Raw genomic sequence first — 110,885 nt, 5'->3', positions numbered from 1 at the left:
CCAGATACACCCGCCGTTCGCCTGCGCCGAAGCCGTACCAGCGCACTTCGGCCGGCGCCGCGCGGACGTGGCTCGGCGGAAGCTGCGCGCTCCAGTCCAGCCCTTGCGCTTGCGCCGGCATGACAATGTCGACGTGTATTCCGTTGGAGCGGAGATAAACCGTGGTACCCTCCGCCGGCTCGTCCCATCCACGGTTGAGCGGCAGCAAGCTCCCGGCCAGCGCCGCCAGCAGAAAGGCAATCGGAATGGCCGCCAATGCGAGCAGCAGACGCCTGCCCCACACGCCCCTGCGCCGCCGTTTTCCGACCCTTCGCATCACCGCCGCCAAACCCTGCCTTGCCTAATCGGTCCTCGCCAACTATCTGCGCCGCACGTCGTTTGGCTAGCTCCAAGCGGCACCGGTCGGGGCGTAGCGCAGCCTGGTAGCGCATCACACTGGGGGTGTGGGGGTCGCAGGTTCGAATCCTGTCGCCCCGACCATTTACTTTCCTTGAAGCTGGAAAAGAGCCGCGACGCCGATGCCCGAGATGAGCCTGACCCTCGCAGCCGCTGCACCCGCAGCGCCCGGCGGAGTTGCCGCGTTCTTTCTTCAGATCTTCCCTTTCCTGCTGATCTTCGTGATCTTCTATTTCCTGATGATCCGCCCGCAGCAGAAAAAGGTTCGTGATCATCAGGCGATGATCTCCGCGGTCAAGAAGGGTGACGAAGTGATCACCGCCGGCGGTATCCGCGGCCGCGTCACCCGTGTCATCGACGAGCGCGAAGCCGAGGTCGAGATCGCGCAGGGGGTCAAGGTTCGCGTGGTCAAGTCGACCCTCAGCCAAGTGCTGAACGCTGCACCCAAGGGCGCGAACGACTGATGTTCGATCCGCCGAAGTGGAAAATCTGGGGCATCTTCTTGGCGATCGCGCTTGGTATCGCCTTCGCCATCCCGAGCTTTTTCCCCAAGAGTGAGGTCGCGACCTGGCCGAGCCTCGCGCCGCGTACCCAGATCGCACTCGGCCTCGACCTCAACGGCGGCAGCCAGCTCCTCCTCGAAGCCGATCTCGCCGATGCGCAGAAGCAGCGGCTTGCGGCGATGGAAGACAGCGTGTCGCAGGAACTGCGGCGCGATCCGCGCATCCAGGCCGGCGACATCTCGACCGCGGACGGGCGGATCAGCTTCATGCTGCGTGACCCGACACAGCTCGATGCGGCCGTCGAGCGGCTCCGTACGCTCACCGCAGGTGTCGGCCTGACCGGCACTCGCACCTGGAACGTCAGCACCGTCGACGGCAACCGGGTCATCATGACCCCGACGCCCGAAGGCGCGCAGCAGGCGGTCAAGGATGCGATGACGGTGGCGCGCGACGTGGTGCGCCGCCGCATCGATCCGTCGGGTACGCGCGAAGTCACGGTGATCAACCAGGGTGGCAACCGCATCCTGGTGCAGGTGCCGGGTGTCGACGATCCCGAGGCTCTGAAGCGCCTGATCGGTCAGACCGCCCGCCTCGAATTCAAGCTGGTCGACCAGCGCGCCGACCCGAACCAGGTCGCGCAAGGCCGTGCTCCGGCGGGCAGCCAGGTGCTGCAGATGGCCGATGGCTCGGGGCCGATTGCAGTGCAGCGCCGCGTGATGGTCGAGGGCGAGCAGGTCAGCCGCGCGCAGCAGACCTTTGATCAGACCACCGGCGCACCGAACATCACGCTCGGCTTCGATTCCGCCGGCGCGCGCCGCTTTGCCCGCGCTACGACCGAGAATGTCGGCAAGCCGTTCGCCATCATCCTCGACAACAAGGTGCTGTCCGCGCCCAACATCAACGAGCCGATCATCGGCGGCACCGCGACCATCTCCGGCAACTTCACGGTGGAAACCGCAAACGAACTTGCCGTCGCGCTGTCGTCGGGCAAGCTGCCGGTCAAGCTCGACGTCATCGAGGAGCGCACCGTTTCGGCCGAACTCGGCCGCGATTCGATCAGCAAGGGGCTGGTAGCTTCCGCCGTGGCCGTGCTGGCGGTGATGTTGTTCATGATCATCACCTATGGCCGCTTTGGCGTCTACGCGAACATCGCGCTTGTGGTGAACGCCTTCATGATCCTGGCCATCATGGGTATCTTCGGATCGGCATTGACGCTGCCCGGCATCGCCGGCTTCGTGCTGACGATCGGCGCGGCGGTCGACGCCAACGTGCTGATCAACGAGCGCATCCGCGAAGAGCAGCGGCGCGGCCGCAAGCTGCTGGACGCTATCGACACGGGCTACAAGGAAGCATCCACCGCCATCTTCGATGCCAACATCACCAACACCATTGCCGCGGCCGTGATGTGGTACTTTGGCTCTGGCCCGGTGCGCGGCTTCGCCATCGTGCTGCTGATCGGCATCATCACCTCGGTCTTCACCGCGGTGAACTTCACCCGCCTGCTGGTGGCCCTGTGGGTCAAGCGTAAGCGCCCCCGCGAACTGCATATCTGAGGCCGCTGGTCATGAAGCTCCTGAAGCTCGTCCCCGACAACACCAACATCGACTTCATGAAGGTGCGCAACATTGCCCTTCTGCTGTCGATCCTGATCACCGCCGCAAGCCTGGCGCTGGTCGCGGTGAAGGGTCTCAATCTCGGCGTTGATTTCATCGGCGGCCAGGTCGTTCGCACCACCTTCGCCCAGCCGGTCGGGATCGAAGACCTGCGCAGCCGGGTCGAAGCGCTCGATGTCGGCGAAGCCAGCATCCAGGAATTCGGCGACGGCAAGACCTACCAGATCCGCCTGCCGCGGCCGGAAGGGCCCGAATCACAGGCTGCCGCGATCACCGACAAGGTCCGCGGCATGCTCCAGGCGCAATATCCGGGCGTCACCGTCGGCGCGGCCGAAGCGGTGTCTGGCAAGGTGTCCGACGAGCTTGCCAAAGACGGTCTGCTGGCGATCACCCTCGCCATGCTGGGCGTCGCGATCTACATCTGGTTTCGGTTCGAATGGCAGTTCGGCGTTGGCGCGCTGGTGACGCTTGGGCACGACGTCGCGCTGATCCTCGGTTTCTTTGCACTGACGCAGCTTCAGGTCGACCTCAACATCGTCGCGGCCTTCCTCGCGGTGGTCGGCTATTCGCTGAACGACACGGTCGTCATCTACGACCGCATTCGCGAGAATATGCGCAAGTTCCGCAAGATGCAGACGGTGCAGCTTCTCAACCTGTCGCTGAACGAGACCCTGTCGCGCACCATCGTGACCTCCGGCTCGATCATGCTCGCCCTTGCGGTCCTGCTGCTCCTCGGTCCGGACGTCATCTTCGGCCTCACGGCCGCGATCCTGCTCGGCACCTTCATCGGCACCTATTCGTCCATCTACATCTCGGCGCCGATCCTGGTCTGGCTGGGGGTCAAGTCCGACAGTTTCCTCAAGGTCGAGGACAAGGCGGCCAAGGTCACCAGCAGTGACGGCGCGGTGGTGTAAGCACCGGTTCAGCCGGACCCGCTCACTAGCGCTTGGCCTGCCCCTCCGACTGCCCTAGAAAGGCATCCATGCTGAAGCCCAACCGTTTGTTTCTCCTCGCACTGAGCGTTGCGGTGGTGCTGCCCGCCGCCGGGTGCGCCCGCAACCGGACCAAGGCCGACACGGCCTATGTCGCGCGCGACGTGAATACGCTTTACGCGCTGGCCAAAAGCCGGCTCGACCGGGGCGATTATGCGCAAGCGGCCAAGATCTTCGACGAAGTCGAGCGTCAGCATCCTTATTCGGTGTGGGCTCGCCGCGCGCAGCTGATGAGCGCGTTCAGCTATTACATGGCCAAGACCTATCCGGACGCGATCAGCTCGGCCCAGCGCTTCCTGACCATCCATCCGGGTAACAAGGACGCGCCCTACGCCAACTATCTGATCGCGATGAGCTATTACAATCAGATCGGGGACGTTACCCGCGACCAGAAGATCACGGTCCAGTCGAGCGACGCGTTCAATGAGCTCATCCGCCGCTACCCCGAAAGCCGCTATGCGGCCGATGCGCGTTTGAAGCTCGACCTCATCAACGATCAGCTTGCCGGCAAGGAAATGGAAGTCGGCCGCTATTACCAGCGCGCGGGCAACTGGCTGGCCAGCGTCAATCGCTTCCGTGAGGTGGTGGACAAGTATCAGACCACCACTCACACGCCGGAAGCGCTGATGCGCCTGACCGAGAGCTATCTTGCGCTTGGCACTCCGGACGAAGCGTTGAAGTCGGCGGCCGTGCTCGGCCGCAACTACCCCGGCACCGTCTGGTACCAGCGCGCCTATGCGTTGGTACAGCGGCACGCGCCGAACGCCGCTCGCCAGGCGGCTTGAGGAACAGCGCCGGGCCGGCATGCTAAGGCGGCTCGTCATCCGTGACGTGGTGCTGATCGACCGGCTCACCCTCGATTTCGGCGACGGACTTGGCGTGCTCACCGGTGAGACCGGCGCGGGCAAATCCATCCTTCTCGATTCGCTTGGGCTTGCGCTGGGCATGCGGGCCGACAGCGGGCTCGTGCGTTCCGGGCAGGACGCGGCTTCGGTGACGGCCGAGTTCGACCTTGCCGCCGGGCACCAAGCTCTCGCATTGCTGGACGAAGCAGGAGTCGAGCAGGAAGCCGGCGAGCCGCTCATCTTTCGCCGCACGCTCAAGGCCGATGGCGGCAGCCGCGCTTTTCTCGGCGGAGGCCCAGTACCTGCCGCGACCTTGCGTGAGGCCGGCAGCACCCTGGTCGAGATCCACGGCCAACATGACGACCGCGGGCTGCTCAATCCCAAAGGCCACCGCGCCTTGCTCGACAACTTCGGCCGGGTCGATCTCGGTCCCGTGACCCGTACCTGGCGCCGACTGTCGGAGCTTCGCGCCGAGCTCGAGCAGCTGCGGGGCCAGGCCGCCGACGCCGACCGAGACCGCGAGTTCCTCGATCACAGCATCGCCGAGCTCGAAAAACTGCAGCCCGAACCGGGCGAAGAGCAGGCTCTCGCCGACAAGCGGGCGGCCATGAAGGGGTTCGCGCGGATCCAGGCGGATCTGGATGGCCTTGCCGGGCTGTTCACCGGTGCCGAAGGTGGGCTGTCACAGCTCAGGCAGGCGGCGCGGCGGCTGGAGCGGATCGCCGAAGCGCACCCGCTGCTCGCTGAAGCCCTGACCGCGCTTGACCGCGCCCTTATCGAAGGCGGCGAGGCGGAGGAGAAGGTCATTGCCGCGCAGCGCGATCTCGCTTTCTCGCCCGAGGAACTGGACGAAGCGGAAGCCCGGTTGTTCGAGCTTCGCGGCCTTGCCCGCAAACACCGGGTCGAACCCGACCAGCTTGCCGAATTGCTCGACCGCATGCGCGAGCAGCGGCAGGCGATCGACGCGGGCGAGAGCCGAATCGCCGAGCTGGAAAGCGCGCTTGCGGCGGCCGACAAGGAGTATGCCTCGGCCGCGGCCGCGTTGAGCGAGGCTCGCAAGGTAGCGGGAAGCCGGCTCGACCAGGCGGTCGAAGGCGAGTTGGCGCCGCTCAAGCTGGAGGCCGCCCGCTTCCGCACGGTGGTCGCCGGTGGCGAGCCTGGCCCTTCCGGCACGGACCGGGTCGAGTTCGAAGTATCGACCAATCCCGGCGCCCCGTTCGGCGCCCTGACCAAGATTGCATCGGGCGGCGAACTGTCGCGTTTCATCCTCGCGCTCAAGGTCGCGCTGGCGGAAGAAGGCGGCGCGTCGACCATGATCTTTGACGAGATCGATCGCGGGGTCGGCGGCGCGGTGGCGAGCGCGATTGGCGAGCGACTGGCCCGCCTCGCGGCGAAGAGCCAGCTGCTGGTGGTCACGCACAGCCCGCAGGTCGCGGCGCGGGCCAGCCGCCATTATCGCATCGAAAAGAGCCACGGCGGCGAGGGTACCCGCACCACCGTGCGCCTCCTCAATGCCGACGAACGCCGCGAGGAGATTGCACGCATGCTGTCGGGTGCGGCGGTCACCGAAGAAGCACGAGCCCAGGCCGCGCGCCTCCTCGAGACCGCCTGAGGCCCGTCAATCAGCGGCGGTCAGTTGCCGCTGCCCACCGGCCTTGTAGACCTGACCCCACTTCATCACGAACCCAACGTTCTCGAGCAGCCGGATGTTGGCGAGCGGATCGCCCTCGACCGCGACGATGTCCGCGTCCTTGCCAGCTTCGATGGTGCCCGCGACAGCCGACACCCCGAGCAGGTCGGCGGCGCTGACGGTAGCGGCCTTGATCGCGTCGGCGGGGGCCATGCCGTTCTTCACCATCAGCGCGAACTCCTCGGCATTCTTGCCGTGCGGGCTGACCGCGCTGTCGGTGCCAAACGCGATCTTCACGCCTTCCCGCACCGCGCGGGCGAAGCTCTTTTCGGCGTTGCCGCGGGCGGCGCGAGCCTTCTCGAATTGCGCCGGGGTCAGCGCACCGCGCTCGCCATCGCGATAGGCGGCGGCTGGGGCGAGCAGGGTCGGCACGTAATAAGCGCCGGTCTGCTTGTAGAGGCGGAAGGTCTCGTCGTTGGTGAAGGTGCCGTGCTCGATCGAGTTGACCCCAGCGCGGAGCGCGGCGTTGATCCCATTGGCGCCGTGAGCATGGGCCGCGACCTTGCGATCGAACGAGCGGGCGGTCTCGACGATCGCCTTCATCTCGTCGTCGGCCATTTGCTGGTTGAGCCCGCCCGCGACATTGCTGAGGACGCCGCCGGTGGCCGCGATCTTCACCACGTCGGCCCCGTCGCGAATCTGCTCGCGCGTGGCGCGGCGGCAGTCGTCGGGGCCGTTGCAGACATTGGTCTGATGGTTGTGGCCGATCTCGGCAAGGTCGCGGTTGACTCCGTTGACCGGGTCGCCGTGGCCGCCGGATACCGACACCATGCGCGCCGCCATGATGATGCTCGGGCCGACAAAGGCACCGCTGTTGATCGCGTTCTTGAGCGCACGAATGCCGGGTGGGTCGCCGCCAAGATCGCGCACGGTGGTAAAGCCGGCCGCGAGCGTCTTCTTGGCGTTGGTCAGCGCCGTATAGGCCTCGTCCTCCGTGTTGCGGACGGATTCCTGCAGCCGTGACTGAAGCCGGTCGTCGAGCCCGCCGAGATGGACGTGAGCGTCGATCAGCCCCGGCATCACGGTGCTGGTGCGCAGGTCGATGACCCGTGCGCCAGGCACATCGGCAAAGCCAGTGCGGATCTCGATGATCTTGCGACCCTGGATCAGGATCGACGCATTGCGCTTGGGCGCGCGGCCGGGAACGTCGATCAGGGTGCCGGCGTGTATCACGGTAACGGGCTGAGCGGCGGGCGCTGCCTGCACGATGGCAGCAGCGGCGATGAGCGTGAGCATGATGGTCCCCCTGAAGTATCTGTCCGCAGCTTAGCCCGGTGCTCGCTCCTGCCAATAGCGGAATGCCTCCCGCTGAAGCCGCTCGATCAGGCGGCGCGCTTCGGGTCCGGTCCACTCGCCGGTGAAGCGGTGCTTTTCCCAACTGCCAGTCCACCATCCTTGACCCGGCAATCCGTCGGATTCCCGCACCACGAGAACCGCAAGCTCGGGCTCGCCGTCGGTCTCAGCCGCTTCGTCGATAGCGGACAAGGTCTTGCACAAAGCGCGCATCTTGGGCCGAGTAAAGGCGTGCCCCAGCCGCTCGAGCAGCTCCGAATAAGTGAGCGGATGGCCGGCGGTCGCGGCGATCAGCAGATGCTCGCGGACGGCGGCCGGGTCGGCAATGCTCACGCCGCCGGCTGCACCGCCACGGGGGTCAATTCATAAACCTCGAGCCGGGCGCCGGAGCGCGGAAACGGCAGGGCGAGCCGCCAGCGCATCGGACCGACCCGCTCGACCACACCTGCCATGTCGCGGCTGGCATCCTCGCCATAGGGCTTGTTGCGCTCCTTCTCGCCGAGCGCGATGCTGCCGAGGAAGATCAGGCGGGTCGCGTCATCGTCTTCCCACAGGCGGCCGGCCGGGCGCTCGGTGCCGGTCTGCTTGACGATGGTGAGGAGGTCATTCTCGACCTCGACGTAGCAGAAGAAGGGCTTGAACTTGACCAGCGCCGGCGCGCGGCGGTCGGTCTTGCCAAGGCGGATGAGGCGGCAATTGTAGCTGCCAGGCGTCGGCGCGGGGCGGGCGAGGCCGGCACCGGCTTCCAGCAGACTGCCTTCCTCGCGCAGCGCGGTGGTGGAGCGGGCGGCGCGCACCTCCGCCAGCGCTTCGCTCCACGCCATCGGCAGGCGGCGCAGGCGCTCGGCATCTTCGGTGGTGGCGACGGCGCGCCAGCGATCGGCCTTGGTCTGCGGCGGCGCTACCAAGGGTGCTGGCCCCGCTGCCTGAGGGCGCTCGGCAACGGTGCAGGCCGACAAGGCCAGCAGGGTCGCGATGATCAGTCCGGAGCGAGCGCGTTTCATCCTGTCCTCTAGCTAGCACAGCCCCCCTGCCGGTCCACATGGACAAAGGGGCCAATTGGTTAACAAAGTCTTGCGGCAAGGCCATGTCGGCTCCAAGGCGCGGCGAATGAATGCCCCGCTGCCTCCTCGCGCCCCTGCCCTGTCCCGAACTGGCCTCGGGCTCGGCATCGGCGCCTATACGGCCTGGGGGCTCATGCCGCTCTATTTCAAGCTGCTGCTGGGCGTCCCAGCACTGGCGATCGTGGCGCACCGGATCGTCTGGTCGTTTCTGCTTCTGGGCGGCCTTATCACCCTGACCCGCGCCTGGCCGGCAATCCGGACGGCGCTAGCCGAGCCGCGGACCGTCCGCTTGCTGCTCGCCACCTCGGCACTGATCGGGGTCAACTGGCTCCTCTACGTTTATGCGGTGAACAGCGGGCACATATTGGCGGCGAGCCTTGGCTATTACCTCAATCCGCTCGCCAACATCCTGCTCGGCCGATTCGTGCTCGGCGAGCCGCTGAGCCGGCCGCAGTGGCTGGCAGTCGCCCTTGCCGCCGTCGGAGTGGCGATCCTGGCGGTAGGCGCGCTTTCCCACCTGTGGATCAGCCTGGCGCTGTGCGTCAGCTTTGCGCTCTACGGCCTGCTCCGGAAGGTAGCGACGGTGGAGGCGACAGCCGGGCTGGGAATAGAAACGGCCTTGCTGCTGCCGGTTGCCATCGGGTGGCTCGCCTGGGCAAGCCTCACCACCAGCCAGCCGGTGTGGGGCGAAAATGGCACCGACACCTTCCTGCTCGTGCTGGCCGGCGCAGTGTCCACCGTGCCCCTGCTCCTGTTCACCGCCGCGGCGCGGTTGTTGCCGTATTCGACGCTCGGCATCCTCCAGTTCATCGCTCCGACCCTGCAGTTCCTGGTGGCCGTGTTCCTGTTCGGTGAGCCGTTCACCACGGCCCATGCCGCCGCCTTCGCCTGCATCTGGACGGCGGCGCTGATCTATCTCATGTCGGCGGTGCAGGGCAGCCGCCGGACGAGGGCCGAGCCGCTGCCAGAATAGGAGGCCCGATGAGCAGGGACGCCAAGGTCGACGCCTATCTGGACAAGGTCGCGCCCTTCGCGCGGCCGGTACTGGAGCATGTCCGGGCGCGGGTTCATGCGGTGATGCCGGAGGTGGAGGAAGCCACCAAGTGGGGAGCGCCGGCCTTCCTGCTCGACGGCAAGATCCTGCTGATCATGGCCGCCTTCAAACAGCACCTGGCGCTCAATTTCTGGCGCGGACAGGAGCTTCGGGGCGAGGCGGCGAGCGACGAGGCGATGGGTCAGTTCGGGCGGATCACCTCGCTTGCAGACCTGCCCGCTGATTCCGAACTCGACCGGCTGATTGCGCAGGCGGCCGAGCTGTCGCGCTCCGCCCCGGCGGCGCGGAAGCCCAAGGCAGCGCCCAAGCCCGCGGCCGAACTCCACCCCGAGTTCGTCGCCGCGCTCGACGGCGACCCAGCGGCGAAAGCGCAGTTCGAGGCGTTTCCGCCGGGGTGCCGCCGCGAATATGGCGACTGGATCGCCGAGGCGAAGCGGGACGACACGCGGGCCAAGCGGATCGCGACGACGATGGGCAATCTGCGCGAAGGCAAGAAGCTGCACTGGAAATACGAGGGCTGCTGACCGAAATAAGGGTCATGTTGAACCTCATCTCGCTGCTGATCGGCCTCGTTGCCCTGGTCAGTGCCGCCGTCGCCTTCATTCCGCTGCTCGGCTGAGCCAACTGGTTCATCCTGCCGCTGGCCGTGATCGGCGCAGGGATCGGCGCGATCAGTCCCGGGTCCAAGGCCGGGCGCAACCTTTGCATCTTCGTGATCGTGGTCGGCGCGCTGCGGCTGATGCTTGGCGGCGGGATCCTCTAGCGGGTCTTCACGTAGCGGCCGGGGGCGTCCTCGATCGCTTTGCGCTTGCCCTTGCCGGGCACCCGCGCGCCCTTGGCGTCTACCTTTGTCGGTGCACGCTCGGTCAGCCAGGCGAGCCAATCCGGCCACCAGCTGCCCTTGTGCTCCGTCGCGCCCTCGACGAACTCGTCAAGGTTCTTCGGCTCGCCCTCGTTCAGCCAATACTGATATTTGCCCGCGCTCGGCGGGTTAACCACCCCCGCGATGTGGCCCGAGCCCGCCAGCACGAAGCGCTTCGGTCCCGGCACATGATCCATGATCTTCCACACGCTTTGCGGCGGAGCGATATGATCCTCGCGCCCAGCCTGGATGTAGAGCGGGGTGTGGATCTGGGACAAGTCGATCGGCGTGCCGTCGACAGAAATGCCGCCTTCTTCGACCAGCTTGTTCCCCTTGTAGAGCGTCTCGAGATAATTGCGGTGCCAGCCGGCCGGCAGGTTGGTGACGTCGCCATTCCAGTGGAGGAGGTCGAACGGCGGCGGTTCTTTCCCCAGCAGGTAATTGTTGACGACGTAATTCCAGATGAGGTCGCGGCCGCGCAGCAGGTTGAAGGTCGAGGCCATCACCCGTCCGTCGACGATCCCCGTGTCGGCGGATAGCTGCCCAAGCAGTCCCATCGTCTCGTCGCCGAGGAACAGGCGGAGGTCGCCGGCTTCGGAGAAGTCGACCTGCGCGGTGAAGAAGGTGGCCGAGGCGACCTTGTCCGCTTCGCCCCGTGCCGCCAGCAGGGCCAGCGTCGCGGCGAGGGTGGTGCCGGCGACGCAATAGCCGATGGTGTGGACCGAGGGCACGCCGAGCAAATCGCGCACGGTGTCGATCGCGTCGACCTGCCCACGCAGGACATAGTCGTCGAGCGTCACGTCCTTGATGCTCTCGTCGGCCGACTTCCAGCTGACCATGAACAGCGAAATGCCCTGTTCGACGCACCAGCGGACGAAGCTTTTCTCCGGCGTCAGGTCGAGGATGTAGAAGCGGTTGATCCACGGTGGAAAGATGATCAGCGGGGTTTCGAGCACCTTGTCCGTCGTGGGCGTGTACTGGATCAGCTGGTAGAGCGGCGTTTCGTGGATGACCTTGCCCGGTGTGGTGGCAAGGTTGCGGCCGACCTCGTAAGCGCCCTTCGGAACGTGGCTGAGCTGCCCGCCCTTCATGTCGTCGAGCATGTGGCGAAGGCCGGTGAGCAGGTTCTCGCCCCGGCTCTCCATCGTCGCCTTCAGCACCTGCGGATTGGTCAGCGCGAAGTTGGACGGACTCATCGCGTCGACGAAGCTGCCGGTCAGGAACTTGAGGCGTTTGTGCGCTTCGGCGTCGAGACCTTCGGCCTCGTCGACCGACTTCATCAGCTGATCGGAGATGGCGAGATAAGATTGGCGAATGGTATCGAACACGGGATTGTCGCGCCATTCGGGCGCGGCGAAGCGCTTGTCCTTCTTGTCCGCCGCCGCGCTCATGCCGCCAAGCATCTGGCCCCAGGCCTCAAGCCCCTTGCCCCAGGCCTCGGCGCCCGCCGTCAGCATCGCCATCGGATCGGGTGCGGGCGGCAGCTTCAGGCCGGGCGCGGGCTCACCGGCTTTCCAGCTGTCGGCCCAGCTTTCGAGCAGCATCTGCTGCGCCCGGCCCATGACCAGCGTCCAATGCTGCCAGTCTTCAAGGGTCGGGAAGCCGGAAGCGGCAGTGTCCGATTCGGCAGTCATTGAGCGCTCTCCCCGGTCCGAAGTTCTCGAAGTTCACATAGGAAGCGGGTTGTGGGGCGGCTAAGTTCCCGAAGTTCACATAGGGCGGCAGGTTCGCTGCCGATCCATGTCGGACCCAAGCCGAAGCCGCTGACGGTGCGAGAGATCGTCATGACCTCAGCATGGCATAGCAAGGCCATGTAGGACAGGGACAAGTCCCTCGACTTCGTTCGGGACCAGCGGGCATAGCGGCGAACACCATGACGCCCGATCTTCCCCTTCCCGTCCTGCCGCTGGCGATCCAGGCGATCGACCTGTTCGGGATCGCGGTGTTCGCCGTCTCGGGCGCGCTGCTGGCGGCGGAGCGCAAGCAGACGTTTGTCACCTTTCTGTTCTTTGCCGTGGTGACCGGGGTCGGCGGGGGTACGCTGCGCGACCTGCTGATCGGCGCGCCGGTGTTCTGGGTGCAGGGCAATGGGGTGCTGCTGATCTGCTTTGCGGCGGCGACCCTGGTGTGGCTGGCAAGCCGGCGCTGGTTCGCGGGGTCGGCGCTGTTGTGGTTCGATGCCGCGGGCCTTGGCGCTTATGCGACCTATGGCGCGGCGAAGGCGCTGGTGTTCGGGATCGCGCCGGTGCCGGCCTTCGCAATGGGCGTGCTGACCGCGTGCGCGGGCGGGATCATCCGCGACGTGCTGGCGGGCGAGCCGTCGATCCTGATGCGGCCCGAGCTCTATGTCACCGCCGCGGCGCTATCGTCAGGCCTGCTGGTCGGGATGGCGCTGCTCGGGCTGACCGGCTGGGCAGCGGCGGTGCTGGCCGCGCTGGCAGGGTTCGCCCTTCGCGGCCTGGCCATCGCGCGCGGGTGGAGCCTGCCGGCTTACCAGCGGTGAAATCCTCGCCAGGCCAACGGGATAAGCGGGCTGCAACTCGCCGCCGCCTCCGCTAGGGAGAGGCGAATGGGCATGGCCTTTCCCTCTCCGGCGATCGAGACCGACCTGCCGGTGCGCGCCCGGCGCGGGCTGAAGACGCGGCGGCAGCGGATCGGCGGGCTCCTCGCAGCGCTGGCGCTGGAAGCTTTGGTGGTGCTGGCGCTGCTGACGCTTGGCAGCGAGCGGTTCGCCGAGATGGCCAAGGAAGGCCAGCCGCTCAAGACCTTCGACCTTGCCGCGCCGAGCCCCGAGCCGCTGGTGGAAGCGGTGAAGACGCCCGAGACGAAGAAGGTGGAAACCAAGGCCGAGCCGCAGCCGCGGACGCAGGTTGCGCCGGCCGAGCCAGCACCCGCTGCGCCCTCGCCGCAGCCGCCGACGCCCGCCCCCGCCCAGCGCTCACCGCTGGTGGAATTGTCGCGCGACGAGCTGGCGTCGGCCGACCTCCGCTCGCTGCCCTCCGCGTCCAAGCCTGCGAAGACCTATGGCCCCGCGGCGCCGAGCAGCGCTGCGGATACGCCGCTGGTCGATGGAAGCGGGCCCAATGGCGAGAAGCTGTATGCCGCCGCCTGGCAGCGTGAGCCGACCGACGCGGAGCTGCGCGGTTACCTTTCCACCGCGCAGCCCGGCTGGGGCATGATCGCCTGCCGCACGGTGGCGGGTTTCAAGGTCGACAATTGCGTGGCGGTGAGCGAATCGCCCGGCTCCCAACTGACCCGCGCCATGCTGGCGGCCGCCTGGCAGTTCCGCGTGCGTCCCCCGCGGGTCGGCGGCCGCCTGCAGGTCGGGGAATGGGTGCGCATCCGCTTCGATTATGGCCAGCGGCAGCGGGCAGCCTGGGAGAAGAGTCGGGACTGATCTTGTGTCCGCTCTCGACCCATTGCGGACATTAGCTGCTGGAGCAGTTTTCGGATCGGTTAAACCTGACCCGTAGACGATTAGGTCGCGGCTCCAGTGATTCCCAATCATCAGGATTTGAAAGATGATCAAAGCGGCCGCAGGGCAATCCCACAAGGAGCGTCCTGTTATTCAACCAGCGAAGCGCCGGAACGAAATCGCTGTCGCGTGTCTCGTAAACAAGCCATTGGCGCTGACTTGGCGGTCCTACAAAGACGCGCGTCGTCCAGACCGTTGCACCCCTTCTGACCATTACTTCAGCGACCGCTGACCGATCCGGGGAAACGGCGCGGCGAACTACCTCAGTGACAAATGAGTCGCCGAGGACGCGGACCAGCGGGCCACCCGCAAGCCAGACAAAGCCAATGATGGCTAAGATTGCAACGGCTAGCTTCCAAAGCACCGCCAATGGTCGGGCATAAAAGCGTCTCACAGTCTCACTCATGCCAGCAGCCCGTAGTGCGTTATAGCACCGAGGTAATGAGCAAATCGTGAGCTAACGATGAGGCATGGCGAATGTCCGCTTTCCACCCATAGCAGACACTCGGCCCCGCCACGTTCGCAGGTTGATGCTGCGGGTGCGAACGGGCACAACATCGCCCATGCACACCGACTTCTACCGCATCGAGCGGCTGCCGCCATACGTCTTCGCCGAGGTCAACGGTATGCGTGCGGCGATGCGGGCGGAAGGGCGCGATGTCATCGACCTCGGCATGGGCAATCCCGACAGCCCGCCGCCGCCGCACGTGGTGGCCAAGCTGGCGGAAGTGGCGGCCAAGCCCGATGCGCACGGCTATTCGGCGTCCAAGGGGATCCCGGGCCTCAGGAAAGCGCAAGCGGCATATTATCAGCGGCGGTTCGGGGTGGAGGTCGATCCCGAGAGCGAGGTGATCGTGACCTTGGGCTCCAAGGAGGGGCTCGCCAACCTCGCGCAGGCGATCACTGCGCCGGGCGACGTGATCCTCGCGCCCAACCCTTCCTATCCGATCCACAGCTTCGGCTTCATCATCGCGGGCGCCGCGATCCGCTCGATCCCCGCCGCGCCGGGCGAGGAATTCTTCGAGCGGCTGCGGATGGCGATGCGCTACACAGTACCGCGCCCCAAGGTGCTGGTGATCGGCTATCCGTCGAACCCGACCGCTTATGTCGCCGATGTCGCTTTTTACGAGAAGCTGGTCGCCTTTGCCCGCGAGCATGGGATCTGGATCATCTCGGACCTTGCTTATGCCGAAATCTACTTCGGCGACACGCCGACGCCGTCTATCCTGACAGTCGAGGGCGCCAAGGAGGTGGCGATCGAGTTCACGTCGATGAGCAAGACCTATTCGATGGCCGGGTGGCGGATCGGTTTCGCGGTCGGCAACCGCGACCTGATCGCCGCGCTGACGCGGGTGAAGTCGTATCTCGATTACGGGGCGTTCACGCCGGTTCAGGCGGCGGCGGTGGCGGCGCTGAACGGGCCGCAGGATTGCATCGTGGAGACCCGCGCCCTCTACAAACGGCGGCGCGACGTGCTGGTGGAAAGCTTCGGGCGCGCCGGGTGGGACATTCCGGTGCCGCAGGCGAGCATGTTCGCCTGGGCGCCGATCCCCGAGCAGTTCAGGCACCTCGGCAGCATGGAATTCTCCAAGCGTTTGCTGGCCGAAGCGGGCGTCGCGGTGGCGCCCGGTGTCGGCTTCGGCGAGGAGGGCGAAGGCTTTGTCCGCATCGCACTGGTCGAGAATGAGCAGCGCTTGCGGCAGGCGGCGCGCAGCGTGAAGAAGCTGCTCAAAACCGCTTGAGCGAGCCTTTCGGCCGCTGGGGCGTTGAGGCCTCATGAAGAACAGCATCATCATGCTCGGCAGCGCCGCGCTGCTTGCCGGCTGCGCCACGGGCGGAAGCCGCGGCGGGCCGGCCGTCGATCCCCTGCTGGCACGAGGCGACACGCCTGCCTGGCAATTGACCGCCACCCCGGCGCGGATCGTCTTCGCAGTCGGCGGCGGCGCGCCGCTGGTGGACGAACCCAATCTCACCGGCACCGTGCCCAAGAACGGCCGTTTGCAGGGGCAGCGCATAGTGGTCGAGAGCCGGCTGCAGCCGTGTGTGCTCGCCTCGGGCACCACCACCCAGACGGTGCGGGTGACGGTCGGCGACCGCACGTATGAAGGGTGCGGCGGCGATCAGTCGAAGGGGCTCAGCCTTGGCGCAGGAAGCTGGACCGTGCTGTCGGTCAACGGCCGCCCGACCCCGCTCGACCGGCCGTTCTCCGCCACGTTCGAGCGCGGGCGGCTGAGCATGGTGCTCGGCTGCAACCGGCTGAACGCGCCTTATGCGCTGGCCGGCCGGGTGATGAGCGTCGGCGCAGTCGCCAAGACCCGCATGGCCTGTGCCGACGCGAGCTTCGAGGAAGCGGCCGAGAAAGCGCTCGCCCTGCCCTTCGACGTCGAGACCATCGGCAACGAGCAGTTGGTGTTGCGCAATGCGGTCGGCACGCTGAACCTGGCGCGGCCGCGAAGCTGAGCGGGTTTGACTGGGCACCCGGCTCGCTTCAGGAAGAAGCGATGCCGAAGATGCGCAAGAAGGCGGACTTGCCGACCAAGACCTGCGCCGCATGCGGGCTGCCGTTTGCGTGGCGCAAGAAGTGGGAACGCGATTGGGACCAGGTGAAGTTCTGCTCTGACAGATGCCGCTCGACCGGGGTGTCCAAGGCATGACCTTGCCGATCACTCCTGACAGCGCATCTGCCGTTGCCCACATCATCGGACAGGCGGTGGCGCCGGTGTTCCTGCTGGCGGGCATCGGGGCGTTTCTCAACACGCTGACCGGGCGATTGGCACGGATCGTCGACCGCGGCCGGGCGATCGAGCCGCGCCTCCTGGAAAGCATCGGCGCCGAACATGACCGACTGGTGCGCGAGATCAACACGGTGGACCGGCGGATGCGGCTGATGAGCAGCGCCATCACCTCCACCGTCGCCAGCGCTGTGCTGGTCTGCACGGTGGTCGTGCTGCTGTTCGCCGCCGCGCTGGTCGACCTTCACGCGGGCCAGGCGATCGCCTTGCTGTTCATCGGCGCGATGGTGACGCTCGCGGCCGGCTTTTTCATCTTTCTGATCGAAACCCGCATTGCGGCGCGCGCGATCCGGGTGCGCAAGGCGCTTCTGACCCATGAAGTGGACGAAGCGGCCGGCGACGAATGAACTAGACCGGACGCGGCACGTCGGCGCCGGCGGTCTGCCATTCTTCCAGCCGCCCGCCCCGGGTCAGCCCGGCGTGAAAGGCATGACCTTCGGGATCCAGCACCAGCCAGGCGTCGGGCGCCTTCGCCACCAGCAGATGGCCTTGCCGGGTGAGCGGGCCGGCCGCCATCATCGCGTCGCGGTAAGCCTTGGCCGAGGGGCCGAGCCGGGCGTTCAGGTCGACGCTGATCGGGCTGTCCTCGATGAGGCCGCTTTCGGACGGACGGCGGCCGATCATCCCGTCGAGCGCACTCCAATCGCCCGGCGCTTCCGCCATCTGATTGAGCGCGGGGGTAACGGCATTGTCCGCCAATTTGTCGTTGCTTGAACAGGCGGCGAGGGCAAAGGCGGCGGCGAGCAGGGGTGCGGCGAAGCGGATCATGGCAGGACAACGCGCAGGCGGCACGAAAAGGTCGCCCCGCCCTTTGTTGCCGGACCTCGCTGCCACCGGTAGGGACGGTGCCAAGTGTGAACAGGAGGACTTTCTACCCGTGATCCAGGCATCCAATATTCTCGACCGCGTGCTGGTCCTCGAGATGGTGCGCGTCACCGAAGCCGCCGCCATTGCCGCCTCCAGCCTGATCGGCCGCGGCGATGAAAAGGCGGCGGATGCCGCGGCGGTGGAAGCCATGCGCGCGGCGCTGAACGAGCTGCCGATGGACGGCACCGTCGTCATCGGCGAAGGCGAGCGCGACGAAGCGCCGATGCTGTATATCGGCGAAAAGGTCGGGTCGGAGCAGGGCTCAGGCCCCAAGATCGACATCGCGCTCGATCCCCTGGAAGGCACCACCATCACCGCCAAGGCTGGTCCGAACGCGCTGGCCGTGCTGGCGATCGCGGAAGCTGGGTGCCTGCTGAATGCGCCCGACGTTTATATGGAGAAGCTGGCGATCGGGCCAGGCTATGCGCCGGGCACCGTCAGCCTGGAGCGCTCGGCGACTGAGAACGTGCAGTCGCTCGCCAAGGCCAAGGGCGTCCAGCCGAACGAGATCATCGCCTGCGTGCTCGACCGGCCGCGCCACGCCGCGGTCATCGCCGAGCTGCGCTCGATCGGTTGCGGCATCATGCTGATCCCGGACGGCGACGTGGCGGGTGTGATCGCGACCACCAATCCCGACACCACCGTCGACATCTACATGGGCTCGGGCGGGGCGCCGGAAGGCGTGCTTGCGGCCGCGGCGCTGCGCTGCGTCGGAGGACAGATCGAAGGCAAGCTCCTGTTCCGCAACGACGACGAACGCGGCCGTGCGCGGCGCTGGGGGATCGAGGATCTCGACCGCATCTACCGGCTCGAGGACATGGCCAAGGGCGACTGCATCTTCGCCGCGACCGGGGTCACCGACGGTTCGCTGCTGAAGGGCGTCAAGCGGCGCCGGCAGTGCATCACCACCGAAAGCATCGTCATGCGTGCGTCGAGCGGCACGGTGCGGCGGATCGCCGGCGAACATCGCAAGGCGGGTGCTTGAAGCCGCGCTGACCTGCTGTATCATGCGGGTATGACAGTGGGCGTGATCGAGAGCGGGAACGAGGCGATAGCGGTGGAAACGTCGCCTCCTCCTAGCGAGCTTGCCGCCGTCCAGCGGGTCGAGCGCTCCTACATGCAGGTGATCCGCGTCCGCACGCTGCTTGCCTGGTTGCCGCTCGTGATCGGTGCGGTGGTGCTGGACCGGCTGGTGCTGGCGAAGACTCCCGTCGGCGGGCTGCTGATGGTGCTGGTCCCGCTAGTGGCCATTCTGGCGACCGCGATGGCGCCGCCGCGCATCTGGGCGCGGCTCGGCTATGCCCTCGAGCCGGCGATGCTGCGGGTCGTGCGCGGGTGGATGTTCCATACCGATACCTTGGTGCCGCTGGTACGGGTCCAGCATCTCGACGTCGCGCGCGGACCGCTCGACAAGATGTTCGGCACCGCCACGCTGGCGATCCATACGGCGGGCACGCACAACAGCATCGTCCGCCTGCCCGGCCTGTCGGCGGACCGCGCGGCCGAGCTGGCGGCGGTGATCCGCACCCACATCAGGGCGGACCTCGACTGAGGTGATCGGGCAGGCGCTGACCGCTGATGAGGCACCGGCTGAACGGCTGCACCCCCTTGCCCTGCTGAGCGGGATCGGCCGGGCCATCCGTAACGTGGTCGGCGGGATCGCGGCCGGCGGGTTCCTCGCCGCGCAGGGCCGCCTCGGCATTGCGCTGATGATCTTTGCCGTCATCGCGGTGGTGACGCTTGGCGGGCTGTTCCTCACCTGGCGGCGCTTCTCGTTTCGTGTCGGCAGCGACGCCATCCGCATCGACAGCGGCATCCTCCACCGCAATCAGCGCACTATTCCCTTCGACCGGGTCGCCGACGTGTCGATCGAGCAGGGTCCGGTCCAGCGGGTGTTCGGCATCGCGCGGGTGACGCTGGAAACCGGCGGCTCGGGCGCGGGTAGCGAAGAAGGCGTGCTCGACGGCATTGCCCTCGACCGTGCCGAAGCGCTGCGCGAACATGTCCGAACCATGCGGCTCGGCGTGCACGCGGCCGAGGCACCGGTCGCCGCCGAAGTTACGGCCGAAGCCAAGTCGCCGCCCCTGTTCGCGATGGATCTGCGCCGGGTCCTGACGCTCGGCTTGTTCAACTTCAGCCTGGCGCTGTTCGCGGGCCTGTTCGGTATCAGCCAGACGGTCGGTGATGCGCTCGGCATTGATCCGTTCAAGCGCAAGTTCTGGACCCCGATCTTGGAGGAAAGCGGACTTGGCGACTGGCTGCTGGCCCACCGCATCGGCCTTGCGATCAGCGGGCTTGCGGTGCTGGTGCTGGCGGGCATCGCGACCGGCCTCGTCCGCACCACCTTGCGCGAATTCGGTTTCCGGCTCGACCGCACCGGCAATGGCTTCCGCCGCCGCCGCGGTCTCCTCACCAAGACCGACGTATCCTTGCCGAAGCGGCGGATCCAGGCCGGAATGATTGTCACCGGGCCGATCCGCGACCGGTTCGGCTGGCGCGCCTTCAAGGTGCTGAGCCTGGCCGGCGAAGCCGGCGGCGGCGGCGAGGGTGGCGAAAAGCGCCGCGACGATCACGTGCTCGCCCCGCTGGCAACCGACGCGGAGATCGCGCCCATTGCCTCGACGATCGGACTGGCCATGCCGGACGAGGCCACGCGGTGGCAGCCGGTGTCGCGCGCCTACATTACCAGCTTCCTCGCCGCGCTGGGGCCGATCCTCCTGCTTGCCGCGGTGGTCGGCGCCGCGGTTCCCGCACTCACCAGCGCGGAGCGCGAAGCGATGCTGATCGCGCCGATCCTGACCTCGGTCGGCTTTGTCCTCCTCGGCGCCCTGCGCTGGTTCGAGTGGCGGCACACGGCCTATGCGTTGGAAGCCGGCCGCCTCCTGATCCGCACCGGCTGGTGGAGCCGCCGCACGCTGCTGCTCCCCTTGCGCAACGTGCAAAGCGTGACGCTGAACGAAAGCAGCCTGTCGCGGCGGTTCGGCATCGCCAGCCTTACGGTGGATGTTGCTGGGGGCACATCGGGCGGGCAAATTGTGCCAGCATTACCGCGAGATCGGGCGAGTCTTCTGCGTCTGGAGCTGCTATCAGCGCAGCCATGAACGCGGCGCTTGGGGTCACGCGGTCGCTGTCGGGCCAGGCATGGCGTTGGCGGCGGCCGCAAGGGGAAGAGAAATTGGGCACCGCCCTGCTGGACGAGCTGCTGCTCGGCCGCGGGGTCAGCGCGCACGAGCTCGATCGTTATCGCAATCCGACGCTGCGCGACCTGCTGCCCGATCCAAGCCTGTTCCGCGACATGGACGCAGCGGCCGAGCGGGTCGCCGCGGCCGTGGTGGCGCAGGAGACCATCGCCATCTTCGGCGATTACGACGTCGACGGGGCGACCAGCAGTGCGCTTCTCGTGCTTCTGCTGCGCCAACTGGGCGCCGACGCGCTGGTCCATATTCCCGACCGTCAGGCCGAGGGCTACGGCCCCAACCTCCCCGCGCTGCTGGCCCTGCAAGCGCGCGGCGCAAGCCTGATCGTCACGGTGGATTGCGGCGCGCAGGCGTTCGAGCCGCTTGCAGGGGCGCGCGAAGCGGGCCTCGACGTGGTGGTGGTCGACCATCACCAATGCGCCGCCGCGCTTCCGCTGTGTCATGCGCTGGTCAATCCCAATCGCCTGGACGAGGGCGAGACGGGGATGAGCCATGGTCATGTGGCGGCCGTCGGAATGGCGTTCCTGCTCGGCGTCGCGCTGGTGCGCACGTTGCGCGGCCGCGGCTTTTTTGCGAGCCGGCCCGAGCCGCGGGTGATCGAGCTGCTCGACCTCGTCGCGCTCGGCACCGTCGCCGATGTGGCCAAGCTCCACGGCCTCAATCGCGCCTTCGTGACGCAGGGGCTGAAGGTGATGGCGGCCGGGCGCAACCTCGGGCTTGCCGCACTGGTCGAGGCGGCCCGGCTCAAGGGAGCGCCGAGCTGCCGCGATCTCGGCTTCGCGCTGGGACCGCGGATCAACGCCGGCGGCCGGGTCGGCCGCGCGGACCTTGGCGTGCGGCTGCTCACCAGCACCGATCCCGAGGAAGCGCGAACCATCGCGCAGGAACTGGACCGACTCAACGAAGAGCGACGCGGGATCGAGCAGGGCGTGCTCGACGAAGCCATGATGCAGGCCGCTCAGCGTGAGGGTGATCCGGTTATCACAGTCGCCGCCGACGGCTGGCACCCAGGTGTGATCGGGATCGTTGCCGGGCGCCTCAAGGAACGCTTCGGCAAGCCGAGCTTCGTCATCGCGGTCGGCGAGGATGGCATCGGCAAAGGCTCCGGCCGTTCGATCAGCGGCGTCGATCTTGGCGCAGCCGTGCTGGCGGCGCGCGACGAAGGCCATGCGGTTGGCGGCGGCGGCCATGCGATGGCGGCAGGCGTAACCTTGGCCCCAGGCGGGGTGCCTGCCTTTCGGGATTACCTCAGCGCCCGGCTGGCGAACGATGTCGCCAAGGCCACTGCCAATCGCGCGATGGTGCTCGACACCATGTGCGCGCCGCGCGGGATCGGCGCTGGTTTATGCGATTCGCTCGATCAGGCCGGGCCTTATGGCGTCGGCTGGCCGCAGCCGCGCGTGGCGGCGGGCGAAGCGCGGCTGATGCGGGTCGGGGTGGTCGGCAACGGCCATGTCCGCGGGATCGCCTGCGGGTCGGATGGCGCGAGCTTCAAGTGGATCGCTTTTCGCGCCGCCGAGACCGAGCTCGGCCAGGCCTTGCTGTCGATGCCGGGCGAGCGGAAGCTGTGGCTGGCCGGAACGGTGCATCGCGACAGCTGGAATGGCGGCGATGCGGCCGAACTGCACCTTGAAGACGCCGCACTCGCTTGACCCCTCGGCCGCCTTCACCTAGGGACCGCCTCGCCTCACCGATGGCCCCTTCGTCTAGTGGTTAGGACGCGGCCCTTTCACGGCTGAAACACGGGTTCGAGTCCCGTAGGGGTCACCAGAACCGCCAAAAACGGCGGAGTCGCTCAAAAACTGCCGCTCTCACGTTCGCTTTACCCGTCCTTGAGTACAAAGGATGCGTACAAAGTCAGCAGACGCGTACCTCACATTTATCCCGACAAGCGTACCGGCATCCTGCAGTTCAGGAGGCCATTTCCTCAAGCGCTCAGACCTCTCTGTTGGATCGGTGAGGTCAAGGTCAGCCTTGGCACCCGGGATCCAGCGATCGCTAAGGCTCGATCCGTTGAGCCTGCTGCCGAGTACGAGCGGTGGGCCTTTGAGCACGGATGGTCTGGGGTAGGTCGGTCAATAGTAGGTATTTGGCTTTCCCGCACGGAGCGGGACGAGAGATGGCTAGCGATGGCGGTCGTGCGGCTGACCGCCCTCTTTGCATGCAGCCGCACCAATGACGTCAGTGATGTTTCCGGGCTTTGCAATTGAGCATACACCACTTTGACCGGGTGAAGACGAGCTTGCCCGCACTCGTCTAACGCACCAGCGAGAGCGCCTTTTGTGGCCGCAACGCATCGGTCTTTTGCCCTGGGTGCCCTCAAGTCAGCTGACTTGGATCGTTGATCAGGTGGTTGCCCACAACTCCAGCATCCCACCGACGGGCGTGGGTGCTGTCCGTGTCGGCATTGAAGCTGAAGTCCGTAGGCGCCTAACGCTTATGGTTTTAAAGCGGAATAAGCTTCTATCCTCCTCTACCGAAGTCGAGGTCGCTGAAGCAACTTCCGTCGTGGTGATTAACAACACTGGCAGCACCTCACCGCTACCGACCCCCGTCGCGATAGCCATGAAGCGGTTGCGGTTGGCCAAGGAGGATCTGGCCGCGGTGCTAGACGACCTTCCGCTTCAGAACTCGCTCGCCGAGATCTGCCGCACTCGCCTTCTTCAGGTAGAACGGGGCGGTGGGTAGCTTGCTAGAGCAGTGAAGGGGCCGCAGCCTGCCCGGTTAATCATTGTCGGCTTGCGAAATACGGTTTCTGAAAGCCGACAGGCTGCTTCCCACCAACAATGCACGGGAGCGGTAGGGGGGCGTGGACCGGCTCACCGCTCCGTTCACTAGTGGCGCCTCACTCAGAAGGCGCGACACGAGCCCAGAGGTCGTTTGAAGGCGATGGCGTCGAAGAACGCCGAGGCTTGCACTACCGACCGCGCTTCATCCGGAAGAACCAGGCATAGGTGTTGACGTAAGGTTTGCCGTCCTTCGCCATCCCTCTCGCGTCGAAGTGAATCACCACGCGATCGCCCTCGGGAGTGATGCTCTTCACAGACGCTCTGATGCCGAGGCTGAGCCGTGTGTTAAACGGACGAATGACGTCGCGGAGAAAGTCCTCCTTGGTCGCGTAGGTCTTTGACGCGACCGAATTGCCCTCGATCGTCCAGCTGGCTTCGTCGGTCAGCAGTTCGAACGGATTGCCGGCACCGGCACTCCAGGCATCGAACTTGGCTGCCACAGCTGCCTTGTTCCGACTGGCGGTCCGGGCCTCTGGCGGCGAGGTGATTGCAAGGAAGGCCAAGCCTGCTCCGGCGATGCCAGAAGCGGCACGGGCAAGTGACAACGACGCAAGACAGGTGCGATTGTTCATGGAACTCTCTCCAGCGATTATGTGGACGGCGGCTTGAGCTCTGCCGCCCGATGGGGAGGGGGTGGGGTCAGATCTCGGCTTGCCAAGTGGGTCCGTGACGAGAAGCCCGGCAGGAAGATTGTTTTCACCTCATCGATGGGCGGGCTGCGCCATGTCGTACGGGTCTGTGAGGTCGAGCTTCTCGGCGCGGAGGGCGTTCATCCAGACGCTGGATGCCGACATCCTCTGGAACAATGCCGGCTATGGCGAGAGCGGGCCTGTCAGCGAGATCGCAACCGAGATCGTGGAACGAGAGCTGCCCGATCCGCCATATCGCCGAGTGATGCTGAAGGACTTCGACGCCTTACCGGCATCTGTCCGCCATCTGCACAAACCACTTCGCGACGCTGCTGCCAACGGTGGGGCCGTGGTGACCGGCGCTTCGTCGTTTGCTGGACGCCTAATTGCGGCTGATGCGCTTTCCGCCGCCGGGACAGCACCCTCTTCACGTAAGCTTTTGCGAGCGCGAGGGCGTTGAGCGCTGGTCTCGGGACTTCGGCGGTTACCGCTTCAGCAGCGAACTTCGCGAGCGGAGCGGAATGCTCGAAGAGCGGTTTGGGCCCTTGCGCTTCCACTTCGACCTTCCGCTGGAAGCGAACGGCCTGCGGATGAGCATGCAAGGCTGGTCGGCCTTCGGCATCCCTCTACCGCTCCGTCTCGCTCCCCGCTCGGAGGCAAGGGTGTGGGACAAGGACGGCGTCTTCCACTTTGACGTGCCGATCGCCCTGCCCCTTGTTGGCACTATCGTTCACTACCGTGGCTGGCTCAAAGGCTCCTGATCTTCATGGATGGCAAGGGTGAGTGAAGCCGTCCCGGCTAGACTACGTCTGCTATTCACCTGCCGCGCCAAGGCAGCCCTGATCTACAAGCAAGCAGGCAATTTGCGCACAGCGCAGATCCTGCTTGGCCATACCAAGATCGAGACCACGGTCCGATACCTTGGCGTCGAAGTAGAAGATACTCTCGCACTGGCCGAAGCCACTGAGATTTGAACAGGTTGGTGGGCTGATTCGCCAACCCACCATCACCTCGCTCCAGACGCCTGCCTTTTGTCGATCAACGACGGTCCACTTCTGGCGACTAGAGAATTGTTCCGGACATCGGAACCGGTCCGCCTAATGACACCCCTGTCGATGGGGGCGCACTTACTCTCGAGAAGGCATTGGCTCGCGGCGAGCTATGTCGAAGCGGTCGCCTTCAGCGAGGACGTGGACGGTCATGTTGTGCATGGAGAGGGTGACGTCCGACCTTGCTTCGGTGAGGTTGGAGTAGGTCACCCGCGAGCCATCGACGATATAGACGGCCCCGGATCCCAGCACCGCCAACGAGCCGTCTTCGACGATTGCTGCCGTGTTCTCGTCCACACCGATGCCGAGCACGCGAGGGTTGTGAGCCACGGCCCCGATCAGCCGTCCGAACCGTCCCCGCTCCGCGAAATGCTGGTCGATGATCACGTCCCGGATGAGGCCAAGGCCGGGGGCCATGTGAAGGTCGCCGATGCGATGCGATTCCTGGCTGGTGCCCTTGACCAGCATCGTCTCGCTCATGACCGACGCACCGGCCGACGTTCCGGCGATCACCCCGCCTCGTTCGTAGAGGCGGCGGACCTTGTCCTCGATTGCGCTGTCGCCGATCTGGCTCGTGATGCGCAGCTGGTCGCCGCCGGAAAAGAAGACACCTGCGGCATCGTCGAGGACCCGGAGCTTGTCATGGTCGCCCGCCTCTCCGCGATCCTCTACATAGAGTTCCACAAGTTCGCCGACGTCGAGGTCGCGGAACGCCTTCTGATATTCCTCGAAATAGCCTTCGGGGTGGTGGCTTGCCACCGTAGCGAGCACCAGCTTTCCGCCGCCAACCCGGGACGCCACCTCTTTCAGAATGGCCCGCTCGGACGAGGGCTCGCGCTCTTCATGCCCGCCGATGATGATCAGCGTTCCGTTGCGGTTATCGCTCATGGGGCGGTCGAATCCTCTGACTTGGCAAGCCACACGCCGGGCTCGTTCATGCGTTCGTGGACGTAGGCGACGGCGAAGTGCTGGCTGTTGTGCGACCAGCCGACACGGCCGTCGCGTGTAATCGCGATCGCTCCGCCATCGGCGTCGTCGCCTCCCACTTCCGGCAACTCGGACAGCGCGCTCGTGATGGCCTCTTGCGGCTTTTCGCCCACCTCCAAGCGGTTCATGATCTTGGACGCAAGAACAACGCGAGCGATGGTCTCTCCATCGCCGGAAAGTGCAACGCCTCCGATCCGATCGTCAGCATAAAGGCCGCAGCCAGGCTGCGGGCTATCACCGATCCGGCCGACGCGGCTGCCGGTCAACCCGCCCGTCGACGTGCCGGCGGCGACATGTCCTGCGCGATCGAGCGCCACTGCCCCGACGGTGTCATGCTCCTGCTGCGCGGGTGCGGCGTCCGACCTCAGCTCGCCTTCGTCGATAAGCTCCAACTGCTGCTCGCGCGCGAAGATAAAGGCACCCTCGCCGGCCAGCAGTATCTCTTTCTCCGGCAGCAAGCGCCGCGCGACGCTGATCGGGTGCCGGACGCCGCGGATCACCGTCACGGCGCCGACACTGCGGTCGCGACCGTCCATCAACCCGGCGCACATCTCGATCCCGCCGGCGGCGTTCAGGGCCGACCCAATCCCGGCATTGAACACCGGCAGGGACTCAAGTACCCTGATCGCACATTCGACAGCGTCCACTGCCGAGCCCCCATCGGTGAGAACTCTCCGGCCCGCTTCTGCGGCTTGGCGCACGCCATCGCGGTTGGCCTGCTCGTCGCCACGCTCGATCTCCTTCGCGCCGCCGTGCACGATCAGCGCCCACTTGGGCTCCTTGTCAGCCATTCTCACTCCGCTGCGATGACCTGGCCGTGGCGGTTGCTCGCCGACTGCACCCGTTGGAATTTATTGACCTGTTTCCAGCAGCCGAAGATGTCGCTGGGGGTGATGACCACCAGTTCGCCCGGCGCCGCGAGGGTCATGGCCACGGCTGTGGCCTCCTCTTCCCCCGGTACGAGATGGATTAGTTTCTCCGGAGCGCCAGCTTCCCGCGCACCCTTCTGCAACAATCGCAGCACCTCGCCGCGCGGACGCCCCCTTGTCGCGGGATCCTCCCGGAAGACGATCTCGTCGAAGATCTGTCCGCAGATCCGCCCGACTTCGGTGATGTCCTCGTCACGGCGGTCGCCGGGCATCGCGACCGCGCAGATTGCCCGCTTGTAGCGGTGGCGAAGGCCGGTCACGACTTCGCCCAACGCCCGCAGCCCGGCGGGGTTGTGCGCATAGTCGACAATCACCCGGAAGCCGTGCGCGTCATGGACGTTGAGGCGGCCCGGGTTCTGCTCGAAGCTCGACTGGAACATGGACAGGGCCGAGCGGATCGTGAGCAGCGGCACGCCGTGGGCCACCGCCATGGCCACGCACGCCAGCGCGTTGGCGATGTTGAAGGTCGCCATGCCGTGCAGCGTTGCTGGGATCGCTCCCGCCTTCATGACGATCTCGCGGCGTCCGTGCTGGTGCAGGACGATGGTCCCCCCTTCCGGTCCGGGCTCCCGCACGACGGCCATGCCGCCCTCGTCGACATGGCGCCGTACGACCGGAGGCATGTCGTCGCCCCCGTGCAGCGAGAACCAGGCAATCGTGCCACCGGCCCTGCGCTGCATACCGACGCAATGCGGATCATCGGCGTTGAGGATCGAGGTGCCGCCAGGCCGCACTGTCTCGACGATCAGCGACTTGACCCAGGCAAGGTCTTCAATGGTCTCGATGCCTTTGAGGCCGAGGTGATCCTCGGCAACGTTGAGCACGGCCCCAACGTCCGCACGATGATAGCCAAGACCTTCGCGGAGAATACCGCCGCGCGCCGTTTCCAGCACAGCGACATCGACGGTCGGATCGCGCAGCACCATTCGTGCGCTGCGCGGGCCCGTGGCATCACCCTGCATGATCATCACATCGTCGATGTAGACGCCCGTGGTCGATGTCAGTCCGATCGAGCAGCCCGTGAATCGCAGAACGTGCTTGAGCATCCGCGCGGTTGTCGACTTGCCGTTGGTGCCCGTGATCGAGAAGATCGGGATCCGGGCCGAACTGCCCTGCGGGTAGAGCATCTCCAGCACGGGACGGGCCACGTCACGCGGCGGCCCTTCGGACGGCTCAAGGTGCATTCGGAAGCCGGGCGCCGCGTTCACCTCGATCACGCCGCCGCCGGTCTCCCGAACCGACTTGCTGATGTCTGGGCAGACGAAGTCGATCCCGGCGATGTCCAAGCCGACGATCAGCGCGGCACGGCGGGCAATCTCGGCATTGTCGAAGTGGATTTCGTTGGTACGGTCTACCGCAGTGCCACCCGTCGACAGATTGGCGGTGGCGCGAAGCATGACAACACTCCCCGGCGCCGGGACGCTGTCGATCGTCAGGCCGGACCGGCCGAGATAGTCCACCACATGCGCATCGACCTTGATCCGGGTCATGACCTTTTCATGGCCAGCGCCGCGGCGAGGGTCGCGGTTCACTTCTTCGATCAGCTCGGCGATGGTGTGCACGCCATCGCCGATGACGTGAGCCGGCACGCGCTCCGCAACCGCAACGAGCTTGCCGTCCACCACCAGGATGCGGTGGTCTCGGCCGGGAAAGAACTGCTCCAGCACGACCCGCCGGCCATGCTCCCGCGCAAGGTCGAAGCCGAAGCGGAGCTGGTCCTCGTCCATGATCCCGGTGGTGATGCCCCGGCCATGATTGCCGTCGAGCGGCTTGGTGACGAGTGGGAAGCCGAGACGCCGTGCTTCGCGCAAGGCATCCTCGACATCGCTGACGAGGACGCCGCGAGGGACCGGCACGCCGGCTTCGTCGAGCAGGCGTTTGGTCAGATGCTTGTGGCTCGCGATATCCGCGCCGATGAGGCCCGTCTGACCGGTGACGCTGGCACGAAGCCGCTTCTGGTGCCGTCCATGCCCAAGCTGCACCAGGCTTGCCTCGTCTAGCCGCATGACCGGAATGCCGCGCCGCCTCGCCTCGTCAACCAGCGACTGGGTGGTCGGGCCAAAGGCGCAGCGCGCTGCGGCTCGGCGGATGTCCTCGAGGCGCCGGGCGAGGTCGAACTCGCCATCGGCCGGAGCGATGCGGTCGAGGCGCCCGATGCCTGCAAGCTCAGGCGGAAGCAGCGAGTTCACCAACTCCAGCGCCGTTCGCCCGGCAAGCAGCCCTGCCTCCTCGTAAGCATAAGCGAACATCAGGTTGTAGACGCCCGGCTTGCCTTTCACCGACCGCGTCTTGCCGCGCGTCACGCGCGGGCCCGCCATGGATTGCAGTTCCAGTGCCACATGCTCAGCCACATGACCAAGCCACGTCCCGGCGCGCAGGCGTTCAAGGAACCCGCCTCGCCGCTTCAAGCTGCAGCCGTGCCGCTCAAGTCCGGGCAGCAACGCGATCAGCCGATCGACGAAATCGGGGATGCGGTTCGAAGGCCATTCTTCCAACCGGCCAAGATCCAGCATGATCCGGATCATGGGTGTCAGGCTGTAATAATGCGGTCCGCGGTAAACGCCCTTTTCAAGCACTTCGGCTTGCCTCGTCACCAGCCGAGCCGGGCCTTCATCCGAGGCATCGAAGAATGCGGAGGTTTGGTGCGCGGTCACTTGGCGTTGCCTCAATCGATGTGCTGCGCGAGCAGCGACTGGAGCGCAGGGCTTTGCTCGATGAAGTCGCGCAAGGCCTGATCGAGCGGTCGGAGCAGCAAGCCTTTGTGGCTACTGAGGCTGGTGTCGGTTCTGCCGGAACCATTGCTGACACGGATCTGCTTGCCGGACAGCCGCGCCCGATCGGCGACATCCTGCGCAAGGTCGTACCAGCTCACCGCTCCTTGGTTGGTGAGGTGCCACACACCCGTTTCGCGATCGAGCAGCAGGTCCAGCGTCGCGTGGACGAGATCAGGGACGTAGGTCGGCGAGACGATGTTGTCCTGGCTCGCGACCACCTCCCTGCCCTGCTTCAGATCGCGAACGGCAGTGTAGAGGAAGTTGAACTTGTCCCACGGGCCGAAAAAGGCGCTGGTGCGGATAACGAGTGCCTCGGGTAGCACGGCCAGCACGCGTTGCTCGCATTCCAGCTTGCTGAGACCGTAAGTGCATCGCGGTGCCGGCGCGTCGCCTTCCGTGTAGGAACGGCCAAGCGAGCCGTCGAACACGAGGTCGGACGAGAAGGTCACCAGAGGGACGCCCGCCGAGCGGCACGCGCTCGCCAAACGCTCAGGCCCAAGCGCATTGGCGGCGTGGCATTCTTCCGCTCTCTCCGCGGCCTCCCACGTGCGCACAAAGCCGGCCGCATTGATCACGGCCCACGGACGATGATGTTTGATCGCCGTACGGATGGAAGCGTCGTCGACGATGTCCAGTTCGTCGCGACTCGTCACCACATGCGGAAGACCGCGATGCGAGCAGATTCGGTGAAAGGCTTGGCCCAGGGTTCCTGTGGCCCCCGTAATCAGGATCGGACGCGCGGACCTCGCTGCGGACGGTGAAAGCGTGTGGAAGTTCGGCCTCATGTAGTGCCGCCCTGGCCGCTTCCACCAGCCAGGCACCTTCAGGACGGGATGATCCAGCCTTCGGCCTGCCGCCAGATCGGCCGCAGCCCGGGCCAACATCGTGGGACGGGGTTTGCTTCCGCGCGTGTCGTAGGCACCGACGTCGTAGCTACCGTTGCGCTCGGTCAAGAGCGAACGCCAGTCCACCGCGCCGAACACCGACCACAAGGTGACGGCGCGGATGTCGGCGCCCCGTCCGCGAACAGTGGTGGCCGCCGTCCAGACGTCCTGCAGCCAGCGGACCTGCTCTTCACGGGTGCAGCCGTGATGCACTTCGGTAACGGCCATCGGGAGCCGATACCGGTCCCAAACCTCCTGCAAACGCTTCTCCGGCCCGACCTCGCGGCGCAACCGGTGGACCCGGATTGCCTCGAGATCGACATAGGTCTGCGCACCGTTCGAGCCTGCTTCGACATGGGGATAGCGCTCGATCCGGTGATCCAGATAGCGCTCGCTGGTCAAGTAATGATTGACCCCGATGATGTCGGGCTTGCCCCGGCCCGTTGCGAGACCGTCAAGAAGTTCCTGCGGGACGTGAGGCTGCACGCGATCATGAAGTTCGTGACCCGGGCGCAGGCGTCCACACAGAAGATCGAGACTGAGCCAGCGGCGAACATTCTCATACTCCACCTGGGCTGCAAGCTCCGGCGTGCCGAACGCCCTGCCGATATCTTCGGTGACAAGCAGCTGGGCGGCTGGATTGACCTCCCGAATGGCCGCCATCGCTTCCAGGGTCCCGACGCACTGGTTGGCAAGCGCGCGGTACATCTGCCCTTCGTCGCGAAGATGCGGGAACCAGTGACCGTAGAGGCAGGAAAAGCGCGCTGTCGTCAGTGGCTCGTTGACCGGGGTCCACATGTCGATCCACGGGTACCGCCGTGCGACGCGGCCCGCATAGTCACGGAGCTTCTCGGGAAACCGATCGTCCAGGAGCTGCGTATAGCGAGGGCCCGATCCGTGATGGACAAGCCCGCCGATCACCCTGATCCCGAGCTCGCGTAGCCTGGCGAGGCGCTCATCGTGCCAGCTGAAGTCCAGCTCGTGCGGGCTTTCCGGAGCGATGGTCTCCCACAGGATGGGATAGCGCACCGTGGTAACGCCAAGCTCTGCCAGTGCGTCAAGATCGCCAAGGCGGGTGCGATGTCCAGTTTCGCGCACCTGGTCGCGATACTCGTCGCCAACCCGGACAACAGTGCATTCGGTACCGCCCCACAGCTCGAGCGGCTGCTGGTCGGGGCCGATCATGAATCCTTCCTCCCCGACCTTGGGTCATGCGAAGCGCTGCTTGAGCTCGCCCGCTCCCGATAAGCCGCCGCAAGCGCGCGGTGCGCATGCCGGGCTTCGTCGCAGTCAGCCTGTTCCGCTGCCACCAGCCCCTGAAGCTCACGGTCTAGGAAGTAGTGCAGGTCCGCGCCATCGGTCGCGATGTAGTTCGAAGAATGTCGAATGACCTCCCGGTCCCGGAAGATCAGGAACTGTGCAGTTTCGCCCATCTAAGTCGCACCACGGGTAGCAGTTGAATACCCGCTTGACGCCCACCGCTTCTCGTCAGTTCCTGCTGCATGACTTTTGTTATAACGATTCCCTCTTCGCCAGATTTTCCGCTAACTTACTTTAATACAGCGTCGTTTCGCTGGAACTGACTCGCTCTGAATGCCTTGTGTCCGTATCTTCCGCTTCCGCCTTGGCGCTGCCACGCTGAAAGACGCCGCCAAGCAAGGTTCACTAAAAAGACGGAGGCGAACCTGCTCGCCTCCGAACGGAGCAACGCGCATGTATTATCACGACAGTCGACTGCAGCATCCCGTTCGTGTGACGGAGCCCGATCCGGCCTTTGCGCGATCGCTTCAGCAAGCCATTGGCGGCGTCGAAGGCGAGATCCGTGTTTGCATGCAGTATTTCTTCCAAGCCTGGAACGCGCGAGGGCCGGACAATCGCTATCGCGACATGCTGCTCAACACGGCGACCGAAGAGATCAGCCATATCGAGATGCTGGCAACGGCCGTCGCGCTCAACCTCGAGGTGGCGCCTGCCCACCTTCAGGAGGAAGGCGTCAAGGACAAGCTGGTGGGTGCAGTGATGGGCGGTGAGCGTCCGCGCGCCGCGATCGAAGGAATGATCCACAAGCAGATGCTATCCGCCGGCCTCGGCGCCATGCCCATCGACAGCGACGGTGTGCCGTTCGACATGAGCCACATCTATGCAAGCGGTAATCTGGCGGCCGACATGACCGCCAATGTCGCGGCGGAGAGCACCGGCCGCGTGCTTGCCGTGCGCTTGTACAATCAGGCCCACGACGAGGGCATGCGCGACATGCTCTCCTTCCTGATCGCGCGCGACACGATGCACCAGAACCAGTGGCTTGCGGTGATCGAGGATCTGGGCGGCTTCGAAAGCCAGTTCCCAATCCCGAACTCCTTTCCGCAAGCGTCCGAGAAGGGCGACTTCAGCTACAAGTACTTCGTCACCTCAACCGACGGGAATTACCCCGCCGGGCGGTGGAGCGACGGACCGAGCATCGACGGCAAGGGGCAATTCGAACCCACCAGGGTCGAGCCGATGGGCGACGAGCCCGTGCTGGGGCCGGCCCGCCCGGATAGCGGCGCGCAGAAGGAGCAAATGGCGCCTTCCGCTCCCGACGGTGAACGGGCTCCCCAATCGTGACGAACCCAAGCACCAGAAGAGGAGACTTGAAATGGCGCAGAAAGCAGCCGGCGGTCAGCAGGCTTCGCTGACCGAAAAGGGCGGCGTCAAAGGCGGTGCGGGAGGACGCGGCGGCGGCGGCAAGGGCGGCAGCGGCTCCGGTAACAGCAAGAAGACCGGCAAAGGCGGTTGAGGCAAATAGCCGAAAGGAACTGACGATGAGCAAGAGCAGCCACGAAGGAACGGGCGACCTTCCGCAGAACCAGAACAATGCGATGAGTGACGATCCGGCCGACGGCAATCGCAACTCCTTCACGGCGGAAGAGCAGAGCGGCGAGGCCCCCGCCAGACCCCGTCATAGCGAGGAGGACAAGCTGCGCGAGTTCGGTGAGCGAGGCTCCAAGCAGCCTTGATCCCGACGTTTCCGGAGACTCACGCATGAACGACAATCCGACCAACGCACCGGAAGCACGCTCACCCCGTGCGATCAAAATGATTGGAACCCTCGCGATCCTGCTTCTGATTCTCGCCATCATTCTGTTGGCGAGCGGCATCGTGAACTTCGAACAGCGCGGAATTTTCTAGAGCTCTTTCGCTGGCACTCGCACGCGCTTGTCGTGAGATCGCCTCATCCCGCGCTCAGCCGAGACAGCCGAACGTACTCGGTCAACAATAACACCAGACCGTGATAATTGTTAAAGCGACAGCATTCCAACCGGATAGAACAGTGACGGGCCGGTTTGTAGCGTAGCGCCGGCCCGCCTCAGGTGCGATCCAGGGAAGGATGCGATGGGCCAGACAGATCAGGAATACTTGCTTGCGCGAGCAGAGCAGGAGCGCGAACTAGCGTCGAGGTCGGCAGACGAGCTTGTTCGGGCCATTCACCTCAAGCTCGCGCACGAATATGCCATGCGTGCACACGGCAACGATCTGCTTTCAAGGCGCGACGATGACGTGCTTGGCGGAACCGCGAGCCGCCTGACAATGCTTTGATGTTGGCAAACAGCGCCTGAAGCGTTCGGGGTACATCAGCAGTAGAGATCAGTCAGATTTCTGGCCGTTGCGCGGCGCTGATCGCCTTTGCTTGCGCATCGTAACGCTTCGCTAGAGCAAGGAGCGTCGACTTGGCCGTCACGTCGTCGATGCCACCTGCAAGACGCCGACATCTCTCTGCTTGACGTCCCAGATAGGCAGCTTCGTTGTTCATCGGCGCCCCCTAGGCGGGATCCGGAAAGCACCTCCTAACTTTAGTTAGACGAGAGGCTGGGCCTTGGACTAGGTCGTTTTCAGCCAAGTGTATCCATCCGCTCCTGATTGAAGGTGCCGCAATCATGATAGCCGTTGCGACTTGCCGAATGGTGCGATGAGCCGCGAATACTCATCTTCCGGTCGGCCGTAGCAATCGCCGGCAAGCTCACCCAAACGATCACGGTCCACAACCAATACCCGCCCGCGCGTGGCACGGATTGCGCCGGTGCCTTCCAGCGTGTGCAGCGCAATGGTCACGCCAGCGCGCCGAACACCAAGCATCATCGACATGAACTCGTGCGTGAGGTCGAGCACGTCGCCGCCGACACGGTCGTGGCACATGAGCAGCCAGCGGGCGAGGCGCTGGGGAACCTCATAATGCGCGTTCGCCGCGCTGCCTTGCGCAGCCTGAACCGTGAAGGTCTGCACATAGCGGAGGAGAAGGGTGCGAAGCGTGGTGCTCTGCTCGCAGGCGTCCTTCAGCCGATCCGATGCGATTCTCAGTGCAGGCACGCCGTCGCCAACCTGCAGGAACGAGCGGTGCGGCGTCCTTTCGACCGCAAGCAGGATCGCCGTTCCGGAGAAACCTTCGCGACCGAACAGGCCGATCTCGATCTCGTCTCCATCCCGCTGCGGATCGGTGACGGAGGCCACACCGTCCTCGAGAAAGTGGACGAATTCGATCGGCTTATTGGCTTCAAAAAGACACTCGCGGAAGCCGATCGAAACCCGCTCAAGATGCGGTTGCAGCAACGCAAAATCCTGCTCCTGCATCTGCTGGATCAAGATATTTGCAGACGATGCTTGGGTGAGATCGGTCATGCTCGCCAACTAATTCTTGGGGCGAGAGCACGAGGCATCTCTCAGTCAGTCGCGCCCTGAAGGTGTGCGGCTGATGACCTGCAGATAAGGCGGAAATCCGCTAATGTAAGTGGGATCAATTGTGCGTTAGCGGACATAGGGTGGTTTGCCCACGCGCGCTGACGCAAGCGGTTGGCGAACTTGGAAACTATCTGGCTAGGTAATATTCATTTCGATCGATCAGAAAAGAGCAGCCATGCTCGAGCCGTTCTTTGCTAGGCTCGCCCAGCATTCAAGTGTCTGCCCGGCTGACATCGCTTCGCTCAGCGCCCTGGGATGGGAAAAGCTGACGATCGAACCCCATGTAACCATCGTCCGCGAAGGCGAAGTGCCGCAGTTCTGCTACGTGCTTCTGCAGGGTTGGACGGTCCGCCAGAAGATCACGGGCGAAGGGGCCCGGCAGATTTTGGCGCTCCAGCATCCCGGTGACGCATTGAATCTGCAGCACCTTATGCTGCACCGCGCGGACCATAATGTGCAGACTCTTTCGACCTCTGCCGTCGTTGCTCGAGTGTCGAGAACCGCTCTGTGGAACCTCTTGGAGCAAAGTCCGCAACTGGCTTTTGCCCTTTGGCGCGATAGCCTGATCGATGCGTCCATTTCCCGCGAATGGGTCGTGAACGTCGGTCGGCGGCGTGGCCGCACCCGCGTGGCGCACCTGCTGTGCGAGATCGCTGTCAGGCAACATGGATCGGAAAGCGGTTCGCCGTCGAAGCTTCACTTGCCGCTCACGCAGGAACAGCTCGGTGACGCTGCCGGGCTCACCCCAGTGCATACCAACCGGGTGCTCCGCGTTCTCGACCAATCCGGCGCGGTCAGCCGCGAGCGCGATCATGTGCAGATCGAGGACTGGGATCAGATGGTCACGATCGCGGACTTCGACCCGACCTATCTTCACATGGAGCGCGCGCCGGTTCTGTCCTGATCTGGGTTCGAGCAATCAGGGCTCAATCGTCACCGCTTCGGTGAAGGGCAGACTGAGCACAACGGTGCCGCTCTCGTCCTCTGCCTCGATGCGGGTACTAAGACGAAGAACGCCCTCCTGAACGTCACCGGCGATCACATCCCTCGCATTGCGGAGCATGTGTTCGCGAAGTTCGGACAGGCCGGCAAGAACAATACCCTCGCCATCGAGCAGCTCGTCCGTCGCGTCGCGAAGATGCAGGAAGTAGCGCGGCACCTGAACACTCCTGCGAGCCAATACATCGGCCCGGGGGTGCGGCAGCTGCTGGGAAGGCGGCGACCACAGCAAGCCAAAGCTGGCAGCGCGAAGATAAGTTCCCGAGCCTAACCAATATCATAGGCGTCGCCCGGGCAGCACGAGAAGTATCCCAAACAATGATTTCGGAGTGCCCTCATGACCACCAATAGCCGGTACCACCTCGAACGAGCCCGCAACGAGCGCGACATCGCCTACAAAGCATCCGCATAGCCGCCGAATTCTACTCCGTTGGCGACGTCCCTCTGATATTGCAGTTCTTCGGCTGTCACCCGGGCCAGCGCATTCAAGCTGCGTACAAACGACGGATCGGCGAACGAAAGAAAAGCGCTGAATTCTCAGTAACTGTATCTACGTGTTTCCCTCCCGTAGGGGTCACCACGCTGATGCAAGCTGCTTCGGTCACAGCACCATCGCTTCCGGGTTGAGCGGGCATCCAGCAAGTTTCGCAGGCAAGAAAAAGCTCGGCGCCATCAGGCACCGGGCTCTTTTGCGTCTGGCGCCGCCCTTAGCGGGGCGGCGGCGACTTAGCCGAACTGCGGCAGATGGCTGGACCGACGACGACGCATCGAGACGCCCACCGCACCAAAGCCGAACAGCATCAGCGCCCAGGTAGCGGGCTCCGGAACTGCTGCGGCGACGCCGCCGAGACGAACCTGACGAACGTCGGTCAGGCCCGCACCGGTCAGACGGAACCCGTTGAAGAGTTCGCTGCCGGTCGCAGTGATGCCGAACTGGTTGCCGCCATTGCCGAGACTGACGGACGAGGCGGTGTTCACCACCGCACCGTTGAAGAGGGCTTCGATCAGAACCGAACCAGTCCCCGCCAGGTTGAAGGTCGCGGTAGTGAACGTGCCACCGTTCAGCGTGAAGGTGAGCGGCTGGTTCAGAAAGCCGTCGACGGCCGCGATGTTGGCTTGGCCGTTCGCATTGCCATTGAGCAACTCACTGCTGGTGAACGCCCCGGCAAAGGTGCGCGAACCCGAGTTGAAGCTGGCCGCGACCGAGTTCGACGACAGGGTCTGAGTGACCATGACGTTGTTGCCGTTGGTGGACGGGCACTGCGGTGTTGCACTGCCGGTCACGTTACACACCACAGCGGCAGAAGCCGGGGAGGCGGCGAGCGCGACGGCGAACGCCGAGGCAGCAGCAAGGGTCAACAGTTTCTTCATGGCAAGCTTCTCCGATACGCGACACGGGTTTGCGCAGAAGCAACCTTTGTCCGAGCGCACGACGCATGCGTTAACCATGAAGTTCCACGCAGCCGAAAATAAGTTAACAGCGTGATAACTATGTCCTGCCGAGACCCTGCGGGCCGCAGATTTCAGCCCTTTTCGGCTCGCCCGTACACATCGTCGAAACGGACGATGTCGTCCTCGCCGAGGTAGGTTCCGCACTGCACCTCGACCAGGTGCAGCGGCACCTTGCCGGGGTTGGCCAGCCGGTGAACGGTGCCCGCGCTGATGTAGGTCGATTCATTCTCGTGCAGCAGGAAGGTCTTTTCGCCCACCGTCACTTCGGCGGTGCCGGTGACCACCACCCAATGCTCCGACCGGTGATGGTGGAGCTGGCTCGACAGCTTGGCACCGGGGCGGACGATGATCCGCTTGGTCTGGAAGCGGGCGTCGCGGTCGGTGGTCTGGTAGGAGCCCCAAGGGCGGTGCACCACACTGGTCAGGTCCGCGTTGGGATCGCCGGCTTCCTTCAGGGCCTTGACCACCGAACCGACGTCTTGCGCGCGGTCGCGAGAGCTGACCAGCACCGCGCCATCCACCGCGACCACCACCACATCATGGAGGCCGAGCGTCGCCACCGTGGTCTCACCGCCGGCGATCACCAGCGAATTGCTGGTGTCGACCGCCAATGCATTTCCCTGCAGCGCGTTGCCCTGCCCGTCCCGTTCGGCCCGGCTCCAGATCTCGTTCCACGAGCCGAGGTCGGACCAGCCCATGTCGACCGGGACCACCGCCACGTTGCGCGAGCGCTCCATCACCGCATAGTCGACCGAGATCGGGCTGATCGCCGCCGCGTCATTGTCTTCCAGCGGCCGGAAGAAGGATCCATCCTCGGTGCCGCCTTCGACCGCGGCCTGGGCCCAGGCGGCGATGCCCGGCTCATGCGCTTCCAGCTCGGCAAGGAAATCCTCGGCCCGAAACAGGAAGATGCCGGCGTTCCAGAAGTAATTGCCCGAACGGAGATAGGCTTCGGCCTTGTCGTAGGAAGGCTTTTCCACGAACTCGGCAACGTCGATCGCGCGGTCGCCGGCGGCCGCCGTTTCGTCGACGCGGATATAGCCATAGCCCGTGTGCGGCGATGTCGGGCGCACGCCGAACGTGACGATCTTGCCGCGCGCGACTTCCGGCAGCGCCTGCGCGATGGCCGCACGGAAGGCGCGTTCGTCGTCGATCACGTGGTCGGAGGGAAGCACCAGCATCACCTCGCCCGCGGCGCGGCTTGCCAGCCAGTGTGCAGCGACGGCCAGCGCCGGAGCGGTGTTGCGGCCCTGCGCTTCGAGGATGATGCGCTCGGCAGCGGCGCCGCCGTCCTCGACCTGGTCGCGAACAAGGAAGCGTTGTTCCTCGGCGGTGATCAGCAAGGGAGCCGCGAAGCCGGTACCCGACGCACGCGCCACCGTGTTCTGCAGCAAGGAGGGACCACCGTCGAAGCTCGCGAGCTGCTTGGGGAATTGCGCGCGGCTGAGCGGCCACAGGCGGGTGCCCGAACCGCCGCACAGGATGACCGGACGAATGGGAGTGTGGGCCTGATCGCCGGCCAGGGTCTTGTCGCTCATGTGCCTCTCATAAAAGCAATGCCCGCGTTCGTCGCTGTCCAAAAAGCATGGCGGCAGCCTGCCCCGCACCGGTGCAATCCCTCTGTGTGCCGGTTTCGCACAACGTCGATCGGGGGCTAGGGAGAAACTTAACAACAGTTTAACCGTTGTCGCCTTGAAACGATCGTGCGGAGATGATTCGTGTCCGGTTCCCGAGCCTACAAGCGTCGACTGGCAATTGCTGGTTTCGCCTGCCTGGCCGGCGTCGCGTCGGCGCCCTTGGCGGTGATGTCGTTTGCCGGCAACACGGATCTTGTCATGCCTGGCGTGCAAACGGCCGAACGGTTGATGGCGATGCTCGATGCCCGCTCACCGGGTGAACGCGCCGAGGGCGCGCTGACCCAGACCAAGCGCCGCCTCGCTTCCGCGCCGCGCAAGCGCAGGCCGGTCAAGCCGCAGCCGCCCACCCCGCCGATGGAAGAGCTGGCGCGGATCATCAATCCGGTTCCGCCCGTCCTGCCGGTCGAAGTGGTGCCGCCGATCGTGCCGCCGCCGACCGCCGCTGACATCATCGCTCCCGCGAGCCTCACGGCCAGCGCGCCCCTGGGCTTTGGCTCGGAAGTGATTGGCGGCGGCTTCGTCTCGCCGCCGCCCGGCGGAAGCGCACCGCCGACGAGCGAAGTGCCGCCGCCGGCGCCGGTTACCAGCGCGGTGCCCGAACCCGGGACCTGGGCGATGATGCTGCTCGGCTTTGCGATGATCGGCTCGGCCATGCCGCGCCGTCGCCGTGCCCGGCTCGCTGCTGCAGCCTGAAGGTCGACGCCGTGAAGTGGATCGCCTTGACGCTGGTCGCAGCGGCAACGGGTGGGTTGTTCGCCGCTCAGTTCGGCCAAGGCCAGTCGCGTTCCGCGCCCGCTGCCGTTAGCCACGCCTTTATTCCGCAGGACACCGACACGCGGCTGTATCTCACCCCTGCCCAGCAGCGGCAGGCATCGGCCGAAGGCGGTTTCCGCCAGGTTCCCCGATCCCTTCTACGGGTCGACCGGCAGATGCAGTATGGCGACTTCACCTGGAACGAGGATGGCGTGCCGGCCGGTCCGATCACTATTCGGGTCGACCTGCGCACCCAGTTAATGAGCGTGTTCCGCGGCGGCCACGAGATCGGCACGGCGGTCGCGCTATACGGTGCCGACAGCAAGGAAACGCCACTCGGCAGCTTTCCCATCCTGTGGAAAGGGCGTGATCATCGCTCCAGCCTGTATGACGCACCCATGCCGTTCACCCTGCGCCTGACCGGCGACGGGGTCGCCATCCACGGCAGCGACGTACGCCTGGGGGCCGCAACGCATGGCTGCGTCGGCGTGCCAACTGAATTCGCGCGGTTGTTGTTCGAACAATCCCGTACCGGCGACGTCGTTACCATCGTCAGGACAACTTCTCAGGCCTGACAAACCGGTCCAAGGTTGTGGCTAATCTGTTCCACTTCGGCACATTATTCGCCTTTGGGGGACAGGACGTGCACTATCAGCGGCGAGTTGATGCAACTTTCATTCAGCGCTGCGGATTCAGCAGGAACTTAAAAGGTTACCGCACCGTTAACGAACCCGCGGTGGAAGCAGCTTTCTACCGATTTTCCATCGTTAGTTAGGGGACTGCTCATGAAGTCATTGAAACTCGGTGTCGCGCTCGCGATTGCCGCTACCGCCCTGCCCGCCACCTCGGCGCAAGCAGCCCAGTATCTCACCATCACTGGCCCAAGCGGCACCTTCGGCGATGACGAAGTCGTTTGCACTGGCGGGGGCACGAACTGCAACTTCACCCGCACGTTCACCTTCACCACCCCGACTGGCTTCAACCTCGCCAGCATCGACATTTCGTCGGTCGCGACCACCAATCCGCTGACCAACATCGACTTCTCGTCGGTGACCCTGAACGGCGTGGTGTTTAACACTCTGTCGACCGGCACGCAGGAGTTCCGCAACCTGCTGAACCAGGCGCTTGCCGCTGGCGGCACCAACAACCTGGTCGTGACGGGCACCACGGGCGGAAACGCTTCGTTCTCGGGCAACCTGTCGTTCTCGGCCGCAGCTGCGGTTCCGGAGCCCGGCACCTGGGCCCTGATGCTCCTCGGCTTCGGCGCGGTGGGCTTCTCCATGCGTCGCCGCCGCAGCGCGACGGCTCACCTGTTCCAGGCTGCCTAAGCAGTTCTGACACACGACTAACGAAAAAGGGTCCGGCCTCCCTGCCGGGCCCTTTTTCCATGGTCTGCTCTGGGACGCATCTGCTCCGGCCGGCACTCCCGGCTTGAAGTCCAGCCGTGCCTGTGGCCACTACCCTCAGATGACCCTGCGCATCGCTTATCTGACCAGCCAATATCCGGCCACGTCGCATACCTTCATCCGCCGCGAGGTGAGCGCATTGCGCGCTGCCGGCCTGGATCTGCAGACCTTCAGTGTGCGGGCGCCCGGCACAGCCGAGCTCAAAAGCGCGACCGATCAGCAGGAGGCAGCGCAGACCTTCACGCTGCTCCGGCAATCGCCAGCAGCCTTCGCCCGCGCTCACCTCGGCGAGCTGCTGCGGCGGCCGGAACGCTACCTTCGCACGTTCCTCCTTGCGCTGCGCCACCGCGCCCCAGGATTGAAGCCGGCTCTCCTCTCCCTCGCACATTTCGCCGAAGCGATCCTGCTCGCCGCCGAACTTCGCCGCCGCGGCATCGAGCATCTTCACAATCATTTTGCGAACAGCGGCGCCACCGTCGGCCTGCTGGCGAGCCGCCAGGCGGGCATCCGCTGGAGCTTCACCATCCACGGCATCTCCGAGTTCGATTATCCCGCCGGCTTGCTCCTCGGCGACAAGATCGCAGCGGCGAACTTCGTCGCCTGCGTCTCCTATTTCGGGCGGGCGCAGGCCTACCGGCTGGTCGATTCCCACAAGTGGAACAAGCTGAGCGTGGTCCGCTGCGGACTCGAGCTCGATCAGCTGCCGCAGGTGCAGCAGGGCGCCGGAGCGCGGACGCGCTTGATCCTGGTTGGGCGGCTGTCGGCGGAGAAGGGCATCGCCGGACTGCTCGAGGCGCTTGCCATGCTTGCCCCCACGCAGCGCCCTGACCTCGCCATCGTCGGCGACGGGCCGCTCCGCGCCGAGCTCGACATCATGGTAGCGCGGCTCGGGCTGGGAGAAGTTGTCACTTTCCTCGGCCGCTTGCCGGAAGCCGAGACCCTTGCGGCCATCGCGGACAGCGATGCGCTGGTTCTTCCGAGCTTCATGGAGGGCCTGCCGATCGTGCTCATGGAGGCGATGGCGCTCGGCAAGCCGGTGATCGCAACGCGGGTCGCCGGTATCCCCGAACTCGTCCGCGATGGGGAGAACGGCCTCCTCTTCACTCCGTCCGACTGGCCTGAGCTCGCCGACAAGATCGCCGCGCTGACCGCCGACGATACGTTGAGGCAGCGGTTCGGCAGCGCGGGCAAGGAAACCATCGCCGCCGAATTCGATATCAGGCAGTCGGCGGCGCGCCTTCTCCGCCTGTTTGACCAGGCCGCTCGGTCCGATTCCAGCTTTTCGGCGCCCCCGATCGCGCCAGTTTCAGATACATGGGGATCTTCCACAGCGGATACAGCGGCAGCCGAACCAATGCTGCAGGGCTGAGGAAGGCCCGGCCTTCGCGCCACCAGGCGAGCAGGAGGACCAGCCCGGCAGCGACGCCGACGCCGCCGAGCAGCGCAGCCGGAAGCCAGGATGATAACCCGCTAGCGGCCAGCATTACGGTGAGCAGAAAGGCCGTGCCGGTCAGCAGCACCAGTAGCGCTAGGGGCGGGACGGTGAGGTCGAGGCCGGCAAGCAGGGTACGCGGGGACACGCGCATCATCCCGTCGCGGAGCAATCCGGGCGCCGTTGCGCGCGCCAGGGCGAGATAGCCACCTTCCCACCGGCTGCGCTGGCCCAACGTCTGCGACTGGTCGGCATGGGGCGACCATACCACCGCCTCGCCGATCAGGCGCGGGTGCCTGCCCTTCCGAGCAAGCTCGAGGCCGAGGCGAACGTCCTCTACGATGCTCGCGGTGGCGAGGTCGGCGTCGGCGAACAGCGCCCAGGGCAGGCACATGCCGGTGCCGGTCAGGTGCACGCTTCCCGCCAGCCGCTGCAATCCGCGCTGGCGGACCAGGTTCTTCATCAGGAACGCGAAGCTGGAGACCTGCACCAGCGGCCCGGCGGCCGGAGCAGGCTCGAGAAGGTTAATCGCCTGTGCCGGGGCGTCAATCGCCTGGCAGGCTCCGGCGAGGGCAGCGAGGCTCCTGGCATCGCTGCGGCAATCGGCATCCAGCACGACAACGCGGGCGGGTGGATCGGCGCTGAGGTAATCTCGCGCATGAGCAAGGGCGAAGCCTTTGCCGCGCCGGCTTGTGTCGTGCCGCTCGACCACGTTGACGCCGGCCACGCGGGCTACGTCGGCAGTCCGGTCGTTGCAATTGTCGGCAACGACCAGAATGTCGAAACCGGCTCCGGCAGCCGCTTTCAGACCGGCCAGCGTGCGGCCGATAACCTGTTCTTCATCGTGCGCGGGGATGATGATGGTGGTTCGCCCTTGCGCCGCCGGCCAGTGCCGGGCCCGGCTGCGGGGCAGGCCAGCTGCGACTTCGGCGACGAAGAACAGATTGATGACGAGCAAGGGCGCGAGGACGATCAGGACGATAATGGTGACCATGCGACCAAGCGTTCTCCACCTGCAGGGCCCTTGTGGCGGCGATTGCCATCAGTCCTGCTTCAGACTAGCGTCTTGGATCAATTTGGTTCTCCTGCCAACGCGATTGAAAGCGGGTAGTCAGTGCTTCTGGTAAGGCAACAAGGAAAGGCGTCGTGGCTGGCCGGTTGGCAGCTCTCCCACCTTGTCCTGATTGCGGGCTTTCTGCTGTTCGTGCTGCCGCCGATGATCGAGGTGGCGCGGCTCAACTGGACGACCGAACAAGGCGGACATGGGCCGATCGTCCTCGCCACCGGTCTGTGGCTGCTGCACCGCGAATACCAGCAGGTGCGGCACCTCGCCGTGCCGGGCAATCGCCTGCTTGGTTTCGCCGCACTGGCGATCCTGATGCCGCTCTACGTCGTTGCCGGCATCACGGGCATCCTCGAACTGCAGGTCTTCTTCATGTATGCGGCGCTGGTCGCCGGCGCTTATCTGCTGGTCGGTGCACGGGTGCTGCGGGCTTGCTGGTTCCCGATCCTGTATCTCGCTTTCGCGCTGCCCCCTCCCGACCAGGTGGTCGCGGTGCTGACCCAGCCGGTGAAGATCGCCATCTCCAGCGCTGCGGTGAAATTCCTGTACGCGCTCGGCTATCCGATCGGCAGTTCGGGCGTGATGATCCAGATCGCGCAATTCGAGCTGCTGGTGGCGGCGGCCTGTTCGGGGCTGAATTCACTGCTCACCTTGTCGGCGATCTGCATGTTCTACGTCTATCTCAAGAACAAGGACGACAAGGCGCTGTTCATTGGCATGGCGCTACTGGTCGTTCCCATCGCCGTGCTGGCGAACTTCATCCGAGTGCTGATCCTGATCCTGATCACTTACTATGCTGGCGAGGCGACCGCGCAGGGCTTCCTGCACGATTTTGCCGGCATCCTCACCTTTGCCGCTGCCTTGGCCACGCTGATGGCGATCGAAGCGGTGATCACTCGCCGCCGCCGCCCGCGCGGTCCGATCGCGGAGCGTGCGAATGGCTGAAGCACCAGCTTCGCCGGTGACCGGTGTCGGCCGCCGCCGCTTTCTGATCGGCGGGATGTTTGCTGCCGGGTCGGCGGTTGCCTGGGCCCGCAAGCCGACACAATCGGTCGACTTCCTCGGCAAGCGAAAGCTTGAGAACATCATCCCGCAGCAGATCGGATCGTGGGAGTTCTTCACCAACAGCGGGCTCGTCGTTCCGACCGAGGATGCACTGTCGGCGGCGCTTTATTCGCAGTTACTGACACGCGTCTACACGCGTGGCGACGACCCGCCGATCATGCTGCTGGTCGCGCAAAGCGCGGGCGAGAGCGGCTTTCTGCAGATCCACCGCCCGGAATATTGCTATCCCGCCGGCGGCTTCGCGCTATCGCCCATCACTCCCGTTCCGCTGCCAGCCGGCAACGAACGCCTGACGGTCAACAGCCTGACGGCGACACTGCCCGGCCGGCCCGAGCAGATCGTTTACTGGACCCGGGTCGGGACCAGGATGCCGCTGACCTGGGCGCAGCAGCGCATGGCAGTGGCGATGGACAACCTTGAGGGGATCATTCCCGACGCCGTGTTGACCCGGGTGTCCACCATCGACCCCAATCGCGACGCCGCCATGGCGCGTCTCGCCGACTTTGCCGAGCAATTGGTGGTGGGGTTGGGCGCGAGCCGGAACGTCCTGGTCGCTGGAAGCTAGTCCGCCCGCGGCCAGCGGAATGGTTTCAGGAAGTGGAAAACGAATGCGAGCGTCGCCACGATGGCGATGATCGCAAGCACGTGCTGACCTTCATTGCCGATGTAATTGGCAACCGCGCAGCCGGCGCCCGCAGCAAGATACATCCACAAGGGATCGTCGACATCGTCGGTGGTGTCGCTGGTGGAGCGTTGCATGAAAAGAACGATCAGGCCGGCAAAGATGCCAACTGTAATCCAGTCATAGGGCGTTTCCATCCAGCAGCTCCTCCGCCTGTCTGGCTTCCTCCTAGCATCTATGCTAGCCTCCAGAAACAGCAGTATTCGAGGTTATTCTTCATGCAGAAACGCTCTCTGGTCGCCCTTGCTCTTCTTGCTACTCTCACGGCTTGCCAGAAGAAGGCGGAGGGGCAGACCGTAGCTGTCGTCAACAACGAGGAAATCACCGCTTCGGAGCTGAACGCCGAGCTGGCGAACGCCAATACCCCCGACACGGCGGACAAGAAGGCGATCACCAATCGCGTCCTTCAGGGCCTGATCGAACGCCGCATCCTTGCCGAGCAGGCGCGCAAGGACGGGATCGACAAATCGCCCGAATTCATCGCCCGTCAGCGGCGGATGAATGAGGAGCTGCTGATCGGCATGCTGGCGAGCCGTTCGATGGACACCAGCAAGCTTCCCAGCGATGCAGAAATTGCAGCCTTCCAGGCCAAGCAGCCGCAAGCCTTTGCCAACCGGGAAGTGTGGAAGCTCGATCAGCTGCAGTATGACACGCCGCAGGACAAGGCGATCACCGCCCGCATCGCTGCCACCAAGACGCTCGCCGAACTTGCCAGCGTGCTGTCGGCAGCGCGCATTCCGTTCCAGCGCGCGTCCAACCAGCTGGTGACCAGCGCCATTCCGGCCGAGCTTTATCCGCAGCTTGCACGTTTGCAGGGCGGCGAGCCGTTCATCGTCCCGGCGGGCGCCAAGTCGGTCGCCAGCTCGATCGTCTCCCGTGAGCCGGCACCGCTCAGCGGACCGCAGGCGCGGACCGAGGCCGTGAACGCCATTCGCCGCCTCAATAGCACCAATGCGCTGCAGCAGCGGCTGAAGGAACTCAAGGCTTCGGCCAAGATCGAGTATAAGGAAGGGTTCGCGCCGCCGCCGGGCGCCGCGCCAGCTGTTCCGGCCAAGCAGTAAGCGATTAGTCTAAGCGAAAGCCCAACGGCGCGGGCGGCCAGATCGTCCGCCCCGCTTTCTCAGGCCTGTTCGCCGTAGCCCACGGCATAATAGCTCTCGACGCCGTAACCGTCGCTGAGCACGCCGCCCTTGAACTTGTTGAGCACCACGCCGGCCAGCTTGCCGCGGCCCAGCGTCTCCACCGAATCCTTGATCTCGCGCTCGGTGGTGGTGCCTTCTTCGGATACCAGGACGTAGGCGTCCAGATACGCCATGGTCGCCACCGCATCGTCGTTGGCGAAGACCGGCGGCAAGTCACAGATGAAGAAATTGTCGGGATTGCTCCGGCGCATTGCCTGGAACATGCCGCGGGCACGCGACGAAGCGAGAAGCTCCGCCGAGTGGACCATGCCGCCCCGGGTCGGGATCACGGTCAGCGCTTCGCCGTCGAGTACGTAGGTCTCGAACCGGCCGCCATTACCGAGATATTCGTTCAGCCCGTTGTCCGGCACGATGCCGAACTGCGCGCTAAGCGACCCTCGACGAAGGTCGAGGTCGACCGCAAAGGTGCGCAGCTGCGGGTCGCGGCTAAGGCTGGCGCTGATGTTCGCAGCAACGAACGATTTGCCGACATTGGGCGTCGCCGACACCACGCCAACCAGCCGCATGTTGTGGCTGCGCTTCAGCTCGAGGATGCGGCCGCGCACCAGGTTGAAGCTGCGCGAGCGCGGATCGATGCTGTTGAAGCCGTAGATGCCGCCCGCCAACGCCCGCTCCGGGCTCCAGCCGACCGGCTCCGGCCTGTCGAGAGCGTCGGCGACGATCTGGTCGGGCGCCGGGTGACGGTCCGCGGCATCGCCGGGAAGCTGGTTGATCGGGCTATGCAAAGCGAGGACTCTTTTTCCGGAAGAAGGCGAAGCGCGAGCGCTTCCGCTTGGCCCCGAGGAGCGGCACCACACCGAGGACCGGCAGGCCAAGGCCTTCGATCTGCGACGGGCTGCGCAGCGGACGGCGGAGGAACTCCACCGCAAAGGCGAGCAGGAAGCCGACGATCAGGCCGAAGATCGCACCCCCCGCAATCAGCAGTGGACGGTTGGGCGAGTAAGGGGTGTCGGGAAGGTTGGGCGGTTCGACCAGCGACAGCCGCTCGGCGCGCTGTTCGTTGGCGAGGCGAGCGCCGTTCTGCGCCTGGAGCAGATCGTCGGCGACCTTGCGATATTGTTCGCGCAGGCCGGTCGCCTGGTTCTCCAGCTGCATGGCCTGTTCCATGATCGCAGGAGCCCGGGCCGAACCTGCGAGCGCCGACTGCGTCCGCGCCATGGCCGCGTAGCGGGCACCCTGCAAGGAGGCGATCGCCTGATTGTTGGCGGCGATCTGGCTGCGCAAAAGGGCGCTTTCATCCTGCTGCGGATTGGTGCGCGCCATCTGCTGCACCGCCCTCAGCCGCTCGCGCGCAGCGAGGACATCGGGGTGGTTGTCGTTGTAGAGCGACTGCGCCGCGGCAAGCGTTGCTTCGGCTTGCGCCACCGCCGGGTCCTTCTTGGGAACGCGGTTGATCTGCGCCAGCAGTTCGCGGTTCTGGCTTTCCAGGCTGGCGATCTGGCTCGAGTAGCTGCCAAGATCCAGCATCGGCGGAGCAGTCGTCGCCAATGCCGCGCCGTTGCGCGCCTTGAGCGTGGTCAGCTGGTTCTCGAGCGTGCTGATCTGGCCGCGAAGACGATTGGCCTGGTCCTCAAGGAAGCGGACGCTGAGCCGCGCCTGCTCCGACACGTCCTCATTGTCCTGCGACAGGAAGTCATTGACGTAGCTTTGCAGCACTTCCTGCGCCTGGCCAGGATTGGGATAATCGAAGCTGATGTCGATCGCGATCGTGTCGGAGCCGCCAGCGGCCCCGCCGCCAAGATCATTGGTCTGCGCGCCGACCGTCGTCGCCTTGCGCATCTTGTCGACGATCTTGGACAAGGGCTTCGATTGGCGTTCGTCCGCGTACAGGTTGTTCTGCTCGATCAGCCGGATGAGGTCGCCGCGGCTCAGCACCCGCTCGCGGATGCGGGCGATGCGCTGCTCGATATCGCCGGCAATCGGGGCCTGGACCACGGTCGAAGGCAAGTCCTGCGACTGAACCAGCAAGCTGGCCGTCGAGCGGTACAGGGTGGGCAAGGCGAAGGCCGCGACCGTCGCCGCAATGGTGATCGCGACGAATGGCCAGATAATCCAATTGCGACGCTGCCACAGGATGGTCGGCAGGTGGTTGAAGAACCACCCAATACCGCTGCCGCCCTGGCCCGTTTCGACATCTTCCATCAGCGAACACTTCCAAAGCGATTACGGATAAACAGGGATCCGCCGATGTCGGTCTTGGGATCGGGACCAGCAAAGGTGTATCTGCGCGCCGCAAGGTTGACGCCGGCCGACAGGCGCGGGCTGATCTTGCGGTCGAAGGAGCCGGCTACCGAATAGAAGTTCTGCCGTCCGGTTTCGAACTCGGCCACACCTTCAGTCGTCACAAACGAGACCGACGCCTGGACCTGGTCCCGGGCGCTGAGTCGGCGCGAATAGTCGGCGACGAGACTGGAGGTGGTCGGCGCGGTGCCAATGGCAGCACTTTGCGTGCGCCGCGCCACACGGCCGCAAAAACGCTCATATTCAAGGTCGCGGCAGATGGAGGCGTCGAACGCAAGATCGGTCGAGGTCCGGTCTATGCCCGGCGCGCCATAATTGCGCTCGGTGCGGACAAAGCCGATGGCGCCGCCAAGCTGGGTTTGCTCGTCCAGCTGGAGATCGGCGGTAAGCTGCGGACCGTAGGAGGTGATCGCACGCCCTTGCGTGTAGTCGGACCTGCTACCGCTAAATCTCACGCCCGCGGACAGGCGCTCGTTGACCTGACGGCGCCAGGCCACCGACGTGTCGTAAAGATTATAGTCGAGGAGGTCGCTGCCGACAGTGGCGCCGCCCTTGAACCAGGCACGCTGCGCACCGATCGATACGTTGAGGCTGTCGCGCGGCGAGATGACGAAGCTGGCTCCGCCGCGGCCGAATACCCGATATTGACGCTGGGAGAGCGCTACAAGATCGGGACTGACCACGATCACCGAGGTTTCGGGGATCACCGGGTCAGCCGGGATGGTGTAGCCCGGCGCACTGAAGAAGCGCGAGCTGAGCTGATTGCCATAATCGGCACTGAACCCGAGGTTGCCGAAGACCCGGGCTTTTTCGCTGACCTGCGTCGTGTTGTTCGCTTCGAGGCTTAGCAGCTGGCGGTTGCCGAGCTGGCGGAAGTAGGACGTGTTCTCGACATAGGCCGAGACGCTGGACGCACTTCGTTCGGTGCTCCAGCCGTGAAAGCCATAGGCAGAGATCCGACCAAAGCCGCTGCTTCGGCCATTGAGCCGTAGTTCTGGGTTGGTGGAAAAGCCCAGCCCCGCCTGCAGGTCGAGGTACGTTTCGGCAGGCCGGCTTTCCGGCTGCCCCGATGCCTGCTCCTGCGCAGGCGCCACGGCGGCCAGCGGAAGCAGGCTTGCACCTGCCAGCGCTTGAAGCAGGGATGGGCAGCGCATCACGGCACCACCAACGTGTCGCCGCTCAAGATCTGCGGTATGTCGTTCGTGTTCAAGCGCCCTCCGCTTCCCCGTAGCGCGTCCACTACTCGCACACGGATGGTCAACAGATTGTCACCAGACTTACGAATAATGCGAATATTCCCGAGATCGGCAAATTCGTTGGTGCCGCCGGCGATGCTCAGCGCTTCCAGCGCATTGACGTATCGGCCGGGGGTGAAGGTGCCGGGAGATCTGACCTTGCCGACCACCGAGAATTGGAAGCCGCTGGGATTCTTCACCGACACCGTGACCTGCGGCACCTGCCCGCGATATTGCGGCTGGAGCCCGGCCGTGATGATCCGCTCCAGTTCGGAAGGCAGCCGCCCGGCGGCGACCACTTGTCCGACCAGCGGGAACGCGAAGGTGCCGTCGGGGAGGACCCGGACGCTGCGCTGGAGGCGTTCGTCGCCCCACACCAGCACGTCCAGTTCATCGCCAGGATTGACTCGATATGCGACCCCTGCCGGAGCAGCCTGCTGGGCACTCGCCACAGTGCCGAGGCCGCCGAACACGGTGGCGATCAGCAAGGCGAGGAAGATGTTAAAGCGGGCCATGTTACTCCTGCTCTATACGGGATATATGATGACAACTTGGTGTTCTCGTTCGACCCTTCTGGTCACAATCCGCTCAAAGGTCTAGTCGAACCCCTTTATGAACCACAAGAAGAGGTTGAGCAGCCTACTGCTCCCTACCCTCCTGATCGTTACCCTTGGCGCCTGCGACAATCGGCAGGAGCAGGCTCAAGCTGCCTATGCGCAATATCAGGCAGCGTCGGTAAACGGGGACTTGCGCGAAGCGCGGCGCGCACTTGTCGCCCTGGTCGCGGCCGACGATTCCAACGCGGCCTACTGGATCGAGCTTGCCAAGGTGTCGCTGCAGCTCACCGATTATAGTGGCGCTTATGACGCCTTTCAGCGCGCCCATGAACTCGACCGCGGCAATGTCGAGGTGCTGACAGCGATGACCCAGCTCGCGCTTCGCTCCGGCAACCTCGAGCTTGCGGCAGAAAATGCCAAGCAGCTCGAGCTGGTGGCCCCTTCCGATCCGGCGGTGCCGCTGACCAACGGCTATGTTGCCCTCCGCCGCGGCGACTTCGCCGAAGCCGAGCGCCAGGTCGCCGCCCTTGCCGCCATCTCTCCCTACGACGGCAGCGGCAAGGTCCTCCAGTCACGCATCCTGATGGCGCAGGACAAGGCGGATGAAGCGGTGAGCCTGCTCCGCCGGCAGATCGAGCAGCAGCCGTCCGACGCGGAGAGTCTACGCGCCCTCGCCAGCATCTATGAATTGCGCGAGCAATGGCGCGAGGCCGCAAGCGTGCTGCAGCTCTACCTTGGCTATGTAGCCAATGATGCGGCGGCACGGGTCCGGCTGGTCGAGGCGGAGCTCCGCTCGCAGCAGGTCGAACCGGCAGCCACGGCGACGCTTGCCGGGGTCGCTAAGGAGGATGTCGACAATCTGCTCCTGCCCTGGCTCGAGACGGGCAAGCAGGACCTGATCGCCCCGCGGCTGTTCGCCTGGGCCAGAACAGCCGATGTCGGCCGGCGCATCGCAGTCTCCCGCTTTCTCGCCTCAACGTCCCAGCCGGCACGCGTGCTGGAATTGCTGTCGGGCGAAGCGAGCCTTCCGGTCAAGGCGGCCAACGTCATCCCCAATGCCCTCTATGGCGCAGCGCTGGTGCAGGCCGGCCGCGAGCAGGAAGGCTCGGCCCGGCTCGACGCTGTGCTGAAGATCGACGGCACCAATCGCGAGGCCCTTCGGGCACGCGCGCTGCTGCGCAGCGGCAAGGGCAATCACAAGCAGGCGATCGAAGACGCGCAGAAGCTGGTTGCCGCCGACCAGGAAGTGGCAAGCTCGCGACTGCTACTGGCGCGGATCTATGCTGCGGCCGGCGACCCGGATAATATGCGACGCACCTTGTGGGACGGGTTCCACCAGGTCAGCGATAATCGCGCAATTTTCGATGCTTTGATGCCACTTGTTGCAAAATCGGACGGGCCACAGGCTGCCGAGCGACTTTCGCAAGAGTTTTACGATAAGCGTAGCGAACGGTTGACCCGGAGTTTCGCGTGATCGCCCCGTCGAGCGAGGATATGTTGTTGGAAGAGAGCGCTCCGTCGCCGGCTGCGCCTCCGCGTCCTGCCTCGCCGCCGCCGCTTGCGACGACCCGCTTTACCTCCAACATCGTCGGGCCGCTGCTCTTCCTGCGTGACATGCTGAGCTTCCTGCTCGCCCTGCCGGTTGCGCTGTTCACATACGAATGGCTGCTTGGCCAGTCGCTGGTGCCATCCGTTCACTTCTTCGCCGTTACGGCGATGCTTGGAAGCTTCATCCTGCTGCGAGTGTCCAAGGACAGCTACCTCCAGAATCTCTTCACCCTGAACGAGCGCGGCGACAGCGCTGTGTTCGACGCGCTGCTCGCCGGCCTGGTCGCGACGGCGCTGGTGTTCCTGTCGGGCATGGTGGAGAATTTCTCGCGCGGATTGAGCGTGCTCTACGTCGCGGCCACGGTGACGTTCCTGGCGATGTCGCGCTGGCCGTTCCATCGCATGCTTGACCGAATGGCGAACCGCGGCGTCATCGGCCAGCGTATCGCCTTCTACGGAGCTGATCCGGGCTCGATCGGCGCTATCCAGAAGGTACTTGCGGCGAGCGACCTGTCGCATCTCCACTTCGTCGGCGTGGCGGACGATCGGCCCAAGCTGCCGGACGTGCCCGGCCTGCGCTTCATCGGCGGCAGCGACGATCTGGCGACCATGGCCCGCCGCGGCGAGGTCGACCAGGTGCTGATCAGCGTCCGCAACCTGCCGGCCGCACGCTTGCATGAGATCATGGAGCGGCTGAACTCGGTCTGTGTCGACATTTCACTGATCCCCGACCAGGCGATCGACCTTGCGCCCGATTACCGCGTCCGCCTGATCGGGACATTGCCAGTGCTGACCGTCTGGCAGCGGCCGTGGCGTGACGTCAGCGGGATGCTGAAGCGGACCGAGGATGTGATCCTCGCGGTGCTCGCGCTGATCGTCGTCTCGCCGATCATGCTGATCTCGGCCCTGCTGATCCGCCTGACCAGCGCCGGTCCGGTGCTGTTCGTGCAGCCGCGCGTGGGCTTCAACAACGAAGTCATCCACGTCCTCAAGTTCCGCTCCATGTATGCCCAGCAAACCGACCTGGTCGGCCTGCAGACCACCACCAAGGCCGATCCGCGGGTGACGCCGGTGGGCAAGATCCTGCGCCGGCTCAGCATTGACGAGTTGCCGCAGCTGCTGAACGTGCTGCGCGGCGACATGTCGATGGTCGGTCCGCGGCCTCACGCCACCCACATGCGGGTCGGCGACTTGTTCTACCAAGAAGCGGTGAAGGGCTACGCCGGCCGCCACCGGGTCAAGCCGGGCATCACCGGCCTTGCGCAGGTGAAGGGCCTGCGGGGCGAGATCCGCACGCTTGATCGAGCTAGGCGCCGGGTCGAGCTCGACCAGCAGTACATCAATCAATGGTCGGTGTGGCTCGATCTTTGGATCCTGGTCCTTACCGTTCGCGCCGTGTTCCTTGATGCCGATGCCTACTGAGCGCGTCCCTTTCGTAGGGGTAAGGTTCGATCTGCTGACGATGGACACGGTGCTGAAGCGCCTGTCCGCCGTCACCGCGGCGACACCCTATGGCTATGTCGTCACGCCCAACGTCGACCATGTGGTGCGGCTCGATGATGCCGCGCAGGCGGCCGAGCTCGCGCCGCTCTACGAGGGGGCCGACCTCAGCCTCTGCGACAGCCGGATCATCGCCCACCTGGCGCGTGCGCGTGGGCTGTCGCTGCCGGTAGTGCCCGGAAGCGACCTGACGCCGAACCTGTTTCAAAGCGTGATCAAGCCGGGCGACCGCATCGCCATCATCGGCGGCGACCGGGACATGGTCGCCGACCTCGGACGCCGCTACCCCGGTGTAGACCTCGTCCATTATGAGCCGCCGATGGGCCTCCGCCGCAATGCCGCGGCACGCGAGGAAGCCGCGCGCTTCATTGCCGACGCGCATGCCCGCTTCACCTTCATCGCCGTCGGCTCGCCGCAGCAGGAGATGATTGCCGGAGCCGTACGGGCTTTCCCGCAAGCGACCGGCATGGCGCTCTGCATCGGCGCCTCGCTCGACTTCATCACCGAGCGGCAGCGCCGCGCGCCCAAGCTGATGCAAAAGCTCAGCATCGAGTGGATGCACCGCCTCGCCTCTGATCCCAAGCGCATGTGGCGCCGCTATCTGGTGGAAGGGCCGCGTATCTTCCTGCTCGCCGCCCGCCATCGCCGGGGCGTCGAGGCACGTTGATCGAGACCATCACCCTCACGGGCGCACGGCATCTGAGCTTGCCGGGCGCACCCTCTCGCCGCCTTGCAGCGCACAGGCGCACGCGGTTGATCGTGGCCGCCGTTGTGGGATTGCTGCTGCTGGCCGCGGCAGCAATCGGCGGCGTATATCTGTACCGCAGCCAGCAGGGACCTGCCGGCGGATCGAGCGAGACCAGCGCCAACCCCGCGGTTCCCGGCGCGGTCGCCATCCCTGAGCTTCCGCCACCAGACCTGTATCGCCCGCTCACCCCCGAAGAAGCGCAGAAGCTCAATGCCGAGCGGCCGGTCGAGGCCGTAGCGGCGACCCCCGCTGCGCCGTTCAAGCTGCGCGCCGACGAGATCAGCCGCTTGCGCGCAATCGACTGCCTGACCCAAGCCATCTACTATGAGGCCGCGTCCGAAGGCGTCGACGGTGGCCGAGCCGTCGCGCAAGTGGTGCTCAACCGGGTGCGTCACGGCGGCTATCCGAACAGCGTCTGCGGCGTCGTCTACCAGGGCAGCCAGCGGGTGACCGGCTGCCAGTTCACGTTCACCTGTGATGGGTCGCTTGCCCGCACGCCGGTCGCCTATCTGTGGCAGCGCTCCAGGCAGATCGCAGGCGAAGCGCTGGCTGGCCGGATCTTCGCGCCGGTGGGTTACGCGACCCATTACCACGCCGACTACGTCGTGCCTTACTGGGCCGCGTCGTTAGACAAGGTGGCCGTGGTCGGGCGCCACATCTTTTACAATTTCCGTGGGGCAAGCGGGTCGCGCAGCGCCTTCCGCCAAGGCTATGCGGGCTCCGAGCCGGCAGTTCAGCTGCCTGCCGCCGAAGTGATCGCCGAAAGCCTCGACACGCTCGAAAATGCCACTGCGCCAAGCGAGCTCCCCCCCGAGATCAAGGTCGAAGAAGACCGCGTCGAGGCCCTCGCCCCCGCGCAGCAGGTGAAGCCGCAGGACACCAGCCCGCTCGAAGCCGACCTTGCGCGCGGCCAACTGATTCTCGGCGAGGCAGCGCCGGGGAAGAGTGGCAAGCCCAAGGTGGCAGCCAACGATGGCTGCAGCGGCAGCGGCGTCCAGCAAGTGCGCGCTATCGGCTCCACAGTGACGCGCGTGGGTGCGGAGAAAGCTGGATGCTGAGCGCCTCAGGGCAATTCGTCACGTTGCCGAGGAGGTTTCGCCAGCCGTCGGGCGCCGGAGCACGCGAAGCAGCTCGAGATAGAGCGGATGGCGACGAGCGATCAGCATTAATGCCCAGCACAGCACACCGGCCGCAACTGCAGCCACGATGTAGGGTAGCGGTGTTTCAGGTGCATTGTTGAACCACGCCATCAGCAGCCCCGCCGGCAGCACCGCCGCGACGGTCATCAGCAGCGCCTCGAAATAGACGGAGCGCAGCGCGCCGGACGGCCCACCAACGAGCTCGGTCATCGGCTTGCGGTAAAGTAGAAATGCGAACACCGCCTCCGCCACTTTTGCTGCAGCGGCGAGCGTCAGACTGACAGTAGTGGCAGCTGCAAAGGCTGCGTAGCCAAAAATTGCGCGCAGCGCCTCGATCTGCACCTGCTGCTTGGTGCGGTGACGCAGGATGAACACTTCCGCAGTCAAGCCGATGGTGGCGGCGATAGCAGTGGCGATCATCAGCAAGGACAGCGGCGCGGCGGCCGCCTGCCACTTTGCTCCGTAGAGAAGGGCGATAATTGGCTGCGCCAGGATCGCGATGCCGATCATCATCGGCCACAGCAGACCGAGCAGCAGCCGCATGAAGTGCAGGTAGTTCTTGTGGATTTCGCCACGCTCGCGCAGGTCGCTCGAAAGGCGGCTGAAGATGACGTTGCTGCCGGCGCTGAAGACGATGCCGTTGATCTGCCCCGGAAGACCTGCCGCCCGAGTATAGAGGCCAAGCGCCCCCAGACCGAGCATCGAGCCAAGGGTCATTTCGCTCAAACGCGCATTGATCTGCGAGATGCCGCTGATGCCGATCATCTGTAAGCCGAAGTGTGCGATCCTTCTGACGTCAGAAAACCGGAGAAGCCAGACATCGGGGCGCCAGATGGCCGCGTTGAAGCCGATTGCGGTGACAGCAAAGGTCAGCACCTGCGCCCAGGCGAAACTCATATATTCCAGGCCCAGAAGAGCGAGGCCGACGGTGGAGCTGGCTAAAACCACAGCTCGAACCACTGCCATGGCCGAGATGAGACCGAACCGCATCTCGCGCGCGGCAAGGGCGCTGGGGATGAATTCGAACATGGCAATCAAGGGAAAGAGCGCGAAAACGAGCAGGAAGCGGCCGACCTCCTGCGATTGGAACAGGTAGGTCGAAAACACCGAACCGATGAGGATGGCGCAGCAATAAACCAGCGTCATGAGCAAGTTGACGGTGAACAGCGACCGCAACAGATCGCGGCTGACCGTCTCTTCTCGCATGATGTACTTGGCAAGGCCAAGCTGCATGAAGACATTGATGATCGTCGTTGCGGCCACAGCCATGCCGTAAATGCCGAAGTCGCGAGGCGTAACAAGCCGAGCCACCACGACGGTGGATGCAAAGACGATCAGGAAAGAGAAGAGCTGTGCGCCGTAGGTCCAGATTAGCGAGCGACGAACCGACATGTCAGTGCTTGCGCTCCGAAATGCGCGACGAGATCATCCACTGCTCTCTTGGCTGTAGAATGCCCGCTTGGCACGGATGGCACTATCGCTTCGAACAAAGATCATGTCGCATTGGAACAACGCGCGATCGGCATGGCGGCGCATCATGTCACCGATGTCATAAGGAACGAAGCCACGTTCGGCGAGGTAAGCGATGACCTCGGCAACCAGTGGCGCACTCTTGTTATATTCGAGGAAGGCGACCTCTGCCATGATCACCTCGACCTGCTTCAGCGTCTCGGTCGCTCCGGCAAGAACCTGAAGCTCATAGCCTTGAACATCAAGCTTCAGCAGTAGCGGGCCAGAGAAGCCGATCGCCAGATCGTCGAGGCGCCGCATCGGCAAGGTCAGCTCTTCGCGCTCGAAGCCCGTCACCTCTTCCATCACCGAGGCGCCCGTCGGCCAATTTGGGTCGACATGAAATGGCACCGCCGCCGCTGCCTCAGCCCCCAGGAGGCACAGCGTGTAGGGGTAGCCAGCCGCTTCAAGGTCTGGCCGAAGTCCCTCCTGCGCCTCGATCATGTGAATGGGCACACCGGGAAAGATTGTTGCGACCCTCTTTGCCCAATGGCCCTTGTGGGCGCCGACATCGATAATGCCTTTGGCCTGAGAGTATTGCGCGAGATTGGTGAGACTGCCCCACGTATTCGGATAGCCAATCTGAAACCGCGATTCGTCGTCGACGTGCCGCAAGCCTTTTCCGATCACTCTCGATAGCATCTGTGTTCTTTCCGGTGAGTTCTTGCGGCAAGGCGTGACAGTGTCATCGCTGGCGTCTGGTCGCTATGCGGATTGCATGGCGGACGCGAAGGCGGGCTGTTTCACTGCTGCCACCGCACGTTTGGGCTTCTTGTCTGTGCTCAGCGCCCGGCTGATCAGACGGCTTCGCAGCCCTACGATCAGTCCAAGGCTTCCCGCGAAGACATATTGCACAGCGTAGAGCGTGAAGGTCCATTCCACCAGCGCGTGGAGACTGATCGCGACCAGTCCGACACCTAGCCCAAGCAGGATGTCGGCTTCGCGATACTTGCGAAATCGGATGGCAGTGCTGAAGGCACGCCAAATTGCCGTTCCCAACAGAACGATGAGCGCAGCGACGCCAAGATAGCCCGTCTCCGCCGCCACGAGGAGATAGGAGTGGTGTACCTGCGCGGCGCGATTGCCGGTAGCCCAATTCACCCCAGCCCGCTCGGCATAGCCTTCGGTGATCGCCATGAAGACATAATGGTTGGGGCCCACGCCCATAGGGTTTTCCTGCACCATCAGCTTCGCCGTTCGCTCAAAGGCGATCCGCTGCTGATCCTTTTCCAACACGCCGCCCATCTGGCCCGAAACGCGCCGTTCGATCGCTGAATAAGCAAGCGGCGCACTGGCGGCGAGCAGCAGGAAAGCGCCCACGACGTACCCGATCTTCTGACCGCTGAAACGAAGCATCGTCGACAGCAACAGCGTCATGGTCAGCCCCGCCCCAGCAAGGAGAATGGTGGCGCGCGAACCCGTGAGCACTACGGCCACCAGCGCGCACGCAATCCCCATGGCGGCAAGCAGCGGGAGGCGCCGGGCCAGGAACATGCCGCAAAGAGGCATCAGCGCGAGGTGCGAGACAAAGCCAAGCAGGTTCTGGTGCCCAAGCGACCCGCCCGTCTGGAACACGCCATTGGCACGATCCATTATCGCATAACCCGCTTGTACGGCGATCCCCAGCACCAAGCCCGTCAGCAGCGCCCTTTCTCCGTCCTCAAGCTGAGCAACGCGGGCGACCGCGAGGAAGACCAGCAGAACTCGAATAAGCTGAAGCGGATAGGAGAAGGCGTAGGACGGGAACCTTGCCTGCAACACCGCCAGCAGGACGGCACCGATGTAAGCCAAGAGCGGTAACACCAGCACCATGCGCGGCCATCGTCCGCGCGTACCGAAGATGATCCCAAAGGCGACAGCATCAAGGAGACTGATCTCCCAGCCCTTTACGTATCCCGACCACATTGGGGTGGCGAAGGGCGCAATGATGAGGTGCAGGGGATCGAGCACAAAGGGAAGAAAGGTCAGCAGACCCCAAGCCCACTTCGCGCCGCGCGGGTTCGTCCTCAGCCAGCCAGTCAGCGCGACCACTGTGAAGAGAATGAATGCTAGGCCAAGCCACTTCACCGCAAACTTCCTCTTCCTGCCCGCCCTGCTTCTGTCCTATGCATGCGTCAATCGCGGCGCATTTACGAGCCCTTGAGCGATTATGCTCTTCTTCTGGCATAATTGTTCTTAATGATTGCTGGCACCGTGCCTGCATGCACAATGAGGCCGCCGCACCCTTTTGGTTTGGAGTTTCGGAAGCTTGGATCGAAGAACTGCGCTGAAGGGAATGGTCGGTGCTGCCGGGGCGGGCGTGACGTTCGGCTGCAACGAAGGCATGCTGGCCGCTGGCAACGCGGCGGATCTTGAGCCCGCGGCTCCTGCCCAGCCGCCCGTCCAACTGGTGCCTGCAACAGGCCTCAAGTCCGTGTCGCTGGCGCAGGTTCCGATCGGTGCTGGTGGCTTCGTCACCGGGATCGAGATCAGTTCCGACGGCGAATTCTTGTTGTGCCGGACCGATGTCGCGAATGCCTATGTCCGGCACCGCACCGACCGGTTCTGGACGCCGCTTTTCACTCCCAGCAGCATGGAGGCAAAGGACTACGATCCCTTGCCCGATGCAAAGGACAAGGCAGACGGGCTCGGCGTTGCCGGTATCCGGCTGGCGCCTTCGGACAAGAATATCCTCTACGCGAGCTTCCAAGGAAGCCTCTGGAAGTCCGTGGATGGCGGCCGCACGGTACGGAGAACCGCGCTGAAGCCGGTCAAGATGCTGGCCAATACCGGTTGGCAGCGCCTGTTCAATCCGACCATCGACATCCACCCGCGCAATCCTGCGTCGGTGATCGTCGGCACCTGGGGCGAAGGCGTGTGGTTCACCGCCGATGGGGGTGCCCAGTGGAGCAACGCCGCCCTTCCCGCGGCGGGGCCGGCGCCGGACGGTGCTCCTGGCCTCTACCTCGTGCTGTACGATCCGGGATCACCGGACACAGTGTATGTCTTCGTTACCGGGCTTGGACTGTTCCGCTCAAGCGCTGGACCGGCGGGACGTTTCGAGAGCCTTGCCGGCGGACCGCGTTATAGCTCCAATATCGTCGCGGGAGCGGATGGCAGCGTCTTCGTCTGCGAGTTCACCAAGGAAACGCAAGGTGGCCTCGTGTGGCGCTACAAACCGGGCGTGGGGTGGTCATCCGGGAAGCCGGAGCGGGAAGTGCTGACGCTCGCCCCCGATCCCAGGCAAGCGGGACGCTTGCTCGGGATCGCCACGTATGGCGCAATGATGTTTTCGGACGACCATGGCGCGACCTTTTCTAGCGGATTCATGGGCAAATGGGCCGAAGGGGGAGGCGAGATCCGCTGGATGGGCGCACAGACGGGCCTCGTCCCTGCCCACGCCCGGTTCGATCCGCGGGCAAAGGATCAGCTTTGGATCGCCCAGGGTGTCGGGGTCGCCAATGCTGAGCTTCGTGCGTCGAGCGCCACGCTGAGCGACTGGTCTGCCGGGATCGAGGAACTCTGCGCCACCTCTGCGCTGTGCGTGCCAGGCGGCAAGCCATACTTCTCGTCCTGGGACCGCCCCTTCTGGGGGGTCGATAGCCTCACGGCATTCATCAACGACTACCGTTACCCCCTGACTGCCGGTAACAAGCATTCCGGCGATGCGGTGATCTTCGCTTCTTCGATGGATTTCGCACCGGAAGACCCGAACTTCCTGGTAGGCGTGGCTGCTCCAAGCGACAAATGCGCGCCGGGCTACACCGACGATGGCGGACGCAGCTGGAAGGCCTTCAGCAAAGTGCCGGATAGCGGATGGGGCGTCGGCGGTTGCATTGCCGCGGGATCGCGAAACAACATCGTCCTTCTTCCCGCCAACAACGGCACGGGCGTGTTCACGCTTGATGGCGGGCGGAGTTGGTCGCCGATCAAGCTGGACGGCCAGAACCCAACCGATCGCTTCACGAACGCTTATTATGTTGCGCGCAAGAACCTCTCGGCCGACAAGACCCGGCCCGGCACCTTCGCCCTTGTCTATACGACGATCAAGAAGGATGAGTTTGCCGAACCGCTGGCGGGATTGTGGCTGACGCGCGACGGCGGGCGAAGCTGGGCACGGCAGGCAGTTGGCGTTGTGGGATCGCCGGGCCTTGGACCGCGTGACCTGCTCGCCGTCGGCATGGACCCAAGGCAATTCTGGAAGTGCCAGCTCGACTATGTCCCGGGACGATCGGGTGAGATCGTTTACACACCCCACACCGACGCCCCCGCCGACCGCTTCTACTGGTCGCAAGATGACGGGAAAAGCTGGGCCGAACTTCACAAGTCGGTTCGCAATGTGGATGCGTTCGGATTTGGCAAGGCCGCTGCAGGACAGACGCGGCCAAGCGTCTTCTTCTGGGGCGAGGTGAAGAAGCAGAAGGGCCTTTATGTCAGCCTGGACTGGTTCGCGAGCGAGCCCAAGCTGCTGACGAGATTTCCGAGCCGCATGCTGGCCGGTGTGACCTGCATCGCCGGTGATCCCGACAGGTTCGGGCGGGCCTATGTCGGCACCAATTGTGCGGGGTGGGTGCGGGTGGACCTGGTGGCCTGATCGGGGCATCACGTTGGGCGGAGCAAGGCCGTGCAGGCATTGCTGACAGGCTTCCCAAGGCCGTCATGAGGAGCTTGCGTTGCAGTCTGTCGCCTTTGTCACGCCGACCTTTTTGCCAGACCTGCAGCGGTGCGAGATCCTGGTCCGCTCGCTTGATCGGTTTGCGCCGGAGGTGCGGCACTATCTGATCGTCGACTCCTTCGAGATGGCTGCCTTCCGGCATCTCGCCTCCTCACGAACGATCCTGCTCTCAGCCGAGGAAGTGATCGGCATACCTCAACTGCGCGTTCCGCTTCGGCAGAACTTCTGGCTGCACTGGCGCACCTTGCCCATGCGCGGATGGATCCGCCAGCAAGTGCTGAAGATGGCCGCAACCTCCTCACTCGACCACGACGTACTGGTCTGCGTTGACTCGGACGTCGCGTTTGTTCGGCCGTTTCGCCCGGAACTGCTGTTCAAGGATGGCAAGATCGGCCTCCTCGACGTCAGTTATTGCGACGACATGATTGAGACATGGACCGGCGTCGCAGAAGAATTACTGGGATTGGCCAAAGGCAGCGCAACCAGGCGCGGCCATGTCGGCCATCTTATCAGCTGGTCCCGCGACAACATGCGCGGCCTGCAAGAACGGGTGGAAAGGGTCACCGGCCAGCCGTGGCAGATTGCGATCGGCAAGCGCCGAACCTTTTCGGAATATATCCTCTACGGCGTCTACGTGCGCGAGGTTCTTGGCTACCAGAACAGCCGCCATGAGCCGACGACCTTGGCGCTGGTGCGTCAGCCTTGGCACCATGATCTCTCCACATCTGACGGACTGCGCCGCTTCATCGTCGAACCAGACGAAGATAATCTTGCAGTAATGATCCACTCCAAGTTCGACATTCAGCCAACTGAGGTCGCAAAGATCCTTTCCGAGCTTTAACGAGCAGTCCGACCTGCTTCTGCAGAAGGTGACACGCTCACGTTCTTACCAGCATTACTTGAGCCTCGATTAAAGAATGCGAAATCATCGACAGTTAATCGCAAGTGAAGCGTGTTTTTCGTTCCTCCAGTCTGTCGACGGAGCCGAACGTTTCAGCGTTTACGCTCATAACGCCCGTAGAAATTCGTACCGACATCTTGCACTCGGCGCTGGTCGGCGCGGGGGCGTTCGGACGTAACGTTTTGATCTAATTGCTTATTCTTCCGTGCTACGGGCGTTTGACCCGGCGCGTTAGCTGCTCCGATTGCTCTTCCTCGGAGACGTGATCTTAACCATTTCGGCCCAATTCTCCCGTTCGACAAGGCCGCTCCGGGAATGACCTCGGAGCGAAAAGAGAGAGCTTGGGAGGGCTTAATGGGACTTACGTTCCCGGGAGATAATGCGTGGAAGCCCGTCGCTATCGGGGCTGGTGGTTGGCTGACCGGCATGGATATCGCAAAAGACGGTACCATGATCGCGCGCGCCGATACGTACGGCGCTTTCATTTGGAACGGCACGGCCTGGCAGCAGCTCATCACTGCCGCTTCCATGCCCGATCTTAACAGCGGCAAGACCGGCGTTTACGAGATCCGCATCGCGCCGAGCAATTCGCAAGTGCTGTACATGGCCTTCGACAGCTCGATCTATAAGAGCAGCGATCAAGGCAAGACGTGGGTCAAGACCGCGTTCGTCGGGACCGGCTTCGATCCCAATGGAGCCAATCGGATGGACGGCCAGAAGATGGCTGTTGATCCGACCAACCCCAACATCGTGTTCGTAGGCAGCCAGAAGGACGGCCTGTGGGTGACCCGCGACGGCGGCACCAGCTGGCAGAAGATCGCCGCCGTTCCGCAAGGTGCGAACACCGTCGATCCCGGTATGACCGGCATCATCATCCAGGGCTCCACCGTCTATGTCGGCACGGCCGGCGCTGGGGTCTATCAGAGCAAGGATGGCGGCTACACCTGGTCCGCGATCGGTGGTCCTGCTGACATCGGCCACGCTGCGATTGCGCCCGACGGCACCTATTACGCCACCGGCAACACCGACACCGCCCTGTGGAAGTTCGCCGGCGGCACGTGGACGAAGCTGATCACCAGCGGCGTTCACGCGATTGCCGTGGATCCGTTCAACGCGAACCACCTGATCGTCGCCGATGATGGCGGCAACCTCATCGAGAGCAAGAACGGAGGCGCCGACTGGGGCGCCGGCTGGAACTGGGGCAAGCAGCTCGAATCGAGCAACGACGTTCCCTGGCTGGAAACCGGCGGGCTCTACATGTCCACCGGCGGGCTCGTGTTTGATCCTTTGACTGCTGGCAAGCTCTGGCAGTCGGCGGGCGTGGGCGTGTGGCACGCCAAGCTTCCGGACCGGATGGACTGGAACACGCCGGTCGTTTGGAATTCGCAAAGCGTCGGCATCGAGCAGCTCGTCGCCAACGACATCATTGCTCCCGCCGGCGCTGATCCCCTGTTCGCGTCGTGGGACCGTGCCTTTGTGTCGATGCCCAGCGTCGACAAATATGCCACCAACTACTCGGGCGGCGCTTTTTCCATGGGCTGGTCGGTCGATTACGCGTCGACCAATCCGAGCTTCATGGTCGGCATCTCTGATTACTGGGGCACCGAGAACAGCGGCTATTCGGCGGATGGCGGGAAGACTTGGACCAAATTTGCTGGCACGCCGACTTGGGCCAACTCGACAATTGGCGGCAGCATCGCTGCGAGCACGACCAACAATTTCATCTGGGTGGCGACGGGCAATCAGCCCCCGGCCTATACGCTTGATGGCGGCAAGACCTGGTCCAACATCTCCATTCCGGGGATCACGGACTGGAGCGTGGTTCACAACGCTTACTATCTGAACCGAACCACCATCGCTGCCGATCGCGAAGCGCCGAACACCTTCTACCTCTACGATCCGAACAGCGGCGTTTATCGCACCAGCGATGGCGGCGTGAGCTGGAGCAAGGTCTACAGCGGCCAGATCGCGCAATGGTCGGTCTGGAACGCCAAGATCGAAGCGGTTCCGGGCCAAAAGGGTGAACTCTACTTCACCTCGGGTGCGCTCGGGGACGATATGGACAATCCCTATTACACCGGCTTCATGCACTCGACGGATGGCGGCGCCACCTGGAAGGCAGTGCCCGGCGTAGACGTGGCGACCTTCGGCTTTGGCGCTCCTGCAACGGCGGGTGGCCCGGCAACGATTTACATCGTCGGCGAGGTGAATGACGTTCGCGGCATCTTCTACTCGGCCGACAATGGCGTGAGCTGGACCAAGATCGGCGAGCGGCCGATGAACAGCCTGGATCACATCAAGACGATCTCTGGCGACATGGACAAGTTCGGTCTTGTCTACGTTGGCTTCGCGGGTTCGGGCTACACGTACCTCGACTTCAGCGGGTCGGCCCCGGCACCAACCCCGCCGGCTCCCCCGCCCCCGGCGCCGCCTCCTCCTCCGCCTGTCACTCCGCCGCCGAGTCAGACCGGTCTCATCACCAAGGCGCTCGACGATGTCGGCGGGTCTTCGACGGTGGGCGATGGAGCCAAGATCAACGACGGCACGCCGACGCTCTCGGGTCAGTTGTCATCTGCGCTCATCACCGGGCAGAAGCTGGCGATCTACCGCGATGGCGAGATGATCGGGCAGGTTACGCCGGCTTCCACCAGCTGGTCGTTCACCGATCCTGGCGCTAGCGACGGCTTGCACAACTATTTCGTCAAGGTCGTGGATTCGCTCGGTCAGTCGGGCGCCGCGTCGAGCAGCTTCTCGCTGGTGATCGACACCGTAGCGCCCAACCAGGCCGTCAACGTCGTCGCCGCCGACCTGTCGGGCGGAAGCATGCTGCGGACCGCGTCGCTGTCGTCCTCGACGACCGCCTCGTCGAGCGGGAGCACGCTGGTCACCGGCACGATCGTCGGTTCGCTGGCAGCCGACGAAGTGCTGGTGGTGTTCCGCGACGGCGTTCGTCTCGGCACGGCCGCGGTTTCCAACGGCAGCTGGTCGTACAATGACGCCGTGACCTCGGGCTCATTCAAGTACACCGCGCAGGTGCATGATGCCGCTGGCAACATCGGCCAGATGTCGAGCGCGCTGGCAGTGACGCTGGGCACCAACTACATCGAGGGCACTGCCCGCAACGATGTGCTGGTCGGCACCAGCGGCGTGGACCAGCTTTCGGCGGTCGGCTCGGGCAAGCAGCTCGGCAAGGGGACCATCGATATCCTGACCGGCGGCGCAGGCGGTGACCTGTTCGTCCTCGGCGACAGCCGCGGCCGCTTCTACGACGATGGGAACGCGCGGAGCTCGGGCACCAACGACTTTGCCCGAATCACCGACTTCGGCACTGGCGACAAGCTTCAGCTGAAGGGCAGCGCGGGTGAATATCTGCAGGGTTGGATCAACAACCTGCAGGGCTTCTCCGGCACCGGCATCTACCATGATACCAACGGCAACGGCGTGATCGACAGCCGGGACGAGCTGATCGCCCTGGTCCAGAACCACGGCCCGCTCGACTCAGGCAGCTTCGTCTTCGTCTGAGGCCTACGGGATCAAGCCTTGGCGCCCTCGTCCAACCGGACGCGGGCGCCTTTGCTTTTCGTGCCGATCCGCGCTGTGGCAGGCAGGCCACCCTGCCCAGCCCATCGCCTTTGGACCACATTTCGGTTTGGGTCACGGCCGTAAGAGCCTATTAACCATATCCGCCGAGAAGGGATCGGCTATGGGGCTGGGGTGAGGAACGCGGCTGAAGATCAGGCTGCTGTTCCAATGGGTTAGGATTGAGCATGAACGAAGCCATCAGGAGCGCGCTGCAGGCCTGCCGACGGCATTTCACCACGGCGATCGTGTTCAGCGCGCTGGTCAACCTGCTCTTCATCGTGCCGATGCTCTACATGCTCCAGGTGTATGAGCGGGTGGTGCCGACGCGGGGTCACACGACGCTCTACATGCTGACCCTGGTGCTGCTGGTCGGCCTCGTCACCATGGCCGCACTCGACACGCTGCGCTCGCGCCTGCTGGTGCGCGCCGGTGTCCGGCTCGATGCCCAGCTTGCGCAAACCATTCTCCAATCAACGCTTGGCCGGCCGAGCCAGCGCGGACAGCGCGGTGCGCTCCAGGCGATGCGCGAGTTCGACACGCTGCGCCAAGCGCTGACCGGCCCGGCGATCCTTGCGGTGCTCGATGCGCCGTGGGTGCCCGTTTATGTGCTGATCGCCTTTCTGCTCCATCCGTGGATCGGCCTGTTGTCGCTGGTCGGAGCAGCGCTGGTGGTCCTTCTTGCCATTCGCAACGAACAGGTCACCCGGGCCCGATTGCAGGAAGCCAATCAGGCGGCGGGCCTCGCTTATTCCGATTTCGAGAACACGGTTGCCGCGGGCGACGTGGTGCGCGCGCTCGGCATGCGGGATGCGATGGTCAGCGGGCACCTCGCCCAGCGGGCGCAGATGATGCGGCTCCAGACCGAAGCGAGCCTTGCCTCGAGCGGTGTCACCGCCACTTCCAAGTTCGTTCGCCAATTCCTTCAGTCGCTGGCGCTCGGCGTTGGCGCCCTGCTCGCGATAGATGGATCGATCAGCCCCGGGGCGATCTTCGCGTCCATGTTCATCGTCGGCCGTGCGCTGGCCCCGATCGACCAGATGGTCGGCAATTGGAGGCCGATCGTGCAGGCTCGCGGTGCGTGGACCTCGCTCAACGAACTGCTGGAGCAGTCGCCGCCCGATTTCGCGCTGACCCAGCTGCCGCGGCCCCAGGGCAAGATCGAGGTCGAGGACCTCCACGTCATGTCGGAGGACGGCCAGCCGATCCTTCAGAACATCAGCTTTGCAGTGCAGCCGGGCCAGGTCGTCGCCATTGTCGGCCCCAGCGGCGCGGGCAAGTCGACGCTGGTTCGGGCGCTCGCCGGCGCGACCATTCCCAATCACGGCGTGATCCGCATCGATGGCGCCGACCAGCGCAACTGGGATCCGCAACGGCTGGCCGAACATGTCGGCTACATGCCGCAGGAATCCGCGCTGTTCCGCGGCACCATCAAGGAAAACATCGCCCGCTTCCGCAACCGGATGGGCGAGGACCCCGGCCAGATCGACACCGATGCCATCGCTGCGGCACAGATCGCCGGTGCGCATGAGCTGATCCAGCGGCTGCCCGGCGGCTATGACCAGCAGCTCGGCGCCAACGGCCGTGGCCTGTCGGCTGGACAGATGCAGCGTGTCGCGCTTGCCCGTGCGCTGTTTCGCGGGCCCTCGATCCTGATCCTTGACGAGCCCAATTCCAACCTCGACGCCGATGGCGACCAGGAACTGCTGCAGTGCCTCCACCAGGCCAAGGCTCGCGGCACCACCATCCTGCTCGTTGCGCACCGGATGAGCATGATGCCCATCGTCGACGGGCTGATGATCATCCAGGACGGCCGGGTCGCGGCCTATGGTCCCAAGGATGAGATCATGCGCCAGATTACTGCTCAGAAGTCCGTACCCGCGCCGACCCCGCAGCCCGGAGTTGCTTAAGTGACCGCCATGAACCTCAATCTCACGGGCAAAGCCCTTCCGGCCACCCTTGCCGGCTTCGGTATGGGCGCCAGGAGCGATCAGGCGACCAAAGGCGTCGATGATCCCGGCGCCGACATGAAGCTCGGCTACATCATCGCCTTTCTGTTTTTTGTGGTGCTGATCGGCTGGGCCGCGGTAACCCGCCTCGATGCGGCGGCGATAGCGCCGGGCAAGCTGGTGATCGACGGCCAGCGCCAGACCGTGCAGCACCGCGAGGGCGGTGTGGTGGGCGCCATCCATGTCCGCGAAGGCCAAAGGGTCCAGAAGGGGCAGATCCTGCTGAGCCTCGCCGCGGCCGACGTCCGCGCCCAGGAACGCGCTCTTTCGTCGCAGGCGATCACCCTCCTCGCCCAGCGCGCCCGGCTCCAGTCCGAACAGCTCGGCCGCAGCACCATCGTCATGCCGACCGAATTCGCCGCCATGACCAGCCCCGAGGACCGGGCCGAAATCGCCCGTGCTATGGAATTACAGGCCGTTCAGCTGCGCACCCGGCTTGCCGTGGTGCAGGCGCAGCGCGGCGCCTTCGCGCAGCGCCGCTCAGGGGCCGGCAACCAGGGTCGCGGCTACAGCGAGCAAGTGGCTGCGTTGCAGCAGCAGATCCGCTCGCTCGACCAGGAGCTCGAATCCTTGCGCGGGGTGGCCGAGGAAGGCTTCGTCTCACAAAGCCGCATTCGCGCCCTGGAACGCGCCCGCGCCGAACTGATCGGCCAGCGCGGCCAGTATAGCGCCACCGTGGCGCAGAGCCGCGACCAGGCCGGCGAGAGCCGCCTCCAGAGCCTCGAGGCGCAGAGCGACTACCTTGCTCGCAGTGCCACCGAACTGCGCGACGTCGAAGCATCGCTCAACGACGTGGTGCCGAGGCTCAGCGCCGCCCGCGACCAGCTCGCCCGGACCGAGATCCGCAGCCCGGCGACCGGCACCGTGGTCGGTCTCCAGGTCTTCACCCCCGGCGGCGTGATCGGCGCCGGTCAGCGGCTGATGGACGTCGTTCCCGACCGCGCGGCGCTGCATGTCGAAGGGCGGTTGACGGTGAACGATGGCGACGACGTGATGCCGGGACAGGCCGCGTTCGTGCGCTTCGACTCGCTACACGAACGCTCGCTTCCGCCGCTTGAAGGCACCGTGACGCGCGTGTCGGCCGACAGCTTCACCGACGAAAAAACGGGTGAGAGTTATTTCACCGCTGCGATCGAAGTGAAACCCTCCCAGCTCGCCTTGCTCAAGGAAGTGCGCGGACCCGACTTCCAGCTTCGCGCCGGTATGCCGGTGACCATCGAAATCCCGGTGCGTAAGCGGACCGCGCTCCAGTACATGCTGGAACCGATCACCTCGGCGATGCGGAAGGCCGGGCGGGAGCACTGACGCTCAAATATTTACTCCGTGCGTCATTAATCGCGTTAACCCTACTTGTCCTCGCTCGCGCTCGGGTTCACTTTGCGGGCCGGAACACGGCAAAGGGGCGATGCGGTGGGGCGCGCGGACATGCATCTGGCTGGGGGCAGTCTTCTTCGTCTGCTCGCCGGGGCGGCGCTGATTGCGGCGCTTGGAGCCGGCACCGCGGCGGCCGACACCCTGCGCGATGCGCTGGCTGCGACCTACGCCACCAGCCCTACCCTCAATGCCCAGCGCGAGGTGCTGAAGGGATCCGACGCGTCGGTCGCGCTCGCCGCCGCGCAGGCACGGCCGCAGATCGCGGCGCAGGTCGGGGTGAATCGCGACCTCACCCGCTCGGGCGTGCTGGTGACCAATCGCTCCAAGGGACCGATCCTGTCGGGCGGGCTCGACGTCAACCTGCCGCTGTTCGCCGGCGGCCGGATCCGCAACGCGATGGACGCGGCCAGGGCGCGGGTCGAGGCCGGGCGCGCAGCCCTGCGCGCGGTCGAAGGCGATGTTTTCGCCGAAGCGGTTGAAACCTACATGGACGTGCTGCGCGACCGCGCGGTGCTCGACCTCAACCAGAACCAGGTCCGGGTGCTGACCGAGAACCTGCGCGCCACCAAGCAATTGTACGAAGCCGGCGACCTCACCCGCACCGACATCGCCCAGTCCGACGCGCGGCTGAGCAGCTCCAAGGCGCAGCTTGCGCTTGCCCAATCGCGACTGTCGGTCAGCGAGGAGAGCTATCTGCGGGTGGTCGGCAAGCGACCCGAAGCGCTCGCCTCCCCGCCCCCGCTGCCGCCGCTTCCGGCAACCGCCAATGAAGCGACCCGCATCGCCATCGCCCGCAATCCGCGCCTCACCGCCGCGCTTCAGCAGGCGCGAGCAGCGGGGATGGATGTCCGGGGTGCGTTCGCCGATCGCTTGCCGACGCTATCGGGCGTGGTCGGGGGTGATTACGTCAATTACATTGGGGATGAGCCGGGCATCGGCGTGCCGCGCTCGGGCGTGCAGACCACTGTCGGCCTCACCACCCGCATCCCGCTGTACCAGGGCGGCGCCCCGGCGGCGCGGATCCGGCAGGCGCGCGCGGCGGAGGGGCAGTTGCTCGAGCAAACCGTTGCAACTGAGCGGCTGGTGGTCGCCAATGCCCGCTCTGCATTCGTCAGTTATCAGGCGTCCTTGAAGGCGATCCAGTCCAACCAGGACGCCGTCACCGCCAACGAACTGGCGCTGCGCGGCACGCGGGCCGAACGCAGCGTCGGCTCGCGCACGGTGATCGAGGTGCTGAACGCCCAACAGGAATTGCTCGGCAGCCAGGTCCAGCTGATCGCGGCACGGCGCGATGCGTATGTCGCGGGGTTCCGGCTGCTTCAGGCGATGGGCATGGCGAGTTCGGAAGAATTGGGGCTGAAAGGCGGCGCGCTCTACGATGCGCTCGGCAATTACGACAAGGTCGCTGGCGACTGGAGCGATTGGGGCGGCGCCGAGAAGCATCAGGTCCGCTCGACCTCGACGGTCAAGCTGGCCGAAGCCGCGCCCGATCGGTTGATCGAAACACCCCGGCTCGCCGAGGCAGTGTCCGCCCCGGCCAAGCCCCCGCCGCCCCTATCGGCGCCGGTCGCCGCCAACCTGCCGGCTCCTTCGAAGCCTGCCAGCGGCAGCAGCGGCGGCTGGGCGATCCAGCTCGGCGCTTTCGCCCGGCCCGGCGCCCCGCAGGCGTTGTTCGCCAAGGTAGCGAGCCGCGTCGGCGCCAAGGAGCCGATCTATCTTTCCGCCGGCCGAGTCACCCGCCTGCTGATCGGCCCCTATGCCAGCCGCGCTGAGGCCGAGGGCGCCTGCCGCAGTCTTGGCGCCTCCATCCCCTGCCTCCCGCTCCGCCGCGATTGAGGCAGCCCTCGCCGGCCCGGCCTTGACCCCGCGGGGCCGGGAGACGACAGCGCACGCCTGACTGGATGTGAGAAGGATTGCCCCGATGATCGAAGCCGAATGGTGGGAATATGACAGCGTCGACGAGATGGCCGATGCCGTTGCGGGCGATGTCGGCTTCATCATCGAAAGCGCGATCGACGCGCGGGACGCCTCGCTGCTGGCGTTGCCGGGCGGCAAGACGCCGCTGCCCGTGTTCAGCAAGCTCGCCGCGCAGAAGCTCGCCTGGAAGAAGGTGACCATCGTCCCCACCGACGAGCGGCTGGTCGAGGTGAGCGACGAGCGCAGCAACGCGCGGTTGCTGGCGCAAAGCTTCATGCGGGCGGGCGCGCGGGTGATCCCGATCGGCGGCGAGAATGCCGACGTCGAGGCCGCCGGCAACATCGCCGACGCACGGCTGCAGGACTTGCCGTGGCCGCCGGACCTCGTCTGGCTCGGCATGGGCGGCGACGGGCATACCGCATCGATCTTCACCGGGCCCGATATGCAAAATGCGCTGGATGCCCCCAAGGCGCGGCGCGCGGTGGGCGTTCGGCCCGATCCCATGCCGGCCGACATGCCGGTGGCGCGCGTCACGCTGACCCGCGCGGCCTTGCTGTCGGCGCGGACGCTGATCATCACCATCACCGGCGAAGAGAAGAAGGCTCTGCTCGAGCAGGCGATCGCCGACGGGCAGTCGAGCCGCCTGCCGATCGGCCGCGTGCTGGCCGAGGCAGAGCAGCCGATCGACATCCACTGGGCGCCCTGAGCGCCGCATCATTCTGACAGGCAAAAGAAGAGGGCGCCGGGATCACTCCCGGCGCCCTTCTCTTTTGGCGTGAGCGTCCGCTTAGAAGCGGAAGCCGCCGCGCAGGCCCCAGCCACGGACGTCGCCGAGGTCGACAAAGGCCGACAGCAGCGGACCACCGCCCGCGCCGCCGCCGATGCCGGCTTCGATGCGGCCCCAGGTGCCACGCTTCTCATCGACGAGATTGCTCGACAGCGTGCCCGAACGCACCGTCAGGTCGGCGGCGTCGCCGAACTCACGGAAGATCTTGCCGTCGATGAACGGCGCAATCGCTCCGGCGAAGGATGCACGTGCCTGCAGACGACCACGAGTGCTGTTGTAGCGATCGCTTTCGAACGACAGGTTGCCGAAGTTGTAGTCGTCGAGGCGGCTGCGGACGTAGCTCACGCCCGCGCCGACGTCGAAGTTGACGCCGCCGGGGTTGCCGAAGCGGAAGCCGACTTCACCGTCGATGCCGTCGCTGCGGCCTTCCGGATAAGCACCGAGTACGCCAAGGCCACTGTTGGTCACCCGAACGTCGAACTCGTCGCGCTTCAGCAGCACGCCGGCATACAGGCCCTGCTGAGCACCGAACTGGGCGTAGAGGCCGTAGTTGTAGCCTTCCAGATCGATTCCCGTCCCGAAGTCCGAGTCGCCCTGGGCATGCTCGTAACCGCCGGTCGCACCGATCAGGAAGCTTGGCGCACCGAACTCGATTCCGCCCTGCGCACCGCGCCGGTTGGTCTCGAAGCGGCTGGACGAGGTCAGGTTGGTGCCAAACGCGGTGATCGTGCGGTTGCGGTCACCAAAGCGCTCCTTCGACCCGTAGAGCTGCGCCCAGATCCCGACCGGGTTCTTGCGCTCGTTGCCGAAGTCGACCCGGCGGCTCATCGCATAGGCCTGATAGGCTTCTGCCGACTGGTGCCAGATGTCGCGGCCGAGACGGTTGACGAGAACGAGGTCGCCCGTCGCAACGTTCGGACGGCCGGTCAGGAAGACGTCCGACCCGCGGGTTTCAAGCGCCAGGTTGATGAGGCCCGCATTGGTCGGCCCGCCGAGCACGAACTGACCCGCCGCGACCGTTCCGGCGTCCACCACCAGCGCGCCGGTGGTGTCGATCACCGGCCCACCGGTGAGGAAGGTCGGGAGGATGGTGGTCGTGCCGGTGGTGGTGCCGCTGTAGACCAGGCGGTCGGAGGTCAGCGCACCATTGGCGCTGCCGACGTCGATGCCGAGACGGGCATTGCCGGTCGCGGTGTAGTTGGCAGTGCCGAGGTTGAGGATGTCGCCGGTGGCGCCGTCACGAAGGTCGATCAGGCCGGCATTGTTGTTGAACGCTTCGAGACCGGCGAAGGTCGCGCCGCTGAACGCGGTCAGCGTGCCCGCCGCAGCGCCGGTGCCGGTCGTTCCATTGTTGAACGTGTCGGTACCCGCACCGAAATCGGTGGTGCCCGTCGCGTTGTAGACGCCCGTGTTGTTCACCGTATCGTTGCCGTCGCCGAAGGAGATGGCCGCGTTCTGGGTGAAGATGCTGCTGGTGTTGAAGGTGTCGTTACCCGCGCCGAAGTTGAGGGCGCCCGACTGGGTAAAGCCCGCGGTGCGGCTGTTGCTGAAGACGTCGTTCCCAGCGCCGAAGGTCAGCGGGCCGCTGATCGAACCGGCCGCGCCGATCGTCAGGGCCAGCGGACCGGCGCCGGGAGCCAGCACATAGCCGCTGGTGCCGGCCGTGGTGCTGGTCAGCGTGCCGTTGACGACCAGGGTGTTGGTGCCTGCACCACCAAGGGTGATGGCAGTCGGACCGCTGACCGTCACGCCCGAGTTGACGGTGACGTTGGTGTTGCCAGCGGTCTGGGCCCAGATGCCCGAACCGGCGGCGGTGGTGATGTTGCCGTTGGCGACCACGGTGACCGGGGCCGCGCCGGCCGCGACCACGCGAACCGCGGCGAAGCTCGGATCGGCGGCGGTGTTGGGCGCGGTCGAGGTGACAACGCCGGTGGTGACGTTGACCGCGCCGGTGCCGGTGGTGGCGACGTCGATGCCGACGCTGTTGGCGCCCCTGACGTTGATCGTGCCGCTGTTGGTGACAGTGACCGGACCCGCGCTGGTGATCGAGATGGCGTCGGAATTGGCGCCGGTGGTGGTCGCGCCGGCGACGGTCGCAGTGACAGCGCCGGTGCCGCCGGTGATCTGCAGGCCGTCGGAGTTCGCGCCGCCGGTTGTAAGGGCGCCGGTGGTGGCGTTCACCGTTCCGCCGGTGGCGATCACCACGCCGTCACTGTCGACACCGGTGCCGGTGTTGACGGTGGTGGTGGTGACGGCAACGTTGCCGGTGGTGCTGCTGACGTTGACGCCGTCGCTGCCATCACCCGCGGTCGTGATCGCGCCGCAGTTGATGGTGATGTTGCCAGTGGTGCTGGTGGACACGATTGCCGGAGCGCCAGCGGTGGTGGTGGCAACGGTCGGGCAGTTGCCGATGTCGGTCGCGCCGGTGGTCGCAACCGTGGAGATCCCGGTGCCGACCGAGCTGATCGCGCCCGAGCGGATCGTGATGCCGCCAGTGGAGCTGCCAGCGCGAATGCCGAAGTCACGCGCGGTGATCCCGGCCCCCGTGAAGCTGACGCTGGTGCCCTGAAGCGCAACGCCGCCACGCGCCGAATTGATGGCGCCCGTCGTGGCGGTGCTGGTGCCGCCCGTGCTGACGAGGCTCAGCGCAAGGCCGTCGGAATTGTTGATCGTGCCGCTGGTGAACGTCAGGTTGCCGGTGCTGCCGATATCGGCGCCGGTCGAACCCGAGGTGATGTTGCCGACGGTGACATTGGTCACGCTGCCGCCGGTGCCGAACACACCGAAGCTGCGCAGGCCGGGCGCATTGAGGTTGCCGGCGGTGATAGTGATCGGACCGCCATTACCGGCGAAATCGATGGCGCTGACGTCGGTCCCAAGCGCAGAGACGTTCTGGCCCGTAGCATTCAGGGTGATCGCTCCGCCCGTAGCGGTGTTGCGCAAACGGATGGCGTCGTTGCCAAGGCCATTCACGGTGTTGGTGATGGTGCCGCCACTCACGGCAACCGCGCCAACCGTCAGGTCTCCGGTGGCGGTGGTGAAGGTCAGCGGGGCGGTACCCGTGAAGGTGCCGTTGGTCACCGTAACGGTGGAAACGCCCGTGGTACCGTTCAGGCAGTCATAGACGTTGGTCGTGCCCGTGCGCAGCGTGCAGGTGGTGTTGCTCTGCGCCGAAGCGGTTGCCGGAACAAACAGCGCCGCCGCAGCGGCCGACGCTGTGCTCAGCAGCGCGATTTTTGTGAAGCGTGGTGTCATACGTTCTCTCCCCTGCAAGGGACCCGCGTCACGCGCCGCCCCTTCAATGAACCTTTGGTGCCCCCCTAACGAGGGGTGTCCGCTCGGGTTTCAGGCTTGAGGGATAAAGCTGAGCACTGTGGCGAACAAGCCACACCAGCTCGCCCGCTTCTAAATGCAGGTTAAGATTTCAGGCGGTCAGCATGCCAGGCGAGGTGCTCGGGCATGAAGGTCGAGACGAAGTGGTAGCTGTGATCGTAGCCATCGCGGACGCCCAGTTCGATGGGCTGGCCGGCGGCCGCACAGGCCTGCTCCAGAAGCTCGGGGCAAAGCTCGCGCTCGAGGAAAGGATCGGCTCCGCCGACATCGACCTTGAGCGCCGGGAGCCGTGTGCCCGCTTCGATCAGTGCCACCGCATCGTGCGCGCGCCACGCATCGCGGTCGGGACCGAGATAGTGGGAGAACGCCTTCTCGCCCCACGGCACTTGGGTGGGGGCAACGATCGGCGCGAAGGCGGAGACGCTCCGGAAGCGGCCGGGATGGCGCAGCGCAACCGTCAAGGCGCCGTGGCCGCCCATGCTGTGCCCGGTGATCGCTTGAGCGCCCATGTCGAGCTTCGGGAATTCCGCCGCTACCAGCGCGGGAAGCTCCTCAGTGACGTAGGTCCACATCCGGTAATTGGCCGACCACGGTTCCTCGGTCGCATCGACGTAGAAGCCGGCGCCCAGGCCGATGTCCCAGCCTTCGGCATCGGCCACGCCCTCACCCCTCGGGCTGGTGTCGGGGGCGAGAAAGGCGAGGCCAAATGCGGCGCAGGAGCGGCGATACTCGCCCTTGTCGGTGACATTGGCGTGGGTGCAGGTCAGCCCCGACAGATAGGTCACCAGCGGGACCCGCCCTTCTTCCGCTTGAGGCGGAAGGAAGAGCGAGAAAGTCATGGGCGTGGCGGTTGCCGCGCTGTCGTGAGTGACGACAAGCTGCCGGCCGCCGTGGCTCCGCGCCTCGCTGGTGACCTTGAGGCTCATTGCTCCGGCCGGTGCAGCCCGCACAGCTTGTTGCCGTCGGGATCGCGCAAATAAGCGAGGTAGAGCTTGCCAAAAGCGTTGGAGCGGATGCCGGGTGGATCCTCGATCGCGGTGCCGCCTGCGGCGATCCCGCGCTGGTGCCAGGCGTCGACCTCTTCGGGCGTGTCGAAACCGAACCCGATGGTCGAGCCGTTGCCGTGCGTCGCAGCCTCGCCGTCGATCGGCTTGGAGACCATGAACACGCTGCCCTTGCGGCCGTAGCTGAGGCGGCCCTTGTCGTCGGTGCGCCCAGGCTTGCCGAACAGCGCGTCGTAGAACTTCTTCGAGCGCTCGAGATCGTTCGAGCCGACCATCATGTGCGAATACATGGCTTCTCCTCCCTAGTAGACGACCACTGCCCGGATGCTTTCGCCCCGGTGCATGAGGTCAAACCCCTTGTTGATCTCGTCAAGGCTGAGGACGTGCGTGATCATGGGATCGATCGCGATCTTGCCGTCCATGTACCAGTCGACGATCTTGGGCACGTCGGTGCGCCCCTTGGCGCCGCCGAACGCCGTGCCGCGCCAATTGCGGCCGGTGACCAGCTGGAAGGGCCTGGTGGCGATCTCCTTGCCGGCTTCGGCCACGCCGATGATGATGCTCGTCCCCCAGCCGCGGTGGCAGCATTCGAGCGCCTGACGCATGACATCGGTGTTGCCGGTGCAGTCGAAGCTGTAGTCCGCACCGCCGTCGGTCAGCTGCTGCACTTCCCAGATGATCTCGTTGCCAGTTTTGCCACGAGCATCGATGAAGTCCGTCATACCGAATTGCCGGCCCCAATCCTCCCGGGTAGGATTAATGTCGACGCCGATGATCTTGTTCGCGCCCGCAAGCCTGGCGCCCTGCACGACGTTGAGGCCGATCCCGCCTAGCCCGAACACCACCACATTGTCGCCGACCTGGACCTTGGCGGTATTCACCACCGCGCCGACGCCCGTCGTCACGCCGCAGCCGATGTAGCAACTCGTCTGGAACGGGGCGTCCTCGCGGATCTTGGCCACCGCGATCTCGGGCAGCACGGTGAAGTTCGAAAAGGTCGAGCAGCCCATGTAATGGAAGATCGGCTCGCCCTTGTGGCTGAAGCGGGTGGTCCCGTCGGGCATCAGCCCCTTGCCCTGCGTCGCGCGGATCGCGGTGCAAAGGTTGGTCTTGCCGGAAAGGCACGACTTACACTGGCGGCATTCGGGGGTGTAGAGCGGGATCACGTGGTCACCGGGCTTCACCGACGTGACCCCGGCGCCGACCTCACGAACAATTCCGGCGCCTTCGTGGCCGAGCACCGATGGGAAGATGCCTTCGCTGTCCAAACCGTCCAGCGTGTAAGCGTCGGTGTGGCAGATGCCGGTTGCCATGATCTCGACCAGCACCTCGCCCGGCTTGGGTCCGTCAAGATCGAGCTCGACAATCTCGAGCGGCTGCTTGGGGGCAAAAGCGACGGCGGCGCGGGTCTTCATCAAACAGGTCTCGCGAAAGGATGGTTTCGGCGGCCAAGTGCCACAGCCGCCCGCCCTTGGCAAAGCCGTGCTCGTTAGCGACAGGTCGTTGCAAAACGGCGACAATAAGTTCTTGCGCGAGATCAATCCGCCCCTAAGCTGCGGCGCTTCAACGATTTTTCTGGTTCGGCGCTGCGGGGTGCCGGGGCGGGGGAGAGCCGAACTGATCACCTCTCGACGCGCTTCGGCGCGCCTTGGCCTGCTTCTTCTGATCGGTTTGCCGACGGGCGTCGCCGCGCAGACGACGCCCTCGGTCGTCGAAGAGGTGAAAACCGTCACCCTGGACGAAAATCGCGCCGCCTTTCTGATCCGCTTCTCACCCGCCGAGCCGCAGACCGCGCCGCTCAACAACAATCCGACCCGGCCCGAGCTGCTGCTCCGCTCGACCCTTCGTGCGCCGCGCGTGCCGGCGCAGAGCAATTATCGCGGGCTGGTTCGCGCCACCAGATTCGAGACGACCGACAGCGGCCTCCTGTGGCGCTTCGATACCGCCGCTCCGGCGCAGGTCAGCGTGCAGCCCGCCGGCGACCGCACGTTGCAAGTGATCGTGCAGCGGCTGTCCGGCGACGAGGCGATCGGCGCGCGGCCGATCGGGTCGGGCGGCGAAGCGGTGGCGCCGGCCAGCGCCCTGCCCGCTTATGTCGAGCCCGGCCTCGATGGCGACAGCTACGAACTGGTGCCGCTTAAATATGCGGACGTCAGCGAGGTCATCGGCCTGTTGGTCGAAGGCGAGACGATCCAGCCCAACAACGTCTTCATCCGCCGCGAGCCAGGGTTCGGGTCGATCGCGACGGCATCGTCGAATCAATATCAATATCAGCAGCAGCAGAACCAGCAGCCGCAGAACCAGCAGCCGCTCGGGCAAAGTTTTCCCGGCCGCGGCCTTGCCATCGACCGCCGGCTCAATGCGATCTGGATCACCGGCACGCCCGAGCGGATCGCGCGGGTAAAGGCACAGATCAATGCGATCGACGTGCCGGTCGACAGCGTGATCCTCGAAACCCAGTTCGTCGAGCTGACCGAACAGGGGGTGCGCAATCTCGGCCTCGATCTCGCCAATCGCGACGGGCAGATTGCGGTTGGGCAGATCACGCTTGGCGCCAACACCGCGTTCGGCAACGATCCGCTGACCCCGTTCAAATCGGGCGTGCTGCAGGCCGCCATCTATGCGCAGGTCCAGCGGGGCGAAGGTCGCATCGTGTCACGCCCGCGGATCGCCGCGCAATCGGGCTCGACCGCCAAGATCATCACCGGCGACGCGCTGCCGATCCTGACCAGCATCACCCTGTCCGGCGTCAACGGGGTCAGCCAGCAGGTGCAGTACGTCAACGTTGGCGTGACGCTGCAGATCGCCCCGCGCGTATCGACCGACGGCTTCGTCACCAGCCAGATCTACGGCGTGGTGTCGTCGGTCACCGGGTACAGCCAGGGCTATCCGACGATCAGCCAGCGCGAAGCGGAAACCAGTGCCAGTGTCCGCGACGGCGAGACCTTTGTCATCGGCGGGCTGACCCAGGAGAATAATCTCAAGACCAAGGGCCGGCTTCCGATCCTTGGCGACATTCCGATCGTCGGCACCGTGTTCCGCAACGAACGCAGCACGCGGGCCAAGACCGAACTCTATATCGTGATCACGCCGCGGATCGTCCGCCATCGCCGCAACGAAGTGCCGGTGCCGCCGGCGCCTTCCCCGGCGGTGCCCGGCCTGGCTGGGAGCGTGCCCGGCTAGGAGCTGCCACCCGCCTCCCTGCTCGGTAAATCCGCGGCCGGACCACCGGCGCGAGCGCTTGTCCTCACCTCCAAAATGGTGAGTTAACCCGTTGATTTTGCGCGATTTTTATTCTTTACAGACGATGAATAGCGCGTCACTTTCCTGTCACTTTCCGAGGCCGATGGGGGCATTCGGAACGCGTAAAGGGGATTGTATGCGAACCATTCTGATGACCTCGGCTGCTGCTCTGGCTGTTGTTCTGGTTGCGGCACCGGCGGCGGCGCAAAATCGCGGCGAAAAGATCGCCGGCAGCTACATCTGTGTCCTTAAGGAGCGCGAGCTCAGCCGCGGCCAGGAAAAGCAGGAAGCCGAAAAGGCCGCGCGCGACGTGGGCGGCAAGGTCAAGCATGTCTATTCGGCAGCGCTCAAGGGCTTTGCCATCGAAGAAGGCGCGCCGGGCAATTCCGGCAAGCTTAAGCAGAACAATCCCAAGATCGAATATTGCGAGGAAGACCAGGTGGTCACCGCCGGTCCCGTGCAGGTGCAAGGTCGTCCGGAAGTCGGCATCATGGCCGAAGAAACCCCGTGGGGTATCGCCCGCGTTGGTGGCGGCGCGCCGTATAGCGGTTCCGGCACGGCCTGGGTGATCGACACCGGTATTGCTCCGCACGCCGACCTCAACTTCGACACCAGCCGCTCGCGCAGCTTCATTCGTGACAGCTCGCCGATCGACCAGAACGGCCACGGCACCCACGTCGCCGGCACCATCGCAGCGCGCGCTAACGGCAGCGGCGTGGTCGGCGTCGCCGCCGGCGCTCCGGTGGTCGCGGTTCGCGTGCTCGACCGCCGCGGTTCCGGCAGTAACTCGGGCGTGATCGCCGGTGTCGATTACGTGGCGCAGAACGGCCGTCCGGGCGACGTCGCCAACATGAGCCTTGGTGGCGGCGTGTCCGACGCGCTCGATCAGGCAGTGGTGCGGGCTGCAGCCGGCGGTGTCCGCTTCGCGCTTGCCGCGGGCAACGAGTCCGACAACGCCAACAACCATTCGCCGGCGCGTGCCAATGGCAACAACGTCTACACCGTGTCGGCCTTCGCGGTCGGCGACAAATGGGCGAGCTTCTCGAACTTCGGCAACCCGCCGATCGATTATGCGGAGCCGGGCGTCAGCATCAAGTCGACGTGGCTGAACGGTGGCTACAACACCATCAGCGGCACCAGCATGGCGACGCCGCACCTCGCCGGCCTGCTGCTGTCGGGCGCGGTTCGCGCTGGCGGCTCCGTCGCGGGCGATCCCGCCGCGCCGGCCGACGTCATCGGCGTCAAGTAAGCTTCGGCTTCAAGACAGGGGAAGGGTGGCTCGGGCGACCGGGCCGCCCTTTTCTTTGTGCCGGGCGCGGCTAGGGTGCGGCCCCATGACCTTTGCATCGGGCAAGCATGCCCTCATCACTGGCGGCGGAACCGGCCTCGGCGCCGGCGCCGCCCACGCCCTTGCCGCAGCTGGCGCCAACGTCTCGCTCCTCGGCCGCCGCCGCGAGCCGCTGGAAGCCGTCGCGGCCGAGACAGGCGGGCGGGCGATTCCGTGCGACGTCACCGATCCTGAAGCGCAGGCCCGCGCCTTTGCCGAGGCGCGCGAGGCGTTCGGGCCGCTTGACTACGTCATCCTCAACGCCGGCGTCGGCGACAGCCGGCCGTTCCTGCGCACCAAGCGCGAAAGCTGGAATGCGATCATCGCAACCAATCTCACCGCCTTGTTCGACGGTGCGCAGCTTGCAATCCCCGATCTTCAGGAGCAAAGCAAAAGACTGGTGATCGTCGCCTCGGTCGCGGGGCTGAAGGGCGGCGCGATGGCCGCGCCTTATGTTGCGTCCAAGCATGGCGCGGTGGGCCTCGCCAAGAGCCTCGCGCTGGAATTTGCCCGCACCGGTCTTACCGTCAACGCCATCTGCCCGAGCTTTGTCGATACGCCGATGGTCGACGACAGCGCCGCGCGGATTGCCGGCGCCACCGGCAAGAGCGTCGAGGAAGCGCGCGCACTCCTTGCCCGCACCAACGGCAATGGGCGGCTGATCACCGTCGATGAGGTCACCCACGCAATCATGCAGCTGCTCCACCCGCAGGCGAGCGGCGTGAATGGCGCATGCGTGACGATCGACGGCGGGACGAGCGCCTGAGTCCTTATTCGAACTCGACGATGACCTGATCCACCGCGACGCTCTCGCCCGCTCCGACCGGAGTGGCCTTCACCGTCGCGCTCTTCTCGGCGCGGAGGATGTTTTCCATCTTCATCGCCTCCATCACCGCGATCGCCTGTCCGGCCTCGACCTTGTCGCCGACCGCGACGTGGAGACGGGTAACGAGTCCCGGCATCGGCGCCAGCAGGAAACGCGACAGGTCCGGCGGGACCTTTTCGATCATGTGCCGGGCAAGCTCGGCCACACGCGGGGTCATCACGGTTACCCGGTGGCTGCCGCCGCGGGTCGTCATCTTGAGCGAACGGCCCTGCTTCTCGACCAGCACGATGCGGCTACGGTGCCCGATGCGGGCGCGGAGCAGCCGTTGGCCAGGCGTGTAATCGGCCTCGAACGCGAGCGGCTCGCCCCCGTCCACCACCACCTTGTCGAGGGTGAAGCGGACATGATGCTCCGCCCCGCCGTCCAACCGCACCACATGCTCGCGCGCGGCGGGCGACGGGCTTCCAAGCTGCTGGTCGATCAGCAGCGCGCGGCTTTCGTGCACCGTGCCGATGAAGGCCGCGAGTGCGCTGAGGTCGGCGGTCAGCGTGTCGTCCAGCGGCGCGCCGGTGAAGCCCTCGGGATATTCCTCGGCGATGAAGCCGGTGGTGATCTCGCCCGAACGAAAGCGCGGGTGCTGCATCAGCGCCGAGAGGAAATCGACGTTGTGGCTGATCCCGCCAATGTCGAAGCCGTCCAGCGCTTCGACCTGCGCGTCGATCGCGCTTTCACGCGTCGGGCCCCAGGTCACCAGCTTCGCAATCATCGGATCGTAGAACATCGACACTTCGCCGCCCTGGCGGACACCGTCGTCGACGCGGACCCGCGCCTCGCCATTCTTGCCGGCCTTGGGCGGCGCGTAGCGGACTAGGCGCCCAGTGCTCGGCAGGAAACCGCGATAGGGGTCTTCGGCATAGACGCGCGTCTCGACGCTCCAGCCGTTCAGCTGCACTTCGTGCTGGGTGAACGCCAACGGCTCGCCGGCCGCCACGCGGATCATCTGTTCGACGAGGTCGAGGCCGGTGATTTCCTCCGTCACCGGATGCTCGACCTGCAGCCGGGTGTTCATTTCGAGGAAGTAGAAGCTCTCCCCCGTCGTGTCGGCGCCCGAGACGATCAGCTCGACCGTGCCGGCGCTATGATAGCCGACCGCGCGGGCCAGCGCGACGCACTGCTCGCCCATTGCGCGGCGCATCTCGGGGGTCACGAAGGGCGACGGCGCTTCCTCCACCACCTTCTGGTGGCGGCGCTGGATGCTGCATTCGCGTTCGTTCAGGTAGACGATGTTGCCATGCTTGTCGCCGAGCAGCTGGATCTCGATGTGGCGCGGGCTCTCGATGAACTTTTCGATGAACACGCGGTCGTCACCGAAGCTGGCGAGGCCTTCGCGCTTGGTCGCTTCGAAGCCATCGCGCACATCCTGCTCGTTCCAGGCGAGGCGCATCCCCTTGCCGCCGCCGCCGGCCGAGGCCTTCATCATCACCGGGAAGCCGATGTCGGCCGCGATTGTCACCGCTTCGTCGGTGGTCGCGATGTCGCCGAGGTAGCCGGGAACGACATTCACACCCGCGTCGCGCGCGAGCTTCTTGGATTCGATCTTGTCGCCCATCGCTGCGATGGCATTGGCCGGCGGGCCGATGAAGGCGATGCCGGCCGCTTCCAGCGCTTCGACAAAGCTCGCCCGCTCGGACAGGAAGCCGTAGCCGGGGTGCACGGCTTCGGCACCGGTCGCCTTGCACGCCTCGATAATCAGGTCGGCCTTGAGGTAGCTCTCACCCGCCGGCGGCGGCCCGAGGCGGACGGCTTCGTCAGCCAGTTCGACATGCGGGGCGCGCGCGTCGGCGTCGGAATAAACGGCGACCGTCTTGATGCCCATCCGGCGCGCGGTGCGGATCACGCGGCAGGCGATTTCGCCGCGATTGGCGATCAGGATCTTGGAGAACATTGAACCTCGAATCCGAACTCCGGAGGAGCTGCTTGTGCGGGTGGCAGGAGGAATTGCAAAGCCTGCGCTTCGACCTGCTGGTAGATGGTGGCGTGGGTCTGGTCGGGTCGCGGAGCAACGCACAGCTCGCTGCCGGCGGTGCGGGCGGCGGCGGTAACGCGGTTCGCGGCAGCCGGCGTTTCGAGCTGTTCCTTGGCCAGCGCGACATAAAGCCGCTTGCCACGCTGCGCGGTGCCGATGGCGGCGGTGCGGCGGCTCAGCGCTTCCTTGTCCCACCACAGGCTGGGGTCGATGGCGGCATAGCCGTCGAACAGGGCCGGCTCGGCCATGTACGTTTCGACGATGAACAGCCCGGCGAGGGATTCGCCGATGACCACGCCCTTGCCGCTGGTGCGATACTCGCGCTCGACCAGCGGCTTCACCTCATCGCGGAGAAAGGCGCGGAAGGCGGCGGAGGAACCGGCGGTTGGGTATTTCTTGAGCAGCTCGGGATCGCTCGTCTTGCCGACCAGTTCGCGGCGGCGGTCCTTGGTCTCGATCCCGACCAGGATCGCCTCGCCCATTCGCCCCCAGATCGATCCAAGCTGCACCACCCCGGCGACGTGCAGTAGGTCCTGATCGACCCCGCCATCGATGAGGTAGATGACCGGATAACGCTTGGCGGTCGCCTTGGCGTAGCCGGCGGGCAGCACGACATTTATCGCGCGCTGCTCGCCAAGGGCCTTGGAAGCGACGGTACGGCTGGTCCCGATGGTGATCGGTGTTCCGGCGCTCGCCTGCGGAGCAGGAGCGGCGGCCGCAAGGGCTGCAGCGAGGAGAAAACCGTTGAACATCGACCTGGTGCCTAGCGCCGCGCGCCAGCCTTGAGAAGCGCCGCGCTCAGCGCAGATTGTGGACGAACCCCATCACGAACGACGTCACCGCGGCCGAGAAGAGCATGACGTTGATCAGCACCATTCCATAAGCCATCTTCACCGACGTCTTCTCGACCCGGCCGAGGATTTGCGTACCCGCAGCGACGGCCATGAACATCAGGCTGAGGAAGGCGACCAGGCTCATGATTCCGACGGGCACCAGCAGGCCGATGTCGGGCTTTGCACCGACCGCCTGGGCAAGGCCGAGCATGCCGCCGACCGCCACCAGCGCAAGGCCGCTCAGATGCTTGCAGAAGTCGTAGGTGGCGAGCAGCGACTGCGCCTTGGTCCCGATGTCGGCCTCAGCCGCCTTGAGTTCGACGTCCTTCATTCGTCCCCCTGTTCGTCTGCTTACAGGCTCCTCAGCCAGATCATGACGAAACCGCCTGCGCCCATGCCGAGCAAGAGCATGGCGATCATCAGATTGATGCGAGGAGACAGGCCGCGCGTCTTCTTGCCCACGGCGATGCCGGCGATGCTAGCGGCGGCCGACAGCGCAGACACGCCCGCCAGTCCGATCGAGCCCGCGACAAAGCCCACGATCACCGGCTTGGCGAGCGAGGGATCGATCTTCTCGGTCAGCCCCAGCACGCCGCCCAGCGCGACGAGGGACAGGGTCGTCAGGAACTTGGCGAAATCATAATGGAGCGACGCGCCCTCGCCCTGCTTGATCTCTTCGTCCTCGATCATTCGGCCCCCTCGTTCGGCTTCTTCCTTCGAAAGATGTACCGAAGAGAGCCAAGCCAGGTGATCGCAGTCGCAGCAGCGATGATCAAGGCGTCCCGCCGCTTGTCCTGGATGCATTGCTCAAGGGCGGGACCCTCTACTAGGCAGTCGGACACGGCATTCGCCGCAAAGAAAAACAGACCGCAGCCAAGAACAAGGACGCTTACGAGAATTGCAACGAGCAGCCTCACTCGGCCGCTTCGTCAATCGGCGGTTTGTTATGGCCGAGCAGGCGGAGCACCTCGTCGGCCGCGTCGGCAAGGTTGGTGCCGGGGCCGAAGATCGCCTGCACCCCCGCGGCGCGAAGCGCGGCATAATCCTGCGCCGGGATGACCCCGCCCGCGACAACCTTGATGTCAGGGCGGTCCATGTCCTTGAGGTGGCCGATCAGCTCGGGGATCAGGGTCTTGTGCCCGGCCGCGAGGCTGGAAGCGCCGACCACGTCGACGTCGGCGATTACCGCCAGCTCGGCGGCTTCGCGCGGCGTCTGGAAAAGGGGGCCGGCGACGATCTCGAAGCCGAGGTCCCCGAACGCCGAGCTGACGAGATTGGCGCCGCGGTCGTGCCCGTCCTGGCCCATCTTGGCGACCAGCATCCGCGGTTTGCGGCCGAGCCGCTGGCTGACCGCGACGGTGCCCTGCTTGGCTTCTTCCCAGCGCAGGTCGGCGCGCTGGCCGTAGATGCCGCTGACCGGCTCCGGCTTGGTGGCGTAGCGGCCGAAGGCGCGTTCCAGCGCGTCGGAGATTTCGCCCAGCGTCGCGCGGACCCGGGCGGCTTCGACGCTGAGGGCAAGGAGGTTGGCATCGGTGCGCGCGCCCTCTTCCAGCGCCTGGAGCGCAGCCTGCACCGCGGCTTCGTCACGCGTGGCGCGAATGCGTGCGAGCCGCTCGATCTGGCCGGAGCGAACCTTGGCGTTGTCCACCTCAAGGATGTCGAGCTCGGCCTCCTCCGGCAGGCGGTAGCGGTTAACCCCAACGATCACCGTCTCGCCGGTGTCGACCTTGGCCTGGCGCTCGGCAGCGGCTTCCTCGATGCGGCGCTTGGGCAGGCCGGCGGTGACCGCCTTGGTCATGCCGCCGAGCGCTTCCACTTCCTGGATCAGCGCCCAGGCCTTGTCCTCCAGCTCGCGGGTCAGCGCCTCGACATACCAGCTGCCGCCGAGTGGATCGGCGACTGCGGTGACGCCGCTCTCCTCGGCCAGGATCAGCTGGGTGTTGCGGGCGATGCGGGCCGAGAAGTCGGTCGGCAGCGCGATCGCCTCGTCGAAGCTGTTGGTGTGGAGCGATTGCGTGCCGCCGAGCACCGCCGCTAGGGCCTCGATCGTGGTGCGGACGATGTTGTTGTAGGGGTCCTGCTCGGTGAGGCTGACGCCGCTGGTCTGGCAGTGGGTGCGGAGCAGCTTCGACTTTTCGGTCTTGGCGCCGAGATCGGTCATGATCCGGCCCCACAAGGTCCGCGCGGCGCGCATCTTGGCGACCTCCATGAAGAGGTTCATGCCGATGCCCCAGAAGAAGCTCAGCCGCGGCGCAAAGGCGTCGATGTCGAGCCCGCTGGCGACCGCCGCGCGGACATATTCCATCCCGTCCGCCAGCGTAAAGGCCATCTCCTGCACCGCCGTCGCCCCGGCCTCGTGCATGTGGTAGCCGGAGATGGAGATGCTGTTGAACTTGGGCATCTCGCGGCTGGTGAAGGCGATGATGTCGCTGACGATGCGCATCGAGGGTTCGGGCGGATAGATGTAGGTGTTGCGGACCGCGAACTCTTTCAGGATGTCGTTCTGGATGGTGCCGGTCAGCGCCTTGCGCTCGACGCCCTGCTCTTCGCCCGCGACGATGTAGAAGGCGAGCACCGGCAGCACTGCGCCGTTCATGGTCATGCTGACCGACATCTCGCCCAGCGGGATGCCGTCGAACAGCAGCTTCATGTCCTCGACGCTGTCGATCGCGACACCCGCCTTTCCGACGTCGCCGGTGACGCGCGGATGGTCGCTGTCGTAGCCGCGGTGGGTGGCGAGATCGAAAGCGACGCTCAGCCCCTTCTGCCCGGCCGCGAGGTTGCGGCGGTAGAAGGCGTTGCTCTCCTCCGCCGTCGAGAAACCGGCATATTGGCGGATGGTCCACGGCCGGCCAGCGTACATCGTCGCGTAGGGGCCGCGGGTGTAGGGCGCGACACCGGGGAAGCCGGGATCGATCGCGGCCGCATCGTCGGGGCCGTAGACGGTCTTGAGGGTGATGCCTTCGGGCGTGGTGCGGCTGAGGTCGGCGCCGCGGGATTCCTTGGCAGCGAGGGTCTTCCAGGCGTCGTGTTGATCGGTGGACATAGGGCCGTGCCCTAAACCCAAGCGGCTCGCGCGCAAACCCTTCGGCTTAGCGCCCGCTGCGGAAGCCGAGACCGAGCAGCAGGTCGGCGGCAATGAAGAACAGCAGCACGAACATCGCGCCGTTGATGAGAACGAGGCCCCAGAAGCGTGCCTCGCCCGCTTCCGAGCGCTTCAGGCGCATGCGGTAGAGCGGCACTTCGCCCGAGCGCAGCGCGACCGCAATCCGCCGCAGGATCAGCAGCGCCAGCACGGCGCACAGCGCGCCGATCAGCAGTTCTTCGCCGCGCCCGCCCATCAGTGCGCCTGCTTCGGGCTTTCCATGATCTCGGTCAGGATGCCGCCGCTATCCTTGGGATGCAGGAAGAAGATGGGCGTGCCATGCGCGCCGATGCGGGTCGGCCCGAGGATGCGTGCACCGACCCCTTCGAAGTGGGCGCGGGCCTGTTCGATGTCATCGACTTCGAAGCAGACATGGTGCTGCCCGCCCTGCGGGTTCTTCTCGATGAACCTGGCAACCGGACTGTCTGACCCGAGCGGCTCGATCAGCTCGATCTGGCTGTTGGGCGCATCGACGAAGCAGACGCGAACGCCCTGCGCGGGGAGGTCGAACGGCGGCGAGGAGGGCTCGGTTCCGAACAGGGTGCGATAGGTCACGAGGCTTTGCTCGATCGACGGGGTGGCGACCCCGACATGATTCAGACGTCCGAGTTTCATTCTGTGTCCTTCTTCGAAGGCGTCGCGAGCAGCAGTCGTGTGGCGATAACCACCCTGATCGTACCGAAGATTGCCATTGCCAGCTCAAGAGTGACCCCGATCCAGTAACCCGCAGGGTTCGTTGTCACTGCGGACGGACCAGAACGGCCTTGCACCTCTCCATCGCGAAGATCACCCGCTAGCAAGATCAAGAATAGTATTGTGAAGGGTATGAAGACCAGCAACTGGATCGCTGCTGTCCGGCGCTTCCGCTCTTCCTCAGGCCTCACAGCGGAATGTTGTCGTGCTTCTTCCACGGGTTCTCAAGCTGCTTGTCGCGAAGTTTGCGGAGGCCCAGCGCGACCTTCCGCCGTGTTTCCTGCGGCTGGATGACGTCGTCGATGAAGCCCATGCTGGCCGCCACGAAGGGGTTGGCGAAGCGGTCTTCATATTCCTTGGTGCGGGCGGCGATCTTGTCGGCGTCATCCTTCTCGGAACGGAAGATGATCTCCACCGCGCCCTTGGCGCCCATCACCGCGATCTCGGCGGTCGGCCAGGCGTAGTTGAGGTCACCGCGCAGGTGCTTGGACGCCATGACGTCATAAGCGCCGCCATAAGCCTTGCGGGTGATGACGGTGATCTTGGGCACGGTCGCCTCGGCATAGGCGAACAGCAGCTTCGCGCCATGCTTGATGATGCCGTTATGCTCCTGCCCGACGCCGGGTAGGAAGCCCGGCACGTCGACGAAGGTCAGCAGCGGGATGTCGAACGCGTCGCAGAAGCGGACAAAGCGAGCGGCCTTCTTGGACGAATTGATGTCGAGCACGCCGGCCAGCACCATCGGCTGGTTGGCGACCACGCCGACGGTGCGGCCTTCGATGCGGCAGAAGCCGATGATGATGTTGGCGGCGTGGGCGGGCTGAAGCTCGAAGAAGTCGCCTTCGTCGGCGACCTTCCGGATCAGCTCGTGCATGTCGTAGGGCTGGTTGGCGCTGGGTGGGATCAAGGTGTCGAGGCTCGGCTCGGCCCGGTCCCATGGGTGCTCGCTCGGCCGTTCGGGCACCGCCACGCGGTTCGATAGCGGGAGAAAATCGAAGAATTCCCGCGCCGCCAGCAGCGCGTCGATGTCGTTCTCCAGCGCGAGGTCGGCAACCGACGATTTGGTGGTGTGGGTGACCGCGCCGCCCAGTTCCTCCTGCGTCACCACCTCGTTGGTGACGGTCTTCACCACCTCCGGGCCGGTGACGAACATGTACGAGCTGTCCTTCACCATGAAGATGAAGTCGGTCATCGCCGGCGAGTAAACCGCGCCGCCCGCGCATGGGCCCATGATGAGGCTGAGCTGGGGGACCACGCCCGACGCCAGCACGTTGCGCTGGAACACCTCTGCATAGCCGGCCAGGCTGGCGACGCCTTCCTGGATGCGTGCGCCGCCCGAATCGTTGAGGCCGATCACCGGCGCCCCGACCTTCATCGCAGCGTCCATGACCTTGCAGATCTTCTGCGCGTGGCGCTCCGACAGCGAGCCGCCGAACACGGTGAAATCCTGCGCGAAGACATAGACCAGCCGGCCGTTGATAGTGCCGCTGCCGGTCACCACCCCGTCGCCGGGGATACGCTGGTTCGCCATGCCGAACTCGGTCGCGTTATGTTCGACAAAGGCATCGACCTCCTCGAAGCTGCCCTCGTCCAGCAGGACGTCGAGGCGTTCGCGGGCGGTCAGGCGACCCTTGGCATGCTGGGCGTCGATGCGTTTCTGGCCACCCCCCATGTGGGCGGCAGTGCGGCGGCGGTCGAGTTCGGCGATGGTGCTGCTCATGGGTGAGGCTCTTCGGACAGGGCGCGTGCGGCGTCAACGTAGCGCAGGATTTGCTCTAACCTTTGTTAGACGTCCGGAACCAATCCCCAGTGCTAGAGGTTGGATGCCTTGGTGCGGTGCGGTAGTTCCGTTCTGCGCTGCAGCATTACCGGACCGACGGCTCGCTTTCCACGGCGGAACCTGACTCGGTCCATTTTTGTTCTGTTGGAATTCTTCATCTCTTTTGAGAGGTTTACTTCGCATGTTCGACAAAGTCGGCGTACATAGCTCTGGCTCTTCCCAGCTTCCGGCTTCTCCGAACAAACCAACCACGCTTATTTGCTTTTCGCATTTGCGGTGGGACTTTGTGTTCCAGCGGCCGCAGCACCTGATGAGCCGCTTCGCCAAGGCGATGCCGGTGGTGATCTGGGAAGAGCCGGTTCCGGCTGCGAACGGCGATGGCCCGTCGCTTGATGTTCGCCCCGCAAAGGGCATGGACAATGTGACCCTGATCACCCCGCGCATCCCCGAAGGTCTCGAGGTTGATGCCGAACGCACGGTGCTGAAAGGCCTGCTCGATCAATATGTGTCGAGCACCACGGGTCGCCTGATCCGCTGGTATTACACCCCGATGATGCTTCCCTTCTCGCGGCATCTGGACGCGGTAGCGACCGTCTATGACTGCATGGACGAACTCTCGGCCTTCCGCTTCGCGCCGACCGAGCTGCTCGATCTCGAGCGCGAGCTGCTGGAAGCGGCGGACATCGTCTTCACCGGTGGCTACTCGCTCTACGAGGCGAAGAAGAAGCGGCATGGCAACGTGCATCCCTTCCCCTCGTCGGTCGATCGCGCTCACTTCGGCAAGGCCCGCGCGGGAATCGCCGATCCTGCCGACCAAGCCGGCATCGCCCGCCCGCGCCTCGGCTTCTACGGCGTGATCGACGAGCGGCTTGACCTCGAACTGCTCGACAAGGTCGCCGAGCTGCGTCCCGACTGGCAGCTGGTGATGGTCGGCCCGGTGGTGAAGATCAGCGAAGACGACCTGCCGCGCCGCCCGAACATCCATTACCTCGGCGGCAAGAGCTACGACGAGCTGCCGACCTATCTCGGCAACTGGGACGTCGCGATGATGCCGTTCGCCATCAACGAGGCGACCCGCTTCATCTCGCCGACCAAGACTCCTGAATATCTCGCCGCGGGCAAGCCGGTGGTCTCGACGCCGATCAAGGACGTGAAGCGTCACTACGAGAAGCTGTCGGGCGTGATGATCGCCGGCACGGCGGAGCAGTTCGTCGAAGCGGGCGACCGCGCGCTTGGCCTGACCCGCGGCGAAGGCGGCGACTGGCTGGCCGAAGTCGATCTCGCCCTCTCCGACATGAGCTGGGACACGACCCAGGCGCGCATGGCCGCGCTGCTCGGCGAAGTGACCGAGCAGGGCCAGAAGATCGAGCGTCCGGCGTTCGGCCAGGGTCATCACACGCACACCCGGAACAAGAAGTATGATTACCTGATCGTCGGCTGCGGCTTCGCCGGTTCGGTCCTGGCCGAGCGGCTGGCGAGCCAGCATGGCGCGCGGGTGCTGATGATCGACAAGCGCGATCACGTCGCCGGCAATGCCTATGACGAATATGACAAGAACGGCATCCTGTATCACAAGTACGGGCCGCACATCTTTCACGCCAACAGCGACGAGATCGTCAGCTACCTGTCGCAATTCACCCAGTGGCGGCCGTACGAGCACCGCGTGCTCGCCCATGTCCGCGATCAGCTGGTGCCGATCCCGATCAACCGCACCACGCTGAACAAGCTGTTCGACGCCGGGCTCAAAACCGACGAGGAGGCCGCGGCCTTCCTGGCGGCACGGGCCGAGCCGGTCGCGGACATCAAGACGTCGGAAGACGTGGTCATCAACGCGGTCGGGCGCGAGCTCTACGAGCTTTTCTTCCGCGGCTACACCCGCAAGCAATGGGGCCTCGATCCGTCGGAGCTCGACAAGCAGGTGACCAGCCGCATCCCGACGCGGACCAACACCGACGACCGCTATTTCACCGACACGCACCAGATCATGCCGCTTCACGGCTACACCAAGATGTTCGAGAAGATGCTCGACCATCCGTTGATCGACAAGCAGCTCGGCACCGACTTCCGCGATGTCCGCAACGACATCGATGCGGCGCACATCATCTACACCGGGCCGATTGACGAATATTTCGACTGGCGCTTCGGCAAGCTGCCCTACCGCTCGCTGCGGTTCGTCCACTCGACGATCGACAAGGAGCAGTTCCAGCCGGTGGCGGTGGTCAATTATCCCGACACCGAGACGCCCTACACCCGCATCTCCGAATACAAGCACATGACGGGTCAGGAGCATCCCAAGACCACCATCACGCTCGAATATCCGAGCGCGGAAGGTGATCCCTATTACCCGATCCCGCGGCCGGAGAATCAGCTCCTCTTCAAGAAGTATGAGGCGCTGGCGGATGCGACGCCGGGCGTGACCTTCGTCGGGCGGCTCGCGACCTACCGTTATTACAACATGGACCAGATCGTCGGCCAGGCGCTGGCGACATTCCGCCGGATGGACGAGGTTCGTTCGCGCGGCGGTGCGAGCAGCCGGGAACTGCGGCTCGCCATCTAAGGTCCAAAGACAACCTGCATTGAGGTTTCCGGCACACAGCCGGGAACCTCTTTGCCGTTTCGACGTTTGGCCGCTTCCGCGGGCAGGTTTTCGCACTACATAGCTATTTATGCCCGACCTGAAGCGCCTTCGCGCCGTCACTGTCCCGGCGGCCGCGAATGAAGCGGGCCGCTTCTACCGCAATCCCGTCCTTGATCGCGACTTTCCCGACCCTGCGGCGCTGCTCGGCGATGACGGCTTTTACTACGCCTATGCGACGCAAAGCCGGGAGGCGGATGGCTGGATCAACATCCAGGTCGCCCGCTCCGCCGATCTGATTGAATGGGAGCATCTCGGCGAGGCGCTACCGGTCAAGCCGGATTGGGCCAGCCACACGCAGGATTTCTGGGCGCCTTACGTGCTCCGCCACGGCGGACGCTACGTGATGTTCTATTCGGCAAAGCCCGACCAATATGAAGGTGAGCCCGGGCACAGCCTGGCCATTGCCCTTGCCGACCGGCCCGAAGGCCCGTTCACCGACATCGGTCAGCCGTTCCTCGATGGCGAAGGGTTCGAGGTGATCGATCCCATAGTGTTTCGCGATCCTGCCAGCGGCCGCGCCTATCTTTACTGGGGCTCCGGTTTCCAGCCGATCAAGGTGCAGGAATTGAGCGAGGACCTGCTGTCCTTCGCGCCGGGAACGACGCCAACCGACATCATCTGGCCCAACCCGGTCGAAGGCGCCTTCCCCCGCCTCGTCGAAGCAGCGTGGGTGATCGCGCACGAGGGCGCTTATTACCTGTTCTATTCGGGCGACAATTGCTGCGGGCCGCAGGCGGAATATGGCGTGATGGTCGCGCGGGCGACGAACCCGCTGGGGCCGTTCGAGACGCTGGAGCAGGCGCGCGGCGTCAAGCACAGCCTGATGCTGACCCGCAACGCCAAGTGGCTGGCGCCGGGGCACAACGGTATCATCACCGACTCCGCGGGCGTGCACTGGATCCTTTATCATGCCGTCGACATCCACCGCCCGCGCCAGCGGCAGGAAGATGAGATCAACAGCCGCCGCGTGCTGCTGATCGACCGCATCGATTGGGAGGACGGCTGGCCGGTGGTCCGTACGCCTTCGACCGGCGAGCAGCCCGCCCCTTCGCTCTAGGCGGGTTCGAGCACCCGCTCGCTCGGCTGCTTGCTCCAGGCGCGGAAGCGCTCCTGCTGTTCGCGAAGCTCGGCCAGGAGCCGCGTATCGACATGGCGCTTGCCGTCGGCGGTCACCGTCGACAGCAATCCGGCTTCGGCATGACGGCTGTTGTCCCAGCCCGGATAAGCGGTGATCGGGAACCAGCAGATGCCGTGAAGCGCGACACCTTGGCTCATGGCCGCGCGCGCTTCGGCGCAGACGTAATGTAGCCACGCCGCGCGCCCGCAGCCTTCGGCCCCGGTCTCGGACAGGAACAAGGGCTTGCCGTAGCGCTCCGCCACTTCGACCAGCATGGTGCCGAGCGAGCGATATTCATGGTGCCCCATCGGGATCGTCGGCCCGTCGAGATACCATTGATTGTGCGGGTAATAGTTGAGCCCGATGAGGTCCGCGAAGGACGGGTCACCGCCAAGCTCAGGCCGGGCGCGGCCGGTGAGCCAATCATAAGCCTCGAACTGCCCGCGCCGCTCACGCTCAGCGGCCTCGACCGATTTGCGGCGGTGATCGCGCGGTGCGATGTGGACCAGGGGTTCCGCCCACACCAGCAAGGCGTCGGGATAAGCGGAGCGGATCGCCGCCGCGGCTGAGATGGCGGTGCGTGCCAGCTGTTCCTTGAACCAGCCCTTCCGCTCGGCGCCTGGCGGACGGGGGAAGTAACCGACCTCGACGGCCCAGGCCATGAAGCTGATCTCGTTGACGAGGCACAGCCGCGGGCGGCCGCCGACCACCTGCTGCTGGTGCTCGACCGCGGCGAGCGCGAAGTCGGTGAAGCGCTGCGGGAAGTCGGCTGCGCCCTGATCGACGTGATCGGGCGAGCCATAATGGAAGAGGTCCCAGATGACCTCCATGCCAATGTCCGCGGCCGCTTCCAGCGCCGGAGTCCAGCTCGACCAGTCATAGCGGCCGGGCGTTTTCTCGATCAGGTGCCAGCGCACCCCATCGCGGATGGTGCGCAGGCCAAGCTCGTGCAGCTGGCGATAGTCGCCGGCGACGTGCCGATCGTGACCGGTCGCACGCAAGAGATCGAGGCGCACCCCGTCCCGGCGGCGGTGCGAGGAGCATTCAAACCCGCCTTGGAAGAAGCTGGCAAAGGTCGTTTCGGGTCCGTCCATCACGCCTCACAACACATGGGGGCGCGATTGGAGCCATGCGGATGGCTCAGCCCCCGATTGGACCTTCCCGCCGCCTCGTGCTTTGTCGAGGGGAGCAAAGGGAGGATCCGCTTGCCGCCGACCAGCCACTGGCCCCAGCGCCTTTATCTTGTCCGTCACGGCCAGAGCCAGGGCAACGTCGCGCGCGACCGATCGGAAGCGGAAGGGCTGGCGACCATCGGGATCGACATGCGCGATGTCGATGTGCCCTTGTCCGACCTCGGCCATCAACAGGCGGATGCCGCGGGCCGCTGGTTCGCCGCCTTGCCGGATCATGAAAAGCCAGAGGTCATCCTTTCATCGCCCTACCTTCGCGCCCGCCAGACCGCACGGGCGATCTGCGAGGCGGGAGGGCTTGCCGGAGGACGCGCCCGCACCGTCATCGACGAGCGGCTTCGCGAGCGCGAATTTGGAGTGTTCGACGGCCTAACCGCGCTCGGCATTCGCCAGAACTATCCGGAGGAAGCCGCGCACCGCGCGCGGCTCGGCAAATTCTATCATCGGCCTCCCGGCGGGGAGAGCTGGGCCGACGTGATCCTGCGCCTGCGTTCGGCGATGAACTCGATCAACCTGCATTACAGCGGACGGCGGGTGCTGATCGTCTGCCATCAGGTCGTGGTGCTGTGCATGCGCTATGTGCTGGAGGAGCTGGAAGAGGCCGACATCCTCGCGATCGACAAGGCGGCCGATATCCTGAACTGCGGAATCTGCGCATTCGACTTCGAGGTGCAGGAACTCGATTGCGCGCCCAAGCTCGCCTTGTGGAACCATGCCGCGCCGCTCGAGGAGCAAGGCGCTCCGGTCACTGCCGCGCCGGACCAGATGGTGGGAAGCCGGTGAGCAGCCCGGTCGAGGTGACGCTCGACACACTCAAGCAGCATCCGCTGCCGCCCATCGCCAGCGGCGACAAGGATGACCGGGGCTCGATCCTGATCATCGCCGGGAGCCGCGAAGTGGCTGGCGCCGCGCTGCTGACCGCGATGAGCGCCATGCGCGCTGGCGCCGGGCGGCTGCAGATCGTGACCGTCGAAAGCGCGGCCGCGTGCCTCTCCATCTCCATGCCGGAAGCGATGGTGACAGGCCTGGCGGAAGGCCGCGACGGCGGATTCGCCCCCTCGACGGTCAAGGCGCTGGCCGAGCGCGCCGAAGCTGCCGACGTGGTGGTCGCGGGCCCGGGGATGCGCGGCAACAAGTCCACTGAGGCGCTCGCCGCCGCCTTGGTCCGCCGCGACAAGCCACTGGTTCTCGACGCCGCCCTGCTCCGCGCGCTCCCGGCGCGGCGCGACGAGGTCAACGCCTCGGGGTGCCCGACCATCCTTCTCCCCCACGCCGGTGAAATGGCCAGCCTGCTCGGTTGCGAGGAAGAGGAGGTCGAAGCCGACCCGGCCGCCGCCGGCCGCCGCTGCGCCACCTGCTATGACAGCATCACTCTGGTGAAGGGTGTCGCCAGCCACATCGTCACGCCCGATGACCGGGTCTTTCGCTACAAGGGCGGCGGACCCGGCCTTGGCATTTCAGGGTCGGGTGACACGCTGGCGGGGATCGTCGGCGGTCTGCTCGCGCGCGGCGCCGATCCGCTCACCGCCTTGCTGTGGGGCGTGTGGTGTCACGGCGAGGCCGGGCGCCGGCTCGGCGAGAAGGTCGGCCTGCTTGGCTATCTCGCACGGGAAATCCCGGACGAGGTGCCCGGCATCCTGCGCGACGGCGGAATGCTTCAGCTGACGCCGTAATCGTCGAGTTCGTCGCCGACCAGCCGCACCACGTGCAGCACGTTAGTCGAGCCGGCGGTGCCGAACGGCACCCCGGCCATGATGATCACCCGCTGCCCGCCGGTCGCGAGCTTGTGGCGGAGCGCCATGCGCTTGGCCTTGCCGACCATCTCCTCGAAGCTCGCGACGTCGCGGGTGTGGACGGCGTGGACGCCCCAGACGAGGCCCATGCGCCGGGCGACCTGCCGGCTGGCGGTCATCACCAGCAACGGCACCGGACCGCGCTCACGGGCGATGCGGCGGGCGATGGCGCCGGTCGAGGTGTAGCAGACCATCGCCGCAACCTTGACGGTGTTGGCGATATTGCCCGCGCTTTCGGCCAGCGCGTCCGCGGTGTTGGGCTCCGCCGGCGTGGCGGTGAAATGCACCCGCTCGGCATATTTCGGATCGGCTTCGACCGAGCGGCCGATCCGATCCATCATGAACACGGCTTCGGTCGGAAACTGGCCGGCGGCGCTTTCGGCCGACAGCATGATCGCGTCGGCGCCGTCGTAGATCGCATTGGCGACGTCGCTGACTTCGGCCCGGGTCGGGGTCGGCGAGGTGATCATGCTTTCCAGCATCTGCGTCGCCACCACGACTGGCTTGCCGAGTTCGCGGGCGCGGGCGACGATCATCTTCTGCAAGGGCGGAACGGCCTCGGCCGGGAGCTCCACGCCGAGGTCACCGCGCGCAACCATTACCGCGTCGGCAAGCGCCAAGATGCCTTCCAGCCGCTCGATCGCCGCCGGCTTCTCGATCTTGACCATCAGCGCCGCCTTGTCGCCGATCAGCGCGCGCGCTTCCTCGACGTCCTCGGGCCGCTGGACGAAGCTCAAGGCGATGTAATCGGCCCCCTGCGCCAGCGCGAACTGAAGGTCGTCGCGGTCTTTTTCCGTCAGAGCGGGGATCGGCACCAGCACGTCGGGCACGTTGACGCCCTTGTTGTTGCTGACCTTGCCGCCGACTTCGACGATGGTCTCGATCCGGGTCGCGGTCACCGCCGCGACGCGCAGGCGGATCTTGCCGTCGTCGATCAGCAGCTGGTCGCCTTCGCGCACCGCTTCGAACAATTCGGGATGCGGCAGCTCGACTCGTTCAGCCGAGCCTGGCGCCGCGTCGGCGTCGAGTATGAAGCGGGCGCCGGTTTCCAGCATCGCGGTTCCTTCCGCGAACTGCCCAACGCGAAGTTTGGGCCCCTGCAGATCAAACAGGATGCAGCTCGGCCGCTTATGCTCGACCTCCAACGCGCGGATGGTTTCCACTAGCTTGGCCTTCGACGCCTGATCGCCGTGGCTCATGTTGATGCGAAAGGCGTCCGCCCCGCAGGCCATCAGCTTGGCGATCATCTCCCGGCTGCTCGACGCCGGCCCGAGTGTGGCGAGAATCCTGACCTTGCGCTCGCGCGGTCCAACCGACATCGCCACTCTCACTCCTGCTCGTTCCTGCTGTTGCCGCCGAGCCATAGCGGGCACGCCAGCTTGTTCAACCGCTTGGCGACCCCGTTCTGCTCGCTTAAGGGCGCCGGCGCATACCTATTCACCGGGGAGAGGGAATCATGGCCGACGACGATGTCGCCGCTGATCAACTGCGGCTTCTGATCGAGCGCATCGAGCGCCTGGAAGAAGAAAAGAAGGGCGTCGCGGACGATATCAAGGATGTCTACGGCGAAGCCAAGGCGACCGGCTTCGACACCAAGACCATGCGTCAGGTGGTGCGCCTGCGGAAGATGGAGAAGCACGCCCGCGACGAAGCGGACGCACTACTCGAAACCTATCGCAATGCGCTCGGGCTGCATTAAGATCGGCTTCTGACAGGGGGAACCGACACCATGATCATCACTACTACGTCGTCGCTCGATGGGCGACCGGTCCGCGACTATCTCGGGCTGGTCGGGGGCGAGGTCATCGTCGGCGCCAACGTCATCAAGGACGTCTTCGCGTCGGTTACCGACTTCCTAGGGGGCCGGTCGGGCGCTTACGAATCGTCGATCCAGGAAGCCCGCGCGCAGGCGATGGCCGAGATGGAATCGTCCGCCCGCCGCCTCGGCGCTGACGCCATCCTCGCGGTCGACTTCGATTATGAGGTGATCGGCAAATCGGGCTCGATGCTGATGGTCTGCGCCTGCGGCACGGCGGTGAAGCTCTAGGCTCCAGGCGCCCGCGATTGAGCCGGCGGGGCAAGCTGGCTAGAGGCGGGCCCAAGCACACCACAGCGGGACACTCATGGCCGGCCATTCCAAATTCAAGAACATCATGCATCGCAAGGGCGCGCAGGACAAAAAGCGCTCGGGCATGTTCTCCAAGCTCAGCCGCGAAATCACCGTCGCGGCGAAGATGGGCTTGCCCGATCCCGACATGAACCCGCGCCTGCGCGCTGCGGTCAATGCCGCCAAGGCGCAGTCGATGCCCAAGGACAATATCCAGCGCGCGATCGACAAGGCGAGCAAGGGCGACGCGGAGAATTACGAGGAAGTCCGCTACGAGGGCTACGGCCCGAACGGCGTGGCGATCATCGTCGAAGCGCTGACCGACAATCGCAACCGCACCGCAACCAACGTCCGCACCGCGTTCAGCAAGAATGGCGGCAACCTTGGCGCCAGCGGCAGCGTTGCCCACGGCTTCGAGCGGCTTGGGCTGATCGAATATCCGGCAAGCGCGGGCGATGAAGACAAGGTCATGGAAGCCGCCATCGAAGCCGGTGCCGATGATGTCCAGAGCGACGAGGACGGCCACCAGATCTGGACCCAGCAGGACGGCATGCACGACGTCGCCAAGGCGCTGGAAGCCGCGCTGGGCGAAGCGAGCGCGGTCAAGCTGGCGTGGAAGCCGACCCTTATGACCGAGGTGTCGGGCGATGCGGTCGCCAGCCTGATGAAGCTGGTCGACGCGCTTGAGGACGACGACGACGTCCAGACCGTGTGGGGCAATTACGACATCTCGGACGACGAGCTGGCGAAGCTCGGCTGAGCGCCGGCGCGGTGATCATCCTCGGCCTCGATCCCTCGCTGTCGTCCTGCGGGTGGGGGATCGTCCGGGCCGAGGGCAATCGCCTGGCGCATGTCGCCAATGGGCAGATCAAGACCAAGCCCAGCCTCTCTCTCGCGACGCGGCTGGCCGAGCTGGCCGGCGCGCTCGAAGCGATCGTTGCCGAGCATCGGCCGGCCGCCGCCGCCGCCGAGGAAGTGTTCGTCAACAAGAACCCGGCCTCGACCCTCAAGCTCGCACAGGCACGAGGGGTGGCGCTGATGTGCGCGGCGCGGGGCGGCTTGGAGATCGGGGAATATGCCCCTTCCGTGGTCAAGAAAGCGGTGGTCGGGACCGGCGGCGCGTCGAAGGATCAGGTCCACGCCATGGTCGCGATGCTGCTGCCGGGCGCCAGGATCGCCGGGGAGGATGCGGCGGACGCGCTGGCGGTCGCAATCACCCACGCCCACCACCTCGCCAGCGCGCGGCGCGGCGTGCGCTAGGCGCTCAAGCCATTTGCGTGCGCCTTTTGTTCCTGCTCTAACCGCCCCATGATCGCCCGCCTCGCCGGCACCCTTGCCGAACTTTCCGCCGACAGCGCCGTGATCGACGTGCGCGGGGTCGGCTATCTCGTGCTGGCGAGTGGCCGGACCCTGTCCGCGCTGCCGCCGGTGGGGGGCGACGTCATCCTGCTGACCGAGCTTCAGGTGCGCGAAGACAGCATGACGCTGTTCGCGTTCGGCGCGGCGGCGGAGCGTGAGACGTTCCGGCAGCTGACCGGGGTGCAGGGTGTCGGCGGGCGGCTGGCGCTGGCGATCCTCACCATCCTCTCGCCCGACGAACTGGCCCGCGCCGTCTCGGCCGGTGATAAGGCGATGATCGCGCGGGCGAGCGGAGTGGGACCCAAGCTGGCCCAGCGCATCGCACTCGAACTGCAGGGCAAGCTCGGTCTCGCCCCGGCGCTCGGACCAGGCACGCCGGCCGCCGCCAATCCGGCGACCAATGACGCCTTGTCAGCGCTCGCCAATCTCGGCTTCAAGCCCGCAGAGGCGGCGCAGGCCGTCGCTGCGGCGGCCGAGGATCTCGGGCTGGATGCCACGCTCGACGCACTCGTCCGTCTCGCGCTCCGAAAGGCCGCCAAATGACCGAACACCGCGCCTCCTGCCGCTGCGGACAGCTGACGGTGATCGCCTCGGGCGAGCCCGTGCGGGTATCGGTCTGCCATTGCCGCAATTGCCAGAAGCGGACGGGCAGCGCCTTTGCCGTGCAGGCGCGCTGGCCCAGCGACCGGGTTCAGACCAGCGGCGAGGCGGCTAGCTTCCGCAAGGTCGGCGACAGCGGCAATTGGGCTGACTTTCACTTCTGCTCCGAATGCGGCTGCGACGTCTGGTTCGTGAATGGCGGGCCGACCTTGCACCCGGCCGTCGGCGACAGCATGGCCATACCACTCGGCGCGTTCAACGACCCGCATTTCGCCACCCCGCAGTTTTCGGTCTTCGAGAGCCGCAAGCACGACTGGCTTGAGATCAGCGGACCAGGGATCCACCACGACTGATGGCCAGCGATCCCGACCGCATCACCACGCCCGAGCGCACCGCCGAGGACGTCGATGCCGCGCTGCGTCCCAAGCGGCTCGACGAGTTCGTCGGCCAGCAGGCAGCGCGCGAGAACCTTCGGGTGTTCATCGCCGCCGCCAAGGCGCGCGGTGAAGCGCTCGACCACGTGCTGTTCTTTGGCCCGCCGGGTCTCGGCAAGACCACGCTGGCGCAGATCGTCGCGCGCGAGATGGGGGTCGGTTTCCGCGCCACCTCCGGGCCGGTCATCGCCAAGTCAGGCGACCTCGCCGCGCTGCTGACCAATCTCGAAGACGGCGACGTCCTTTTCATCGACGAGATCCACCGGCTCAATCCGGCGGTCGAAGAAGTGCTCTATCCGGCGATGGAAGACCGCGCGCTCGACCTCGTCATTGGCGAAGGGCCGTCGGCGCGCTCGGTCAGGATCGACCTGCCGCGGTTCACCCTAGTCGGGGCGACCACCCGGCAGGGACTGCTGACGACACCGCTGCGCGATCGCTTCGGGATCCCCGTCCGGCTCAATTTCTATACCGTGCCCGAGCTTGAGCTGGTCGTACGCCGCGCGGCCAGCCTGCTCGGCGCGCCGTTAACCGAGGATGGCGCCCACGAGATCGCCCGCCGCAGCCGCGGCACGCCGCGCATCGCCGGGCGCCTGCTCCGCCGGGTCCGCGACTTCGCCCATGCCGCGGGCGCCGACAGCATCGACATGGCCGCCGCCGACCGCGCGCTGAGCCGGCTCGAGATCGACAGCCTCGGTCTCGACGCGATGGACCGCCGCTACCTCCACATGATCGCTGACCTCTATGGGGGCGGGCCGGTCGGGGTGGAGACGCTGGCGGCCGGTCTCAGCGAGCCGCGCGACACGATCGAGGACGTGATCGAGCCCTACCTCATTCAGCTCGGCCTCATCGCCCGCACGGCACGAGGGCGTTGCCTCAATGGCAAGGCCTGGACCCACCTTGGCCTGACCCCGCCGACGGGCAGCTCGAACGGCCTCTTCGACTAGGACTAAACGCGTATGTCGCTTCTGCTTGCCCTTGCTGCCCAGGCCGCCGCCGCCCAGCCCGCTCCTGCTGCTGCCCCGGATTATGCCAGGGACGCGACGTGGCTGTGCTTGCCAGGGCGGGCCGACACCTGCTCGGCCCCGCTCGCCACCACCGCGCTGACGAAAAACGGTTATGGCTCGAACGGGCAAGTTCGCCCGGCGGCCAATCCCAAGGTCGACTGCTTCTACGTTTATCCGACCGTCAGCCAGGATCGCGGGCTCAACAGCGACCTCCTTGCCAATGAGGAAAAGAGCGCCGCATCCTCGCAGTTTGCGCGCTTCGCCAGCGTGTGCCGTCCGTTTGCGCCCATCTACCGCCAGATGACCACATCGGCCATCGGCTCCGCCGCGCTGGGGCGCGATATCCGGCCGAATTTCGCGATTGCCTATGGCGACGTGCGGAGTGCGTTTCGTAATTTCATCGGCCGCACGCGCGGGCGGCCGTTCGTGCTGGTCGGACACAGTCAGGGTAGCTGGCTGCTGCAGACGCTGATCGCCAATGAGATCGAGGGCAAGCCGATCGCCGGGCAAATGGCGCTGGCTATCATCCCCGGTTACAATGTGCTGGTTCCGGCCGGAAAGACCGTCGGCGGCACCTTCAAGTCGACGCCGCTCTGCACCCGCGCCGGCCAGCGTGGCTGCGTCGTCAGCTACGTTTCCTATCGCACCAACAACCCGCCGCCGCCGGGCGCCTTGTTCGGCTATGCCCCGGCCGCCGGACAAACGGTCGCCTGCACCAATCCTGCGGCTCTTGGCAGCCGCGGCTGGGCTGATCTCGACAGCTATTGGTACACCCGCGTCACCTATGCAGTGCCCGGAGGCCCGATCCGCTGGTCGACTGAGGGCGCGCCGCCGACGCCCTTCCTGCGCACCGAAGGCCTCGCCTCGGGCCGCTGCGTGCAGGACGGCCAGCGTGGCTATCTCGAGATCCGCACCAACGTCACGCCCGGCGCCAAGTGGACCGACCGGATCGGCGGCGAGGTCGGGATCGGTGGCCTGTTCATTCCAGGCTGGGGCATGCACCTCGCCGACGTGCCGGTCGCGCAGGGCGACCTCCTGCGGCTGGTGGAAGCGGTCAGCCGCTAGCTTTCGACCCAAAACAGTTCTTCCACCCGGCGATCGAGCGCGGCGGCGAGTTTCAGGGCAAGCAGGGTCGAGGGCACGAAGACCCCGTTCTCGACGGTGTTGATGGTCTTGCGCGAAACGCCGACATGATCGGCAAGCTCGGCTTGGGTCAGGCCAAGTTCGAGGCGGCGTTCCTTGAGGCAGGTGCCAAGCCCGTCATTCATCCTCGTCCGACCCGGCCATGTGGTTGAGCCAGGCTTGCCGAAGCACCGCCGTGATCATCGCCGCATTGACCACGCCGAAGACAGCCTTGCCCATGTCGAGCGGGAGGCCGAAGCGGAGCAGCAGCAGGGCGATGCCGCTCACGGTCAGCGCGGCAAATGCCCAGCGAGCGCAATCACCGGCAAGCAACTGGTGCCATTCGTCGCCGATGATCGCCTTGTCTCGCTCGCTCATCCATGGGAGCGGCACGCCGAGGATGCTGAGAAGAATAAGAAGAGTCACCGATGCCCAGGCGAGCGTCGACATCACCTGCCCGGCAATGTCGGTATCGGCTCCGAACATGCTGGTGCCTTGCTGGATGATCACCATGGGGATCAGCCAGAGCATCGACTTGCGTTGCTGTTCGAGATCCTCGACGCTTGGCGCGAGATAATCCGGACGCTGGCGATACCCCATCGGACGCTCCTTGTAACCTGTAGGTGACATGTAACCTTCGGGTTACTTCCGTGTCAAGCGGGGTTCACGCATGAGTCGCGGACCGCTAGAGCCGCCGGGGTGACGACCACCAGCCTCGACCAGCCCTATCGTGGCGGCTTCGTCGGCCCGGAGCATCGCTTCGCGCTGACGGTCTATTTCGAAGACACCGACACCGCGGGCATCGTCTATTACGCCAATTATCTGAAGTTTATGGAGCGGGCCCGCTCGGACATGCTGCGCGCGGCTGAGATCGACCAGCGCGCCGCGCTCGAAGCCGACACCGGCGTCTATGCCGTGGCCGAGGCCAATGTCCGCTACCTGCGCCCGGCAAAGCTTGGCGACGATCTCGTGATCGTCTCCACCGTCGAGGAGGTCCGCGCCGCATCCGTCCGGATTCAGCAACGAGTCATCCGCGCTGGTGAGACTCTGGCCGAGGGGCGGATTACCGCCGCTTTTCTAACCCCCGATGGCCGCCCGACGCGGCAGCCACGGGACTGGGTTGCGCGGTTCGAGGAGATCCGCGCCGCAACGAAGGAGACGCAATGACGGCCCCCGCCGCCGATTTGATGAGCCCGCTTGCCTTGTTCCTTCACGCCGACATCGTGGTGAAGGCGGTGATGATCGGGCTTCTGCTCGCCAGCGTGTGGACCTGGGGGATCATCATCACGCATGCCCGGCGATTGAAGCAAATCAATCGCGACACGGGCACGTGGGAACGCGATTTCTGGGCGGCCAAGGACATCGATGCCTATCACGATGCGCGCGGCAAGGACGACGTGCCGAGCGCTCGGATCGTCACCGCCGGCCTCAAGGAATGGCGCCATTCGGTCGGCCTCGCGACCAGCGACCGAAGCGGCGCGCGCGAGCGGCTGACCACTGTCATGTCGGCCGAGGTCGAAGGCGAGCTCGACCGCTTGTCGGACCGCCTCAACATCCTCGCCACCGTGGCCAGCTCGGCGCCGTTCATCGGCCTGTTCGGAACGGTCTGGGGCATCATGCGCAGCTTCACCGCTATCGCAGGCGCCAATAACACGTCGCTTGCGGTCGTCGCGCCGGGCATCGCCGAGGCGCTGTTCGCTACCGCCATCGGTCTGTTCGCCGCGATCCCCGCGCTGATCGCCTATAACCGGCTGACCCACGGGCTCGACCGGCTGGAAGCCAAGCTGAACCGCTTCGCCGACCGCTTCCACGCGACGCTCAGCCGCGAGCTGGAGCGCGGTTAGTGGGCGCGTCGGTCGGGAGCAGGCGGCGTGGGGGCCGGCGGGCGCCGATGGCCGACATCAACGTCACGCCGCTGGTCGACGTGATGCTGGTGCTGCTGATCATCTTCATGGTGACCGCTCCGCTGCTGGTCGCGGGCGTACCGGTCGACCTGCCGGAAAGCCGTGCGGCGCCGCTCGATAATCAGGTGCAGCCGGTGCAGATCAGCCTCGACGGCGAAGGCCGCATCTTCATTGACGACGGCGAGGTTACCGAAGCCGCGCTGCCGCAGCGCCTCGCCGCCATCGCTGCCGAGCCGGCGCCGGCCGAGGGCCGCCGGATCTTCCTGCGCGCCGATCGCGGGCTCGATTACGGGCGGGTGATGCGGGTGATGGGCGAGCTCAATCGCGCCGGCCTGAACCGCGTCGCCTTGGTCAGCACCGCGGAGGGCGGCCGCCGGTGAGGATCGATACGGGCGAGGCAAAGGGCACGGCGGCGGCGCTGCTGCTGCACGTGGTGCTGGTGGTGGCGCTGACCACCAGTCTCGCCCGTGTACCTAGCCCGCCCGAGCCGCCGCCGGTGCAGGTGGAGTTCGTCGATAGCGACGAGGTAGCACTGACTGCCGCGGCGCCGACGCCCGCCACGCCGCCGCCGGCCGCGCAGGCACCCGCCCCTTCGCCCGACGCGGTGCCCGAGCCGCAGCCCGCTCCGCCGCTCGAGCAGGCGCCGCCACCCCCACTGCCGCAGCCGGTGGTGCGTCCCTCGCCTGCCCCCGTGCCACGCCCGCTGCCACCCCGGCCCGCACCGCCGCAGCAACGAGCACAGGCTCGCCCGGCGCCGCCTGCCGTTCGGCAGCCGCCAGCGCGCCCAGCGCCGGCCCAACCTCGCCCAGCCGCGCCGCGCCAGTCCCGTCTCGGCGATGATTTCCTCCAGGGCATCCCGAGCAATCGTGACCTTGGCCCGCGCGAAGCTTCACCCGGCGCCGCCACCTTCAGCGCCGCCGCCAAGGCCAGCGTCGACAGCGCGATCAAGCGTCAGATCCAGCCCTGCGCCGCGCGCCAGGCGACGCTTGGCCCCGGCGCCGACCGCATCCGGGTCACGGTCAATCTCCGCCTCGACCGCTCGGGCCGCCTGTCGCGCCCGCCCGCGTTGGTTCGCACTTCGGGCGTCGACGAGGACAATGCCAAGTTCGAGGATCTGGCCTATGATCAGGCGGTGGCGGTGTTTCGCGCCTGCTCGCCCCTGCGCTTGCCGGATGAGCTATACAGCACCCCGCAAGGTGGCTGGGGTAACATCAACCTTACCTATGCCGCGAAATGAGGACGATCGATGAAGCGTAATCTGCTGCTCGCCATGACCGCGCTGCTGGCGAGCCCGGCTCTGGCGCAAGGCGAGCCGCCGCCGGTCGACGTCGAAGTGACCAGCGGCGGGGTGAACACGGCCACCTCCATCGCGGTCCCGTCGATGCCGACGGAGGGCGGCGTGGAAATGGCGCTCGGCCGCAACATCTCGGGCGTCATCGCCAGCGGTCTTCGCGCAAGCGGCCGCTTTGCCCCGCTCGGGCCGTCGGGCCTGCCCAATTACAGCATCGCGCAGGCCGATGCGCCGGTATTCGGCGAGTGGCGCGGGCTTGGCGCGCAACAACTGGTGACCGGCTTCGTACGCCCGGCCGGCGCGGGGCAGATCACCGTCGGCTGCTATCTATATGACGTCGGTGCCGGCCGCGAGCTGGTGCGACAGGGTTATCAGGTCACCACCGAAAACTGGCGCCGCGCGGCCAACAAGTGCGCCGACGCCATCTATTCGCGGCTGACCGGCGAGGGCGGTTTCCTCGATACGCGCGTGGTGTTCGTCGCCGAGACCGGCCCCAAGAACAACCGCCAGAAGCGTATCGCGATCATGGATTCGGATGGAGCGAACCTCCGCTATCTGACCGAGGGCGAAGCGACTGTGGTGACTCCACGCTTCTCGCCCGACGGCAGCCGGCTCGCCTACACCAGCTACCAGGGCCGCCGCGCCCGGGTGTGGGTGCTGGATATCGCGAGCGGGCAGAAGCGCCTGCTGGTGCCGGGCCTGGCGCTCACCAGCGCGCCGCGCTTTTCGCCCGATGGCCGCCGTATTGCTTATGCGCTGTCGGCGAATGGCAACACCGACATCTGGGTCGCCAATGCCGACGGCAGCGGCGCGCCGCAGCGGCTGACCAGTGCGCCCGGCATCGACACCGCGCCGAGCTATTCGCCCGACGGCCGCCGGATCGTGTTCGAAAGTGACCGCGGCGGCTCGCAGCAGCTTTACATGATGGACGCCGATGGCTCGAACCAGCGGCGGATCAGCTTTGCCGGCCCGTCGGGCTCACCGGCGTGGAGCCCGCGCGGCGACAAGATCGCGTTCGTCCGCACCGGCTCGTTCCGCATCGGCGTGATGAACGCGGGTGGCGGCGGCGAGCAGATCCTGACCGACGGCTGGCAGGACGAATCCCCAAGCTGGGCGCCCAACGGTCAGTTCGTCATGTTCAATCGCTTCACCCGTGACGGCCGTTCAAGCCTGTTCGCGGTTCCGGTCGGTGGCGGTACTGCCCGCCGCCTCCCCACCCCGCAGGACGGTTCGGACCCGAGCTGGTCCCCGCTGCAGCGCTGACAAGGAGAAAATGATGCGCAATACGCTGATCCTCGCCACTTTGGCGGCAAGCCTCTCCCTCTCTGCCTGCGGCCGTCGACAGGCGCCCGAGACCACGCCGCCGGCGCAGAGCGGCCCGAGCGACCCGGCCGCGGGTACCGGCGCAACGAACGACGAGGTCGGCTTGGTCGAACTGCCTGGCAGCCAGGCGGCGATGGTCGCCGCGGCGGGTTCGGACACGATCTATTTCGGAACGGACAAGTCGGACATTTCAGCCGATGCGCAGGCAACGCTTGCCGCGCAGGCCAAGTGGATGCTCGCCAACCCCAATGTCCGCGCTTCGGTCGAGGGCCATGCCGACGAGCGCGGCACCCGGGAATATAATCAGGCTCTGGGCGAACGGCGCGCGCAGGCGGCCAAGCTGTTCCTGATGGCGCAGGGGGTTCCGGAAAGCCGCCTGCTGACGATCAGCTGGGGCAAGGAGCGCCCGGTCGCTACCGGCTCGGATGAAAGTGCCTGGGCGCAGAACCGCCGCGCCGTGACGGTGGTCGTCCGCTAATCAAGCTGAGCGTCGCCCCGGCAAAGGCCGGGGCCTCGTTCGGTAGGGCGCTTCAATCGGCAAAGATCCCGGCTTGCGCCGGGACGACGTGCCTCATGCTGCGGCGCGAACGGCGCCGCGGCCGGTCATCGCCAGCCACGCCCGTGCCGCTTTCTGAGCCTCGGCGATCTCACGCGCCGACATCTCGACGCTGATTTCGGCCCGGCAGGCTTGGCCGCGGGTGCAGCCGTTCAGTGCCGCGAGGTTGAACCATTTGTGCGCCTCGACCAGGTCGACCGCCGTGCCACCGCGGCCTGTCGAATAGCTCACGCCAAGCTCGAACAGCGCGTTGACGTCGCCGCCCTCTGCATCGCGCAGGCGGCTGAGATTGAGAAACTCCGCACCCTTCTGACCAATTGCCATTGTCTTGAACTCCCCTGTCTCGTTGCAGGCAAGCTCCCCCGTGCGGGCTATTAAATGGTTAACGTGGTAATTACCGTCCTACCTGTTGCTCCAAAGTGACAGCCATATTGTCGATGAGGCGCACTCCGCCGATCGTTGCCGCCGCGATCAGGCGCATGGGTTCGCCAGCCTTTTCAAGCGGTTCAAGGCTGCGCGAATCGACCAGGGCGAGATAGTCCACTTTGGAGAATTCTCCGGACAACAAGGCGGCCCGCGCTCGCTGCAGCGCGGGGGTGACCGCGCCGCCGGCGGCGATTTCCTTACCAACGGCTCGCAAAGCAGTGGGTAGAGCCGCCGCTTTCGCGCGCTGTTCGGGCGATAGCAGCGCATTGCGCGACGACATGGCCAGCCCATTCGCCTCGCGCACGGTGGGGTAGCCAAGGATTGCGACGCCGATGCCGAGATCTTCCTCCACCCGCCGGATTACGGCGAGCTGCTGCCAGTCCTTTTCGCCGAAGATGGCGTGGGTCGGGCGGACGGCCAGCAGCAGCTTCGCCACCACCGTTGCCACTCCGTCGAAATGCCCCGGTCGATGCTCCCCTTCCCACCGGTCACTGACCCCGCGCACCGAAACATTGGTTGCAAAGCCCTGCGGATAGAGCTGGTCCGGCGTCGGCAGCCAGACGAGGTCGCAGCCCGCCTTCTTCAGCCTGGCGAGATCGGCCTCCTCCGTCCGGGGATAGCGGGCAAGGTCGCCCGGATCGTTGAACTGCAGCGGGTTGACGAACACCGTTGCGGCGACATGGGCTGCGCGCCGCCGCCCCTCTGCGATCAGCGCAAGATGCCCGGCGTGCAGCGCTCCCATGGTGGGAACGAGCGCCAGCGTGTCCCCGGCGCCACGAAGCGCCGCCACCGCCGGCTCAAGCTCGCTCAGCTCACGGATGATTTGCACCGCCGAATCCCCCGGTTTACTTGGGTTGCAATAGGACGCGCCTCTGGCGCTACGCGGGGAAGAAACCAAGTGACGAGCCCACATTTCATCGTCTTCGCCAACGAAAAGGGCGGCACCGGCAAGTCGACGACGGCGGTGCACACCGCCGTTGCGCTTGCCGCTGCAGGTCACCGCGTCGCCGCGCTCGACCTCGATC

Annotated in this window: 109 protein-coding genes, 2 tRNA genes and 1 pseudogene (2 of these 112 cut by a window edge); 69 read left to right on the top strand and 43 right to left on the bottom strand. The window is 65.5% G+C overall.

Translation table 11 applies throughout. The annotated features are described in order from the left end of the window. On the bottom strand, positions 1–283 hold the beginning of the coding sequence (locus ACP69Z_RS05460; protein ID WP_426266517.1) for a TIGR02117 family protein. 389 nt of this gene lie to the left of the window's left edge; only the first 283 of its 672 coding nucleotides appear in the window; it begins with the start codon at positions 281–283; its stop codon lies beyond the left edge, outside the window. Between the two features lie 120 nt (positions 284–403). Between ACP69Z_RS05460 and ACP69Z_RS05455 the strand changes: the two genes are divergently transcribed. The 6 genes from ACP69Z_RS05455 (at position 404) to recN (ending at position 5,961) form a co-directional block, all read left to right on the top strand. Continuing rightward, a tRNA-Pro gene (locus tag ACP69Z_RS05455) sits at positions 404–480 on the top strand. 47 nt (positions 481–527) lie between these two features. Continuing rightward, positions 528–860: a preprotein translocase subunit YajC gene (gene yajC / locus ACP69Z_RS05450; protein WP_426266516.1), complete on the top strand. Its 333-nt coding sequence runs from the start codon at positions 528–530 to the stop codon at positions 858–860. Continuing rightward, complete coding sequence (gene secD, locus ACP69Z_RS05445) at positions 860–2,452, top strand: protein translocase subunit SecD (RefSeq protein WP_426266515.1); 1,593 nt, start codon at positions 860–862, stop codon at positions 2,450–2,452. Before yajC ends, secD begins: the two co-directional genes overlap by 1 nt. Before the next feature lie 11 nt (positions 2,453–2,463). Next, a complete protein-coding gene (gene secF / locus ACP69Z_RS05440; protein WP_426266514.1) occupies positions 2,464–3,426 on the top strand; it encodes a protein translocase subunit SecF in 963 nt (320 codons plus the stop codon). 68 nt (positions 3,427–3,494) lie between these two features. Then, positions 3,495–4,289, top strand: coding sequence for an outer membrane protein assembly factor BamD (locus tag ACP69Z_RS05435; RefSeq protein WP_426266513.1), 795 nt, complete (start codon positions 3,495–3,497; stop codon positions 4,287–4,289). Between the two features lie 19 nt (positions 4,290–4,308). Beyond that, on the top strand, positions 4,309–5,961 hold the full coding sequence (gene recN / locus ACP69Z_RS05430; protein ID WP_426266512.1) for a DNA repair protein RecN: 1,653 nt from the start codon (positions 4,309–4,311) through the stop codon (positions 5,959–5,961). A 6-nt stretch (positions 5,962–5,967) separates the two neighbouring features. On the opposite strand, the gene ACP69Z_RS05425 is transcribed toward recN, so the two are convergent. The 3 genes from ACP69Z_RS05425 to ACP69Z_RS05415 are packed head-to-tail and all read right to left on the bottom strand — an operon-like array spanning position 5,968 to position 8,336. Then, entirely contained in the window at positions 5,968–7,275 is a 1,308-nt protein-coding gene (locus ACP69Z_RS05425; RefSeq protein ID WP_426266511.1) for an amidohydrolase family protein, read from the bottom strand. 30 nt (positions 7,276–7,305) lie between these two features. Next, a complete protein-coding gene (locus tag ACP69Z_RS05420) occupies positions 7,306–7,665 on the bottom strand; it encodes a ribose-phosphate pyrophosphokinase (protein ID WP_426266510.1) in 360 nt (119 codons plus the stop codon). After that, positions 7,662–8,336, bottom strand: a complete 675-nt coding sequence (locus ACP69Z_RS05415; protein ID WP_426266509.1) for a DUF4893 domain-containing protein — start codon at positions 8,334–8,336, stop codon at positions 7,662–7,664. The genes ACP69Z_RS05420 and ACP69Z_RS05415 overlap by 4 nt, the downstream gene beginning before the upstream one ends. Positions 8,337–8,442: 106 nt before the next feature. Here ACP69Z_RS05415 and rarD point away from each other — a divergent pair, with 106 nt between their 5' ends. Both rarD and ACP69Z_RS05405 read left to right on the top strand, forming a co-directional pair. Then, positions 8,443–9,369 carry an EamA family transporter RarD gene (rarD, locus tag ACP69Z_RS05410; RefSeq protein WP_426266508.1) on the top strand — a complete coding sequence of 309 codons (927 nt, stop codon included), beginning with the start codon at positions 8,443–8,445 and terminating at the stop codon, positions 9,367–9,369. Between the two features lie 8 nt (positions 9,370–9,377). Then, complete coding sequence (locus ACP69Z_RS05405) at positions 9,378–9,974, top strand: YdeI/OmpD-associated family protein (protein ID WP_426266507.1); 597 nt, start codon at positions 9,378–9,380, stop codon at positions 9,972–9,974. 235 nt (positions 9,975–10,209) lie between these two features. Here the strand turns inward: ACP69Z_RS05405 and ACP69Z_RS05400 are convergent, their stop codons facing one another. Next, complete coding sequence (locus ACP69Z_RS05400; protein WP_426266506.1) at positions 10,210–11,946, bottom strand: PHA/PHB synthase family protein; 1,737 nt, start codon at positions 11,944–11,946, stop codon at positions 10,210–10,212. A gap of 239 nt (positions 11,947–12,185) precedes the next feature. On the opposite strand from ACP69Z_RS05400, the gene ACP69Z_RS05395 reads away from it, so the two are divergent. The 6 genes from ACP69Z_RS05395 to ACP69Z_RS05370 all read left to right on the top strand — a co-directional run bounded on the left by ACP69Z_RS05395 (position 12,186) and on the right by ACP69Z_RS05370 (position 16,926). After that, on the top strand, positions 12,186–12,815 hold the full coding sequence (locus ACP69Z_RS05395) for a trimeric intracellular cation channel family protein (RefSeq protein WP_426266505.1): 630 nt from the start codon (positions 12,186–12,188) through the stop codon (positions 12,813–12,815). A gap of 72 nt (positions 12,816–12,887) precedes the next feature. Beyond that, a complete protein-coding gene (locus ACP69Z_RS05390) occupies positions 12,888–13,709 on the top strand; it encodes a hypothetical protein (protein ID WP_426266504.1) in 822 nt (273 codons plus the stop codon). 641 nt (positions 13,710–14,350) lie between these two features. Then, complete coding sequence (locus tag ACP69Z_RS05385; RefSeq protein WP_426266503.1) at positions 14,351–15,529, top strand: LL-diaminopimelate aminotransferase; 1,179 nt, start codon at positions 14,351–14,353, stop codon at positions 15,527–15,529. Positions 15,530–15,563: 34 nt separating this feature from the next. Then, positions 15,564–16,247, top strand: a complete 684-nt coding sequence (locus tag ACP69Z_RS05380; protein WP_426266502.1) for an META domain-containing protein — start codon at positions 15,564–15,566, stop codon at positions 16,245–16,247. A 41-nt stretch (positions 16,248–16,288) separates the two neighbouring features. Further along, the gene (locus ACP69Z_RS05375; RefSeq protein ID WP_426266501.1) at positions 16,289–16,441 is read left to right on the top strand and encodes a DUF2256 domain-containing protein; all 153 of its coding nucleotides are present in this window, start codon (positions 16,289–16,291) and stop codon (positions 16,439–16,441) included. Continuing rightward, positions 16,438–16,926: a DUF2721 domain-containing protein gene (locus tag ACP69Z_RS05370; protein ID WP_426266500.1), complete on the top strand. Its 489-nt coding sequence runs from the start codon at positions 16,438–16,440 to the stop codon at positions 16,924–16,926. Before ACP69Z_RS05375 ends, ACP69Z_RS05370 begins: the two co-directional genes overlap by 4 nt. Position 16,927: 1 nt before the next feature. Here the strand turns inward: ACP69Z_RS05370 and ACP69Z_RS05365 are convergent, their stop codons facing one another. Further along, positions 16,928–17,347, bottom strand: a complete 420-nt coding sequence (locus ACP69Z_RS05365) for a hypothetical protein (RefSeq protein ID WP_426266499.1) — start codon at positions 17,345–17,347, stop codon at positions 16,928–16,930. A 109-nt stretch (positions 17,348–17,456) separates the two neighbouring features. On the opposite strand from ACP69Z_RS05365, the gene glpX reads away from it, so the two are divergent. The 6 genes from glpX to ACP69Z_RS05335 all read left to right on the top strand — a co-directional run bounded on the left by glpX (position 17,457) and on the right by ACP69Z_RS05335 (position 22,853). After that, positions 17,457–18,431: a class II fructose-bisphosphatase gene (gene glpX / locus ACP69Z_RS05360; RefSeq protein WP_426266498.1), complete on the top strand. Its 975-nt coding sequence runs from the start codon at positions 17,457–17,459 to the stop codon at positions 18,429–18,431. A 30-nt stretch (positions 18,432–18,461) separates the two neighbouring features. Beyond that, entirely contained in the window at positions 18,462–18,998 is a 537-nt protein-coding gene (locus tag ACP69Z_RS05355) for a PH domain-containing protein (RefSeq protein WP_426266497.1), read from the top strand. Position 18,999: 1 nt separating this feature from the next. Beyond that, on the top strand, positions 19,000–20,547 hold the full coding sequence (locus ACP69Z_RS05350; protein ID WP_426266496.1) for a PH domain-containing protein: 1,548 nt from the start codon (positions 19,000–19,002) through the stop codon (positions 20,545–20,547). After that, positions 20,544–22,295 carry a single-stranded-DNA-specific exonuclease RecJ gene (gene recJ, locus ACP69Z_RS05345; RefSeq protein ID WP_426266495.1) on the top strand — a complete coding sequence of 584 codons (1,752 nt, stop codon included), beginning with the start codon at positions 20,544–20,546 and terminating at the stop codon, positions 22,293–22,295. Before ACP69Z_RS05350 ends, recJ begins: the two co-directional genes overlap by 4 nt. A gap of 43 nt (positions 22,296–22,338) precedes the next feature. Then, a tRNA-Glu gene (locus ACP69Z_RS05340) sits at positions 22,339–22,413 on the top strand. A gap of 62 nt (positions 22,414–22,475) precedes the next feature. Then, positions 22,476–22,853: a DUF6538 domain-containing protein gene (locus tag ACP69Z_RS05335; protein WP_426266494.1), complete on the top strand. Its 378-nt coding sequence runs from the start codon at positions 22,476–22,478 to the stop codon at positions 22,851–22,853. Between the two features lie 707 nt (positions 22,854–23,560). Here ACP69Z_RS05335 and ACP69Z_RS05330 read toward each other — a convergent pair. Further along, entirely contained in the window at positions 23,561–24,004 is a 444-nt protein-coding gene (locus tag ACP69Z_RS05330; RefSeq protein WP_426266493.1) for a nuclear transport factor 2 family protein, read from the bottom strand. A 151-nt stretch (positions 24,005–24,155) separates the two neighbouring features. On the opposite strand from ACP69Z_RS05330, the gene ACP69Z_RS05325 reads away from it, so the two are divergent. The 3 genes from ACP69Z_RS05325 to ACP69Z_RS05315 are packed head-to-tail and all read left to right on the top strand — an operon-like array spanning position 24,156 to position 25,035. Continuing rightward, a complete protein-coding gene (locus ACP69Z_RS05325) occupies positions 24,156–24,521 on the top strand; it encodes a hypothetical protein (protein WP_426268115.1) in 366 nt (121 codons plus the stop codon). Then, positions 24,457–24,822, top strand: coding sequence for a DUF4166 domain-containing protein (locus ACP69Z_RS05320; RefSeq protein ID WP_426266492.1), 366 nt, complete (start codon positions 24,457–24,459; stop codon positions 24,820–24,822). The genes ACP69Z_RS05325 and ACP69Z_RS05320 overlap by 65 nt, the downstream gene beginning before the upstream one ends. 18 nt (positions 24,823–24,840) lie before the next feature. Beyond that, complete coding sequence (locus tag ACP69Z_RS05315) at positions 24,841–25,035, top strand: hypothetical protein (RefSeq protein WP_426268114.1); 195 nt, start codon at positions 24,841–24,843, stop codon at positions 25,033–25,035. A gap of 153 nt (positions 25,036–25,188) precedes the next feature. Here ACP69Z_RS05315 and ACP69Z_RS05310 read toward each other — a convergent pair whose 3' ends face one another. Genes ACP69Z_RS05310 through ACP69Z_RS05295 form a run of 4 tightly spaced genes read right to left on the bottom strand, consistent with a single transcriptional unit; the run spans position 25,189 to position 31,869 of the window. Continuing rightward, entirely contained in the window at positions 25,189–25,998 is an 810-nt protein-coding gene (locus ACP69Z_RS05310) for a cyanophycinase (RefSeq protein WP_426266491.1), read from the bottom strand. Then, entirely contained in the window at positions 25,995–26,888 is an 894-nt protein-coding gene (locus ACP69Z_RS05305) for an isoaspartyl peptidase/L-asparaginase family protein (RefSeq protein WP_426266490.1), read from the bottom strand. Before ACP69Z_RS05305 ends, ACP69Z_RS05310 begins: the two co-directional genes overlap by 4 nt. A 2-nt stretch (positions 26,889–26,890) precedes the next feature. After that, entirely contained in the window at positions 26,891–29,680 is a 2,790-nt protein-coding gene (gene cphA / locus ACP69Z_RS05300; RefSeq protein WP_426266489.1) for a cyanophycin synthetase, read from the bottom strand. 11 nt (positions 29,681–29,691) lie between these two features. Next, the gene (locus tag ACP69Z_RS05295; protein ID WP_426266488.1) at positions 29,692–31,869 is read right to left on the bottom strand and encodes a family 1 glycosylhydrolase; all 2,178 of its coding nucleotides are present in this window, start codon (positions 31,867–31,869) and stop codon (positions 29,692–29,694) included. Between the two features lie 528 nt (positions 31,870–32,397). Between ACP69Z_RS05295 and ACP69Z_RS05290 the strand changes: the two genes are divergently transcribed. From ACP69Z_RS05290 to ACP69Z_RS05270, 5 genes are all read left to right on the top strand, one after another. Continuing rightward, a complete protein-coding gene (locus ACP69Z_RS05290) occupies positions 32,398–33,288 on the top strand; it encodes a manganese catalase family protein (protein ID WP_426266487.1) in 891 nt (296 codons plus the stop codon). Positions 33,289–33,319: 31 nt separating this feature from the next. After that, positions 33,320–33,460 carry a hypothetical protein gene (locus tag ACP69Z_RS05285; RefSeq protein WP_426266486.1) on the top strand — a complete coding sequence of 47 codons (141 nt, stop codon included), beginning with the start codon at positions 33,320–33,322 and terminating at the stop codon, positions 33,458–33,460. A 25-nt stretch (positions 33,461–33,485) separates the two neighbouring features. After that, the gene (locus ACP69Z_RS05280) at positions 33,486–33,680 is read left to right on the top strand and encodes a hypothetical protein (RefSeq protein WP_426266485.1); all 195 of its coding nucleotides are present in this window, start codon (positions 33,486–33,488) and stop codon (positions 33,678–33,680) included. 25 nt (positions 33,681–33,705) lie between these two features. Beyond that, entirely contained in the window at positions 33,706–33,852 is a 147-nt protein-coding gene (locus tag ACP69Z_RS05275) for a hypothetical protein (protein ID WP_426266484.1), read from the top strand. A gap of 204 nt (positions 33,853–34,056) precedes the next feature. After that, complete coding sequence (locus ACP69Z_RS05270) at positions 34,057–34,260, top strand: hypothetical protein (RefSeq protein ID WP_426266483.1); 204 nt, start codon at positions 34,057–34,059, stop codon at positions 34,258–34,260. Between the two features lie 52 nt (positions 34,261–34,312). Here ACP69Z_RS05270 and ACP69Z_RS05265 read toward each other — a convergent pair whose 3' ends face one another. Beyond that, entirely contained in the window at positions 34,313–34,474 is a 162-nt protein-coding gene (locus tag ACP69Z_RS05265) for a hypothetical protein (RefSeq protein WP_426266482.1), read from the bottom strand. A 122-nt stretch (positions 34,475–34,596) separates the two neighbouring features. Then, positions 34,597–35,337: a Crp/Fnr family transcriptional regulator gene (locus ACP69Z_RS05260; protein ID WP_426266481.1), complete on the bottom strand. Its 741-nt coding sequence runs from the start codon at positions 35,335–35,337 to the stop codon at positions 34,597–34,599. Positions 35,338–35,572: 235 nt separating this feature from the next. Here ACP69Z_RS05260 and ACP69Z_RS05255 point away from each other — a divergent pair, with 235 nt between their 5' ends. Next, positions 35,573–36,301 carry a Crp/Fnr family transcriptional regulator gene (locus tag ACP69Z_RS05255; protein ID WP_426266480.1) on the top strand — a complete coding sequence of 243 codons (729 nt, stop codon included), beginning with the start codon at positions 35,573–35,575 and terminating at the stop codon, positions 36,299–36,301. Positions 36,302–36,316: 15 nt separating this feature from the next. Here the strand turns inward: ACP69Z_RS05255 and ACP69Z_RS05250 are convergent, their stop codons facing one another. The 3 genes from ACP69Z_RS05250 to ACP69Z_RS05240 all read right to left on the bottom strand — a co-directional run bounded on the left by ACP69Z_RS05250 (position 36,317) and on the right by ACP69Z_RS05240 (position 39,386). Beyond that, on the bottom strand, positions 36,317–36,556 hold the full coding sequence (locus ACP69Z_RS05250; protein ID WP_426266479.1) for a DUF6894 family protein: 240 nt from the start codon (positions 36,554–36,556) through the stop codon (positions 36,317–36,319). A 566-nt stretch (positions 36,557–37,122) separates the two neighbouring features. Then, positions 37,123–37,827, bottom strand: coding sequence for a PEPxxWA-CTERM sorting domain-containing protein (locus ACP69Z_RS05245; protein ID WP_426266478.1), 705 nt, complete (start codon positions 37,825–37,827; stop codon positions 37,123–37,125). A gap of 92 nt (positions 37,828–37,919) precedes the next feature. Beyond that, positions 37,920–39,386, bottom strand: a complete 1,467-nt coding sequence (locus ACP69Z_RS05240; protein ID WP_426266477.1) for a mannose-1-phosphate guanylyltransferase/mannose-6-phosphate isomerase — start codon at positions 39,384–39,386, stop codon at positions 37,920–37,922. Between the two features lie 180 nt (positions 39,387–39,566). Between ACP69Z_RS05240 and ACP69Z_RS05235 the strand changes: the two genes are divergently transcribed. From ACP69Z_RS05235 to ACP69Z_RS05220, 4 genes and pseudogenes are all read left to right on the top strand, one after another. Further along, positions 39,567–40,178 carry a PEPxxWA-CTERM sorting domain-containing protein gene (locus ACP69Z_RS05235; protein ID WP_426266476.1) on the top strand — a complete coding sequence of 204 codons (612 nt, stop codon included), beginning with the start codon at positions 39,567–39,569 and terminating at the stop codon, positions 40,176–40,178. An 11-nt stretch (positions 40,179–40,189) separates the two neighbouring features. After that, the gene (locus tag ACP69Z_RS05230) at positions 40,190–40,813 is read left to right on the top strand and encodes a L,D-transpeptidase family protein (protein ID WP_426266475.1); all 624 of its coding nucleotides are present in this window, start codon (positions 40,190–40,192) and stop codon (positions 40,811–40,813) included. A 210-nt stretch (positions 40,814–41,023) separates the two neighbouring features. Beyond that, a complete protein-coding gene (locus tag ACP69Z_RS05225; protein WP_426266474.1) occupies positions 41,024–41,566 on the top strand; it encodes an FxDxF family PEP-CTERM protein in 543 nt (180 codons plus the stop codon). 139 nt (positions 41,567–41,705) lie between these two features. Beyond that, a pseudogene (locus ACP69Z_RS05220) lies at positions 41,706–42,842 on the top strand (glycosyltransferase); the annotation flags it as partial. A 19-nt stretch (positions 42,843–42,861) separates the two neighbouring features. Here the strand turns inward: ACP69Z_RS05220 and ACP69Z_RS05215 are convergent. Next, on the bottom strand, positions 42,862–44,070 hold the full coding sequence (locus tag ACP69Z_RS05215) for a glycosyltransferase family 2 protein (protein ID WP_426266473.1): 1,209 nt from the start codon (positions 44,068–44,070) through the stop codon (positions 42,862–42,864). Between the two features lie 120 nt (positions 44,071–44,190). On the opposite strand from ACP69Z_RS05215, the gene xrtV reads away from it, so the two are divergent. Together xrtV and epsI are read left to right on the top strand one after the other, a co-directional pair. Beyond that, complete coding sequence (gene xrtV / locus ACP69Z_RS05210) at positions 44,191–45,084, top strand: exosortase V (RefSeq protein WP_426266472.1); 894 nt, start codon at positions 44,191–44,193, stop codon at positions 45,082–45,084. Further along, positions 45,077–45,769, top strand: a complete 693-nt coding sequence (gene epsI / locus ACP69Z_RS05205; protein WP_426266471.1) for an exosortase-associated protein EpsI, V-type — start codon at positions 45,077–45,079, stop codon at positions 45,767–45,769. The genes xrtV and epsI overlap by 8 nt, the downstream gene beginning before the upstream one ends. Here epsI and ACP69Z_RS05200 read toward each other — a convergent pair. Then, complete coding sequence (locus ACP69Z_RS05200) at positions 45,766–46,023, bottom strand: XrtV sorting system accessory protein (RefSeq protein ID WP_426266470.1); 258 nt, start codon at positions 46,021–46,023, stop codon at positions 45,766–45,768. The genes epsI and ACP69Z_RS05200 overlap by 4 nt on opposite strands. 81 nt (positions 46,024–46,104) lie before the next feature. Between ACP69Z_RS05200 and ACP69Z_RS05195 the strand changes: the two genes are divergently transcribed. Further along, positions 46,105–46,947, top strand: coding sequence for a SurA N-terminal domain-containing protein (locus ACP69Z_RS05195; RefSeq protein WP_426266469.1), 843 nt, complete (start codon positions 46,105–46,107; stop codon positions 46,945–46,947). 59 nt (positions 46,948–47,006) lie between these two features. Here ACP69Z_RS05195 and ACP69Z_RS05190 read toward each other — a convergent pair whose 3' ends face one another. The 4 genes from ACP69Z_RS05190 to ACP69Z_RS05175 are packed head-to-tail and all read right to left on the bottom strand — an operon-like array spanning position 47,007 to position 51,079. Then, on the bottom strand, positions 47,007–47,813 hold the full coding sequence (locus tag ACP69Z_RS05190) for a CpsD/CapB family tyrosine-protein kinase (RefSeq protein ID WP_426266468.1): 807 nt from the start codon (positions 47,811–47,813) through the stop codon (positions 47,007–47,009). Then, the gene (locus ACP69Z_RS05185) at positions 47,806–49,230 is read right to left on the bottom strand and encodes a GumC family protein (protein ID WP_426266467.1); all 1,425 of its coding nucleotides are present in this window, start codon (positions 49,228–49,230) and stop codon (positions 47,806–47,808) included. Before ACP69Z_RS05185 ends, ACP69Z_RS05190 begins: the two co-directional genes overlap by 8 nt. Continuing rightward, positions 49,230–50,483: a hypothetical protein gene (locus tag ACP69Z_RS05180; protein ID WP_426266466.1), complete on the bottom strand. Its 1,254-nt coding sequence runs from the start codon at positions 50,481–50,483 to the stop codon at positions 49,230–49,232. Before ACP69Z_RS05180 ends, ACP69Z_RS05185 begins: the two co-directional genes overlap by 1 nt. Beyond that, complete coding sequence (locus ACP69Z_RS05175; RefSeq protein ID WP_426266465.1) at positions 50,483–51,079, bottom strand: polysaccharide biosynthesis/export family protein; 597 nt, start codon at positions 51,077–51,079, stop codon at positions 50,483–50,485. The genes ACP69Z_RS05180 and ACP69Z_RS05175 overlap by 1 nt, the downstream gene beginning before the upstream one ends. A 115-nt stretch (positions 51,080–51,194) precedes the next feature. Here ACP69Z_RS05175 and ACP69Z_RS05170 point away from each other — a divergent pair, with 115 nt between their 5' ends. The 4 genes from ACP69Z_RS05170 (at position 51,195) to ACP69Z_RS05155 (ending at position 55,975) form a co-directional block, all read left to right on the top strand. Beyond that, on the top strand, positions 51,195–52,595 hold the full coding sequence (locus tag ACP69Z_RS05170) for a tetratricopeptide repeat protein (RefSeq protein ID WP_426266464.1): 1,401 nt from the start codon (positions 51,195–51,197) through the stop codon (positions 52,593–52,595). Positions 52,596–52,621: 26 nt separating this feature from the next. Next, positions 52,622–54,091 (top strand): exopolysaccharide biosynthesis polyprenyl glycosylphosphotransferase, encoded by a 1,470-nt coding sequence (locus ACP69Z_RS05165; protein WP_426266463.1) that lies wholly within the window; start codon positions 52,622–52,624, stop codon positions 54,089–54,091. Further along, entirely contained in the window at positions 54,075–54,836 is a 762-nt protein-coding gene (locus ACP69Z_RS05160; protein WP_426266462.1) for a WecB/TagA/CpsF family glycosyltransferase, read from the top strand. The genes ACP69Z_RS05165 and ACP69Z_RS05160 overlap by 17 nt, the downstream gene beginning before the upstream one ends. A gap of 92 nt (positions 54,837–54,928) precedes the next feature. Continuing rightward, positions 54,929–55,975, top strand: a complete 1,047-nt coding sequence (locus ACP69Z_RS05155) for a cell wall hydrolase (protein ID WP_426266461.1) — start codon at positions 54,929–54,931, stop codon at positions 55,973–55,975. Positions 55,976–55,993: 18 nt separating this feature from the next. Here the strand turns inward: ACP69Z_RS05155 and ACP69Z_RS05150 are convergent, their stop codons facing one another. The 3 genes from ACP69Z_RS05150 to ACP69Z_RS05140 all read right to left on the bottom strand — a co-directional run bounded on the left by ACP69Z_RS05150 (position 55,994) and on the right by ACP69Z_RS05140 (position 59,632). Continuing rightward, on the bottom strand, positions 55,994–57,448 hold the full coding sequence (locus ACP69Z_RS05150; protein ID WP_426266460.1) for an oligosaccharide flippase family protein: 1,455 nt from the start codon (positions 57,446–57,448) through the stop codon (positions 55,994–55,996). A gap of 33 nt (positions 57,449–57,481) precedes the next feature. After that, positions 57,482–58,180 carry an FkbM family methyltransferase gene (locus ACP69Z_RS05145; protein ID WP_426266459.1) on the bottom strand — a complete coding sequence of 233 codons (699 nt, stop codon included), beginning with the start codon at positions 58,178–58,180 and terminating at the stop codon, positions 57,482–57,484. A gap of 90 nt (positions 58,181–58,270) precedes the next feature. After that, positions 58,271–59,632: an O-antigen ligase family protein gene (locus ACP69Z_RS05140; RefSeq protein WP_426266458.1), complete on the bottom strand. Its 1,362-nt coding sequence runs from the start codon at positions 59,630–59,632 to the stop codon at positions 58,271–58,273. Between the two features lie 181 nt (positions 59,633–59,813). Between ACP69Z_RS05140 and ACP69Z_RS05135 the strand changes: the two genes are divergently transcribed. From ACP69Z_RS05135 to pgl, 7 genes are all read left to right on the top strand, one after another. Next, positions 59,814–62,138: a WD40/YVTN/BNR-like repeat-containing protein gene (locus tag ACP69Z_RS05135; protein ID WP_426266457.1), complete on the top strand. Its 2,325-nt coding sequence runs from the start codon at positions 59,814–59,816 to the stop codon at positions 62,136–62,138. 79 nt (positions 62,139–62,217) lie between these two features. Then, positions 62,218–63,060 carry a DUF6492 family protein gene (locus tag ACP69Z_RS05130; protein WP_426266456.1) on the top strand — a complete coding sequence of 281 codons (843 nt, stop codon included), beginning with the start codon at positions 62,218–62,220 and terminating at the stop codon, positions 63,058–63,060. A 486-nt stretch (positions 63,061–63,546) separates the two neighbouring features. Further along, positions 63,547–66,642 (top strand): Ig-like domain-containing protein, encoded by a 3,096-nt coding sequence (locus tag ACP69Z_RS05125; RefSeq protein WP_426266455.1) that lies wholly within the window; start codon positions 63,547–63,549, stop codon positions 66,640–66,642. A gap of 245 nt (positions 66,643–66,887) precedes the next feature. Beyond that, entirely contained in the window at positions 66,888–68,609 is a 1,722-nt protein-coding gene (locus ACP69Z_RS05120) for a type I secretion system permease/ATPase (RefSeq protein ID WP_426266454.1), read from the top strand. 9 nt (positions 68,610–68,618) lie between these two features. Then, positions 68,619–70,013 (top strand): HlyD family type I secretion periplasmic adaptor subunit, encoded by a 1,395-nt coding sequence (locus tag ACP69Z_RS05115; RefSeq protein WP_426266453.1) that lies wholly within the window; start codon positions 68,619–68,621, stop codon positions 70,011–70,013. Between the two features lie 120 nt (positions 70,014–70,133). Next, entirely contained in the window at positions 70,134–71,918 is a 1,785-nt protein-coding gene (locus tag ACP69Z_RS05110; RefSeq protein WP_426266452.1) for a TolC family outer membrane protein, read from the top strand. Positions 71,919–72,003: 85 nt separating this feature from the next. After that, entirely contained in the window at positions 72,004–72,705 is a 702-nt protein-coding gene (pgl, locus tag ACP69Z_RS05105; RefSeq protein WP_426266451.1) for a 6-phosphogluconolactonase, read from the top strand. A gap of 81 nt (positions 72,706–72,786) precedes the next feature. On the opposite strand, the gene ACP69Z_RS05100 is transcribed toward pgl, so the two are convergent. The 4 genes from ACP69Z_RS05100 to ACP69Z_RS05085 all read right to left on the bottom strand — a co-directional run bounded on the left by ACP69Z_RS05100 (position 72,787) and on the right by ACP69Z_RS05085 (position 78,538). Next, positions 72,787–76,041, bottom strand: a complete 3,255-nt coding sequence (locus ACP69Z_RS05100; RefSeq protein WP_426266450.1) for a hypothetical protein — start codon at positions 76,039–76,041, stop codon at positions 72,787–72,789. Between the two features lie 161 nt (positions 76,042–76,202). Next, the gene (fghA, locus tag ACP69Z_RS05095) at positions 76,203–77,045 is read right to left on the bottom strand and encodes an S-formylglutathione hydrolase (protein WP_426266449.1); all 843 of its coding nucleotides are present in this window, start codon (positions 77,043–77,045) and stop codon (positions 76,203–76,205) included. After that, on the bottom strand, positions 77,042–77,413 hold the full coding sequence (locus tag ACP69Z_RS05090) for a VOC family protein (RefSeq protein WP_426266448.1): 372 nt from the start codon (positions 77,411–77,413) through the stop codon (positions 77,042–77,044). The genes fghA and ACP69Z_RS05090 overlap by 4 nt, the downstream gene beginning before the upstream one ends. A gap of 12 nt (positions 77,414–77,425) precedes the next feature. Further along, complete coding sequence (locus ACP69Z_RS05085) at positions 77,426–78,538, bottom strand: S-(hydroxymethyl)glutathione dehydrogenase/class III alcohol dehydrogenase (protein ID WP_426266447.1); 1,113 nt, start codon at positions 78,536–78,538, stop codon at positions 77,426–77,428. Positions 78,539–78,842: 304 nt separating this feature from the next. Between ACP69Z_RS05085 and ACP69Z_RS05080 the strand changes: the two genes are divergently transcribed. From ACP69Z_RS05080 to ACP69Z_RS05070, 3 genes are all read left to right on the top strand, one after another. Further along, entirely contained in the window at positions 78,843–80,306 is a 1,464-nt protein-coding gene (locus ACP69Z_RS05080; RefSeq protein WP_426266446.1) for a type II secretion system protein GspD, read from the top strand. 196 nt (positions 80,307–80,502) lie between these two features. Further along, positions 80,503–81,615, top strand: coding sequence for a S8 family serine peptidase (locus ACP69Z_RS05075; protein WP_426266445.1), 1,113 nt, complete (start codon positions 80,503–80,505; stop codon positions 81,613–81,615). An 85-nt stretch (positions 81,616–81,700) separates the two neighbouring features. After that, the gene (locus ACP69Z_RS05070; RefSeq protein ID WP_426266444.1) at positions 81,701–82,459 is read left to right on the top strand and encodes an SDR family NAD(P)-dependent oxidoreductase; all 759 of its coding nucleotides are present in this window, start codon (positions 81,701–81,703) and stop codon (positions 82,457–82,459) included. Between the two features lie 4 nt (positions 82,460–82,463). Here the strand turns inward: ACP69Z_RS05070 and ACP69Z_RS05065 are convergent, their stop codons facing one another. From ACP69Z_RS05065 to ACP69Z_RS05030, 8 genes are all read right to left on the bottom strand, one after another. Beyond that, positions 82,464–84,464, bottom strand: coding sequence for a biotin carboxylase N-terminal domain-containing protein (locus ACP69Z_RS05065; protein ID WP_426266443.1), 2,001 nt, complete (start codon positions 84,462–84,464; stop codon positions 82,464–82,466). After that, positions 84,446–85,297 carry an alpha/beta hydrolase gene (locus ACP69Z_RS05060; RefSeq protein ID WP_426266442.1) on the bottom strand — a complete coding sequence of 284 codons (852 nt, stop codon included), beginning with the start codon at positions 85,295–85,297 and terminating at the stop codon, positions 84,446–84,448. The genes ACP69Z_RS05065 and ACP69Z_RS05060 overlap by 19 nt, the downstream gene beginning before the upstream one ends. Positions 85,298–85,343: 46 nt before the next feature. Continuing rightward, complete coding sequence (locus ACP69Z_RS05055; RefSeq protein WP_426266441.1) at positions 85,344–85,709, bottom strand: hypothetical protein; 366 nt, start codon at positions 85,707–85,709, stop codon at positions 85,344–85,346. Positions 85,710–85,729: 20 nt separating this feature from the next. Next, entirely contained in the window at positions 85,730–86,068 is a 339-nt protein-coding gene (locus ACP69Z_RS05050) for a hypothetical protein (RefSeq protein WP_426266440.1), read from the bottom strand. Positions 86,069–86,291: 223 nt separating this feature from the next. After that, entirely contained in the window at positions 86,292–88,424 is a 2,133-nt protein-coding gene (gene scpA / locus ACP69Z_RS05045) for a methylmalonyl-CoA mutase (protein WP_426266439.1), read from the bottom strand. A gap of 46 nt (positions 88,425–88,470) precedes the next feature. After that, positions 88,471–88,719 carry a hypothetical protein gene (locus ACP69Z_RS05040; protein ID WP_426266438.1) on the bottom strand — a complete coding sequence of 83 codons (249 nt, stop codon included), beginning with the start codon at positions 88,717–88,719 and terminating at the stop codon, positions 88,471–88,473. After that, positions 88,719–89,138 (bottom strand): methylmalonyl-CoA epimerase, encoded by a 420-nt coding sequence (gene mce, locus ACP69Z_RS05035; RefSeq protein ID WP_426266437.1) that lies wholly within the window; start codon positions 89,136–89,138, stop codon positions 88,719–88,721. The genes ACP69Z_RS05040 and mce overlap by 1 nt, the downstream gene beginning before the upstream one ends. A gap of 265 nt (positions 89,139–89,403) precedes the next feature. Further along, positions 89,404–90,936: an acyl-CoA carboxylase subunit beta gene (locus ACP69Z_RS05030; RefSeq protein WP_426266436.1), complete on the bottom strand. Its 1,533-nt coding sequence runs from the start codon at positions 90,934–90,936 to the stop codon at positions 89,404–89,406. Between the two features lie 370 nt (positions 90,937–91,306). Between ACP69Z_RS05030 and glf the strand changes: the two genes are divergently transcribed. Both glf and ACP69Z_RS05020 read left to right on the top strand, forming a co-directional pair. Next, positions 91,307–93,553 (top strand): UDP-galactopyranose mutase, encoded by a 2,247-nt coding sequence (gene glf / locus ACP69Z_RS05025; protein WP_426266435.1) that lies wholly within the window; start codon positions 91,307–91,309, stop codon positions 93,551–93,553. A 109-nt stretch (positions 93,554–93,662) separates the two neighbouring features. Then, positions 93,663–94,691 carry a glycoside hydrolase family 43 protein gene (locus tag ACP69Z_RS05020; protein WP_426266434.1) on the top strand — a complete coding sequence of 343 codons (1,029 nt, stop codon included), beginning with the start codon at positions 93,663–93,665 and terminating at the stop codon, positions 94,689–94,691. Here ACP69Z_RS05020 and ACP69Z_RS05015 read toward each other — a convergent pair. Continuing rightward, positions 94,688–95,845, bottom strand: coding sequence for a hypothetical protein (locus ACP69Z_RS05015; protein WP_426266433.1), 1,158 nt, complete (start codon positions 95,843–95,845; stop codon positions 94,688–94,690). The two genes, ACP69Z_RS05020 and ACP69Z_RS05015, sit on opposite strands and share 4 nt — an antisense overlap. A gap of 111 nt (positions 95,846–95,956) precedes the next feature. On the opposite strand from ACP69Z_RS05015, the gene ACP69Z_RS05010 reads away from it, so the two are divergent. Both ACP69Z_RS05010 and ACP69Z_RS05005 read left to right on the top strand, forming a co-directional pair. Continuing rightward, positions 95,957–96,724, top strand: coding sequence for a histidine phosphatase family protein (locus ACP69Z_RS05010; RefSeq protein WP_426266432.1), 768 nt, complete (start codon positions 95,957–95,959; stop codon positions 96,722–96,724). Continuing rightward, positions 96,721–97,614, top strand: coding sequence for an NAD(P)H-hydrate dehydratase (locus ACP69Z_RS05005; protein ID WP_426266431.1), 894 nt, complete (start codon positions 96,721–96,723; stop codon positions 97,612–97,614). The genes ACP69Z_RS05010 and ACP69Z_RS05005 overlap by 4 nt, the downstream gene beginning before the upstream one ends. Here the strand turns inward: ACP69Z_RS05005 and pyk are convergent. Next, on the bottom strand, positions 97,599–99,053 hold the full coding sequence (gene pyk, locus ACP69Z_RS05000) for a pyruvate kinase (protein WP_426268050.1): 1,455 nt from the start codon (positions 99,051–99,053) through the stop codon (positions 97,599–97,601). The two genes, ACP69Z_RS05005 and pyk, sit on opposite strands and share 16 nt — an antisense overlap. A 137-nt stretch (positions 99,054–99,190) precedes the next feature. Between pyk and ACP69Z_RS04995 the strand changes: the two genes are divergently transcribed. From ACP69Z_RS04995 to ACP69Z_RS04960, 8 genes are all read left to right on the top strand, one after another. Beyond that, positions 99,191–99,433 (top strand): DUF2312 domain-containing protein, encoded by a 243-nt coding sequence (locus ACP69Z_RS04995; RefSeq protein ID WP_426266430.1) that lies wholly within the window; start codon positions 99,191–99,193, stop codon positions 99,431–99,433. Between the two features lie 30 nt (positions 99,434–99,463). Next, entirely contained in the window at positions 99,464–99,781 is a 318-nt protein-coding gene (locus tag ACP69Z_RS04990) for a YbjQ family protein (protein WP_426266429.1), read from the top strand. A gap of 76 nt (positions 99,782–99,857) precedes the next feature. Beyond that, positions 99,858–100,601 (top strand): YebC/PmpR family DNA-binding transcriptional regulator, encoded by a 744-nt coding sequence (locus tag ACP69Z_RS04985; protein WP_426266428.1) that lies wholly within the window; start codon positions 99,858–99,860, stop codon positions 100,599–100,601. An 11-nt stretch (positions 100,602–100,612) separates the two neighbouring features. Beyond that, positions 100,613–101,101, top strand: coding sequence for a crossover junction endodeoxyribonuclease RuvC (ruvC, locus tag ACP69Z_RS04980; RefSeq protein ID WP_426266427.1), 489 nt, complete (start codon positions 100,613–100,615; stop codon positions 101,099–101,101). A 48-nt stretch (positions 101,102–101,149) separates the two neighbouring features. After that, positions 101,150–101,743 (top strand): Holliday junction branch migration protein RuvA, encoded by a 594-nt coding sequence (ruvA, locus tag ACP69Z_RS04975; protein ID WP_426266426.1) that lies wholly within the window; start codon positions 101,150–101,152, stop codon positions 101,741–101,743. Then, positions 101,740–102,153: a GFA family protein gene (locus tag ACP69Z_RS04970; protein ID WP_426266425.1), complete on the top strand. Its 414-nt coding sequence runs from the start codon at positions 101,740–101,742 to the stop codon at positions 102,151–102,153. Before ruvA ends, ACP69Z_RS04970 begins: the two co-directional genes overlap by 4 nt. Continuing rightward, positions 102,153–103,178: a Holliday junction branch migration DNA helicase RuvB gene (gene ruvB / locus ACP69Z_RS04965; RefSeq protein WP_426266424.1), complete on the top strand. Its 1,026-nt coding sequence runs from the start codon at positions 102,153–102,155 to the stop codon at positions 103,176–103,178. Before ACP69Z_RS04970 ends, ruvB begins: the two co-directional genes overlap by 1 nt. Positions 103,179–103,190: 12 nt before the next feature. Continuing rightward, positions 103,191–104,303 carry a DUF3089 domain-containing protein gene (locus ACP69Z_RS04960; RefSeq protein ID WP_426266423.1) on the top strand — a complete coding sequence of 371 codons (1,113 nt, stop codon included), beginning with the start codon at positions 103,191–103,193 and terminating at the stop codon, positions 104,301–104,303. Here the strand turns inward: ACP69Z_RS04960 and ACP69Z_RS04955 are convergent. Beyond that, positions 104,300–104,506: a helix-turn-helix transcriptional regulator gene (locus ACP69Z_RS04955; protein ID WP_426266422.1), complete on the bottom strand. Its 207-nt coding sequence runs from the start codon at positions 104,504–104,506 to the stop codon at positions 104,300–104,302. The genes ACP69Z_RS04960 and ACP69Z_RS04955 overlap by 4 nt on opposite strands. Next, positions 104,499–104,960, bottom strand: coding sequence for a hypothetical protein (locus ACP69Z_RS04950; RefSeq protein ID WP_426266421.1), 462 nt, complete (start codon positions 104,958–104,960; stop codon positions 104,499–104,501). The genes ACP69Z_RS04955 and ACP69Z_RS04950 overlap by 8 nt, the downstream gene beginning before the upstream one ends. 99 nt (positions 104,961–105,059) lie before the next feature. Between ACP69Z_RS04950 and ACP69Z_RS04945 the strand changes: the two genes are divergently transcribed. Genes ACP69Z_RS04945 through pal form a run of 6 tightly spaced genes read left to right on the top strand, consistent with a single transcriptional unit; the run spans position 105,060 to position 109,356 of the window. Beyond that, positions 105,060–105,527 (top strand): YbgC/FadM family acyl-CoA thioesterase, encoded by a 468-nt coding sequence (locus ACP69Z_RS04945; RefSeq protein WP_426266420.1) that lies wholly within the window; start codon positions 105,060–105,062, stop codon positions 105,525–105,527. Then, a complete protein-coding gene (gene tolQ, locus ACP69Z_RS04940) occupies positions 105,524–106,204 on the top strand; it encodes a protein TolQ (protein ID WP_426266419.1) in 681 nt (226 codons plus the stop codon). The genes ACP69Z_RS04945 and tolQ overlap by 4 nt, the downstream gene beginning before the upstream one ends. A 47-nt stretch (positions 106,205–106,251) precedes the next feature. Then, positions 106,252–106,644 (top strand): protein TolR, encoded by a 393-nt coding sequence (tolR, locus tag ACP69Z_RS04935; protein ID WP_426266418.1) that lies wholly within the window; start codon positions 106,252–106,254, stop codon positions 106,642–106,644. Beyond that, on the top strand, positions 106,641–107,501 hold the full coding sequence (locus ACP69Z_RS04930; RefSeq protein ID WP_426266417.1) for a hypothetical protein: 861 nt from the start codon (positions 106,641–106,643) through the stop codon (positions 107,499–107,501). Before tolR ends, ACP69Z_RS04930 begins: the two co-directional genes overlap by 4 nt. 9 nt (positions 107,502–107,510) lie before the next feature. Beyond that, positions 107,511–108,818 (top strand): Tol-Pal system beta propeller repeat protein TolB, encoded by a 1,308-nt coding sequence (gene tolB, locus ACP69Z_RS04925; RefSeq protein WP_426266416.1) that lies wholly within the window; start codon positions 107,511–107,513, stop codon positions 108,816–108,818. A 13-nt stretch (positions 108,819–108,831) separates the two neighbouring features. Beyond that, positions 108,832–109,356 carry a peptidoglycan-associated lipoprotein Pal gene (gene pal, locus ACP69Z_RS04920; protein WP_426266415.1) on the top strand — a complete coding sequence of 175 codons (525 nt, stop codon included), beginning with the start codon at positions 108,832–108,834 and terminating at the stop codon, positions 109,354–109,356. 93 nt (positions 109,357–109,449) lie between these two features. Here the strand turns inward: pal and ACP69Z_RS04915 are convergent, their stop codons facing one another. Both ACP69Z_RS04915 and panC read right to left on the bottom strand, forming a co-directional pair. Further along, positions 109,450–109,758 (bottom strand): hypothetical protein, encoded by a 309-nt coding sequence (locus tag ACP69Z_RS04915; RefSeq protein WP_426266414.1) that lies wholly within the window; start codon positions 109,756–109,758, stop codon positions 109,450–109,452. Positions 109,759–109,828: 70 nt separating this feature from the next. Further along, a complete protein-coding gene (panC, locus tag ACP69Z_RS04910; RefSeq protein WP_426266413.1) occupies positions 109,829–110,689 on the bottom strand; it encodes a pantoate--beta-alanine ligase in 861 nt (286 codons plus the stop codon). A 69-nt stretch (positions 110,690–110,758) separates the two neighbouring features. Between panC and ACP69Z_RS04905 the strand changes: the two genes are divergently transcribed. After that, positions 110,759–110,885, top strand: the start of a protein-coding gene (locus tag ACP69Z_RS04905) for a division plane positioning ATPase MipZ (RefSeq protein ID WP_426266412.1). Its footprint extends 656 nt past the window's final position; 127 of the gene's 783 nt are visible here — the first part of the coding sequence; the start codon lies at positions 110,759–110,761; its stop codon lies off the right edge, out of view.

The sequence above is a fragment of the Sphingomonas sp. LHG3443-2 genome, from assembly GCF_049896405.1.
GTDB lineage: Bacteria > Pseudomonadota > Alphaproteobacteria > Sphingomonadales > Sphingomonadaceae > Sphingomicrobium.
The sequence above is the reverse complement of the archived record's forward strand: the minus strand, read 5'-3'. Positions and strand labels throughout refer to the sequence as shown.

What these genes read in the sequence shown, in the direction of transcription:
- ACP69Z_RS05305 (WP_426266490.1), bottom strand. Translation starts at nt 26,888, where the DNA reads ATGGCTGACAAGGAGCCCAAGTGGGCGCTGATCGTGCACGGCGGCGCG.
- ACP69Z_RS05290 (WP_426266487.1), top strand. Translation starts at nt 32,398, where the DNA reads ATGTATTATCACGACAGTCGACTGCAGCATCCCGTTCGTGTGACGGAG.
- ruvA (WP_426266426.1), top strand. Translation starts at nt 101,150, where the DNA reads ATGATCGCCCGCCTCGCCGGCACCCTTGCCGAACTTTCCGCCGACAGC.
- ACP69Z_RS05405 (WP_426266507.1), top strand. Translation starts at nt 9,378, where the DNA reads ATGAGCAGGGACGCCAAGGTCGACGCCTATCTGGACAAGGTCGCGCCC.
- ACP69Z_RS04970 (WP_426266425.1), top strand. Translation starts at nt 101,740, where the DNA reads ATGACCGAACACCGCGCCTCCTGCCGCTGCGGACAGCTGACGGTGATC.
- ACP69Z_RS05260 (WP_426266481.1), bottom strand. Translation starts at nt 35,337, where the DNA reads ATGACCGATCTCACCCAAGCATCGTCTGCAAATATCTTGATCCAGCAG.
- ACP69Z_RS05280 (WP_426266485.1), top strand. Translation starts at nt 33,486, where the DNA reads ATGAGCAAGAGCAGCCACGAAGGAACGGGCGACCTTCCGCAGAACCAG.
- ACP69Z_RS05090 (WP_426266448.1), bottom strand. Translation starts at nt 77,413, where the DNA reads ATGTATTCGCACATGATGGTCGGCTCGAACGATCTCGAGCGCTCGAAG.
- ACP69Z_RS05325 (WP_426268115.1), top strand. Translation starts at nt 24,156, where the DNA reads ATGTCGTACGGGTCTGTGAGGTCGAGCTTCTCGGCGCGGAGGGCGTTC.
- secF (WP_426266514.1), top strand. Translation starts at nt 2,464, where the DNA reads ATGAAGCTCCTGAAGCTCGTCCCCGACAACACCAACATCGACTTCATG.
- ACP69Z_RS05375 (WP_426266501.1), top strand. Translation starts at nt 16,289, where the DNA reads ATGCCGAAGATGCGCAAGAAGGCGGACTTGCCGACCAAGACCTGCGCC.
- ACP69Z_RS05120 (WP_426266454.1), top strand. Translation starts at nt 66,888, where the DNA reads ATGAACGAAGCCATCAGGAGCGCGCTGCAGGCCTGCCGACGGCATTTC.
- ACP69Z_RS05310 (WP_426266491.1), bottom strand. Translation starts at nt 25,998, where the DNA reads ATGAGCGATAACCGCAACGGAACGCTGATCATCATCGGCGGGCATGAA.
- tolB (WP_426266416.1), top strand. Translation starts at nt 107,511, where the DNA reads ATGAAGCGTAATCTGCTGCTCGCCATGACCGCGCTGCTGGCGAGCCCG.
- epsI (WP_426266471.1), top strand. Translation starts at nt 45,077, where the DNA reads ATGGCTGAAGCACCAGCTTCGCCGGTGACCGGTGTCGGCCGCCGCCGC.
- ACP69Z_RS05320 (WP_426266492.1), top strand. Translation starts at nt 24,457, where the DNA reads ATGCGCTTTCCGCCGCCGGGACAGCACCCTCTTCACGTAAGCTTTTGC.
- ACP69Z_RS05100 (WP_426266450.1), bottom strand. Translation starts at nt 76,041, where the DNA reads ATGACACCACGCTTCACAAAAATCGCGCTGCTGAGCACAGCGTCGGCC.
- ACP69Z_RS05085 (WP_426266447.1), bottom strand. Translation starts at nt 78,538, where the DNA reads ATGAAGACCCGCGCCGCCGTCGCTTTTGCCCCCAAGCAGCCGCTCGAG.
- ACP69Z_RS04960 (WP_426266423.1), top strand. Translation starts at nt 103,191, where the DNA reads ATGTCGCTTCTGCTTGCCCTTGCTGCCCAGGCCGCCGCCGCCCAGCCC.
- ACP69Z_RS05265 (WP_426266482.1), bottom strand. Translation starts at nt 34,474, where the DNA reads ATGAACAACGAAGCTGCCTATCTGGGACGTCAAGCAGAGAGATGTCGG.
- ACP69Z_RS05115 (WP_426266453.1), top strand. Translation starts at nt 68,619, where the DNA reads ATGAACCTCAATCTCACGGGCAAAGCCCTTCCGGCCACCCTTGCCGGC.
- pgl (WP_426266451.1), top strand. Translation starts at nt 72,004, where the DNA reads ATGATCGAAGCCGAATGGTGGGAATATGACAGCGTCGACGAGATGGCC.
- ACP69Z_RS05110 (WP_426266452.1), top strand. Translation starts at nt 70,134, where the DNA reads ATGCATCTGGCTGGGGGCAGTCTTCTTCGTCTGCTCGCCGGGGCGGCG.
- ACP69Z_RS05295 (WP_426266488.1), bottom strand. Translation starts at nt 31,869, where the DNA reads ATGATCGGCCCCGACCAGCAGCCGCTCGAGCTGTGGGGCGGTACCGAA.
- glf (WP_426266435.1), top strand. Translation starts at nt 91,307, where the DNA reads ATGAGCCGCTTCGCCAAGGCGATGCCGGTGGTGATCTGGGAAGAGCCG.
- ACP69Z_RS05435 (WP_426266513.1), top strand. Translation starts at nt 3,495, where the DNA reads ATGCTGAAGCCCAACCGTTTGTTTCTCCTCGCACTGAGCGTTGCGGTG.
- ACP69Z_RS05365 (WP_426266499.1), bottom strand. Translation starts at nt 17,347, where the DNA reads ATGATCCGCTTCGCCGCACCCCTGCTCGCCGCCGCCTTTGCCCTCGCC.
- rarD (WP_426266508.1), top strand. Translation starts at nt 8,443, where the DNA reads ATGAATGCCCCGCTGCCTCCTCGCGCCCCTGCCCTGTCCCGAACTGGC.
- ACP69Z_RS05215 (WP_426266473.1), bottom strand. Translation starts at nt 44,070, where the DNA reads ATGGTCACCATTATCGTCCTGATCGTCCTCGCGCCCTTGCTCGTCATC.
- recJ (WP_426266495.1), top strand. Translation starts at nt 20,544, where the DNA reads ATGAACGCGGCGCTTGGGGTCACGCGGTCGCTGTCGGGCCAGGCATGG.
- secD (WP_426266515.1), top strand. Translation starts at nt 860, where the DNA reads ATGTTCGATCCGCCGAAGTGGAAAATCTGGGGCATCTTCTTGGCGATC.
- recN (WP_426266512.1), top strand. Translation starts at nt 4,309, where the DNA reads ATGCTAAGGCGGCTCGTCATCCGTGACGTGGTGCTGATCGACCGGCTC.
- ACP69Z_RS05385 (WP_426266503.1), top strand. Translation starts at nt 14,351, where the DNA reads ATGCACACCGACTTCTACCGCATCGAGCGGCTGCCGCCATACGTCTTC.
- fghA (WP_426266449.1), bottom strand. Translation starts at nt 77,045, where the DNA reads ATGAGCCTCAAGGTCACCAGCGAGGCGCGGAGCCACGGCGGCCGGCAG.
- ACP69Z_RS05330 (WP_426266493.1), bottom strand. Translation starts at nt 24,004, where the DNA reads ATGAACAATCGCACCTGTCTTGCGTCGTTGTCACTTGCCCGTGCCGCT.
- ACP69Z_RS05390 (WP_426266504.1), top strand. Translation starts at nt 12,888, where the DNA reads ATGGCCTTTCCCTCTCCGGCGATCGAGACCGACCTGCCGGTGCGCGCC.
- pyk (WP_426268050.1), bottom strand. Translation starts at nt 99,053, where the DNA reads ATGTCGGTTGGACCGCGCGAGCGCAAGGTCAGGATTCTCGCCACACTC.
- ACP69Z_RS05380 (WP_426266502.1), top strand. Translation starts at nt 15,564, where the DNA reads ATGAAGAACAGCATCATCATGCTCGGCAGCGCCGCGCTGCTTGCCGGC.
- ACP69Z_RS05015 (WP_426266433.1), bottom strand. Translation starts at nt 95,845, where the DNA reads ATGGACGGACCCGAAACGACCTTTGCCAGCTTCTTCCAAGGCGGGTTT.
- ACP69Z_RS05355 (WP_426266497.1), top strand. Translation starts at nt 18,462, where the DNA reads ATGACAGTGGGCGTGATCGAGAGCGGGAACGAGGCGATAGCGGTGGAA.
- ruvB (WP_426266424.1), top strand. Translation starts at nt 102,153, where the DNA reads ATGGCCAGCGATCCCGACCGCATCACCACGCCCGAGCGCACCGCCGAG.
- ACP69Z_RS05185 (WP_426266467.1), bottom strand. Translation starts at nt 49,230, where the DNA reads ATGGAAGATGTCGAAACGGGCCAGGGCGGCAGCGGTATTGGGTGGTTC.
- ACP69Z_RS05050 (WP_426266440.1), bottom strand. Translation starts at nt 86,068, where the DNA reads ATGATCGAGGACGAAGAGATCAAGCAGGGCGAGGGCGCGTCGCTCCAT.
- ACP69Z_RS05180 (WP_426266466.1), bottom strand. Translation starts at nt 50,483, where the DNA reads ATGCGCTGCCCATCCCTGCTTCAAGCGCTGGCAGGTGCAAGCCTGCTT.
- ACP69Z_RS05395 (WP_426266505.1), top strand. Translation starts at nt 12,186, where the DNA reads ATGACGCCCGATCTTCCCCTTCCCGTCCTGCCGCTGGCGATCCAGGCG.
- ACP69Z_RS05270 (WP_426266483.1), top strand. Translation starts at nt 34,057, where the DNA reads ATGGGCCAGACAGATCAGGAATACTTGCTTGCGCGAGCAGAGCAGGAG.
- ACP69Z_RS05255 (WP_426266480.1), top strand. Translation starts at nt 35,573, where the DNA reads ATGCTCGAGCCGTTCTTTGCTAGGCTCGCCCAGCATTCAAGTGTCTGC.
- ACP69Z_RS05150 (WP_426266460.1), bottom strand. Translation starts at nt 57,448, where the DNA reads ATGTCGGTTCGTCGCTCGCTAATCTGGACCTACGGCGCACAGCTCTTC.
- yajC (WP_426266516.1), top strand. Translation starts at nt 528, where the DNA reads ATGAGCCTGACCCTCGCAGCCGCTGCACCCGCAGCGCCCGGCGGAGTT.
- ACP69Z_RS04915 (WP_426266414.1), bottom strand. Translation starts at nt 109,758, where the DNA reads ATGGCAATTGGTCAGAAGGGTGCGGAGTTTCTCAATCTCAGCCGCCTG.
- ACP69Z_RS05175 (WP_426266465.1), bottom strand. Translation starts at nt 51,079, where the DNA reads ATGGCCCGCTTTAACATCTTCCTCGCCTTGCTGATCGCCACCGTGTTC.
- ACP69Z_RS05125 (WP_426266455.1), top strand. Translation starts at nt 63,547, where the DNA reads ATGGATATCGCAAAAGACGGTACCATGATCGCGCGCGCCGATACGTAC.
- ACP69Z_RS05400 (WP_426266506.1), bottom strand. Translation starts at nt 11,946, where the DNA reads ATGACTGCCGAATCGGACACTGCCGCTTCCGGCTTCCCGACCCTTGAA.
- ACP69Z_RS04985 (WP_426266428.1), top strand. Translation starts at nt 99,858, where the DNA reads ATGGCCGGCCATTCCAAATTCAAGAACATCATGCATCGCAAGGGCGCG.
- ACP69Z_RS05425 (WP_426266511.1), bottom strand. Translation starts at nt 7,275, where the DNA reads ATGCTCACGCTCATCGCCGCTGCTGCCATCGTGCAGGCAGCGCCCGCC.
- ACP69Z_RS05075 (WP_426266445.1), top strand. Translation starts at nt 80,503, where the DNA reads ATGCGAACCATTCTGATGACCTCGGCTGCTGCTCTGGCTGTTGTTCTG.
- ACP69Z_RS04990 (WP_426266429.1), top strand. Translation starts at nt 99,464, where the DNA reads ATGATCATCACTACTACGTCGTCGCTCGATGGGCGACCGGTCCGCGAC.
- ACP69Z_RS05020 (WP_426266434.1), top strand. Translation starts at nt 93,663, where the DNA reads ATGCCCGACCTGAAGCGCCTTCGCGCCGTCACTGTCCCGGCGGCCGCG.
- ACP69Z_RS04955 (WP_426266422.1), bottom strand. Translation starts at nt 104,506, where the DNA reads ATGAATGACGGGCTTGGCACCTGCCTCAAGGAACGCCGCCTCGAACTT.
- ACP69Z_RS05415 (WP_426266509.1), bottom strand. Translation starts at nt 8,336, where the DNA reads ATGAAACGCGCTCGCTCCGGACTGATCATCGCGACCCTGCTGGCCTTG.
- ACP69Z_RS05285 (WP_426266486.1), top strand. Translation starts at nt 33,320, where the DNA reads ATGGCGCAGAAAGCAGCCGGCGGTCAGCAGGCTTCGCTGACCGAAAAG.
- ACP69Z_RS05225 (WP_426266474.1), top strand. Translation starts at nt 41,024, where the DNA reads ATGAAGTCATTGAAACTCGGTGTCGCGCTCGCGATTGCCGCTACCGCC.
- tolQ (WP_426266419.1), top strand. Translation starts at nt 105,524, where the DNA reads ATGACGGCCCCCGCCGCCGATTTGATGAGCCCGCTTGCCTTGTTCCTT.
- ACP69Z_RS05060 (WP_426266442.1), bottom strand. Translation starts at nt 85,297, where the DNA reads ATGTTCAACGGTTTTCTCCTCGCTGCAGCCCTTGCGGCCGCCGCTCCT.
- ACP69Z_RS05070 (WP_426266444.1), top strand. Translation starts at nt 81,701, where the DNA reads ATGACCTTTGCATCGGGCAAGCATGCCCTCATCACTGGCGGCGGAACC.
- ACP69Z_RS05370 (WP_426266500.1), top strand. Translation starts at nt 16,438, where the DNA reads ATGACCTTGCCGATCACTCCTGACAGCGCATCTGCCGTTGCCCACATC.
- ACP69Z_RS05200 (WP_426266470.1), bottom strand. Translation starts at nt 46,023, where the DNA reads ATGGAAACGCCCTATGACTGGATTACAGTTGGCATCTTTGCCGGCCTG.
- ACP69Z_RS05160 (WP_426266462.1), top strand. Translation starts at nt 54,075, where the DNA reads ATGCCGATGCCTACTGAGCGCGTCCCTTTCGTAGGGGTAAGGTTCGAT.
- ACP69Z_RS05275 (WP_426266484.1), top strand. Translation starts at nt 33,706, where the DNA reads ATGAACGACAATCCGACCAACGCACCGGAAGCACGCTCACCCCGTGCG.
- ACP69Z_RS05065 (WP_426266443.1), bottom strand. Translation starts at nt 84,464, where the DNA reads ATGTTCTCCAAGATCCTGATCGCCAATCGCGGCGAAATCGCCTGCCGC.
- ACP69Z_RS05030 (WP_426266436.1), bottom strand. Translation starts at nt 90,936, where the DNA reads ATGAGCAGCACCATCGCCGAACTCGACCGCCGCCGCACTGCCGCCCAC.
- ACP69Z_RS05055 (WP_426266441.1), bottom strand. Translation starts at nt 85,709, where the DNA reads ATGAAGGACGTCGAACTCAAGGCGGCTGAGGCCGACATCGGGACCAAG.
- scpA (WP_426266439.1), bottom strand. Translation starts at nt 88,424, where the DNA reads ATGTCCACCGATCAACACGACGCCTGGAAGACCCTCGCTGCCAAGGAA.
- mce (WP_426266437.1), bottom strand. Translation starts at nt 89,138, where the DNA reads ATGAAACTCGGACGTCTGAATCATGTCGGGGTCGCCACCCCGTCGATC.
- pal (WP_426266415.1), top strand. Translation starts at nt 108,832, where the DNA reads ATGCGCAATACGCTGATCCTCGCCACTTTGGCGGCAAGCCTCTCCCTC.
- ACP69Z_RS04950 (WP_426266421.1), bottom strand. Translation starts at nt 104,960, where the DNA reads ATGGGGTATCGCCAGCGTCCGGATTATCTCGCGCCAAGCGTCGAGGAT.
- ACP69Z_RS04995 (WP_426266430.1), top strand. Translation starts at nt 99,191, where the DNA reads ATGGCCGACGACGATGTCGCCGCTGATCAACTGCGGCTTCTGATCGAG.
- ACP69Z_RS05195 (WP_426266469.1), top strand. Translation starts at nt 46,105, where the DNA reads ATGCAGAAACGCTCTCTGGTCGCCCTTGCTCTTCTTGCTACTCTCACG.
- ACP69Z_RS05040 (WP_426266438.1), bottom strand. Translation starts at nt 88,719, where the DNA reads ATGGGCGGGCGCGGCGAAGAACTGCTGATCGGCGCGCTGTGCGCCGTG.
- tolR (WP_426266418.1), top strand. Translation starts at nt 106,252, where the DNA reads ATGGCCGACATCAACGTCACGCCGCTGGTCGACGTGATGCTGGTGCTG.
- ACP69Z_RS05240 (WP_426266477.1), bottom strand. Translation starts at nt 39,386, where the DNA reads ATGAGCGACAAGACCCTGGCCGGCGATCAGGCCCACACTCCCATTCGT.